At 65.8% G+C, this 80,992-nt stretch carries 78 protein-coding genes, 3 pseudogenes and 1 riboswitch; of the genes and pseudogenes, 31 read left to right on the top strand and 50 right to left on the bottom strand.

All coding sequences use genetic code 11. The features are described 5' to 3' along the window. From AC1DXX_RS13760 to AC1DXX_RS13750, 3 genes are all read left to right on the top strand, one after another. Positions 1 to 588: peptidase dimerization domain-containing protein (locus tag AC1DXX_RS13760; protein ID WP_478134758.1), on the top strand; the 588-nt coding region annotated here is incomplete at its 5' end. Between the two features lie 101 nt (positions 589 to 689). Then, on the top strand, positions 690 to 1,151 hold the full coding sequence (locus AC1DXX_RS13755) for a YidB family protein (RefSeq protein ID WP_478134757.1): 462 nt from the start codon (positions 690 to 692) through the stop codon (positions 1,149 to 1,151). 145 nt (positions 1,152 to 1,296) lie between these two features. Further along, positions 1,297 to 2,472: an MFS transporter gene (locus AC1DXX_RS13750; RefSeq protein ID WP_478134756.1), complete on the top strand. Its 1,176-nt coding sequence runs from the start codon at positions 1,297 to 1,299 to the stop codon at positions 2,470 to 2,472. A 9-nt stretch (positions 2,473 to 2,481) separates the two neighbouring features. Here AC1DXX_RS13750 and AC1DXX_RS13745 read toward each other — a convergent pair whose 3' ends face one another. Continuing rightward, positions 2,482 to 3,336, bottom strand: a complete 855-nt coding sequence (locus AC1DXX_RS13745) for a lysophospholipase (RefSeq protein WP_478134755.1) — start codon at positions 3,334 to 3,336, stop codon at positions 2,482 to 2,484. Then, complete coding sequence (locus AC1DXX_RS13740; protein ID WP_478134754.1) at positions 3,333 to 4,844, bottom strand: M20 family metallopeptidase; 1,512 nt, start codon at positions 4,842 to 4,844, stop codon at positions 3,333 to 3,335. The genes AC1DXX_RS13745 and AC1DXX_RS13740 overlap by 4 nt, the downstream gene beginning before the upstream one ends. 92 nt (positions 4,845 to 4,936) lie before the next feature. Between AC1DXX_RS13740 and AC1DXX_RS13735 the strand changes: the two genes are divergently transcribed. Further along, a complete protein-coding gene (locus tag AC1DXX_RS13735) occupies positions 4,937 to 5,740 on the top strand; it encodes a DUF72 domain-containing protein (RefSeq protein WP_478134753.1) in 804 nt (267 codons plus the stop codon). A gap of 3 nt (positions 5,741 to 5,743) precedes the next feature. Here the strand turns inward: AC1DXX_RS13735 and AC1DXX_RS13730 are convergent, their stop codons facing one another. Next, the gene (locus tag AC1DXX_RS13730) at positions 5,744 to 6,256 is read right to left on the bottom strand and encodes a bactofilin family protein (RefSeq protein ID WP_478134752.1); all 513 of its coding nucleotides are present in this window, start codon (positions 6,254 to 6,256) and stop codon (positions 5,744 to 5,746) included. A 136-nt stretch (positions 6,257 to 6,392) separates the two neighbouring features. On the opposite strand from AC1DXX_RS13730, the gene AC1DXX_RS13725 reads away from it, so the two are divergent. Continuing rightward, positions 6,393 to 7,325 carry an ion transporter gene (locus AC1DXX_RS13725; protein WP_478134751.1) on the top strand — a complete coding sequence of 311 codons (933 nt, stop codon included), beginning with the start codon at positions 6,393 to 6,395 and terminating at the stop codon, positions 7,323 to 7,325. Here AC1DXX_RS13725 and AC1DXX_RS13720 read toward each other — a convergent pair. The 4 genes from AC1DXX_RS13720 to AC1DXX_RS13705 all read right to left on the bottom strand — a co-directional run bounded on the left by AC1DXX_RS13720 (position 7,270) and on the right by AC1DXX_RS13705 (position 10,350). Then, the gene (locus AC1DXX_RS13720; protein ID WP_478134750.1) at positions 7,270 to 7,857 is read right to left on the bottom strand and encodes an IMPACT family protein; all 588 of its coding nucleotides are present in this window, start codon (positions 7,855 to 7,857) and stop codon (positions 7,270 to 7,272) included. The two genes, AC1DXX_RS13725 and AC1DXX_RS13720, sit on opposite strands and share 56 nt — an antisense overlap. 16 nt (positions 7,858 to 7,873) lie before the next feature. After that, positions 7,874 to 8,461 (bottom strand): methionine biosynthesis protein MetW, encoded by a 588-nt coding sequence (gene metW, locus AC1DXX_RS13715; protein WP_435499374.1) that lies wholly within the window; start codon positions 8,459 to 8,461, stop codon positions 7,874 to 7,876. Beyond that, positions 8,458 to 9,612 (bottom strand): homoserine O-succinyltransferase MetX, encoded by a 1,155-nt coding sequence (gene metX, locus AC1DXX_RS13710; RefSeq protein WP_478134749.1) that lies wholly within the window; start codon positions 9,610 to 9,612, stop codon positions 8,458 to 8,460. Before metX ends, metW begins: the two co-directional genes overlap by 4 nt. A 174-nt stretch (positions 9,613 to 9,786) precedes the next feature. Next, on the bottom strand, positions 9,787 to 10,350 hold the full coding sequence (locus AC1DXX_RS13705; protein ID WP_478134748.1) for a TMEM165/GDT1 family protein: 564 nt from the start codon (positions 10,348 to 10,350) through the stop codon (positions 9,787 to 9,789). A gap of 17 nt (positions 10,351 to 10,367) precedes the next feature. After that, positions 10,368 to 10,546: riboswitch (yybP-ykoY riboswitch) on the bottom strand. 262 nt (positions 10,547 to 10,808) lie between these two features. Between AC1DXX_RS13705 and AC1DXX_RS13700 the strand changes: the two genes are divergently transcribed. Beyond that, entirely contained in the window at positions 10,809 to 11,345 is a 537-nt protein-coding gene (locus tag AC1DXX_RS13700) for an RNA recognition motif domain-containing protein (protein WP_478134747.1), read from the top strand. A gap of 106 nt (positions 11,346 to 11,451) precedes the next feature. Here AC1DXX_RS13700 and AC1DXX_RS13695 read toward each other — a convergent pair whose 3' ends face one another. From AC1DXX_RS13695 to AC1DXX_RS13680, 4 genes are read right to left on the bottom strand one after another with little or no spacing between them, the layout of a single operon-like run. Then, positions 11,452 to 12,234 (bottom strand): SDR family oxidoreductase, encoded by a 783-nt coding sequence (locus AC1DXX_RS13695; RefSeq protein WP_478134746.1) that lies wholly within the window; start codon positions 12,232 to 12,234, stop codon positions 11,452 to 11,454. Between the two features lie 26 nt (positions 12,235 to 12,260). Then, positions 12,261 to 12,914, bottom strand: coding sequence for an LPS export ABC transporter periplasmic protein LptC (gene lptC, locus AC1DXX_RS13690; RefSeq protein WP_478134745.1), 654 nt, complete (start codon positions 12,912 to 12,914; stop codon positions 12,261 to 12,263). Beyond that, positions 12,911 to 13,459 carry a KdsC family phosphatase gene (locus tag AC1DXX_RS13685; RefSeq protein ID WP_478134744.1) on the bottom strand — a complete coding sequence of 183 codons (549 nt, stop codon included), beginning with the start codon at positions 13,457 to 13,459 and terminating at the stop codon, positions 12,911 to 12,913. The genes lptC and AC1DXX_RS13685 overlap by 4 nt, the downstream gene beginning before the upstream one ends. Next, complete coding sequence (locus AC1DXX_RS13680; RefSeq protein ID WP_478134743.1) at positions 13,459 to 14,460, bottom strand: KpsF/GutQ family sugar-phosphate isomerase; 1,002 nt, start codon at positions 14,458 to 14,460, stop codon at positions 13,459 to 13,461. Before AC1DXX_RS13680 ends, AC1DXX_RS13685 begins: the two co-directional genes overlap by 1 nt. Before the next feature lie 155 nt (positions 14,461 to 14,615). On the opposite strand from AC1DXX_RS13680, the gene AC1DXX_RS13675 reads away from it, so the two are divergent. Continuing rightward, on the top strand, positions 14,616 to 16,601 hold the full coding sequence (locus AC1DXX_RS13675) for a monovalent cation:proton antiporter family protein (RefSeq protein WP_478134742.1): 1,986 nt from the start codon (positions 14,616 to 14,618) through the stop codon (positions 16,599 to 16,601). 105 nt (positions 16,602 to 16,706) lie between these two features. Here the strand turns inward: AC1DXX_RS13675 and AC1DXX_RS13670 are convergent, their stop codons facing one another. The 7 genes from AC1DXX_RS13670 to rpmH all read right to left on the bottom strand — a co-directional run bounded on the left by AC1DXX_RS13670 (position 16,707) and on the right by rpmH (position 22,418). After that, positions 16,707 to 17,384 (bottom strand): hypothetical protein, encoded by a 678-nt coding sequence (locus AC1DXX_RS13670; RefSeq protein WP_478134741.1) that lies wholly within the window; start codon positions 17,382 to 17,384, stop codon positions 16,707 to 16,709. A gap of 356 nt (positions 17,385 to 17,740) precedes the next feature. After that, positions 17,741 to 18,202, bottom strand: coding sequence for a Crp/Fnr family transcriptional regulator (locus tag AC1DXX_RS13665; protein ID WP_478134740.1), 462 nt, complete (start codon positions 18,200 to 18,202; stop codon positions 17,741 to 17,743). 101 nt (positions 18,203 to 18,303) lie between these two features. Then, a complete protein-coding gene (gene mnmE / locus AC1DXX_RS13660) occupies positions 18,304 to 19,713 on the bottom strand; it encodes a tRNA uridine-5-carboxymethylaminomethyl(34) synthesis GTPase MnmE (RefSeq protein ID WP_478134739.1) in 1,410 nt (469 codons plus the stop codon). Positions 19,714 to 19,802: 89 nt separating this feature from the next. Next, positions 19,803 to 21,494 carry a membrane protein insertase YidC gene (gene yidC / locus AC1DXX_RS13655; protein WP_478134738.1) on the bottom strand — a complete coding sequence of 564 codons (1,692 nt, stop codon included), beginning with the start codon at positions 21,492 to 21,494 and terminating at the stop codon, positions 19,803 to 19,805. Further along, complete coding sequence (yidD, locus tag AC1DXX_RS13650) at positions 21,491 to 21,778, bottom strand: membrane protein insertion efficiency factor YidD (protein WP_013544365.1); 288 nt, start codon at positions 21,776 to 21,778, stop codon at positions 21,491 to 21,493. The genes yidC and yidD overlap by 4 nt, the downstream gene beginning before the upstream one ends. Further along, on the bottom strand, positions 21,775 to 22,182 hold the full coding sequence (locus tag AC1DXX_RS13645) for a ribonuclease P protein component (protein WP_478134737.1): 408 nt from the start codon (positions 22,180 to 22,182) through the stop codon (positions 21,775 to 21,777). The genes yidD and AC1DXX_RS13645 overlap by 4 nt, the downstream gene beginning before the upstream one ends. 101 nt (positions 22,183 to 22,283) lie before the next feature. Then, positions 22,284 to 22,418: a 50S ribosomal protein L34 gene (rpmH, locus tag AC1DXX_RS13640; protein WP_007834827.1), complete on the bottom strand. Its 135-nt coding sequence runs from the start codon at positions 22,416 to 22,418 to the stop codon at positions 22,284 to 22,286. 286 nt (positions 22,419 to 22,704) lie between these two features. On the opposite strand from rpmH, the gene dnaA reads away from it, so the two are divergent. The 3 genes from dnaA (at position 22,705) to gyrB (ending at position 28,036) form a co-directional block, all read left to right on the top strand. Next, positions 22,705 to 24,084 carry a chromosomal replication initiator protein DnaA gene (gene dnaA / locus AC1DXX_RS13635; RefSeq protein ID WP_478134736.1) on the top strand — a complete coding sequence of 460 codons (1,380 nt, stop codon included), beginning with the start codon at positions 22,705 to 22,707 and terminating at the stop codon, positions 24,082 to 24,084. An 89-nt stretch (positions 24,085 to 24,173) separates the two neighbouring features. Continuing rightward, a complete protein-coding gene (dnaN, locus tag AC1DXX_RS13630) occupies positions 24,174 to 25,280 on the top strand; it encodes a DNA polymerase III subunit beta (protein ID WP_012745167.1) in 1,107 nt (368 codons plus the stop codon). 134 nt (positions 25,281 to 25,414) lie between these two features. Then, complete coding sequence (gene gyrB / locus AC1DXX_RS13625; protein WP_478134735.1) at positions 25,415 to 28,036, top strand: DNA topoisomerase (ATP-hydrolyzing) subunit B; 2,622 nt, start codon at positions 25,415 to 25,417, stop codon at positions 28,034 to 28,036. An 80-nt stretch (positions 28,037 to 28,116) separates the two neighbouring features. Here gyrB and AC1DXX_RS13620 read toward each other — a convergent pair whose 3' ends face one another. Together AC1DXX_RS13620 and AC1DXX_RS13615 are read right to left on the bottom strand one after the other, a co-directional pair. Beyond that, positions 28,117 to 28,953 (bottom strand): response regulator transcription factor, encoded by an 837-nt coding sequence (locus AC1DXX_RS13620; protein WP_478134734.1) that lies wholly within the window; start codon positions 28,951 to 28,953, stop codon positions 28,117 to 28,119. Between the two features lie 386 nt (positions 28,954 to 29,339). Continuing rightward, positions 29,340 to 31,283, bottom strand: a complete 1,944-nt coding sequence (locus AC1DXX_RS13615) for a sensor histidine kinase (RefSeq protein WP_478134761.1) — start codon at positions 31,281 to 31,283, stop codon at positions 29,340 to 29,342. Positions 31,284 to 31,415: 132 nt separating this feature from the next. Between AC1DXX_RS13615 and AC1DXX_RS13610 the strand changes: the two genes are divergently transcribed. After that, a complete protein-coding gene (locus tag AC1DXX_RS13610; protein ID WP_478134733.1) occupies positions 31,416 to 32,150 on the top strand; it encodes a response regulator transcription factor in 735 nt (244 codons plus the stop codon). 37 nt (positions 32,151 to 32,187) lie between these two features. On the opposite strand, the gene AC1DXX_RS13605 is transcribed toward AC1DXX_RS13610, so the two are convergent. Continuing rightward, entirely contained in the window at positions 32,188 to 32,772 is a 585-nt protein-coding gene (locus AC1DXX_RS13605) for a GNAT family N-acetyltransferase (protein WP_478134732.1), read from the bottom strand. 389 nt (positions 32,773 to 33,161) lie between these two features. On the opposite strand from AC1DXX_RS13605, the gene AC1DXX_RS13600 reads away from it, so the two are divergent. From AC1DXX_RS13600 to AC1DXX_RS13590, 3 genes are all read left to right on the top strand, one after another. Further along, positions 33,162 to 33,680, top strand: a complete 519-nt coding sequence (locus AC1DXX_RS13600) for a hypothetical protein (RefSeq protein WP_478134731.1) — start codon at positions 33,162 to 33,164, stop codon at positions 33,678 to 33,680. A 133-nt stretch (positions 33,681 to 33,813) separates the two neighbouring features. Further along, positions 33,814 to 34,299, top strand: coding sequence for a hypothetical protein (locus AC1DXX_RS13595; RefSeq protein ID WP_478134730.1), 486 nt, complete (start codon positions 33,814 to 33,816; stop codon positions 34,297 to 34,299). A 134-nt stretch (positions 34,300 to 34,433) separates the two neighbouring features. Further along, on the top strand, positions 34,434 to 35,690 hold the full coding sequence (locus AC1DXX_RS13590; RefSeq protein WP_478134729.1) for a metallophosphoesterase: 1,257 nt from the start codon (positions 34,434 to 34,436) through the stop codon (positions 35,688 to 35,690). Between the two features lie 19 nt (positions 35,691 to 35,709). On the opposite strand, the gene AC1DXX_RS13585 is transcribed toward AC1DXX_RS13590, so the two are convergent. From AC1DXX_RS13585 to AC1DXX_RS13570, 4 genes are all read right to left on the bottom strand, one after another. Then, entirely contained in the window at positions 35,710 to 36,207 is a 498-nt protein-coding gene (locus AC1DXX_RS13585) for a polyhydroxyalkanoate granule-associated phasin (protein ID WP_478134728.1), read from the bottom strand. A gap of 141 nt (positions 36,208 to 36,348) precedes the next feature. Beyond that, on the bottom strand, positions 36,349 to 37,296 hold the full coding sequence (locus tag AC1DXX_RS13580) for a lysylphosphatidylglycerol synthase domain-containing protein (protein WP_478134760.1): 948 nt from the start codon (positions 37,294 to 37,296) through the stop codon (positions 36,349 to 36,351). A 13-nt stretch (positions 37,297 to 37,309) separates the two neighbouring features. Continuing rightward, positions 37,310 to 38,572 carry a cardiolipin synthase ClsB gene (gene clsB, locus AC1DXX_RS13575; RefSeq protein ID WP_478134727.1) on the bottom strand — a complete coding sequence of 421 codons (1,263 nt, stop codon included), beginning with the start codon at positions 38,570 to 38,572 and terminating at the stop codon, positions 37,310 to 37,312. 13 nt (positions 38,573 to 38,585) lie between these two features. After that, entirely contained in the window at positions 38,586 to 39,371 is a 786-nt protein-coding gene (locus AC1DXX_RS13570) for an endonuclease/exonuclease/phosphatase family protein (RefSeq protein ID WP_478134726.1), read from the bottom strand. A 221-nt stretch (positions 39,372 to 39,592) separates the two neighbouring features. On the opposite strand from AC1DXX_RS13570, the gene AC1DXX_RS13565 reads away from it, so the two are divergent. Then, positions 39,593 to 40,027 carry a serine/threonine protein kinase gene (locus AC1DXX_RS13565; protein WP_478134725.1) on the top strand — a complete coding sequence of 145 codons (435 nt, stop codon included), beginning with the start codon at positions 39,593 to 39,595 and terminating at the stop codon, positions 40,025 to 40,027. 86 nt (positions 40,028 to 40,113) lie between these two features. Here the strand turns inward: AC1DXX_RS13565 and AC1DXX_RS13560 are convergent, their stop codons facing one another. The 8 genes and pseudogenes from AC1DXX_RS13560 to AC1DXX_RS13525 form a co-directional block, all read right to left on the bottom strand. Then, a complete protein-coding gene (locus AC1DXX_RS13560; protein WP_478134724.1) occupies positions 40,114 to 40,683 on the bottom strand; it encodes a Spy/CpxP family protein refolding chaperone in 570 nt (189 codons plus the stop codon). Positions 40,684 to 40,850: 167 nt separating this feature from the next. Then, positions 40,851 to 41,747 (bottom strand): pirin family protein, encoded by an 897-nt coding sequence (locus AC1DXX_RS13555; protein ID WP_478134723.1) that lies wholly within the window; start codon positions 41,745 to 41,747, stop codon positions 40,851 to 40,853. 57 nt (positions 41,748 to 41,804) lie between these two features. Beyond that, positions 41,805 to 42,575, bottom strand: coding sequence for a GNAT family N-acetyltransferase (locus tag AC1DXX_RS13550; protein ID WP_478134722.1), 771 nt, complete (start codon positions 42,573 to 42,575; stop codon positions 41,805 to 41,807). Positions 42,576 to 42,636: 61 nt separating this feature from the next. Further along, positions 42,637 to 43,827, bottom strand: a complete 1,191-nt coding sequence (locus tag AC1DXX_RS13545) for a biosynthetic peptidoglycan transglycosylase (protein ID WP_478134721.1) — start codon at positions 43,825 to 43,827, stop codon at positions 42,637 to 42,639. Positions 43,828 to 43,915: 88 nt separating this feature from the next. Further along, positions 43,916 to 44,485, bottom strand: a complete 570-nt coding sequence (locus tag AC1DXX_RS13540; RefSeq protein ID WP_478134720.1) for a hypothetical protein — start codon at positions 44,483 to 44,485, stop codon at positions 43,916 to 43,918. Then, on the bottom strand, positions 44,466 to 45,395 hold the full coding sequence (gene xrtQ, locus AC1DXX_RS13535; protein WP_478134719.1) for an exosortase Q: 930 nt from the start codon (positions 45,393 to 45,395) through the stop codon (positions 44,466 to 44,468). Before xrtQ ends, AC1DXX_RS13540 begins: the two co-directional genes overlap by 20 nt. Positions 45,396 to 45,415: 20 nt before the next feature. After that, positions 45,416 to 46,492 (bottom strand): annotated as a pseudogene (locus tag AC1DXX_RS13530) (vWA domain-containing protein); the annotation flags it as partial. A 483-nt stretch (positions 46,493 to 46,975) separates the two neighbouring features. After that, a pseudogene (locus tag AC1DXX_RS13525) lies at positions 46,976 to 47,407 on the bottom strand (VIT domain-containing protein); the annotation flags it as partial. A gap of 285 nt (positions 47,408 to 47,692) precedes the next feature. Between AC1DXX_RS13525 and creD the strand changes: the two are divergent. The 4 genes from creD to AC1DXX_RS13505 all read left to right on the top strand — a co-directional run bounded on the left by creD (position 47,693) and on the right by AC1DXX_RS13505 (position 53,524). Further along, a complete protein-coding gene (gene creD / locus AC1DXX_RS13520; RefSeq protein WP_478134718.1) occupies positions 47,693 to 49,141 on the top strand; it encodes a cell envelope integrity protein CreD in 1,449 nt (482 codons plus the stop codon). Beyond that, positions 49,138 to 50,430 carry a glycoside hydrolase family 3 N-terminal domain-containing protein gene (locus AC1DXX_RS13515; RefSeq protein WP_478134717.1) on the top strand — a complete coding sequence of 431 codons (1,293 nt, stop codon included), beginning with the start codon at positions 49,138 to 49,140 and terminating at the stop codon, positions 50,428 to 50,430. The genes creD and AC1DXX_RS13515 overlap by 4 nt, the downstream gene beginning before the upstream one ends. Positions 50,431 to 50,439: 9 nt before the next feature. Then, positions 50,440 to 52,842 (top strand): penicillin-binding protein 1A, encoded by a 2,403-nt coding sequence (locus tag AC1DXX_RS13510; protein WP_478134716.1) that lies wholly within the window; start codon positions 50,440 to 50,442, stop codon positions 52,840 to 52,842. 76 nt (positions 52,843 to 52,918) lie between these two features. After that, positions 52,919 to 53,524: a hypothetical protein gene (locus AC1DXX_RS13505; protein WP_478134715.1), complete on the top strand. Its 606-nt coding sequence runs from the start codon at positions 52,919 to 52,921 to the stop codon at positions 53,522 to 53,524. Here AC1DXX_RS13505 and creC read toward each other — a convergent pair. Next, positions 53,518 to 54,957, bottom strand: coding sequence for a two-component system sensor histidine kinase CreC (gene creC / locus AC1DXX_RS13500; RefSeq protein WP_478134714.1), 1,440 nt, complete (start codon positions 54,955 to 54,957; stop codon positions 53,518 to 53,520). The two genes, AC1DXX_RS13505 and creC, sit on opposite strands and share 7 nt — an antisense overlap. After that, entirely contained in the window at positions 54,954 to 55,748 is a 795-nt protein-coding gene (gene creB, locus AC1DXX_RS13495; protein WP_478134713.1) for a two-component system response regulator CreB, read from the bottom strand. Before creB ends, creC begins: the two co-directional genes overlap by 4 nt. A 567-nt stretch (positions 55,749 to 56,315) precedes the next feature. Here creB and AC1DXX_RS13490 point away from each other — a divergent pair. Then, entirely contained in the window at positions 56,316 to 57,260 is a 945-nt protein-coding gene (locus AC1DXX_RS13490; RefSeq protein WP_478134712.1) for a YcjF family protein, read from the top strand. A gap of 3 nt (positions 57,261 to 57,263) precedes the next feature. On the opposite strand, the gene cueR is transcribed toward AC1DXX_RS13490, so the two are convergent. Then, complete coding sequence (cueR, locus tag AC1DXX_RS13485) at positions 57,264 to 57,665, bottom strand: Cu(I)-responsive transcriptional regulator (protein WP_478134711.1); 402 nt, start codon at positions 57,663 to 57,665, stop codon at positions 57,264 to 57,266. Further along, a complete protein-coding gene (locus AC1DXX_RS13480) occupies positions 57,662 to 57,856 on the bottom strand; it encodes a heavy-metal-associated domain-containing protein (RefSeq protein WP_198785488.1) in 195 nt (64 codons plus the stop codon). Before AC1DXX_RS13480 ends, cueR begins: the two co-directional genes overlap by 4 nt. Positions 57,857 to 58,066: 210 nt before the next feature. Between AC1DXX_RS13480 and AC1DXX_RS13475 the strand changes: the two genes are divergently transcribed. Further along, complete coding sequence (locus AC1DXX_RS13475; protein WP_478134710.1) at positions 58,067 to 58,894, top strand: MmyB family transcriptional regulator; 828 nt, start codon at positions 58,067 to 58,069, stop codon at positions 58,892 to 58,894. Here the strand turns inward: AC1DXX_RS13475 and AC1DXX_RS13470 are convergent. Then, positions 58,878 to 59,255 carry a nuclear transport factor 2 family protein gene (locus AC1DXX_RS13470; RefSeq protein ID WP_478134709.1) on the bottom strand — a complete coding sequence of 126 codons (378 nt, stop codon included), beginning with the start codon at positions 59,253 to 59,255 and terminating at the stop codon, positions 58,878 to 58,880. The two genes, AC1DXX_RS13475 and AC1DXX_RS13470, sit on opposite strands and share 17 nt — an antisense overlap. Before the next feature lie 137 nt (positions 59,256 to 59,392). Here AC1DXX_RS13470 and AC1DXX_RS13465 point away from each other — a divergent pair, with 137 nt between their 5' ends. Next, on the top strand, positions 59,393 to 61,636 hold the full coding sequence (locus AC1DXX_RS13465) for a heavy metal translocating P-type ATPase (RefSeq protein WP_478134708.1): 2,244 nt from the start codon (positions 59,393 to 59,395) through the stop codon (positions 61,634 to 61,636). Here AC1DXX_RS13465 and AC1DXX_RS13460 read toward each other — a convergent pair. Genes AC1DXX_RS13460 through AC1DXX_RS13440 form a run of 5 tightly spaced genes read right to left on the bottom strand, consistent with a single transcriptional unit; the run spans position 61,633 to position 65,793 of the window. Next, positions 61,633 to 62,115: an N-acetyltransferase family protein gene (locus tag AC1DXX_RS13460; protein WP_478134707.1), complete on the bottom strand. Its 483-nt coding sequence runs from the start codon at positions 62,113 to 62,115 to the stop codon at positions 61,633 to 61,635. The two genes, AC1DXX_RS13465 and AC1DXX_RS13460, sit on opposite strands and share 4 nt — an antisense overlap. Positions 62,116 to 62,159: 44 nt before the next feature. Next, the gene (locus tag AC1DXX_RS13455; protein WP_478134706.1) at positions 62,160 to 63,287 is read right to left on the bottom strand and encodes a sterol desaturase family protein; all 1,128 of its coding nucleotides are present in this window, start codon (positions 63,285 to 63,287) and stop codon (positions 62,160 to 62,162) included. Between the two features lie 35 nt (positions 63,288 to 63,322). Beyond that, a complete protein-coding gene (locus AC1DXX_RS13450) occupies positions 63,323 to 64,606 on the bottom strand; it encodes a beta-ketoacyl-[acyl-carrier-protein] synthase family protein (RefSeq protein ID WP_478134705.1) in 1,284 nt (427 codons plus the stop codon). Continuing rightward, on the bottom strand, positions 64,603 to 64,899 hold the full coding sequence (locus tag AC1DXX_RS13445) for a phosphopantetheine-binding protein (protein WP_478134704.1): 297 nt from the start codon (positions 64,897 to 64,899) through the stop codon (positions 64,603 to 64,605). The genes AC1DXX_RS13450 and AC1DXX_RS13445 overlap by 4 nt, the downstream gene beginning before the upstream one ends. Positions 64,900 to 64,932: 33 nt before the next feature. Next, the gene (locus AC1DXX_RS13440; RefSeq protein ID WP_478134703.1) at positions 64,933 to 65,793 is read right to left on the bottom strand and encodes an alpha/beta hydrolase; all 861 of its coding nucleotides are present in this window, start codon (positions 65,791 to 65,793) and stop codon (positions 64,933 to 64,935) included. Positions 65,794 to 65,931: 138 nt separating this feature from the next. Between AC1DXX_RS13440 and AC1DXX_RS13435 the strand changes: the two genes are divergently transcribed. Then, positions 65,932 to 66,621: a response regulator transcription factor gene (locus AC1DXX_RS13435; RefSeq protein ID WP_478134702.1), complete on the top strand. Its 690-nt coding sequence runs from the start codon at positions 65,932 to 65,934 to the stop codon at positions 66,619 to 66,621. Continuing rightward, positions 66,618 to 67,988, top strand: a complete 1,371-nt coding sequence (locus tag AC1DXX_RS13430; RefSeq protein WP_478134701.1) for a sensor histidine kinase — start codon at positions 66,618 to 66,620, stop codon at positions 67,986 to 67,988. Before AC1DXX_RS13435 ends, AC1DXX_RS13430 begins: the two co-directional genes overlap by 4 nt. An 8-nt stretch (positions 67,989 to 67,996) precedes the next feature. On the opposite strand, the gene gloA2 is transcribed toward AC1DXX_RS13430, so the two are convergent. The 7 genes from gloA2 to gstA all read right to left on the bottom strand — a co-directional run bounded on the left by gloA2 (position 67,997) and on the right by gstA (position 74,326). Further along, on the bottom strand, positions 67,997 to 68,746 hold the full coding sequence (gene gloA2, locus AC1DXX_RS13425) for an SMU1112c/YaeR family gloxylase I-like metalloprotein (RefSeq protein ID WP_478134700.1): 750 nt from the start codon (positions 68,744 to 68,746) through the stop codon (positions 67,997 to 67,999). A 5-nt stretch (positions 68,747 to 68,751) separates the two neighbouring features. Further along, positions 68,752 to 69,216 carry a GNAT family N-acetyltransferase gene (locus AC1DXX_RS13420; protein ID WP_478134699.1) on the bottom strand — a complete coding sequence of 155 codons (465 nt, stop codon included), beginning with the start codon at positions 69,214 to 69,216 and terminating at the stop codon, positions 68,752 to 68,754. Then, positions 69,213 to 69,698 (bottom strand): RidA family protein, encoded by a 486-nt coding sequence (locus AC1DXX_RS13415; protein WP_478134698.1) that lies wholly within the window; start codon positions 69,696 to 69,698, stop codon positions 69,213 to 69,215. The genes AC1DXX_RS13420 and AC1DXX_RS13415 overlap by 4 nt, the downstream gene beginning before the upstream one ends. A 60-nt stretch (positions 69,699 to 69,758) precedes the next feature. Beyond that, on the bottom strand, positions 69,759 to 70,862 hold the full coding sequence (locus AC1DXX_RS13410) for an alkene reductase (protein WP_478134697.1): 1,104 nt from the start codon (positions 70,860 to 70,862) through the stop codon (positions 69,759 to 69,761). Between the two features lie 99 nt (positions 70,863 to 70,961). Further along, positions 70,962 to 72,788 (bottom strand): acyclic terpene utilization AtuA family protein, encoded by a 1,827-nt coding sequence (locus AC1DXX_RS13405; protein ID WP_478134696.1) that lies wholly within the window; start codon positions 72,786 to 72,788, stop codon positions 70,962 to 70,964. Continuing rightward, positions 72,785 to 73,567, bottom strand: coding sequence for an enoyl-CoA hydratase/isomerase family protein (locus tag AC1DXX_RS13400; protein WP_478134695.1), 783 nt, complete (start codon positions 73,565 to 73,567; stop codon positions 72,785 to 72,787). The genes AC1DXX_RS13405 and AC1DXX_RS13400 overlap by 4 nt, the downstream gene beginning before the upstream one ends. A gap of 150 nt (positions 73,568 to 73,717) precedes the next feature. Next, positions 73,718 to 74,326, bottom strand: a complete 609-nt coding sequence (gene gstA, locus AC1DXX_RS13395; protein ID WP_478134694.1) for a glutathione transferase GstA — start codon at positions 74,324 to 74,326, stop codon at positions 73,718 to 73,720. A 354-nt stretch (positions 74,327 to 74,680) separates the two neighbouring features. Here gstA and mnmG point away from each other — a divergent pair, with 354 nt between their 5' ends. The 7 genes and pseudogenes from mnmG to AC1DXX_RS13360 all read left to right on the top strand — a co-directional run. Then, entirely contained in the window at positions 74,681 to 76,639 is a 1,959-nt protein-coding gene (gene mnmG / locus AC1DXX_RS13390; protein ID WP_478134693.1) for a tRNA uridine-5-carboxymethylaminomethyl(34) synthesis enzyme MnmG, read from the top strand. Continuing rightward, positions 76,636 to 77,277, top strand: coding sequence for a 16S rRNA (guanine(527)-N(7))-methyltransferase RsmG (gene rsmG, locus AC1DXX_RS13385; RefSeq protein WP_478134692.1), 642 nt, complete (start codon positions 76,636 to 76,638; stop codon positions 77,275 to 77,277). Before mnmG ends, rsmG begins: the two co-directional genes overlap by 4 nt. A gap of 114 nt (positions 77,278 to 77,391) precedes the next feature. Then, complete coding sequence (locus tag AC1DXX_RS13380) at positions 77,392 to 78,006, top strand: LysE family transporter (protein WP_478134759.1); 615 nt, start codon at positions 77,392 to 77,394, stop codon at positions 78,004 to 78,006. Positions 78,007 to 78,025: 19 nt separating this feature from the next. Continuing rightward, positions 78,026 to 78,934, top strand: coding sequence for a ParA family protein (locus AC1DXX_RS13375; protein ID WP_478134691.1), 909 nt, complete (start codon positions 78,026 to 78,028; stop codon positions 78,932 to 78,934). 42 nt (positions 78,935 to 78,976) lie between these two features. After that, positions 78,977 to 79,522, top strand: a complete 546-nt coding sequence (locus AC1DXX_RS13370) for an RBBP9/YdeN family alpha/beta hydrolase (RefSeq protein WP_478134690.1) — start codon at positions 78,977 to 78,979, stop codon at positions 79,520 to 79,522. Further along, positions 79,522 to 80,466: a ParB/RepB/Spo0J family partition protein gene (locus tag AC1DXX_RS13365; RefSeq protein ID WP_478134689.1), complete on the top strand. Its 945-nt coding sequence runs from the start codon at positions 79,522 to 79,524 to the stop codon at positions 80,464 to 80,466. The genes AC1DXX_RS13370 and AC1DXX_RS13365 overlap by 1 nt, the downstream gene beginning before the upstream one ends. Before the next feature lie 110 nt (positions 80,467 to 80,576). Continuing rightward, positions 80,577 to 80,992, top strand: a pseudogene (locus tag AC1DXX_RS13360) (peptidoglycan-binding protein); the annotation flags it as partial.

The following is an 80,992-nucleotide window of genomic DNA, read 5'->3' as shown; positions in this document are numbered from 1 at the left end:
ATCCACGGCATGGGCCGCGCGATCGCCAAGATCGCCGAGGTCCGCACGCCCAGCTTCCCGAAGACCACGTTCACGGTCGGCACCGTGGGTGGCGGCACCTCGGTCAACACCATCGCGCCCGATGCGCGCATGGCGGTCGACATCCGTTCGGACGACATGGCCTCGCTGCTCGAAACCGAGAAGAAGATCCTCGCGGCCATCGACGAGGCCGTGGTCGAAGAGAACAAGCGCTGGAACGTGACGACGCTGAGCGCGAGCCACAAGCTGATCGGCGACCGGCCCGGCGGCCGCACTCCCTCCGACTCGGCGATCGTCGAGGCCGCCGTTCGCTCGCACACCGCCTTCGGCCAGAAGACGCTGCTGCGCGGCGGCAGCACCGATGCCAACGTTCCGATCTCGCTGGGCATCCCGGCCATCATCGTCGGCGGCGGCGGCAAGTCCGCCGGTTCCCATGCGTTGAGCGAGTCGATCGACGTGACAGATGCATGGAAAGGCGCGCAGAATTCGCTCGTGACCGTGCTGGGACTCGTGGGCGTGCAGGGGGTCACTCCTGCGTTGTTGCCCAAACGGCCGGCACGTACCAAGTAATTTGTCACGTTGCAAGTTCGAAAGTGGGCACTCCACTTCCGGCTTGTAGTCCGTCGCGCGGGAAAATGCGGGCGGTTCTGTCACACATCAAGGAAATGGCCATGGGATTGCTCGACTCGGTACTCGGTCAAGTGCTAGGAGGCGCTGCGCAACAGCAGCAACCGCAAGGCGGAGGCATCGGGGGATTGGGAGATCTCGGCGGCCTGGCCGGCGCACTGGGCGGCCTGCTTGCCAACAACGGCGGTCAAGGCGGCTTGGGCGGCCTGGTCTCGAAGTTCGAGCAGGCCGGCATGGGCGATGTCATCGGCTCGTGGATCGGCAAGGGGGAAAACCAGCCGGTCTCCGGCGACCAGCTGCAAAACGCGCTGGGCAGCGACACCATCGCCAGCATCGCCGCCAAGCTCGGCATCAACGCGCAAACGTTGCTGCCGATGCTGGCCACCATGCTGCCGGCCCTCATCGACCAGCTCACGCCGCATGGCAAGGTGCCCGACCAGGGGCTCGGAAACAACGAAGACCTGCTGGGTTCGCTCAGCGGCCTGCTGCAAGGCAAGCAATCCTGAGCGAGGCCTGCCTCATCAAGGATTCCAGCGCCCGCGAGGGCGCTTTTTCTTGCCCGCTTCCTGGCCGATTCCGGCTGGCGCAACAGGCTCGAATCACGTAGAACCTCAGCCTCCGATCCCCGATTCAATCCAGCCGTCCCTCTCCATGAACCGCAACCTCTGGCTGCTCGCCATCTGCCAGGGCCTGTTCCTGACCAACAACGTCACCTTCATCGCCATCAACGGGCTGGTGGGCCTGAGCATCGCGCCCCGGGGCTGGATGGCGACGCTGCCGGTCATGGGCTATGTGGTGGGCGGTGCGCTCACCACGGGGCTGGTGGCGCGCACGCAGCAGCGCTTCGGGCGCCGCGGGTCGTTCCAGATCGGGCTGGCGGTGGCGCTCGGGTCGGCGTTGCTGTGCGCATTCGCAGCGATCTCGAAAAACTTCTGGCTGCTGTGCTTCGCGACGGTGGTGGCCGGCTACTACAACGCCAATGCCGGGCTCTACCGCTTTGCGGCGGCCGAGCTGGCGGCGCCGGCATGGCGCGAGAAGGCGGTGTCGGTGGTGATGGCCGGCGGGCTGATCGGCGCGGTGGCGGGGCCCAATCTCGCTGCCGCCACGCGCGAAGCGTTTGCCGTGCCGTTCGCAGGCGCCTACATCGCGCTGGCAGCGGTGGCGCTGCTGTCGATGGTGGTGATGCGCTTCATCGACTTCCCGGCCACGCTGACCCGCCAGCAGGCCCTGGGCGGACGGCCGCTGGCAGAAATCATGCGGCAGCCGGTGTTCATCGTCGCCGCTGCGGCGGGCGCACTCGGCTATGGCGTGATGAACCTGCTGATGGCGGCCACGCCGATCGCGATGCAGATCTGCAGCCTGCCTTTTTCCGATGCCGCGCTGGTGCTCGAATGGCACGTGATCGGCATGTTCGCGCCGGGCTTCTTCACCGGCCACCTGATTCGCCGTTTCGGCGCGCTGCCCGTGATGGGTGTCGGGCTGGTGCTCAATTTCAGCTGCATCGCGGTTGCGCTGTCGGGCGTGGAGCTGCAGCACTTCCTCGTGGCGCTGTGCCTGCTGGGCGTGGGCTGGAATTTCCTCTTCACCGGCAGCACGACGCTCTCGCTCACGGCCTACACGGCGGAAGAGCGCGACCGGGCCCAGGGCGCGCTCAACTTCTGCGTGTTCGCAACGCTGGCGCTGACCTCGTTCGCCTCGGGCGTTCTGGTCACGACACAGGGCTGGCAGTTGCTGAACTACGGCTCGCTGGTGCCGGTGGTGCTGACGGGCGCAGCGCTGCTGTGGCTTGCGCAGACGCGGCGGCGCGCGGCCGCCGCCAACGCCTGAAACGCTCCGTTAGTTCGGCGGGAAGCGCTCGTCGAGCCAGCGCTTCAGCGCGGCGAACACCGGCTCGGCGTCCAGCTCGTTGAAGATCTCGTGGTACAGGGTCTCGAAGCACTGCGCTTCGACCATGCCGCTGGGCGCGGCCGCGGCCGCAAACGCGCGGCTCGCAGCCGGCATCACGAGGCGATCGCCACCCGCATAGACCAGCAGCGTGGGAACCGGCCAACGCGCCGCCGCCTGCTGCACCGTGGCCCCTTCGTAGGCCAGAAAGCGCGCAAGCCGGCTGCCGATGCGGTCATGCGTGAGCGGATCGTCACGATAGGCCTGCACCACGGCGCGGTCGTGCGAGAGATAGTTGTCGTCCAGCCCGTTGCCGACGCGCAGGTTCGGCGCAATGCGCGGCAGCACCGTGAGCAGCGCTTTCTGGAACCCGCTCAGCCCCGGATCGAGTCCCGGCGACGACAGCACCAGCCCGTCGACCGGCCGCACCCCGCGCGCCACCAGGCTCGCCGCGACCAGCCCACCCAGGCTGTGGCCCAGCAGCACCAGCGGCAGCCCGGGGTTCTCGCGGCGCGCATCGTCGATCACCAGCGCGAGGTCATCGAGCAGCCGAAGCTCGCTCGGCAATCCACCGCGCGCGCCCGTCGATTCGCCGTGTCCGTGATGGTCGTGCGCCCATACCGCAAAGCCCCATTCGTGCAGGAACTCCGCCAGCGCGTGGTAGCGGCCGGCGTGCTCGCCGAGCCCGTGCACCACCACGACCACCGCCCGCGCCGGGCCGGGCGCGGGCAGGCGGCGCAGGGCCAGCGTCTCACCGTCCGGCGTGGACAGCGACACGCGCTGCGGCAAGGGTAGCGCTTCGTTCAAGCCGCCACCGGCTCCGCGGCAGCGGCGCGGTGCGCAGCCGGCAAGGCCGCAATCACCTCGGCCACGGCGGCCGTCAGCTTCTTGGCATAGGGCACATGCAGGAACTCGTTGGGTCCGTGCGCATTGCTCTTCGGGCCAAGCACGCCGCACACCATCATCTGGGCCTTCGGGAAGCCGGCGCTCAGCATGTTCATCAGCGGGATCGTGCCGCCCTGGCCGATGTAGCCGCAGGACGCGCCGAAGTGCGCCTGCGACGCCTTGTTGAGCGCGTCCTCGAACCACGGCGTGATCGTCGGCGCATTCCAACCGGTGGCGCCGCCGTTGCTTTCGAAGGTGACGCGGGCCTGATAGGGCGCGTTGTCCTCGAGCAGCGTCTTGAGGTTCTGCACCGCCTCGGCCGCATCGATCAGCGGCGGCAGGCGCAGCGAGAGCTTGAACGCGGTATAGGGGCGCAGCACGTTGCCCGCATCCTTCAGCGCCGGGAAGCCTTCGGCGCCGGTCACCGACAGCGTGGGCTTCCAGGTGCGGTTGAGCAGCGCCTCCACCGGGTCGGTGGTGGTCGGCAGCGCGAACATGGTCGAGCCGCCGCAGTCGTAGTGCGCCCACGGAAAACGCTTGTAGACCTCCTCGCCGAGGATCGCGGCGGTGGCCCTGGCTTGCGCCAGGCGGTCGGCCGGCACTTCGCAATGGAAGCTCGCGGGCAGCAGGCGGCCGGTGGCGCTGTCTTCCAGACGGTCGAGCACCTGCCGCATGATGCGGAAGCTCGAAGGCACGAGCCCCGATGCGTCGCCCGAATGGATGCCTTCGGTCAGCACCTCGACCTTGAGCGTGCCGCTGGCCATGCCGCGCAGCGAGGTGGTGAGCCACAGCTGGTCATAGTTGCCGGCGCCGGAGTCGAGGCAGATCACCAGCTCGACATTGCCCAACCGGGGACGCAGTGCGTCGACGTACGGCAGCAGGTCGTAGGAGCCGCTTTCCTCGCAGGTCTCGATCAGGCCCACGATGCGCGGATGCGCCGCGCCCTGGTTCTTGAGCGCCTGAAGCGCGGCGATGCTGGCGTAGACCGCATAGCCGTCGTCGGCGCCGCCGCGGCCGTAGAGCAGGCCGTTCTCGTACTTGGGCGTCCAGGGGCCGAGGTCGTTGCGCCAGCCGGTGAACTCGGGTTGCTTGTCGAGATGGCCGTACATCAACACGGTTTCGCTCATGTCGGTGCCGGTGGCCGGCACTTCGAAGAACAGCACGGGCGTGCGACCTTCGAGGCGCACGATCTCGAGCTTCAGGCCCTCGACCTTCTGCGCCTCGACCCAGGTGGCGGCGTTGCGCAGCACGGTGTCGAGATAGCCATTGGCCGACCACTCCTTGTCGAAGCCGGGCGACTTGGCGGGAATGGCGATGTAGTCGGTGAGTTGCCTGAGGATATCGCCGTCCCATTGGGCGGTGACGTCGGAGAGGGCGCGCTCGGCGTCGAGCGTGCCGGCGGGCATTTCGCGGTGCAGGGGGGCGTTCATCGGGGAGTTCTCCGCGGGTGACGAAAAAATCGCATTTTGCGCCTCGCAGCGACCGCGCGTAGAGTGCGGGCGATCTCAACCCGGAGCGCAATGTGAGCAAGGCAACAACGACTCGGACCCAGGTGGATATCAAGGTGGGTATTGGCGGCTGGACCTACGAGCCCTGGCGCGACAACTTCTATCCCAAGGGGCTCGCGCACGCCAGGGAGTTGGGCTATGCCAGCCGCAAGGTGAGTGCCATCGAGATCAACGGCACCTACTACAGCACCTTCAAGCCCGAGAACTTCCGCAAGTGGCACGACGAGACGCCGGACGACTTCATGTTCTCGCTCAAGGCCTCGCGCTTTGCGACCAACCGCAAGCTGCTGTCGACCGCCGAAGACTCGATCAAGCGCTTCATCGAGAGCGGCGTCGTCGAGCTCGGCGACAAGCTCGGGCCCATCGTGTGGCAGTTCATGCCCACCAAGCAGTTCGACGCGGAAGACTTCGAGGCTTTTCTCCAGCTGCTGCCGAAGAAGGAGGGCAGCCGCACGCTGCGCCACGTGATGGACGTGCGGCACGAGAGCTTCATCACGCCCGCCTACAAGGCGCTTGCGAAGAAGCACAAGGTCTCGACCGTGTTCACCGACGCCGACAAGTTTCCGTCGTTCGAAGAGCCCGAGGGCGATTTCGCCTATGCGCGGCTGATGATGGCCAACGCCAGGCTCAAGACGGGCTACGGGCCCAAGGCGCTCGACACCTGGGCCGAGCGCGCGCAGGGGTGGGCCGAGTCGCCAGAGAAGCGCGACGTGTTCGTGTACTTCATCAACGGCGCCAAAGAAAAGGCACCGGCCGCGGCCGGTGCCCTGCTGGAGCGCCTTGGATGGAAGCCGCCGGCCGAGACCGGGGCGGCCTGAAGATCAGGAAGAAGTCTTGGCGGCGCCGAAGCTGATCTCGCCCGACACCTGACCGCCTTCTTCGACCACGATCTTGCCGTAGCGGATCTTGCCGGTGACCTTGCCGGTCGAATGGATCACCAGCTTTTCGCGCACCGTGAGATTGCCGTCGAAGACGCCCCGGATTTCAGCGATGTCTATATCGGCCGAGCCCTTGAACTCGCCTTGTTCGGCGATCTGCATCAGGCGCGAGTCCATGGTGGCCTCGACCAGGCCTTCGACCACGAGCGTGTCGCAATCGGTGATCTCGACGCCCTTGAGCTTGATGTTCGGGCCGACGGTGAGCTTGCTGCCACCTTCCTTGGCCGGCGCGGTGTTGGCCGCCGCGGACAGGCCGCCTTGCTGCGCAGTCAACGAGGAGGGATTGACGGGTGTACCGGAGAGATTGGTGCCCGAACCGACCAGCGGTGCGGGGCGGGATGTCAACGAGTCGGTGTCACGATCACGCTTGCCGAAGAAGGGGGACTGTGTAGCCAAAGGGGAGCTCCTCAAGAAAGGGCCTATCGTAAGAACGCACTCACGGCTTGCAGCACTTCATTGCGCAATAAGCGTAACCGAATAAGTCGCCAGCGACATGACAATGTCCGGCCATGCGACCCTCAGGCCCTGGAAGATGCCCCTTTCGAACACCTCTGCCTCCGAAGCGCCTGCGCGCTCCCTCTCGTCCAGCTCCGATTTCCGCTTCGACAAGCCCGCCAGGGGCTGGCGGCGCACGCTGTTCACGGTGATCTTCGAGGCCGACACCCGTGCGGGGCTGCTGTTCGACCTGGCGCTGATCGCGGTGATCGTGACCAGCGTGCTGGTGGTGATCCTCGACAGCGTGCAGCCGATCCGCGAGCAATGGCGGCCGGTGTTCAATGCGCTCGAGTGGGTGTTCACGATTCTCTTCACGCTCGAATACATCGCGCGGCTCTCGTGCGTGAACAAGCCCCTGCGCTACGCGCTGAGCTTCTACGGCGTGATCGACCTGCTGGCACTGCTGCCGACCTTCCTGGTGGCGTTCGCGCCCGAAATGGCCTACCTGATCGACGTGCGCGTCCTGCGGTTGCTGCGCGTGTTCCGGATCTTCAAGCTTTCGCGCTACTCGGTGGAGTACCGCGCACTGGTGTCGGCCGTGGCCTCGAGCCGCCGGAAGATCACGGTGTTCGTCGGCTTCGTGATGCTGGTGGTGCTGGTGATGGGCACGCTGATGTACGTGGTCGAAGGGCCGGTGCACGGCTTCACGAGCATTCCGGTGGCGATCTATTGGGCCATCTCGACCATGGCCACGGTGGGCTTCGGCGACCTCGTGCCCAAGACCGACCTGGGCCGCACGATCGCCTCGGTGATGATGCTGCTGGGCTGGGGCGTGCTGGCGGTGCCCACGGGCATCGTGACCGCGGAGATGGCGCGGCGCGGGCCCGATGACGATGCGGCGCCGGTCGCGCTGGCGCCGCGCGGCATCCTGGCGATGACACCGCCTTCGGCGTCGACCGCCCCGCCGCGGCGGCTCACTCCGGCAGCCAGACGACGCGCCCTTGCGCAGCATCGCCGAGGCGCGCGATGAAGGCGTCGGCGTCGGGCTCGGGAAGCATGAAGGCGACGTGCACCTCGTCGCCATGCTGCACGCCGTCGAGCACAGCGCCGGCCGCAGCCAGCTCACGCCGCACCAACCCTTCGAGTGCGTAGGGCACGGTGCATCGCAAGCTGCGCTGGCGCACCAGCGGCACGAGCGTGGCGCCGAGCAGGGCCTGCGCCACGGCATCGGTATAGGCCCGCACCAGGCCACCCGCACCGAGCTTGACGCCGCCGAAGTAGCGCACCACCGTCGCGAGTGCGCCCTCGATCTGCTGATGCCGCAGCACTTCGAGCATCGGGCGCCCGGCCGTGCCGCCCGGCTCCCCGTCATCGTTGGCCGCGGACTGGCCGCCGGCCATCAGCGCCCAGCACACATGCGCGGCGGCAGGGTGCTGCGTGCGCAGCGACGCGACCACGGCCTGCGCGGCCGCGCGATCGGCCACCGGCTGCACGCAGCCGATGAACCGGCTCTTCTTGATGACCAGCTCGCTGTGAACCGGTTGCGCCAGCGTGAAGCTCATCCGACGCGGTCTGCGCTCAGCCGCCCCGCTCGAACTTGAAGACGGCGGTGCTGGCCCGCGCGTTGGGCAGCCAGCGAACATCGCGCCCATCCTGCAGGCCGAAGGCGTCCAGCACGCGCAGGTTGTTCTTGCCGGCCAGCACCTCGAAATCCTTGAAGGTGCCGACGCGGATGTTGGGCGTGTCGTACCACTGGTAGGGCAGGCGGCGCGTCACCGGCATGCGGCCGCGCGCGACGCTGAGGCGGTTGGGCCAATGCGCGAAGTTGGGGAAGGCGACGATGCCGATGCGGCCGACGCGCGCCGTTTCGCGCAGCATGACCTCGGCATTGCGCAGATGCTGCAGCGTGTCGATCTGCAGCACCACATCGAAGGAGGCGTCGTCGAACATCGCGAGGCCTTCGTCGAGGTTGAGCTGGATCACGTCGACGCCGCGGCGGATGCACTGCAGCACATTGCCGTCGGCGATTTCGACGCCGTAGCCGGTGCAGCCGCGCTCGCGCTGGAGCAGGTCGAGCAGCGCGCCGTCGCCGCAGCCGAGGTCGAGCACGCGCGCGCCCTCCGGCACGAGTGCGGCAATCAATCGTTGGTTGTCGAGGTCGCTCATCGGATTTCCTGCGCCACGCGTTCGAAGTAGGACCGCACCACGCCGATGTAGCGCACGTCGTCGAGCAGGAAGGCGTCGTGGCCGTGCGGCGCATCGATTTCGGCGTAGCTCACGTTGCGCCGGTTCTCGAGCAGCGCCTCGACCAGTTCGCGGCTGCGCGCGGGCGAGAAGCGCCAGTCGGTCTTGAAGCTCACGAGCAGGAACTTGGCGGTGGCCTGCGCCAGCGCCGTGCTGAGCTTGCCGCCGTGGCTGCGCGCGGGGTCGAAGTAGTCGAGGGCGCGCGTGATCAGCAGGTAGGTGTTGGCGTCGAAGTACTCGCTGAACTTGTCGCCCTGGTAGCGGAGGTAGCTTTCGATCTGGAACTCGACGTCCTGCGTGGAATAGCGGTAGTCGAGGCCCGCCGCCTCGCCCTCGACGGCGCTGCGCAGAATGCGCCCGAACTTCTCGTTCATCACGTCGTCGCTGAGGTAGGTGATGTGGCCGATCATCCGCGCGATGCGCAAGCCGCGCTTGGGGATCACGCCGTGCTGGTAGAAGTGGCCGCCGTGGAAGTCGGGGTCGGTCACGATGGCGCGGCGCGCGACCTCGTTGAAGGCGATGTTCTCGGCCGTGAGATTCGGGGCGCTGGCCACCACCACGGCGTGCCGCACGCGGTCGGGGTATTGCAGCGTCCAGGAGAGCGCCTGCATGCCGCCGAGGCTGCCGCCCATCACGGCCGCGAGCGTGCGGATGCCGAGCGCGTCGAGCAGCACGGCCTGGGCGTCGACCCAGTCCTCGACCGTCACCACGGGGAAGTCGGCGCCGTAGACGCGGCCAGTGGCGGGGTTGACGTGCATCGGACCGGTCGAGCCGAAGCAGGAGCCGAGGTTGTTGACGCCGATCACGAAAAAGCGGTCGGTGTCGACCGGTTTGCCGGGACCCACCATGTTGTCCCACCAGCCTTCGGAGCGGGCCTGGCCTTCGTAGACGCCCGCGACGTGGTGCGAGGCATTGAGCGCATGGCACACCAGCACCGCATTGCTGCGGTCGGCGTTCAGCGTGCCATAGGTCTCGTAGGCGAGTGTGTAGTCGCTGATCGACGTGCCGCTGCGCAGGGCCAGCGGGCCTGCGAACTGCATCGACTGCGAAGTGACGACCAAAGGTGACGGCATGAATGAAAAAACCCGGCCTCGCCAAAAACGAGCCGGGTTCGGCAGCCGTCTTTAGCAGAATTTATAAAGCGCCCGCAAGCTGAAGCAAATCGGCGCAAGGCACAGTATATCCCCCAGGCTGCGCGCACTGCGAAGCCGGTTCCGCGGTGTTCCTGGAAAGGGGCCGCTCCCCTGTTACCAGCCGATGATCATCACGATGCCGAGCAGGAGGAAGATCGCGGCCGAGATGCCGTGCACCAGCTTGATCGGCACGCGCCGCACGATCTTGTCGCCGAGCCACACGACCGGCGCGTTGGCCAGCATCATCCCCAGCGTGGTGCCGGCGACGACCCAGACGTAGTCCTGCGTGAAGCGGGCGGCGAGCATGACCGTGGCGATCTGGGTCTTGTCGCCCATCTCGGCGAGGAAAAACGCGATCAGGGTGGTGCCGAAGACTCCGAAATGCGAGGCGCCGGGGGCGTCGTCATCGTCGAGCTTGTCGGGGATCAGCATCCAGACGGCCATCGCAATGAAAGAACCGCCAAGAATCCAGCGCAGGACTTCGGGGCCGAGCCAGCGGGTGACGTAGTTGCCGACGGCACCGGCCAGGGCGTGGTTGACGACGGTGGCAGCGAAGATGCCGAGGACGATCGGCCAGGGCTTCCTGAAACGGGCCGCGAGAAGAAGAGCCAGGAGTTGGGTCTTGTCGCCCATTTCGGCGAGCGCAACCACGCCGGTTGCAACCAGAAAAGCTTCCATGATGGATGTGGGGTTCCTTGGGCCGAAGGACGCAATTGACCGTGCAACACCTTCGGCCATAGTCCCGAAGTTGCACGGTCAAAGGTCTCGCCAGGTGTATTCACTGCACGCGCCATGTCCCGTGTGGGGCAGGACAAGTCTGTTGACGCGGGCCCTTCTCGAAAGCGGAAGGCGGCTACTCCCCAATGACGGGGCGGATTCTACCTGTAACGCCAATCACTTCATTCGGATCGCGTAAGCGTGCGCTAGCTTCTTATTGTTTTAGAGGTGCTACTCCAAGACGCAAATTCATGCTTGCTTTTTGGATATTTCACCCATAATGCACGAGCCTCCCTCTTCATTTTTTGGTCGGGGGGTAGTTCGGTGATCGGTCAGTTTCGCGCGACTCGACGGCTCTCGTTTGAGTGATGCTTTCGGGACTCCATCGCTTTTCTTGATGTGTTTATAGGAGTCCCTCGATGGGCAACAAACTGTACGTCGGCAACCTGCCTTACTCGGTGCGCGACGGTGATCTCGAACAGGCATTCGGGCAGTTCGGCGCAGTGACCAGCGCCAAGGTCATGATGGAACGCGACACCGGTCGCTCGAAGGGCTTCGGCTTCGTCGAGATGGGCAGTGACGCCGAAGCGCAAGCTGCCATCAACGGCATGAACGGCCAACCTCTGGGCGGCCGCAGCGTCGTCGTCAATGAAGCACGTCCCATGGAAGCACGTCCCCCGCGCAGCGGTGGTGGCGGCTACGGCGGCGGCGGTGGTGGTTATGGCGGCGGTGGTGGCGGTGGCTACGGCGGCGGTGGTGGCGGCTACGGCGGCGGCGGCGGTGGTCGCTCCGGCGGTGGCGGCGGCTACGGCGGCGGTGGTGGCCGCAGTGGTGGCGGCGGTGGTGGCGATGGCGGTTTCCGCAGCCCCTACGGCGCAGGCCCCCGTGGCGGTGGCGGCGGTGGCCGCTCCGGCGGTGGTGGTGGCTACGGCGGCGGTGGCAACAGCGGCTACTAAGCCCTGCACACCTCAAACAAAAGATAAAAGGCTCCTTCGGGAGCCTTTTTCATGGGGGATTCGCGGAACCCATCGGGCAAGCAGCCCGTGGCAGCGGAAGGATCGATCAGCTTTCGCTGCTGCGCTTCTTGCGGGCGCGGCCCTGCACGGCACGGTCGAGCAGCGCGTTCGGCAGCATGCGCATGATCTTGGCGATCACGCCCATCTGCCAGGGAATCACGCGGTAGCTGGTGCCAGCCTCGATGGCGCGCAGCGCCTGGTCGGCAAAGTCCTCGGCCTTCATGAGGAAGGGCATGCCGTAGCGGTTGCCCTGTGTCAGCGGCGTGTCGATGTACCCCGGGCAGAGCGTGACGACCTTCACGCCGCTCTTGTGCAGTTCGCCGCGCAGGCTCTCGCAGTACGCGACCACGCCGGCTTTGCTGGCGCAATAGGCCCCGTGCCCCGGCAGTCCGCGAATGGCAGCGACACTCCCGATCCCGACCAGCCGACCACTGCCGCGCAGCCGCATCGCCGTCAGGAAAGGGTGGAAGGTGGCCATCAGGCCCACGTTGTTGGTCGCGAAGGTCCGGGCCATCACGTCGATGTCTTCGCGCTCCGCGGTGTCGACGCCCACACTGATGCCGGCGTTGGCGATCACCACGTCGGGCAGCCCCTGGCGCTCGATGCAGGCGGCGCCGGCAGCCACGATGCTGTCTGTCTGCGCCACGTCCGCGCTGTATATCTGATAGCGCCCCGCATCCAATTGGCGAGTGCTGGCCCACGATTCGATCTCGGCCGTGCGCCGGGCAACCAGCGCCAGCCGATAGCCTGCGTCGTAGAAACTCGCTGCCAGGGCCTGGCCGATACCGCTCGACGCGCCGGTGATGAAGACAAGCGGGGACGTGGTCATAGGTGGGTGTCGGTGTCTTCTCTTCTTCAGCGCGACTTGCCGCCCGCTGCAGCCGCCGACGGCACCAGGAGACCGCGCACGCGGCCGGTCAGGTTGGCCACGCCGCTCAGGTTGTCGTAGTCGAGGTTGTCGGCGGTGAACTGGTCGGTGCCGCGGATGAGCGTGACCGGCTTGTTCGACGTCACCCGCTCGGTGTCGAGAAAGGCGTGCAGGAAGTCGCCGCGGAATTCGAGGCGCGGCGTCGGCTTGCCGTTGGCGCCCACGGAGGGGTCGCGGATCACGATGGCGTTGCCGAAGAGCTGAAGCTCGCTGCCGTCGGAATTCGAGAGGCCGCGGTTGGCCGTGGCGTGGGTCGTGTAGCCCTGCGGCGACACCGAGCGCATGCGCACATCGTCGACCTCGACGGTGTCGGTATCCGGGTAGTGCCGGCCTTCCTTGCCATGGAGCTCGCTGCGCAGGTCGCCGTTGGGCAGGAAGTTCTTGATCACGAAGTCGCGCATGAAATAGTCGGGTTCATGCGTGGGCGTGGCCTTGGCGGTGGGCGCCAGCAGCTTGGGCGCATTGCGCACCAGCCAGTAGGTGCCGAGCGCGACGGCCGCCGCCAGGATGATCGGCAGGTAGATCGTCGCGCGGTCGAGGACGTCGCGCACCAGGCTCCATGCGCTTTTCAGGTTGTTCATGGGTTCGGGCCTCGCGCGGCGTCGAGCAGGCGCCGGTACTGGCCGCAGGCCGTCAACAGCAGATCGCAGAATTCGCGCGCCGCGCCTTCGCCGCCACGTGCCTGGGTGACGTAGCGCGCGATGCCGCGCACTTCGACGTGCGCATTGGCCGGCGCCGCCGCAAAGCCGACACGCGTCAGCACCGGCAGGTCGGGCCAATCGTCGCCGATGGCCGCGGCCTGCGCCCAGCTGAAGCCGAGCTGCGCGAGCATGGCTTCGGCGGCAGGCAGCTTGTCTTCGGTGCCATAGCGCACATGCTCGATGCCGAGCGCTTCGAGCCGCACGCGCAGCGGCTTGGAATCGCGCCCCGTGATCACGGCCGGCGTGATGCCGGCCAGGCGCAGCAGCTTGAGGCCGTAGCCGTCGAGGATGCTGAAGCGCTTGAGCGTTTCGCCGTGTTCGGTGAAGTAGACGCCGCCATCGGTCAGCACGCCGTCGATGTCGAAGAAGACGATGCGTACATCCTGCGCGGCGAGCAATGTCTCGGCCTGGAACTCGAGCGGCATCAAATGACCTTCGCGCGCATCAGGTCGTTGATGGTCAATGCGCCGATCAGCAGGCCCGCCGCATCGATGACCAGCACGCTGGTGATGCGGTGGTCTTCCATCAGCTCGGCAGCCTCGACGGCCAGCGCGTCGGCGCGCAGCGTGCGGGGACCGGGATGCATGACATCGGCGGCCGTCAGGGCGCGCAGGTCGGCGCCGGTCTCGACCTTCCGGCGCAGGTCGCCATCGGTGAAGATGCCGATCGCGCGGCCGGTGGCATCGACCACGGCGGTGGCACCCAGCCCCTTGGAACTCATCTCGCGCATCAGCTCGCTCAGGGTGGCGGTGGGCCCGACGCGCGGCACTTCGTCGCCCGAGCGCATCACGTCGCTCACATGGGTGAGCAGCTTGCGGCCGAGCGCGCCGCCCGGATGCGAGCGCGCGAAGTCCTCGGAGCCGAAGCCGCGCGCGTCGAGCAGCGCCACGGCCAGCGCATCGCCCATCGCCATCTGGGCAGTGGTGCTCGCGGTGGGGGCAAGGTTGAGCGGGCAGGCTTCCTTGGAGACGCCGGCGTCGATCACGATATCGGCATGGCGTGCGAGGGTGGAGTCGAGGCGGCCGGTCATGCCGATCAGCGGCACGCCCTGGCGCTTGACGACCGGCAGGATCACGGTGAGTTCATCGACTTCGCCGCTGTTGGAAATCGCGAGCACCAGATCGACCGACTTGATCATGCCGAGATCGCCGTGGCTGGCCTCGGCCGGATGCACGAACATCGCGGGCGTGCCGGTGGAGGCGAGGGTGGCGGCGATCTTGCGGCCGACATGGCCGCTCTTGCCCATGCCCATCACGACCACGCGGCCGCGAACTTCGAGGATCTTGCGCACGGCATCGACAAAGCTGGGGCCGACCCGGTTCTTCAGACCGAGGACGGCTTCGGCTTCGATGTCGAAGGTGATGCGTGCCCGAGCCAGGATGGCTTCGGGATCGACCACATGGGCCGGGGCGGGGCGGGAGCTCATTGGCCGATTTTACGGGCCGCAGGCTATGCCCCCACGCTCGGCACTTCGTGCCCTCGCTGCTCCCCCGAGGGGCCGCTCGCGCCTTGGGGCGGCCCGGCGACGCGCGGTACCCTCCCGACCGCGCGCGCACGACTCTTGCTCTAGCATCGGCACCCATGTCTTCGTTCGATCTCACGCTGTTGTATTTGCTGGCCGCGGTGATCGGCGTGGTGGTCTGCCGGTCGCTGAAGCTGCCGCCGATGCTGGGCTATCTTTCGGCAGGTGTGCTGATCGGGCCGCATGCGCTTGCATTGACGCAGAACTCCGAGGGCATCCGGCACCTGGGCGAGTTCGGCGTCGTGTTCCTGATGTTCGTGATCGGGCTCGAATTCAGCCTGCCCAAGTTGCGGTCGATGCGCAAGCATGTGTTCGGGCTCGGCCTGTTGCAGGTGCTGCTGACAATGGCCATCGCCACGGTAGGAGCGCTCGTCATCGCCACGCAGCTGCCGCCGGCCTGGCGCCTGGGCTGGCAGACGGCGTTGGCGCTGTCGGCCGCGCTGACCATGAGCAGCACCGCCATCGTGGTCAAGCTGATGGCCGAGCGGCTCGAACTCGAAAGCGAGCACGGCAAGCGCGTGATGGGCGTGCTGCTGTTCCAGGACCTGGCGGTGGTGCCGTTGCTGGTGCTGATTCCTGCACTCGGCGCGCCGCCCGAGGCGCTGGCCAAGGCACTGGGCCTGGCGCTGGTGAAGGCGACCTTCCTGATCGGCGTGCTGCTCTACGGCGGGCCGCGCGTGATGCGCTGGTGGCTCACCATCGTCGCCCGGCGGCGCAGCGAAGAGCTCTTCATCCTGAACGTGCTGCTGATCACGCTGGGGCTCGCCTGGCTCACCGAACTGGCCGGCCTGAGTCTCGCGCTGGGTGCATTCATCGCCGGCATGCTGGTGTCGGAGACCGAATACAAGCACCAGGTCGAGACCGACATCCGCCCCTTCCACGATGTGCTGCTGGGGCTGTTCTTCATCACGGTCGGCATGTCGCTCGATTGGCACATCGTGGTCGACCGCTGGCTGCTGGTGTGCGTGCTGCTGCTGGTGCCGCTGGCGTTCAAGCTCGCGCTGGTGACGGTACTGGCGCGGGTGCTGGGCGCGACCTCGGGCGTGTCGCTGCGCACCGGACTCTATCTTGCGCAGGCCGGCGAGTTCGGCTTCGTGCTGCTGACGCTCGCGCAGGAGCGCAGCCTGCTGCCGCCCTGGCTCGCGAACCCGGTGCTGGCCTCGATGGTGCTGTCGATGCTCGCCACGCCGTTCATCATCATGTACAGCAACGCCATCGTGCGAAAGCTGGTGGCGAGCGACTGGCTGCAGCAGTCGCTGCAGATGACGAGCATCGCGCGAAAGACCATCAACACCGCAAAGCATGTGATCATCTGCGGCTACGGGCGCTGCGGCCAGAACCTGGCGCGCATCCTCGAGCGCGAGGGCATTCCGTACATGGCGCTCGACCTCGACCCCGACCGCGTGCGGCAAGCCGCCGCCGCCGGCGACTCGGTGGTGTTCGGCGACGCAGCACGGCTGCAGGCGCTGATGGCCGCCGGCCTGGCGCGCGCCAGCGCCGTGGTCGTGACCTACCTCGACGTGCCGGGCGCCATGAAGGTGCTGGCCAACACCCGCGCCCATGCGCCGCATGTGCCGGTGATCGTGCGCACCCAGGACGACCACGACCTCGAGAAACTGCAGGCAGCCGGCGCGACCGAGGTCGTGCCCGAGGCGATCGAAGGTTCGCTGATGCTCGCAAGCCACGCGCTGGCGCTGGTCGGCGTGCCGATGCGGCGCGTGATCCGCGTGGTGCAGGACCAGCGCGACGCGCGCTACAACCTGCTGCGCGGCTATTTCCACGGCGCCGACGACGACAACGCAGACGAGATCGACCACGAACGGCTCAACAGCTTCACCCTCACGCCGGGCGCGCGGGCGGTCGGCCAGACGCTGGAGCGGATGGCGCTGGAGACGCTGGGCGTTCGCGTCGCCAGCCTGCGGCGTCAGGATGGCCAGGCCCGCGTGCCCACCGACGAGACGGTGCTGACGGATGGCGACACGCTGGTGTTGTCCGGCAAGCCCGCCGCCTTGGCCATCGCGATCGAGCGCCTGCAAAAAGGCTGAGTTTCCTTCGGGAATACTGCGGAACCGGCTTCGCCGGGCCGCTGGTATTGCCCCCGGTAGGGGGAAGGCGAAGCGACACGAAGTGCGCGCAGCCTGGGGGCGAGCTCAGTTGATTAGCGTGGGGTTGCGCTTCTCTTCTTCGATGCGCTGCTGACGGCGAACGGCTTCGCACTGCGCATGGGTCTTGTACTCGGGCTTGAGGCACTGGGCAGCCATGCACTGCGCCTTGGCGATGAAGTTGCGATCGCCGCACATGGCCTGCGGATCGGAGGGAGCGGCCGGGGCCGGTGGCGGCGGTGCCGCTGCAACGGCTGGTGCCGGCGCCTCGGAAGCCGCAAGCTGCGGGGCCGCATTCGCCTGCTTGCGCGGCTTGGCGGCAGGCGCAGGTTTGGCGGCTGCAACCGGGGCCGGCGGCGACGTTTCTGCCGTGGGAGGTTCGACGGCTGGCGCCTCCGGTGCCACAGGCGCGGCAGGCGGTTGCTCGGCCGCCGGCGGTGCGGCAGCAGCAGGTGCGGGTGCAGGCGCGGAAACGGGCGGCGGCACCTCCTCGACCGACTCCGATGCCTTGCCGGTTCCATAGCCATACCAGCCCGCGACGATCATCACCACCGCGACCACCAGCAAGCCGAGCCACAGCAGGAGGCCGCGCGAGCGCAACGGCGGTTCGGCGGGCTCGGGGGGACGTGGAATCTTGACCCGCGCCCTCTTTCGCTCGGACCGCTCGCGGCGGGACGACGACGATGAACGCGGCAAGGGCGGCAGCGGCGGCTGGCCGGGCGCCATGATCACGGTTCGTTCGTCGGCCCGCGCGGCAGGCGCCTTCCCGAAAATCGAGCGCGAAAACACAGGCTCGGGAAGGTCGACAAGTGGCGCCGGAATCGTCGGCGCGCGCAACTGGGCAGGTGCGGTGGCAGCCCACTCCCGGTCGTCCGGGCTGGGGGGAGGGGGAATCCGGGGGGCTGTCGCGGACAGCGTGACGCCACAGCTTCTGCAGAAATTCGCGCCCTCACGGTTTTCCGTGCTGCAGATCGGACAGATCAAGGCCATGGCTTACTTGCTAACTACTCTCGGGATCCAAAACAAAAACTGGCTGCCGGCGTGGCCTGCATCTCGGGGTCTGGCTGCGGGTCGAAGGAGCCTCAGGTCACGGCGACGCGCTTGGAGCGGTGCGCCATGCGCTTGGCAATCACGGCGCCGAGCGCCATCGCGATTTCCAGTGCGAGATTGGGCTGTCGGTTGGACATTTCCGCAAACCGGATCGCCGTGAGCCGCCAGACGCGGCCTGCACCGGTGACCACCACATTGGCCGAATGCGGCTGGCGCGAGAAGAAAGCGCCTTCACCCACCACCGAGCCAGGCGTGAGCACGGCGAGCCGCATCTGCTCCTTGCTGCTGACGCGGTGCACGCTGATGGCGCCGCTCTCGACGAAGAACACCGAGCGGTCCGGCGTGTTCTGCTCGATCAGCACATCGCCGACACCGGTGTCGATGGGCTGCAAGTAGCCGGCCAGCGTTTCCCATTGCTGGACGTTGAACGTCAACGCAAAAGCGTCGGTGCTCGTGTTTTCCGCGATGGCGCGGCTCAGGTTCTGGATGGACATGTTTTTATCGGCCCCCGCATGTGAGCCGAAGTATCCGCGATGGCCATGGGATTCGGCTACAAGTGTTTACGTTTTCTCGGGTGGGACGTCGCTATCTGTCGCTATTTCCCGATACAGAAGCGCGAAAAGATGACGCCCAGCAGATCGTCGGCACCGAATTCCCCAGTGATCTCGTTGAGCGCGTTCTGGGCAAGGCGCAATTCCTCGGCCAGCAGATCGAGCAACTGGGCCTGGGCCGCCAGGTGGCTGGCAGCCAGCGCGAGGTGCGTCTCGACCCGGCTCAGCGCCTGCACATGACGCGCCCGCGCGAGGTAGACGCCTTCGGGCACGGCCTGCCAGCCGGCCACGGCAAGCAGCTGTTCGCGCAGCGCCTCGATGCCGAGACCCGTCTTCGCGGACAGCGCAACGCCCTGGGCAAGGCTGGCGGTCGGTGCCGCGTCCTGCTTGTTCCAGACATCGAGCACCGGCACGCTGGCAGGCAGCTTGCCCCGGAGCCCGCGCAGGATCTCCGCATCGGCCGCGATGTAGTCCGGCATGCCGGCGCGCGTCAGGTCGTGCAGGAACAGCACGGCATCGGCGCTTTCGATCTGCCCCCAGGCGCGCGCCACGCCGATCTGCTCGACCTCGTCGCTGCTCTCGCGCAGGCCCGCGGTGTCGGCCACATGCAGCGGCACGCCGTGGATCTGGATGGTCTGCGAGACCACGTCGCGCGTGGTGCCGGCCACCGCGCTCACGATGGCCAGCTCGGCGCCGGCCAGGGCGTTGAGCAGCGAACTCTTGCCTGCGTTGGGCTGGCCCGCGATCACGACCTTGATGCCTTCGCGCAGCAGCGCTCCTTGCTTCGCGCGTTGCTGCACCGCCGCCAGTTGCGCCTGCAACTTCAGCAGTTGCCCGGCCGCATCGGCCTTTTGAAGAAAATCGATTTCCTCTTCCGGGAAGTCGAGCGTGGCCTCGACCAGCATGCGCAAGTGGATCAACGCATCGCGCAGGGTGTGGATCTCGCGCGAGAAGGCGCCCGACAGCGAGCGGCCCGCACTTCGCGCAGCCGCTTCGGTGCTGGCGTCGATCAGGTCGGCAATCGCCTCGGCCTGGGCGAGGTCGATCTTGCCGTTGAGGAAGGCGCGCTGGCTGAACTCGCCGGGCTCCGCCACGCGCAGGCCGGGCAGGCGGGGCCGGCCAGTGACCGGATCGGCTTCGGCAGCGGCCTCGAGGCAGCGCGCCAGCAGCAGCTGCAGCACGACCGCGCCGCCATGCGCCTGCAGCTCGAGCACGTCCTCGCCGGTGAAGGAATTCGGCGAGGGGAAGTGGATCGCCAGACCGTGGTCGACCGGCTCGCCGTCGGCATCCCGGAACGGCAGGTAGGCCGCTTCGCGTGGCTTGAGGACGCGGCCGCAGATCGCATCAATGAGCGGTGCCAGTCTGGCGCCGGATACCCGCACGATGCCCACGGCCCCGCGCCCCGAGGCGGTGGCGATGGCGACGATGGGATCGGTGGTGCGGGCGAACGTCATGGAAGCGCAATTCTTTCAGCAAAAAGGAAAAAGGGCCGCGGATGCGGCCCTTTGGGGGTGTTTGCGGGTGGCGCAGAGCCGATGCCGGCTTATTTGCCCAGCACGCCCAGCCGCTTGTTGATGAACCACTGCTGCGCGATCGACAGCACGTTGTTCGTGATCCAGTACAGCACCAGGCCGGCCGGGAAGAAGATGAACATCACGCTGAACGCGAGCGGCATGATCCACATCAGCTTGGCCTGCATCGGATCGGGCGGCGTCGGGTTGAGCCAGGTCTGGAACAGCGAGGTGGCCGTCATCACGATCGGCAGGATGTACCAGGGGTCCGGCGCCGACAGGTCGGTGATCCAGCCGATCCACGGTGCGTGGCGCATTTCGACCGACGAGAGCAGCACCCAGTAGAGCGCGATGAACACCGGGATCTGGATCACGATCGGGAAGCAACCGCCCATCGGGTTGACCTTCTCGGTCTTGTAGATCCGCATCATTTCCTGCTGCATCTCTTGCGGCTTGTCCTTCAGCCGCTCGCGCATTTCCATGATCTTGGGGTTGATGGCCTTCATCTTGGCCATGCTGGCGTAGGCCTTGGCGTTGAGCCAGTAGAAGGCCGCCTTCAGCAGCACCACCAGCGCCACGATGGCCCAGCCCCAGTTGCCCAGGATGCCGTGCAGCTGGTTGAGCAGCCAGTAGAGCGGCTTGGAGATGATCGCGAAGATGCCGTAGTCCTTGACCAGGTCCAGGCCTGGCGCGATGGCTTCGAGCTTCTTTTCTTCCTCGGGGCCAGCGAACAGCGCGCTGTTCACGACCTGGGTCGCGCCCGGGGCGATCTTCGGCAGCGTGGCCACCATGGCGACGGTGAAAAGGTTGTCGCCCAGGTCCTTCACGCGGAACTCGCGGCGCAGTTGCTCGCTGGCCGGGTCGCCCTTGAGCAGCCAGGCCGACACGAAGTAGTGCTGGACCATCGCGATCCAGCCGTCGTTGGCCGGCGGCGGCGGTTCGATCTTGCCCTTGGCGATGTCCTTGAAGTCGAGCTTGTGGAACTTCTTCTCGTTGGTGTACGCGGCCGGGCCGGTGAAGGTGTTGGTGCCGAACATCGTGCCCGCAGCCACCGTGCCGTGGCGCAGCAACTGCATGTAGAGCTGTGCGTCGCGCGGCTGGTCGCTCACATTGACGATCTCGTGGCGCACGCCGATGGTGTAGTCGCCGCGCTTGAACAGATAGGTCTTGACGTACTTCAGGCCGCCGACGGGTGCGCTTTCGAAGCCCACTTCCAGCGTGTTCTGGCCGTCGGCCATTTCGCGCGGACCGGCCTTCGCCGTCATCGGCGTCAGGTGGTTGGGGAAGCGCTCGCCGGTGTCGACCGGGTTCAGCAGGCCGGTCTGCGCCACGTAGCGCGTGGCCGGCACACCGTTTTCGAACAGCACCACGTGCTTGGTGCGATCGGTCTCGTCGTACTTCAGCAGCTCGAGGTGGTTGACCGTGCCGCCTTCGCTGTCGATCACCGCCTTGAACAGGTCGGTGGTCACGCTGACCTGCTCACGGGGTGCGGCCGGCGTGGTTTGCGTGGGCACGGCGCCTGCGTTGCCGCTGGCAGCAGACGCGGTCGGCACGCCGTTGCTTGCGGCGGGCGTGGTGCCTGCCGGGGCGGTGGCCACGGCAGCCGGCTTGCTCGACGGCAGGAAGGTCGGCTTGTTGCCGTTGAAGACCTGCCATTGGTCCCACAGCAGCACCAGCGAGAAACCAAAAATCACCCACAGGATCGTGCGGCGGATATCGTTCATGACGAAGACTTCTTGTCGGAGGAGAGAAGAGACGAAAACAGCGAGCCTGACTTGTCAGTGCGACACGGTGATTTCGGTGGAACCGGATCGTGGCCGCCCTGGCACCAGGGCTGGCAGCGCGCGATGCGGTGCAGAGTGAGGTAGCTGCCCTTGAGCGCGCCGTGCACTTCCAGCGCCTCGATCGAATACACGGAGCAGGTCGGCGTGAAGCGGCACGACTGGCCGAGCCAGGGGCTCAGCAGCAGGCGGTAGCCCTTCACGAGGCCGATCAGCAGGCGTTTCATGGGGAAGAGGAAAAAGAGGGCGACGATGAGCGTGCGGCCCGCGCCAGCAATTGCTGGAGTTCGGCGCGCACGGCCCCCTTGAGCTTGTCCGAGGAGGCGCTCACGAATTCCTTGCGATCGAAGCCCGCGCGCAGCCGCACCACGTGCGCAGCACGGGGCAGGCCGACGTCGGGCGCGGCACTCACGGTATAGATCTGGCGCTTGATGGCATTGCGCGTGACAGCACGGCGCGCCCAGCGCTTGGGCACCATGGCGCCCAGCCAGACATCATCGGACGCGAACAGCGGTGCCGCACTCGACGAAAGATCGAGCGCACAGCGGTGCAATGCGAAATGAGCAGTGCGCGCCACGGTGGCACCTGCGAGGACGGCCTGGAATTGCGCGCGGGTCTTGAGCCGCTGCATGGAAGCCGAGCCGCGTCCGTCGTTACTGGTCGGGCCAGGAGCGCTGGCTGCAGGAGCTGGCGCTGACGGGTCGGCTGCTGGCAACGGCAGACGGGCTGCCGTCAGACGGCCAGGCGCTTGCGGCCCTTGGCGCGGCGTGCGTTGATGACGGCACGGCCGCCGCGGGTCTTCATGCGGACCAGAAAGCCGTGGGTACGGGCGCGGCGGACTTTGGATGCTTGGTAAGTGCGTTTCATGATGGTTCCTGATTCCCTGTTTCCGCATGCGAAAAGCAGCGGGCGCCGGAGAGCGTGTTTCGGATGGCCCCCGAAAGACGCAATGAGGTTTTCAGGGAAACCCGCAATTATCGCAAACATTCGGCCCCGGAACAATCTTCGACTGAATCTGCGGGCCTTTCGCCGCCGTTGGCAGCGTGTGGATAAGGTTTTGACAAGTTAGAATGCCGAGCGCCTTCCAGCAGAGAATATCCACAATACCTATACCAAAAAATGCCCGAGGGTTTCACCACTTTTCCAAGCGCCCATGTCGACTGACGGCATCGGCGAAAGCCTCTGGCAGGCCTGCGTCGACCAGCTCGCGCAGGAGTTGTCCGAGCAGCAGTTCAACACCTGGATCAAGCCCCTGACAGCGCAGGTCGCGGACGACCTTTCGCGCATGACGGTGTTCGTCGCCAACCGCTTCAAGCTCGACTGGATCCGGGCCCAGTACGCCGGCAAGATCGCCGCCATGGCCGAGAAGATGTATGGCCAGCCGGTTGCCGTTGAGTTAGCGCTTGCTCCTCGCGAAACGCCCGTGCGCTCTATGCCCGTGGCCGTCATGACCGAGACCGATGTGCCGCGTGACGTGGCCGGTCCGGGCGAGGAGCCGGCCGCAGCCGGTTTCAAGAACCGCCTCAATTCGGGCCTCACTTTCGACACCCTGGTCGAGGGCACGGCCAACCGCATGGCGCGCGCCGCCGCCATGCACGTGGCCGGCATGCCGGGCCATCTCTACAACCCGCTTTTCATCTATGGCGGCGTCGGCCTGGGCAAGACCCACCTGATGCATGCTGTGGGTAACCGGCTGCTGGCCGACCGCCCCGATTCCAAAGTTCTCTACATCCACGCCGAGCAATTCGTGTCGGATGTGGTCAAAGCCTATCAGCGCAAGACTTTCGATGAGTTCAAGGAGCGCTACCACTCGCTCGATCTGTTGCTGATCGACGATGTGCAGTTCTTCGCCAACAAGGACCGGACGCAGGAAGAATTCTTCAATGCGTTCGAGGCCCTGCTGGCCAAGAAGTCGCACATCGTGATGACCAGCGACACCTACCCGAAGGGGCTGGCCGACATCCACGAACGCCTGGTTTCGCGCTTCGATTCAGGCCTGACGGTGGCCATCGAACCGCCCGAGCTCGAGATGCGCGTGGCCATCCTGATCAACAAGGCGCGCGCCGAATCGGCCGAGATGCCCGAGGAAGTGGCCTTCTTCGTCGCCAAGAACGTGCGCTCCAACGTGCGCGAGCTTGAAGGCGCGCTGCGCAAGATCCTGGCCTATTCGCGCTTCAACCAGAAGGAGATCTCGATCGCCCTGGCGCGCGAGGCGCTGCGCGACCTGCTGTCGATCCAGAATCGGCAGATCTCGGTCGAAAATATCCAGAAGACGGTGGCCGACTACTACAAGATCAAGGTCGCCGACATGTACAGCAAGAAACGCCCGGCCAGCATTGCGCGGCCGCGGCAGATCGCGATGTACCTGGCCAAGGAGCTTACGCAGAAAAGCCTGCCGGAAATCGGCGAGCTGTTCGGCGGGCGCGACCATACGACGGTGCTGCACGCGGTGCGCAAGATTTCGGGCGAGCGCCAGCAGCTCACCGAACTCAACCAGCAGCTCCACGTCCTCGAACAGACGCTCAAGGGCTGAAGCCGGATGTCATCAAGAATGCCCCTCGCAACAGCGGAGAATGGCGTCTTACAAGCTGATTCAAAGAGATAAGAGAAGAGGAAGAAGACATGATCGTTTTGAAGGCAACCCAAGACAAAGTCCTCGCCGCGCTGCAGTCGGTGGCAGGCATCGTCGAGCGGCGTCACACCTTGCCGATCCTGGCGAACGTGCTGATCCGCAAGACCGGCGGCCAGCTCCAGCTGACCACCAGCGACCTCGAGATCCAGATCCGCACCACGGCCGAGCTCGGCGGCGACGAAGGCAACTTCACCACCACCATCGGCGCGCGCAAGTTGATCGACATCCTGCGCACCATGCCGGCCGACCAGACCGTGAGCCTCGAATCGAGTGCGAGCAAGCTGGTGCTCAAGGGCGGCAAGAGCCGCTTCACGCTGCAGTCGCTGCCCGCCGAAGACTTCCCGCTGGTACAGGAAGCCGCCAATTTCGGCCCCGTGTTCAGCGTGCCGCAAAAGACGCTGAAGGACCTGCTCTCGCAGGTGTCCTTCGCGATGGCCGTGCACGACATCCGCTACTACCTCAACGGCATCCTGTTCGTCGCCGAAGGCAAGCAGCTGAGCCTGGTCGCCACCGACGGCCACCGGCTGGCGTTCTCGTCGGCCACGCTCGACGTTGAAGTGCCGCGCCAGGAAGTCATTCTCCCGCGCAAGACCGTGCTCGAAATGCAGCGCCTGCTGTCGGACGCCGAAGGCGCCATCGAGATGCAGTTCGCCAACAACCAGGCCAAGTTCAGCTTCGGCGGCATGGAGTTCGTCACCAAGCTGGTCGAGGGCAAGTTCCCCGATTACAACCGCGTGATTCCGAAGAACCACAAGAACTCCGTCACGCTCGGCCGTGCCCCCCTGCTGGCCAGCCTGCAGCGCACCGCCATCCTGACCAGCGAGAAGTTCAAGGGCGTGCGCCTGAACATCGAACCCGGCACGCTGCGCATCGCATCGAACAACGCCGAGCAGGAAGAAGCGCAAGACGAGCTCGACATCGACTACGGCGGCGACGCCATCGAGATCGGCTTCAACGTCACCTACCTGATCGACGCCCTGTCGAACATGGACCAGGACATGGTCAAACTGGACCTTGCCGACTCCAACAGTTCGGCGCTACTGACCATCCCCGAGAACGCATCCTTCAAATACGTCGTGATGCCGATGCGTATCTAGCAGACAGACAACACAGCGCCTTGCGCAGACAGCCCGCGGCCCTCCGCGGGTTTGCGCTTTCAAGAGGCGGCGAAATGAGTTCTTGAGAGCCCGAAAAATCACGTCGATGCCGTGAGAGATAGAGGAATATCCGAATGAGTGCAGAAGAAAACAAGCCCGAAGTGCCGCACACCGAGCCGGTCTACACCCCTGAAATCCAGGTCATCGCGCCCGAAGCCATAGCGGCCGACACAAGCTACGGCGAAGGCTCGATCACGATCCTCGAAGGGCTTGAAGCCGTGCGCAAACGCCCCGGCATGTACATCGGCGACACCTCCGACGGCACGGGCCTTCACCACCTGGTTTTCGAAGTCGTCGACAACTCCATCGATGAAGCGCTCGCGGGCCACTGCGACGACATCGTCGTCACCATCCACAGCGACAACTCGATCTCCGTCACCGACAACGGCCGCGGCATCCCGACCGGCGTGAAGATGGACGACAAGCACGAGCCCAAGCGCTCGGCCGCCGAGATCGCACTGACCGAGCTGCACGCCGGCGGCAAGTTCAACCAGAACAGCTACAAGGTCTCGGGCGGCCTGCACGGCGTGGGCGTGAGCTGCGTGAACGCGCTGAGCGTGAAGCTGCGCCTGATCGTGCGCCGCGAAGGCAAGATCCACGAACTCGAATTCAGCCGCGGCTTCGTGCAGAACCGCCTGCTCGAAACGGTGAACGGCTTCGAGGTCTCGCCCATGAAGATCATCGGCGACACCGACAAGCGCGGCACCGAGGTGCACTTCCTGCCCGACACGGAGATCTTCAAAGAGAACGCCGACTTCCACTACGAGATTCTCAGCAAGCGCCTGCGCGAGCTGAGCTTCCTGAACAACGGCGTGCGCATCCGCCTGCTCGACGAACGCACCGGCAAGGAAGACGACTTCTCCGGCACCGGCGGCGTGCGCGGCTTCGTGGAGTTCATCAACAAGGGCAAGACCGTCCTGCATCCGAACTCGTTCTATGCAGCGGGCGAAAAGCCGGCCGACACCTACGGCGGCATCCCCGGCACGCACATCGGCGTCGAAGTGGCGATGCAGTGGAACAGCGGCTACAACGAGCAGGTGCTGTGCTTCACCAACAACATCCCGCAGCGTGACGGCGGCACCCACCTGACCGGCCTGCGCGCCGCGATGACCCGTGTCATCAACAAGTACATCGAAGAGAACGAATTCGCCAAGAAGGCGAAGGTCGAAGTCACCGGCGACGACATGCGCGAAGGCCTGTGCTGCGTGCTGAGCGTGAAAGTGCCAGAGCCCAAGTTCTCGAGCCAGACCAAGGACAAGCTGGTGTCCAGCGAAGTGCGCGCGCCGGTGGAAGACATCGTCGGCCGCTTGCTGACCGACTACCTGCAGGAACGCCCGAACGACGCCAAGATCATCTGCGGCAAGATCGTCGAAGCCGCCCGTGCCCGCGAAGCCGCCCGCAAGGCCCGCGAAATGACGCGCCGCAAGGGCGTGCTCGACGGCATGGGCCTGCCCGGCAAACTGGCCGACTGCCAGGAAAAAGATCCCGCGCTCTGCGAGGTCTACCTGGTGGAGGGCGACTCCGCCGGCGGCTCCGCCAAGCAGGGCCGCGACCGGAAGTTCCAGGCCATCCTGCCGCTGCGCGGCAAGATCCTGAACGTCGAGAAGGCACGCTACGAGAAGCTGCTCACCAGCAATGAAATTCTCACGATGATCACAGCGCTCGGCACCGGCATCGGCCGCGCCGGTGCGACCACGTCGGGCGGCGGCGCGGACGACTTCAACGTCGCCAAGCTGCGCTACCACCGCATCATCATCATGACCGACGCCGACGTCGACGGCGCCCACATCCGCACGCTGCTGCTCACCTTCTTCTACCGGCAGATGCCGGAGCTGGTCGAGCGCGGTCACATCTACATCGCGCAGCCGCCGCTCTACAAGGTGAAGGTCGGCAAGGAGGAGCAGTACCTGAAGGACGGCCCCGCACTCGACGCCTTCCTGCTCAAGGTGGCGCTGAAGGACGCACGCATCGAGACGGGCGGCGCGAGCTCCACCACGCTCACCGGCGACACCCTGGCCGAACTGGCGCGCAAGCACCAGCTGGCCGAGGCCGTGATTGCGCGCCTGCGCAACTTCATGGACGCCGAAGCCCTGCGCGCGATCGCCGACGGCGTGGCGCTCGACCTCGACACCACGCCCGCAGCGGAAGCCTCGGCCGTGGCGCTGCAAGCCAAGCTGCGCGAGCTCAATACCACCGGCGTGCCGGCCGAAGTGAGCAGCGAATTCGATGCCCGCACCGACAAGCCGCTGCTGCGCATCAGCCGCCGCCACCACGGCAACATCAAGAGCAGCGTGCTCACGCAGGACTTCGTGCACGGCGCCGACTACGCGGCGCTGGCCGAAGCCGCCAACACCTTCCGCGGCCTGTTGAGTTCCGAGGGCGCGCTGGTCAAGCGCGGCGAGGGCGAACGCGCCAAGGAAGAAAAGGTCGACGACTTCCGCCAGGCCATGAAGTGGCTGATCAGCGAAGCCGAGCGCGCCACCTCGCGCCAGCGCTACAAGGGACTGGGCGAAATGAACCCCGAGCAGCTGTGGGAAACCACCATGGACCCGGCCGTGCGCCGCCTGCTGCGCGTGCAGATCGACGACGCGATCGAAGCGGATCGCGTGTTCACGATGCTGATGGGAGATGAGGTGGAGCCGAGGCGCGAGTTCATCGAACAGAACGCGTTGCGGGCGGCGAATATCGACGTGTAAGTTGTTGTCGGGTGGCAGTCTGCCGAGACACTCAGTGAAAAGAAAAACGCCCAGCATTGCTGGGCGTTTTTTTGTCTTCCTCAGTCCGGCGTTGCGAATCGGACCTGCGAAGCGGCCACCATGCGCAGCCGGTATCCGCGTCCGTAAACAGCCTGCAATACGAAGTCGTTCCCAGCCTGCAGTTTGAGTTTCACGCGTATGCGCGAGGCACAGACATCCAGCGTTCGGGAAGGGCGGTCGGAACAAGTCCCCCACAAGGCGCTCGATAGCCAATCCCTCTCCAACAACCGCCCCATGTTCCGGAACAATTGGAGTGCAAGGTCGAACTCGAGAGGCTTCAGATGCACCGGGTCTCGACCATGCAGCACCGTATGGCTGCCTATGCAGAAGTGATAGTCGCCCCAGGTCACCTTCTCGTCGGAGCTGGTCGCGGCGATCCGATTCTTCAAGAGCTGCAACCTCGACTTGAGCTCACGCAGGTCGAGCGGCAGAAGTATGAAGTCGATCTCCTTGAAGCTGGAAAAGACATCGTTCATTTCCTGCATCGCCTTCATGTCATCGCGACCGACCATGAACAGCACGGGAACATCCGCGAGGCTCCGGATGGCGACCAATTGGTTCCGGCCAGCGGCTGTGAACAGGGGAAGCAACAAAAGGTCGAACCACGCGCCTTGCTGAAGGGCTGCCAGGAGGTCCGTCAGCGACTCGAAGACCGTCGAGGTGTAGTTCATCAGCTCCAGGGACTGGTGCAGTGAATCCCGCCGAGCGGCCTCGTCGTCCACGAGCGCCACCGATGGCGATAGCGACGGGGCGCGCGTGCTCGGTCCGAAACCTCTGACGCTCACATTCCTCGATTCGGGAGTCGTATGGTGCGCATCGATGCCGGAATCACGCGGATAAGAGGGAATCGGATTCATTGGAGACTTGCCGAGCGCAATGCGCTCAATTACTTTCGAGGTGGGTTGTATGTTTCGATATCTTTTTTTGTAAGCCGAATGTATGGAATTGAAATCAATCAGGCAATGACACAAAATGACGATTGATGTCTGTTTCAAATGACACTGGATGATTGAATCAGGCATATCTGGTTGTCGAGCATCGAAAACGCCGCCTGGGGCGCAAAGGATCTGCCTCGACCGAACCATGTTTATGACTATTAATGTCAATTCGTGACGAAAGCGGGTTTGTTTGCAATGCGTTGAATTTGTACTCGCAGAGCCAAATAGTTCACATTTTTATTGCTCGACAGGGCGTCGAGATGCCTCTCCTCATCGCCGAGGCGATGAATCGTGCCGATGGCACTTCACCAAGAAGATACGGCTGGAATGCTTGGCGAGGAGGCAGCGTTGGAGCGATGAATCTCGAGTGGCAATGACAATCGAAAGGTCGTGCTCTCCATGTCGCTGGAGATCAGCACCACGTCTCCGCCATGCTGGCGGGCGATGGCGCGGGATATGTGCAAACCGAGCCCGGAGCCAGGAATCCTGGAAGAATGCGCTCCGCGGAAATAGCGCTCGAACAAGGTGCTTCGCTCACCCTCGGGGATGGGGCTCCCTGAATTCGAGATATCAACGGAAAAAACATTCTCGATCACCTGGCATTGAAGATCGATCGCAGATGCAGGAGGCGAATATTTCAAGGCGTTCTGTATGACATTGCGAAGCGCCATTTCGATTCTCAATCGATCGCCTTCAAAAAGCAGTGGACCTTCGACAAGAGTGACGTTGAGACGCGAATCCTCCTCGGACAAACCTGTAGCGCGAGCGTCTCCTATCACGTCCCTTAAATCGAACTTGTCTTTTTTCGCTCTCTCCGAATTCATTTCCAATGCATCGTCGAGAAGGATGTTTTCGATGATGATCGTCAATCTATTGACGGCCTTCCGGATTTTCATCATCGCTGATTTCACTCGCTCATCTTTGCCTGAGGGCGAAACCTCGAGTGCATGAGACACGGCACTCACGATGGCCAGCGGTGTCCTGAATTCATGCGAAATGACGGCAACGAACTCCCGCTGCTTCGTTCTTTCCTCCATGGCCTTTTCTGCCATTTTCATGGATCTTATCGAATTCTCTCCTTCGCTTTGCAGCCTCAACTCGATTTGCACCCAACGGCTCGCCACGGCGACATTGATCAAGGCTAGGTTGACGATTCGGGAAATTTGGGTCAGCAAGTTCAGAGAACTTGAGTACTCGAGATTCAAGAATCCCAGCTGAGCGGCGCCATAGAATATCCACGATGTATTCACCAAAAAGAAAGCAATGGCGGGAATGGTGTATTGATAGGCTCTCCGCTTCAATATGAGCCAGCCTAGAAATAGATTATTGAATGCCGCCATCAAGACGCCAAGAAAGCCGATCCACCAGGCAAAGGGAAGAAGCATCCCCAACAGGGAAAAGGGAATGCATATTGCAAAAAACAATGCTGTGAGCGACAGCAATCGCGCCGCCAGGGCCGAATAATGTCTGTAGCTGAACAAATGGCCGACGAACAGTGTCGAGCTTGAAATGAATGCGCATACCATTGCATCGAGAAATCGATCTGCGACGATCGGATTGTCTGGAAACAACAGCGAGCTGGCGTAGCCCTGAAAAGAGAAAATCAAAAACGAGGCTGTCGTCAAGAACAGTGCATACAAAAAATGCACGACTCCCCGAGTCCATCCCCAAAAAACCAACGCCATCAGAATCATTACGCCGGCACCGCCAGCGTAGATAGAATAAAATACCGTTCGGCCCGTTTCCTCCGCTTCTTGCCCTGCCTTTTGCCAAAGATTCAACCCGAAAGGTATAGGCCCATGGGTTCGAATTCTTAAATAGAATGTTTGCGGCGACTCGTGCACCGAGGCCAAGAAGGCGAGTTGACCGGTTTTTACCGTACGAGCGGAAAAAGGGTGTTGATCTCCCAGTTCTGTCAGCAGACGAGTGCCATTGGCGTTCTGCACATAGACTTTGACATCGTCAAGCCAATTGGGAAACAGCTGGACCACCCAATCATCTGGTGCACCACTCTCCCGCTGCAACGAAAACCGCACCCAGACCACGGCGCCGGCGTCACCGCGAAGTGACAGGGCGTCATTGAATTGAAATTCGATCGAAGATCGCGCGGCAAGGATTTTCTCGATCGTCAATTCCTTTGACTGATCGAGGAAGAATTCGACATTCCTTGCCAGCATCACGGGTTGATCCAGTCCCTGGCCTTTCAAAAGAACGGTGGCGCCGACGTGCTGAGCCACGAAAAGCAGCACGACCAAAAAAAAATTCCTTAGCCCTGTCGATTGATGGTTTGTTCTCATGACAAATCGCAAATTACATGTTTCCAGCCGCCGGGATTCCTCTAAAATATTCGCCTCTTCCGAAGTCCGAGTGCGAGGAATGCCATGGATGATTTAAGGCCGCCCGCCGCCAAGATGCCGAGCGTCTATGTGATTGAAGACGAGGAAGATTTGCAGGAAGCATTGGTCTACAGCCTCAATCAAATGGGTTTCAAGGCTTCCGGGTTTGGGAGCGCTTCCGCGTTCTACCGCGCATTTGCTGTCTCTCGCTGCGATATCGTCATCATTGATGTCAAATTGCCCGATGAGGACGGCTTTTCGATCGCACGGCACCTTCGCTCTGCCAGCAATGTCGGAATCGTGTTCGCCACGGCACGGGGCGCGTTGGATGATCGCGTTCACGGGATGCGCGGCGGGGCTGATGCCTATCTCGTGAAGCCGGTGCATCCGGAGGAGTTGGCGGCGACCCTGGAGGGGATTGGTCGGCGCATGGGCCTCTCGAACAGCATGGTCGACCCCACATCGTCGCCAACGCCTCCCGAGTCCAGCGGGACCGGGCATTGGGGCTTGTTGGAAGGGAACTGGGTGTTACGCGATCCGAAGGGGCGAACCATCCGGCTCACGACTTCCGAACGGTCCCTTGTGGGCCTTCTTTTCAAACAGCGAAACAAGCCCGTGGATCGCCAACAGCTCGCCGCGACGCTGGGCGGCGACCTGGATCAGTTTGATCTGCAGCGAGTTGACGCCATCGTCAGCCGGCTTCGACGCAAGGCATTTGCTGCGGGTATCTCCTTGCCGCTGCATGCAGTCAGGGGAACGGGCTACGAGTTCCAGTGCTGAACGCAACGCGCGTCATGGCATCCGGGTTTTCTTCCCATTACAGGAAATGCCCCACCGGCAGACCAAGATCGATCACCGTGTGGCTGAGTGTCGATGCGGCGGCACGCGCTTTCGCAGAGAAGAGGCGCATCAGCACGGCCTTGCCCAGGAGGTCGCTTCGCAAGGCGCCATCGTCGCGGCTGCCAACCAGCACCACATCCTTGACCACGGGCCACGCGCCAGCTCGCGCATAGAAATAGGCGAGAGGCGGATCGCAGGTGAAGATGCCGAAATCGACAGGGCTCTGTTCGATCCAACGCGTCGCTGCAGCCACCGTACGCAAACCGAAGCCACGCGCCTGGAAATTCGGGTCCGTGGCCACGCAACTGAGTCCAGCCATGTCGAACACCTGCTCACCGTGCGTGATGGTCTTGCGAACGACCGCGGCATAGCTGGCGATCTCGCCGTTCACCGGTGAATAGAAAGAGCGCGCGTTCAGCGCAGGATCGTGCAGCAGTTCTGGCGTGCTCTCTTCCGGCATCGGTCCCGCATCCGGCGTTGCGCGATGCTGCAGCAACGCGAACCTCCGCCGCAGCGCATCTGGCGCGTCGTTGTAGGGAACCTCTTGAACCTCCTGCTGCATCGATGTCGTCCTCCCTCGTCATGCTGCTGATTTCCACGAAACCCTGACCAGGAATTTCACCGGACATTGTGCCGCCCGGCACTTCGAAGGCGGGGTGGGTGCCGTGTGCGGCGGGCGATCTGGCCCCTACACCCGATGCGTGCACCGCTGTAGACCCGAGCCTGCACGCGGTCGGACCTCGCCCAAAAGCGTTGCGTCTCAGGGTTTCCGTGAGGTTGAGGTGCGAAAACGGCTGCGACGCCCGTCACACTGACGTCATCAGCTATTAAAACAATAGCGTTCAACTTCGTTTCGAGGATCGTTCCTCGTAAACGCTATATCTAGCCCGACTCTTGCTAAGCAAAATCCTCGACGGATTTCACGTCATGCAAGATCGAGGACAACAAGCAATGAACCCTAAGCGTCTCCGGCAGCCTCTGGCTGCTTTGGTACTGGGCGGTACAGCAGCATTCCTCGGGGCCGTGTCGCCGGCCCACGCTTTCTCGACCCCGCCCATCCAGGTGGCGCAAGGCGTCGAGTACATGTGTGGCGGTGCAGGCAAGGGCGAGGCTGAATTCATGGAAATGGTGTCGCCGCGCTGGGCCGCGACGATCGAACTCGGCGTGAGCGACGGCAAAGGCGCGCAGCAGGCCGGCTTCCCGGCCAAGGCATCGATCCAGGTGCGCCAGAGATACACCGGCGAGATGGTCATGGATGTGCAGACGCAGGCGCCCTACATGCTTGCGCGACTCAACCCGGGCGCCTATGACGTGAATGTCACGCTGGGCGGGCTCACGCTCACGCAATCGCTGGTCGTGTTCAACGGCGTGCCGGCCCGCGCGGTGTTCGTCTGGCCGTCGAACTTCGACATGGCTTCGGTGACGCCCCCTCTGCCGCAGACACAGGCGCTGGCACAGACCACGCGCTGAGCGAACAACAACAGCCTGCACGGCCGGCCGCGCATTCGCGCCGCGGCCCGTTGCCGTTAAGCCTTGTCTAAGTCGTGCGCCGCACAGTGGCGCCGTGGCTTCTCGCCACCACGTCCAGGAAAGGATTCAGACCATGACCCCCCGTTTTCCATCGAGCACGCGGCCGCTGGCGGCCGCCATGTTGTGCGGCGCCGTCCTGCTCGGGGCGCTTTCGTCGGCCCATGCCGCGGTGAATCCGCCGATCTACATGACACATGGCATCGAATACATGAGCGGCGGCATCGGCAGCGATGAAGCGCAGCTGATGGAGACGGTGTCGCCACGCTGGCCCGCCACCTTCGAATTCGCGATCAAGGACCGCAAGGGCGCCGATTTCGCGGCCGACGTGCATGTCACGGTGCGCGACAGCAGCGGCACCGCACTGCTCGACAACGTGGTGTCGGGCGGCCCGTTCATGGTGGCGCGGCTGGAACCGGGCACCTACGAGGTCGAGGCGCGAATCGGCAGCCAGACGCTCAAGCAGTCCCTGAATGTGCCGCAGGGCGGGCCCACCAAGGCCACCTTCGTGTGGCCTGCAGGCACCGACATGGCTTCGGCCGGCACGCGCACGGTGCAGTAACGCGGCGGCACAGGGCACCGGCACGGCTCGCCACAGCCACGAATTTCTGGTGCTCGCCAAGCCACAACACCCCGCTATCCGGGCGTCGTGCGCTATAGAAAAAATAGCTAACTCCGCCGCTTCGGGCGCCTTGAATGCGCGGCATGCGCCTTGCAGATGGTGTATCCCGGGCAATGCCCGCACCCATTGCCCCGATGCCGATCCGCCCCTTGAGCGCCTTGACCGCGCTGCTGCACGTTTATATAGCGCTGCGTCTGCTGCCCGCGCTGGCAATGCTCACGCCTGCGTGGCCGCTGGCGCTGGTGGTGCTGGTGGTGCTGGCGGTATCGGCCGTCACGATTCCGCTGCCCTTCGTCTCGCGCCGCATTGCGCGCAACGCCTCGATGGGCAACGTGCTCAAGTGGGTCGGCCTGATCAGCATGGGCTGGTTCTCGTCGATGTTCGTACTGACGCTGGTGCGCGATGCCGGCTTGCTGCTCATCTGGCTGGTGAGCGCGCTGGGCAGCGTGCAGGTCCGCTGGGATGCGCTGCTGCCATGGAGCGCGCTGGCGGTGCTGGCGATGGCCACGGGCACCTCGCTGATCGGTTTCGTCAATGCGCGCCGCACCGCGGGCGTGAAGCGCGTCGACATTCCGATCCGCGGCCTGCCGACGGCGCTCGAAGGCTTCACGATCGCGCAGCTCAGCGACATCCACGTCGGCCCGACGATCAGGAGTGCGTACATCCAGCGCATCGTCGACGCGGTCAACCGGCTCGGCGCCGATGCCATCGCGATCACCGGCGATCTCGTGGACGGCAGCGTGCCCGAACTGCGCGAGCACATCGCACCACTGGCGGGCCTGCGCGCTCGCCACGGCACCTTCGTGGTCACGGGCAATCACGAGTACTACGCGGGCGCACACGCCTGGATCGACGAACTGCGCCGCCTGGGCCTGAAGGTGCTGCTCAACGAACACGTGGTGCTGCAGACGCGCAACGTGCGCGGCGCGCAGACCGATGAAGAGCTGTTCGAAAGCGCACTCGTGCTGGCCGGCGTGACCGATTTCACCGCAGGCCACTTCGACGCCGCGCATGCCAGCGATCCGCACCTCGCGCTGTTCGACGCGCCACCGCTGGTGCACACGCGCGTGCTGTTGGCACACCAGCCACGCAGCGCACCGCTGGCGGCTGCGGCGGGCTACCAGCTGCAGCTCTCGGGCCACACGCATGGCGGCCAGTTCTTTCCGTGGAACCTGTTCGTGCCGATGCAGCAGCCCTTTACGTCGGGCCTGCACCGGCTGCACGACATGTGGATCTATGTGAGCCGCGGCACGGGCTACTGGGGCCCGCCGAAGCGCTTTGGCGCGCCTTCGGAAATCACGCTGCTGACCCTGGTGCCTGCGCGGCCCTGAGGCCGCTTTTTCCTCTCCGTCAGGATTGCAGTTCGGCCAGCCGTCGTGCGTTCGACGTGGCGGCGGCATGGATCGGCTTCAGCCCCTGCCGCGCGATGCGCGCCGCGACGCTCGAGAGCTGGCTGGCCGTGCTCGCCGTGCGGGCTGCGGTCTGTACGAAGGCATCGCTGCGTGCGGCCGCCTGCGCCGGAGTGACGCTGCCGGCCATCGAGAAGAAGGCCGTGGTGCCCTGAAGCCAGTGCTGCAGGGCCTTGTTGGCCAGCGAGAAATGGCTGCTGTGCCATTGCTTCACCATCGCGATGCCGGACTCGCTCGCCGCGGCGAGCTTCTCGTGGCCCATGAGCTGGAACTCCGCCAGGTCGGCCGCGCTGGGCGTGAGCCCGGCCTTGGCGATGCGCTCGGTCCGCATGCGGATCACCGAGCCGGAAGAAAGCAGCATCTCGTTGGTCTTGAGGGCCAGGTCGAGCCACTGCATGAGCGGATTGGCCAGACGGGCGGTGGAACTGAGAGACGACATGTGAGGCGGTACGCGTGGAGGGAGGAGAACCCACTATAGGCCTCGGCGGTTGCAATTGCTGCAGTGCAACAAAAACAAATTCGTTCGGTGAAGAAGTCCCGCTTTTCTGAACGCAAAGTGTGCGCTGATCGCACGCCAACCCTAGGAAGCACCCGCTCGCAGCCGCCGGGCGCGCGCCTCTGTCACCACGTAACCCCCCACGGCAATCACCAGCGGCAGCAGGTAATACAGGCCGCGGTAAGCGAGCAGCGCGGCAAGCAGCGTGGCTTCGGGCACCTGGTAGGAGAGCAGGGCGACAAACACCGCCTCGAGCACGCCGAGCCCCGCCGGCACGTGCGTGACGACGCCGGCCACGGCGCCGACCAGCAGCACTGCGAGCACGTGCGGGTATTCGACCTCGCCTTGCAGCAGGAGCCAGATCACGCCGCCGATGAGCGACCAGTTCAAGCACGACAACGCCAATTGCAGCAACGCCATCGCGAGCCCCGGCGTCTTGAAAGTGTGGCCGCGCACGCGCCAGACGCGTCCCTTGGAGAAGGCACACAGCGCCAGGTAGCCCGCCGACAGCACCAGCAACACCGCGCCAAGCATGCGCAGGCCGCCGCTATCGATCTTCCAGCCGGGCGGCAGTGCCATCGGCCAGAAGCAGAAGGCCGCACCGGCCACCACCAGGTAGCCCAGCCAGTTGGTCAGCATGCTGAAGCCCAGCACGCGGGTGATGGTCTCGTTGCCGAGGCCGAGGCGCGAATAGAGCCGGTAGCGGAAGGCCACACCGCCGATCAGCGAACCGAAGTTCAGGTTGAAGGCGTAGCTGATGAAGGTCACGCCCATCACCGTGCCAGCGCCGAGCTTGTGCCTGGTGAGGTGCCGGCCCAGCAGGTCGTAGGTGCTGTAGAGCGCGAAGCTGCCGGCAGCCAAAGCGCCGGCCGCGAGCAGCGTGGACAGGGGCAGCGCACGTATCGCATCGAGCACTGCACCCCAGTCAATGGTGCGCGCCTGTTTCACCAGCAGCCAGGCAATCAGCCCGAAGAAGCCCCACACCGCCGCGCGGCGGAACCAGGGCCACCAGGACTGGCGAGCGAGGGCCATCATGGGCGCGGGTTCAGGCCGCTTCCGTGGTCTGGGTGACGCCGCCCTTGCCGTTCGTCTCCTGCCTTTCGGCGAGGTCGGTCGCCTCGGCGGGCGCCAGGCGGGGCGCATGGCGCGGCAACCGGCCCAGCCACGCCGGGTACCAGCGCAAGAAGTGAAAGAGGAAGAAGCTGCGCACCAGGCGCCAGCCGCTCCATTCGCTGCTCAGGTCGGCCGTGTCGATCTGCCTGCAGCTGTGCTGCATGAGCTGATCCATGCGGTTCCACAGCACGTCGTTGAAGGCCTTGTCGCGCACGACCACGTTGGCCTCGAGATTGAGCGACAGGCTCAGCGGGTCGAGGTTGCTCGAGCCCACGGTGCTCCAGCGGTCGTCCATCAGCGCCACCTTGCCATGCAGCGGACGGTCGCAGTACTCGTAGATGCGAACGCCGGCATGCAGCAGGTGGTGGTAGAGCATGCTGGCGGCCGTCTTCACGATCGGCATGTCGGGCTCGCCCTGCAGGATGAGCCGCACGTCCACGCCGCGCCGTGCCGCGCGGCGCAATTCCTGGATGAGCCGGTAGCCCGGAAAGAAATACGCGTTGGCGATCACGATGCGCTCGCGTGCGGTGCGGATCGCAGCACGGTAGTGGCGCTCGATGTCGTTGGTGTGGCGGCGGTTGTCGCGCGTCACGAAGATCGCGTCGGCCTCGCCGGCCGTTGTCTGGCGCACCGGCGGCGCCTGCCTGAGCCTACGGCGAAACCAGCCGGCGCCCTTGTCGCCGACGGCGATGGCACGCAACGCGAACTGATGCACCTCCGCCACGATGGGGCCCGCGAGTTCCACCGCATAGTCCTGCTTGGCCTTGGGACCGAAGTCGAGCAGATGGTCGGCGGAGTAGTTGATGCCGCCGACGAATGCACGCTCGCCGTCGACCACCACGATCTTGCGGTGCATGCGGCGGAACATGTTCAACCGCTGGCCCAGGAAGCGCTGGCCGGGGTCGAACACCCGCACCTTGACGCCGGCCGAGGTCAGCCCCTGGATGAACTCGCGCGAGAGGTCGGGCGAACCGAAGCCGTCGACCATCAGGTCGACCTTCGCGCCGCGCTGCGCCGCCGCACGCATCGCGGCATGCAGCGCCAGACCGACCTTGTCCTCGAACAGGATGAAGGTCTCGATGATGACTTCGCGCTGCGCCTGCCGGATCGCGTCGAACACGCGCGGAAAGAACTCCTCGCCGTTCTCGAGCAGCGCGATGCGGTTCCCGCCGATCCAGTGGTTGCCATTGCTCATGGTGCAGCCCCGCTCACAGATCGATGTCCGCTACCAGCGGAGCGTGGTCCGAGAGATGCGACCAGGGCTTGCGCGGCAGCACCACGGGCGCGTGCACGCCGGCATTGCGCACGTAGATGCGGTCCAGCGGCAGCACCGGAAAGCGCGCCGGGAAAGTCTTGGCGGCTCGCCCGTTCGCATGCACGAACACTTCACGCAGCGAAGCGCCCTCTGCCAGCACGTCGTGCGCACGGTTGCGCCAGTCGTTGAAATCGCCGGCCACGATCAGCGGCGCATCGGCGGGCACTTCGTCGCGCACGATGTGGCAGAGCAGTTCGAGCTGCTGCTGCCGGTGCGATTCGGCCAGGCCCAGGTGCGCGCAGATCGCATGGACATCGACGGTGCGGCCCGGCAGTCGCAGCACGCAGTGCAGCAGGCCGCGCTTCTCGGGGCCGCTCACCGATACGTCGTGGTTGCGGAAATGCACGATCGGAAACTTCGACAGCACCGCGTTGCCGTGGTGACCTTTCGGATACACCGCATTGCGCCCGTAGGCGAACTGCGGCCATATCGTGTCGGCCAGGAACTCGTAGTGCGGCGCCTCGGGCCAATTGCTGACCTTGCGCGAGTGGCGCGAATGGGTACCCAGCACCTCCTGCAAAAACACCACGTCGGCACCCACCGTGCGCACGGCATCGCGCAGCTCGGGAAGGATGAATCTGCGGTTGAGCGCAGTGAAGCCCTTGTGGGTATTCACCGTCATGACCTTGAGCGAGGTCGGCGTGGGCACGGCAGCAACCGGAATCGGGGAAGAGGACATTGATTTTCAGTTGTACGTTGCCGCGCAGGCAAGGCCTGTAGGAACACACCACCTTCTTCCGTGCCTTTCGCGCGCGGGAGGCCGGCTCCTACAGGCAGGCCTGCCGCACCCCCACACTGCGGGCTTCGGGGGGCTCCTACGGTGGTTTCAGGGCTTCGAAAAAAACGGCCCACGGTTTTTCATCCGTCACTCGTCCGAGAGACAAGCAAAAGGAGCACATCATGAAACAGCAGACAGGAATCTTCAGAGGCGCGGTGCTGGCCGTGTTGATGGGCGCGGCAGGCGCCGCCATGGCCCAGGCGACGTCGATCCCCGCACAGCCCGATCCCTCGGTGAGCGGCGAAGCGAGCACCATGACGCCGGCCGGCGTGGCGAATCCGCCCCAGCGCCCCGACGCTTCGATGCCCGCTTCCCGCGAGGCCGTGAAGGCCGAGGCGCGTGCGCAGAACCGCAACAACGCCAACAGCATGGTGCCCAAGGGCGAAGCCACGACCACGGTCAACCACCAACCCAACGCCATGCCGCGTCCGACCGGCGAGATGTCCCGCGCGGAAGTCAGCCAGCAGGCGCGCAAGGTAAAGCCGCAGTTCGGCCAGAGGGGCGAGCGCCCGGAGGTGCCGACCAATCCGACCGAAAAGACGGGGACGCCGCAGTAGGAACCCTCCCCTGAACAGAAGAAAAGCCCGCAACGCTCGAAGCGTTGCGGGCTTTTTCGTTGCCGCCGTCACCGGCGGTCGACAGCTCAGCTCTTGGTGGGTGCTGCGCCGCGTTCGTGGCCTTCATGACCGCGGTGGAAGCGATGGCCGTGGTCACCGGCGTGCACCGTTTCGGCATCGAAGGTCTTCTGCTGCGCAGGCGTCAGCGCGGCATAGAAGGTCTTCGTGGCTTCGGCGCGCTTGGCGAACATCGCGCTGCGCTCGGCCTGGCGGGCCTGCATGCGTTCCAGGCGTTCGGGCGTGGTCAGCTTGGCGAATTCCGCACGGTCCATGCGCTGCGGGCGCGGGCCGGCCGGCGGTTGGTTGGCCGTGGCGTAGGACGTCCACGCACTTTCCTGGGCCGCGGTCAGCTTGAGCTTTTCCTTCAGCGCGGCAAGGCGCTTGGCACGGTGCTCCTTCATGCGCTCCATGCGCTGGGCCGGATCCATGCGCTGGTGCTGCGCCTTGGGTGCGGCGGTGGTGTCGGCCTGGGCCACGGCAGCGGCAGGCGCGGGAGTGGCGGTTGCGGCCGGCGCTTGAGCGAAGGCACCCGAAGAAGCGAGAGCGGCGGAACCCAGCAGGCTGGCCCAGACGATGCGTTGGCGAAGAGAAATCATGAGAAGTGCTTCCTTTCGAAGAAGCCCGCCACCGAGGGGCAGCAGGTGAAACGAAGTGTGGAAGACCTCTGTATCGCCTCCGTTAGCCGGGAGTGAGCTTGCGTAAAGAATGATGAACCGCAAGGCGGCGCACGGTGTTTTCCGTGACTTATTGGGCTGCGGAGGCCTCAGCCGAGCTGGCCGCTCTGAAAGTCCTGCACCGCTTGCTTCACCTCTTCCTGCGTGTTCATGACGAAAGGGCCGTACTGCACGATTGGCTCATGCAGCGGCTTGCCGGCGATCAGCAGCGCGCGCGCCGGGCTGTGGTTGGTGGCGCCGGCACGCAGCACCACGCCGTCGCTTTCGGCGTCGTTGGCGAGGATGGCCATGCGGCGCGTCGGCACTTCGCTGCCCGCGATCCAGAGCGACTCGCGGAACACATAGACCAGCGCGTTGTGGTCGTGCGGCAGCGGCTGCGCAAACTCCGCGCCCGGCGGCAGCGTGATGTCGAGGTAGAGCGGCTCGGTGTGCTCGCGCCGCACCGCGCCTTCGATGCCGTGGCTCGCGCCCGCGATCACGCGCACATGCACGCCTTCGGCCGTCGTGTATTGGGGAATCTCTTCGCTCTGGATGTCGCGGTACCACGGCTCGCGCATCTTGTCCTTCGCGGGCAGGTTGAGCCAGAGCTGAAAGCCTTCCATCAGCCCTTCTTCCTGCTCGGGCAACTCGCTGTGCACGAGGCCGCGGCCGGCGGTCATCCACTGCACGCCACCGTTCTCGAGCAGCCCTTCATGGCCCGCGCTGTCGCGATGCCGCATGCGGCCCGCGATCATGTAAGTGACGGTTTCGAAGCCCCGGTGCGGATGGTTCGGAAAGCCGCCGATATAGTCGCCCGGGCTGTCGCTGTCGAAGGCGTCGAGCATCAGGTAGGGATCGAGCCGTTTCTGCAGCGGCTGCTGCAGCACGCGGGTGAGTTTGACACCGTCGCCATCGCTGGTGGAAACACCCGCCACGATGTGGTCGAGACCGCGGGGCGTGACGACAGGTTCGGTGGGGTGGTTGGCGTTCTTCTTCATGCGCCCCATGGTGTCACTAACCCTGCGACCGCGCCACCGGTGGGGATGTACGGCCCCGTTGTCAGCCTATCTCGGCCACTGCTGCCGCTGCCAGTAGCGGTATTGCCATTGGGTCTGGAAGCCGGCGCGGCGGTAGAGCACCAGCGCGGGATGGTTCTGGGCATCGACCTGCAGGAACACGCGCTCGAAACCCCTTGTCAGCGCAGCCTGGGCAAGCCCCGCGAGCACGCGCCCCGCCAACCCCTTGCCGCGGTGCGCCTTGTCGGTCCGCATGCCGTGCACGCTGGCCCAGCCATGCCCGAAAGCCATCGCACCCGCCGCCACGGTGCGGCCRCCTTCGCGAACGCTGGCGTACAGCGAACCCTTGGCGCGGGCCAGCGAACGCACGCGATGGGCGCCATCCACCGGATCGAAACCTTCGCCGAGAAACAGCGCCGCCCAGGCATCGTCGGGCGCGCGGTCGACGTCGGCCAGCGCGCCGCCGCCCGCAACCGCCTGCCGCATGCGCTGCAGCGACCCGAGTTGCACGCAGGTGGGGTTGTCGTCGACATAGTGCCGCCGCTCCAGTTCGGCGCGCAGCCCGTCGAAGCAGTCGGCATCGGCCAGGCGAAACGCCGGCGCGACCTGGCGGCTGTCGTAGCGGTCCTCGATGCGATCGAGCGTGGTGTGGTCGACCGCGCTGCGGTGCAGCGGCACGGCCGACCTGGCGCGCTTGACGGTGCCGCCATCGAAGGGCAGCAGCCAGCCGTCGAGTTCTTCGGACGCCTCGGGCGCCACCGCCGCGACGGTGGCGCGCTCGATGGCCTCGATGTCGGCAATGTTCGTTGCTGCGGTCATTGGAATACCTCCGTGCTTCGCACTGCGGCGCGAGCATGCCTGGGGCAGTCCGGCGCGGCGCTCATGGCGTATTGGCCTCCGGTGCGATGAACTTGGCCGCCGCCACGCTCTTGAGCAGCGTTTCGCGCTGGTTGCGGCTGATGCCGCGCACGCCTTCGGCGACCCACTTGGTGCGGTCCGGGTCGATGCGCCCGTCACGCCGCCATTGTTCGAGCACGGCCTGCGGCTTGTGCAGCATTGCGGCGAGCCACACGGCCTGCGCGGGTTCCAGCGTGCGCGCGCTGCGCTTGAAGTAGCGCCGCGCCGCGGCCTCGGCGCCGCAGATGTTGCCGCCCCAGGGCGCGTTGTCGAGGTAGAGCTGCAGGATGCGGGCCTTGCCCAGCGTCTGCTCCATCTCGACCGCATAGAGCAGTTCGCGCAGCTTGCGCTCGGCCGTGCGGTCGCTGCCCGTCACCAGCAGCTTGACGAGCTGCTGCGTGAGCGTGCTGCCGCCGCGCTTGAGTTGGCCGTCCTTCTGGTTGTTGTCGATCGACGCGAGGATCTCGGTCAGGTCGTAGCCCGCGTGAGTGAAGAAGCGCTGGTCTTCGGCCGCGATGACCGCGCGCGCCAGCCAGCTGTCGTTGGCCAGCCTGGCGGACGGGCCGCAACTGGTGCGGGCCCCCAGCATCGCCTCGGTGCCCAGCCCCTCGACCGTGAACTGGCTGATGATGGGTTGCACCGCGAAGGTGGCTTCGGGCAGCACCAAGTGCCCGCTCAGTGTCAGTGTGCCCCCGATGCGCGCGCGCTGCAGCTCGGGCAACGTGGGCACCAGCACCGCGTACCAGCGGGCGATGGGCGCGTCCTGCACCTTGACGCTGAGCTGGAGGTTCCTGGGCGCCAGGCGGCCTTCCCATTGGCCCTGGAGCACATCCGTCTCGGTGGTCCGGGGCGTGGCTTCGAAGGTTCCGTTCAGTGTGTTGCCGTCGCGCCGCACGGTGGCGATCAGGCGTTCGACCTTGATGGGCTGCGCGCCGAGCGCCGGGACTTCGACGCTGCAAGGCGCACAACGCATTTCCTGCATGCCGGTCGCTTCTGTCCAGCTGAAGCGCACGGTGCCGAAACGGGTGTCGAGCGAATGGCCGTCGAGCCGCGGCGCGAACCAGGACGAGGTGGCCAGCCGCACGGCGGTCGGCACGCCGATGTCGAAATGCATCGGCCCGGCCTTCACCGTGGTGCTCCATTCGCCCGCTGCCGGTGCCAGCGCGATTTTCACTATCAAAAAGATAGCTGCAAGCGCTGTCAACACAAGGGCCAGCAGCCCGAAAAACACGAATCGCAAGGTCTTCTTCACAAACACGCTCTCACATCGGTCTCGCCACCGTGACGGCTTGCCACGGACCGGTCGACTGCCCGCTGGCCGCCGACCAGTACCAGGCTGAAGTGTCGGTGAAAGCCGTGCCTTGAGCATCGACGATGCGCTCGCAAACGCGGAACTTTTGCGCGCCGTGCCGTTGCGCAACAAAACAGCGCCACAAACGCGCCTGCGCATCGCGTTCCAGCCGCGCCTGTTCGATGCGGTAGCCGAGCGCGCGGTAGCAATCCGCCGCCGGATGCAGCATGCGCGTGGGCTGCTTCACCTCGCGCATCACCAGGGTCTGCGTGCCGTCGGTCATGCGGCCGATGGCGCCCGGAAAACGGTCGGCAAAGCGCTGCTCGACCTCACTCAGCGCCAACGGGCGCAATGGAACACCGTCCCATTCTCTCGGCCATTCGTRCGAAGCGGCCATCGCGGCGGGGATGGCCGGCGCGCGCAGTGCGGCGGCGGTCGACCACAACATGCACAGCAGCATCGCCGACGCGAAAGCCGTCTTGTGCCCGATGCGATTGATGAAATGGTTCGCGAACCAGCGCTCAAAGAATGGTGTCGACATGGCAGCCTCCTTGCGTGGTGATCAGGCCCGGAATCGGGTGATCGGCGAGTTCCGGAACGGCGCGCGCGGGCACCATCAGGCGTGCGATTCCGCCGCACACGACCGCCAGCACGAAAAGCCCCAGCGTGTTGTGCGCCCAGGGTGCCAGCGCATGGCCCGCGCCTTCGAAGGCGACCAGCACGCTGTTGCGCACGATGTTGCCGCCCAGCACCAGCAGGCCGACCATCGGCAGGCGGCCCAGGAATGCACGGTCGCTGCGACGCGCCCACAGCGCGACGGTACAGGCCGTGAAATAGCCCAGCCACACCATCTGCACGCCCGAGCAGGGCGCATCGACGATCACCAGGCGGCCGTCCACCATCAGGCTCGTGCCTTCGCGCGCCACGTCGAAGCCCGGCGCGAGCAGCCAGCGGCTGGCCTCGGCCGTCACCACGCGCAGCGGATAGCCCGCGTAGAACTGCAGCGACGACAGCAGCGGCAGCGCGAGCACCGCGAGGCCCGCCACCGGCAGTGCAGCCACACGCCTCGGCAGGAAGGCCAGCAACCCGCAGGCCAGTGCCAGCACCGCCACCAACCCGGCCGCCAGTGGCGGCATTGCGGGCACGAAACCGAGCCCGAAGCGCAGCAGCGTCGCAAGCACGGTGCCGATCCCCGCCAACGCCAGCCATCCCAGCCGCGGCGAGGCGCGCAGCTCGCACCGGCATTGCCATGCCAACGCGGCAAGCGCGACCAGCGCCACAAGACCCAAGGGATCGTCGGAGCCGTCGCGCATGCGTTGGACCATCCAGGCCCAGGTCGGCGTCAGCGCGGCGAACTGCAGCGCAAGCCAGCCTGCAGCCGGCGTGCGGTCGATGTGAATGCCCCAGTCCACGATGCGCGGATGACGGTGGGCGAGCGTTGCCAGAGACATTTTTCTTCTCTCGTTCTCGTTCAGGCGGTGAAGCGGCGTGCGTCGTTGCGGCGCGCGCGGCGGCGCAGCATCGCGAGCATCGACAGCACGACGGCAATGGCACCAAGCGACTCGGGTTCGGGTGTGCTCGGCACCTCGGCGCCCAGCGCCAGGTCGCTCACGCCCTGCGGCATCGGGAGCGGCTGGTTCACGTCCACGCTGTTCTGCGGTGCGAGGTTGCGCACCACCTTGTCGACCGCGATGAAGCTGGTGTACTGCGTGAGCAGGCTGTACTTCAGGCCGAGCTCGGTGATGCGGTCCTTGAAAGCGGCGCTGCCTTCGAGCGCTTCCTGGTCGCTCAAACTCTGGATGCGATGGCGGGCCCACAGCGTGCGCAGCGCGGCGGTGTCCAGGCGGGTGCGGTCGTCGATGCGCACTTCCTGGCGGTACGGACCGCCGGCGCCCTGGCCTTCGATGATCACGCGGCCCTTGGCTTCGCCGCGCCACTTGCCGAACACGATCACCGGGCGCTCGCCCAGCACATCGGGCAGGGCCTGCGGCTCCACGTCGTACACATCGAGGCCGCCGAAGGTGGCCTTCACGTTGGTGAGCACCGGCGACTCGACCATGCGGCGGAAGCGCGCGGCCTGCTCGGGGGCCTGGACCGGGTCGGTGATGATGAAGGGCTCGCCCATGCCGGCGCGTGCAATGCCCTCCATCAGGCTGCGGTTCACCGAGGAGCCGATGCCGAAGGCGAACACATTGGCTTTCGAAAGGTTGTTGCGCACCAGCTCGAAGGCTTCGCGCTCGACCGTCACGTAGCCGTCGGTCACCACGACCACGGTGCGCGACACGTTGTCTTCCTTGGGCTCGGCGTAGACACGCTTGAGCGCGGGAATCAGTTCGGTGCTGCCGCTGCCGCTGTAGTTCTTGATCGTTGCCAGCGCCTGCTCGATGTTGGCGCGCGTGGCCGGCACCGATCGGGGCGAGAGCATCCTGTTGCTGCCCGAGAACAGCAGCACGTTGAAGGTGTCGCTCGGGCGCAGCCCGCCGATCAGGCGTTCGAGCACCGTCTTCGCGGTGTCGAGCGGAAAGCCGTGCATCGAGCCCGAGATGTCGACCACGAAGATGTAGTCGCGCGGCGAAATGGCGCTAGCGGCCACGGCCTTGGGCGGCTCGATCATCGCGAGAAAGAAGTTCTCCGCGCTTCCATCCGCGTTCTGGCCCTGGCCCTTGTAGAGCATCAGGCCCGATTCGATCTTCTCGCCCGCAAGGCGGTAGTCGAGCACGAAATCCCGGTTGTCGGCCGGGCGGCCATCGGCCGTGAGCGTGATGTCGGCGTGCTGGTCTTCGTCGCTCTTCTTCACGTCGATGGCATGGGTGGTCGAGCGCACTTCCTTCAGGCCCATCGGCGTGTCGATGGTGGCCTTGAGCTTGAAGCTGGTGCCCGGCGCCACGCCGGCACGCAACGTCGGCTGTGCGACCCACCTGGCCTGCGCGTTTTCGGACTGCGGGCTGTTGTAGCGCGGGCCGACCACGGTCGGGAACACGAATTCGTAGTTGCCCGATTGCGGCACCAGCAGCTCGGTGTAGCGCAGCTCCACCTTCACGTCGTCGCCGGGCAGGATGTTCGCGACATTCATCTGGAACACGTTGGGCAGGTGCTGCTCGAGCAATGCGGCCGTCTTGCCTTCCTTCTTCGCGGTGTCGTATTCGATCCTGGCTTGCTGCTTCTCGCGGATCTGCGCGGTGATCAGGCGATCGGCCAGCCGCACGTTGAGGCCGCTCACGGCCGCCTTGGTCGAACCGGGGAAAACATACTTGGCTTCGATGGCCCGCTGGCCTTCGTTGCGGTAGGTCTGCGTGACCGTCACGTCGGCGATCACGCCCGAGATCTTCACGGCGACTTCCGTGCCCTTGAGCGGCAGGCGGTCGACCGAAGGATCGTCGCTCTTGACGAAGAAGTACGGGCTTTCCGTCTTCAGGCGCGGACCGGCGGGCGCTTCCTGCGCATGCACCGGGCGCACGCCCATGGCGATGAAGCCCGCGGTCGCCAGGCTCACGGTGACGAGCCAGAGCCAACGGCCGGGACGTGGGGTGGTGGAGGCATCCATGGCGGGGGTCCTTGTCCGTGCGAACTTGCACAGCCCCCACTGTCGGCACCGCACGAGAAGGCAGTTGGAAGGCTCTTTGAAGTCGCCGGCGGCGAACACCCCGCTGTGTGAAGTCTGTGTGAAGTGAAGCCGCCCGCGCGCTTCACACAGCCTTCGGCTCGCGCAGCGAGCATCGCCGCTTCGCTACAGACGAGGAGAAAAATCATGCTTCAGTTCCTGAAAGCGCTTCAGAGTTCCATGCTGGTGAAAGTGGCCGGCCTGTTGTTCCTGCTGCTGCTGCTTTGCATTCCGCTGGCGGAGATCGATTCGATCAACCGCGGACGCGGCGAGAGCCAGCGCGAGGCGGCCCAGGAACTCGCCGACACCTACGCAGGCCAGCAGACCATGGTCGGCCCGCTGCTGCTGGTGCCGTATGTGGAGCGCTGGATGGAACCGCTGCGCGACGCGCAGGGCAAGGTGATCGGCCAGGAGCCGCGCAGCAAGGAAATGGCCCACGTGGTGTTCCCCGACAAGCTGCACATCGAAGGCTCGATGGCGCCGCAGGAGCGCTACCGCGGCATCTTCAAGATTCCGTTCTACACGCTCAACGCCACGCTCACCGGCGGCTTCGCGGCTTTCGATCCGAAGGCCGTGGCCCATAGCGAATCCGATTCGAAGATCGAGTTCAAGCCGCCTTTCGTCGCGTTCAACGTGAGCGACCTGCGCGGCCTCGACGGCTCGCCGGCGCTGGCGATGGGCGGCGAGGCCTTGCGCTTCAAACAACGCGTGCCGGGCATTGCCGACGACGCCTGGTTCGCCGATGGCATCCATGCCCCGCTGACCGGTGCCGCGTTGGCCGCATGGCAGGCCGACGCGCCGCTCACCTTCATGATGAAGCTCGGCCTGGTCGGACAGGACACGCTCGCGATCGCGCCCATTGCCGAAGACACCACGGCGCATCTCACCTCGCCCTGGGCGCATCCGAGCTTCGGCGGCCGCTTTCTCGCCGCGCAGCGCAACGTGACGCCGCAGGGCTTCGATGCGCACTGGCGCGTGTCGTCGCTCGTGACCTCGGCGCGTGAACAGGTGCGCGCAGGCCTCTCCGGGCGCAGCAATGCCAACGATACCGCAGCAGCAGTGACGGTCGGCGCCTCGCGCCGCAACCTCGGCACGCTGCAGACCTTCGACGTGTCGCTCGCACAGCCGATCAACGTCTATTCGATGAGCACGCGCGCCGGCAAGTACGGCATGCTCTTCATCGGCCTGGTGCTGATGGCGGCCTTCATGTTCGAGCTCTTCCGCAAGCTGCGCCTGCATCCGGTGCAGTACGGCCTGGTCGGCCTCTCGATTGCGCTCTTCTTCCTGCTCCTGCTTGCGCTGTCGGAGAAATTCGCGTTCTGGATGGCCTATGCGGGTGCGGCCAGCGCCAGCGTCGCATTGCTTGCCGTGTATTTCAGCGCGGTGCTGGGCGGTTGGCAGCGCGGACTGTCGTTCGGCGCTTTCGTCGCACTGCTCTATGGCGCGCTCTATGGACTGCTGGCCTCCGAAAGCAATGCACTGCTGCTCGGCGCACTGCTGATCTTCGGCATGCTGGCCACGCTGATGCTCGTGACGCGCAAGGTCGATTGGTACGCGCTGTCGCGGCGCGCTGAACCGGTGACGCAAGGCGCATGAAGCTCTTGCGGTTCGCGCTCGGCGCCCTGGGCTGGCTGGCCCTGGCAGCGCTGTGGTTCTGGGCCTGGCACCTGAAGGACCCCCATCTGCGCTTCATGCGTGCATGGGAGTTGCCGATGCTGCTGGGCGCACTGGCACTGGGCGCGGTGGCCGCATGGCACTTCGGGCGCCGCGCGCTGCGGCCTGTGTCGCTCGGCCTGGTGTTCGCGGCGCTGCTCACGGTCCTGGGCAATGAAGCGGCGAGCCTGCAGCACCGTGCCGAAGTGTCGGCCGCATCCGGATCCGTGGCGCAGACGCTCGGCGCACATTTCATGGTCGGTTATGACGACGCGAAGGACCTGCGTGAACTCGCTCGCAAGGGATTGATCGGCGGCGTGTTCATCACCGGCCGCAATGTGAGAGGCCGCACCGCCGCTGCACTGCGCGAAGAGATCGATGGCTTGCAGACGCTGCGCCGCGAGGCCGGCCTGCCGCCGCTCATCGTTGCGACCGATCAGGAAGGCGGTGCCGTATCGCGCCTTTCACCGTTGATCGAACGCCAGCCGGGCCTCGCCACGCTGCTGGACGCCGACGTGCCCGAGGCCGAACTCGCGCAGCGCGCCCATGCCTACGGCGCGCAGCAGGGCAGGTCGCTCGCGGCACTGGGCATCACGCTCAACTTCAGCCCCGTGGTCGATCTGCGCACCGGCCGTGCGCCGGGCCGCTGGGACTTCCACACCCGCATCGACGAACGCGCCATCTCGGCCGACCCCGCGCTCACCGCGCAGGTGGCGCTCGCTTACGAGCAAGGCCTTGAATCCGCTGGCGTACGCGGCACCTTGAAGCACTTTCCCGGCCTCGCCGGCGTGACCGAGGACACGCACCATTTCGCCGCCGTGCTGCGCACGCCGGTCGCCCGACTTGCAACACATGACTGGAAGCCGTTTCAAGACGTGTCGAAAAATTCGAACGCGGCGATCATGCTCGGCCATGTGATCGTCCCGGAGCTCGATCCCGTCTTTCCGGTCTCTTTCTCGCGCAAAATCGTGCAGCAGCTGATTCGCGGCGAGTGGGGCTACCAGGGCCTGCTCGTCACCGACGATCTGACGATGGGCGCGGCCTACAACCGCGGACTTTGCGACACAACGGTCCGCGCCCTCGATGCCGGCGCAGACCTGTTGTTGATCGCCTTCGACCACGACAAGTATTTCGACGCCATGCACTGCGCGCAGCAGGCCGCGCGGCGCGGCGCGCTCGACCTGCCGATGCTGGAACGCAGCAGCGCCCGCCGGCTCCAACCCTTTCGCTAGCCACCTTCTATGTTCAAACGTTCAAGCTCCCCCCAACCCGACGACGGCGCCACGCCGGACGCACGCAACCTCCGCTGGAAACGCCTCGCGGGATGGGGCGCCATTGCGGTGGGCTCCGGCGCGCTCGTGGTGCTGGTGGCGGCCATCGTCGCGGTGGTCGCCATCTATCCGAAACTGCCCGACATTTCCGAGCTTGCCGACTACCGGCCCAAGCTGCCGCTGCGGGTCTACTCGGCCGAAGGCACGCTGATCGGCGAGTTCGGCGAAGAGCGGCGCAACCTCATGCCCTTCGCCAGCATTCCCAAGGTCATGAAGGACGCCGTGCTGGCCGTGGAAGATGCGCGCTTCTACGACCACGGCGGTGTCGACTACAAGGGCTTCGTGCGTGCCGCCGTGGCCAGCCTGAAGGGCGGCCGCAAGCAGGGCGCCTCGACCATCACGATGCAGGTGGCGCGCAATGTGTACCTGAGCTCGGAGCGCACGATGAGCCGCAAGACCTACGAGATCATGCTGGCCTTCCGGCTCGAGCAGCAGCTCACGAAAGACCAGATCCTCGAGATCTACCTGAACCAGATCTACCTCGGCAACCGCGCCTACGGTTTCGCCACCGCATCCGAAACATATTTCGGCAAGCCGCTGCAGAACGTGACCATCGCGGAGGCCGCCATGCTGGCGGGCCTGCCGAAGGCGCCCGGCGCGAACAATCCGGTGGCCAATCCGCGCCGTGCGCGGGCACGCCAGCTCTATGTGATCGACCGCATGCAGGAAACCGGCTTCATCACCGCCGAACAGGCCGCCGAAGCCAAGAAGGAAGAGCTGCACCTGCGCGATGCCGCCGACCCGAACCGCCTGCATGCCGAGTACGTGGCCGAAACGGTGCGCCAGATGATGTACGCACAGTACGGCGACAGCATCTACACCAGCGGCCTCAAGGTCTACACCTCGCTGGTCGCGGCCGACCAGGCGGCGGCGTACAAGTCGCTGCGCAAGGGCATCATGGATTACGAGCGCCGCCAGGTCTATCGCGGGCCCGAACGGTTCATCGACATGCCGGCCGAGCAGAAGGAGGTCGACGAGGCCGTGGACGATGCGCTCGCCGAACATCCCGACAACGGCGACGTGATCGCGGCCGTGGTGCTCGATGCCAACGCCAAGGAAATCAGCGCGGTGCGCGCGAACGGCGAAACGATCCAGATCACGGGCGAAGGCCTGAAGCCCGCGCAGTCGGGCCTCGCAGCCAAGGCACCGCCCAACATCAAGATCCGCCGCGGCGCGGTGATCCGCGTGGCGAAGACGCCGAAGAACACCTGGGAAATCACCCAGCTGCCCGAAGTGGAGGGCGCCTTCATCGGCATGGACCCGCGCACCGGCGCCATCAAGGCGCTGGTCGGCGGCTTCGACTTCGGCAAGAACAAGTTCAACCACGTCACCCAGGCCTGGCGCCAGCCGGGTTCGAGCTTCAAGCCGTTCATCTATTCGGCGGCGCTCGAAAAGGGCTTCACGCCCGCCACCGTGGTGAACGACGCGCCGCTGTATTTCGATGCCAGCGTCAACGGCGGCCAGCCCTGGGAACCGAAGAATTTCGAAGGCACCTACGAAGGCCCGATGCCGCTGCGCACCGCATTGATGAAGTCGAAGAACCTGGTGACGCTGCGCGTGCTGCAGTCGATCGGCGCACCCTATGCGCAAGACTGGATCACGAAGTTCGGCTTCGACAAGGACAGGCATCCGGCCAACCTGCCGATGGGCCTGGGCGCCGGCTCGGTCACGCCGATGCAGATGGCGGTGGGCTACTCGGTCTTCGCAAACGGCGGCTACCGCATCAATCCCTACCTCGTCACCCGTGTCACCGACATGAAGGACAAGGTCCTGATGGAAACCGAGCCGCCGGTGCTCGACGAAGCACGGCGCGCCATTCCGCAGCGCAATGCCTTCGTCATGGATTCGTTGCTGCAAAGCGTGGTGAAGGGCGGTACCGCCTTCAAGGCGCACCAGGCCCTGAAGCGCGACGACCTCTACGGCAAGACCGGCACCACCAACGATTCCTTCGACACCTGGTTCGCGGGCTTCCAGCCCACGATGGTCGGCATCGCCTGGATCGGCTACGACACGCCGCGCCAACTCGGCGTGCGCGGCGAAACCGGCGGCAGCCTGAGCCTGCCGATCTGGATCGGCTATATGCAATCGGCCCTGCAGGGCGTGCCCGTGACCCAGCCGGCCGAGCCGCCCGGCGTGGTGAACATCGACGGCGAGTGGTACTTCGACGACTTCACGCCGGGCCACAGCGTGGCGAGCCTGGGTCTCGAGAATGCCGAGGTGCCGCCACCGCCGGCGGAAGAACTCACCGGTGTACCGCTGGGCGCACCGCCGCCGCCTGAAGAGCGCAACCGCATTCTTGATTTCTTCAGGTAGCGGCCCCGGAAAAGGGGAGGTCGCCGGGTCTCTACACTCGGTGCCGTCCCCTACCTCTCTTTGGCCGAACGCATTCATGGAAATTCTCACGCTGGTGGCGCTGCTTGTTTTCGGCGCCTACATCCTCAAGTCCAGAGACCAGCGCCAGCGCATTGCACTGCTGGGAGGCCACCTCGCCAGGTACCAGATCGAGACGCTGATGGAGAGCCTGACCCAGGGCTACCTGCGCTGCCTCGGCGAAGACGACCCCGAACGCCGCCAGCAGATCTGGAGCCTGCTCGACTCGACGGAGGAAAAGCTCTCGGCGCAGTTCGACAGTTTTGCTGCCGAATTCACCCGTGTTCCCGAGGCGGACGCGCGCGTGAGCAAGTTGCCGATTGCCATTCCCTACGCGCACAAGCTGTTCCCTGCCGCGAGCTTCGATCTGCGCGAAGCGCTGAATATCCATGCACGCGGCATCGCCGGCGTGATGAAGAACGCATCGAACCGTTCGGCCAAGTCCAAGGCCTTCACCATGTCGGCCGAGCTGTTCCTGATGCAGCACACCTGCCACTGGTTCTGCAAATCGAAGACGGTGGCATCGGCCCGCATGCTGGCGCGGCACCAGACGTCATACGAGCAATTGCTCGACGCAGTCAGTCCCGAAACACGCAGCGCCTACGGTGCACTGACCGGTCAGTGATGTGACAACAGCGGCAGCGTGAGCGTCGCCACCGCGCCGCCACGCGATGCATTGCCAAGCTCGATGCGGCCGCGGTGCAGCGCCGCGATTTCCTTCACGAACGCCAGCCCCAGCCCCGTGCTTTTCTTCTGGTTGTGCGGCCGTGCGAGCGAATAGAACTTCTGGAAGACTTTTTCCTGCGCGTACTCCGGAATGCCCGGGCCGTGGTCGCGCACGCTCACCCGTGCGAGCTTCGAGGTGGTCTCCAGCGTCAGCAGCACCTCGCTGTCGGGCGGCGAAAAATCGATCGCGTTGTCGAGCAGATTGCTGATCGCTCGGCGCAGCAGAAAGGGATCGCCCTCGGTGCTGGCTTCGGCGCGGATGTTCACCAGCAGGCGGATGTTGCGCTTGGCCGCCGCAGGCTGCGCGCTGATGGCGATGTCGTCAATCAGCGAGGCCAGCGGCACCGGCTCGGTACGGTCCAGCGCGCGCCGCGTTTCGAGCGCGGTGAGCTCCATCATGCGGTCGACGATCTCCTGGATGCGTTGCGTCTCGCGCTCGATGTTCTTCAGGAAGCGCTCGCGCTCCGCATGCGGCATCGAGGGCTCCTGCAGCAGCTCGGCGGCGCCGCGGATCGCCGAGAGCGGGCTCTTCACTTCATGCGTGAAGGTCTGCACGTAGTCGGCCACGTAGTTGCGCCCGGTGAGCGCATCGCGCATTTCGCTGAAGCCGGTGCGCACCGCATCGACCGCACGCCGCGCCATGCGTGCAAAGCTCAAGGAGCGTTGGGCTCGCACCCAGGTCCAGTAGTCCGAGATCAGCCCGAAGGGCCGCACCAGCCAGACCGAGACGATCACCGCGAGCAGCAACAGCGCGAGGCCCGAACCCACGCCGACCCACAGCGTGCGGGCGCGCGCATCCTCGACGAACTGGCCGAAGCTCTGCACCGGCTTGCCGACGCTGACCATGCCGACGATCTCGTTGTTCCAGCGGATCGGCGCGCCCACGTACATCACCGAAGTGCGCGGATCACCATCGACATCGCGCGAAGTGCGTGCACCGTAAAGGCCGGCGAGCGTGCGGCTCACGTCGCTCCACTGCGAGTAGTCGGCGCYGAGGTGCCTGCCGAGCGAATCGAACATCACGCGGCCGCCGCGGTCGGTCACGTAGACGCGCAGTTCGACACGGCTCTTGTGCAGGTTGTAGATCTGGGCCGAAAACTCGCGCGCATAGACCGTGCGAAAGAGCGGTTCGAGCCGCGCCGTGTTGATGGCGCCCGCGATCACGTCCTGCTCGACCAGGCTGGCCACGAGCTGCGAGGTTTCGACCAGCGATTCTTCGGCGGATTCGCGGTAGCGCGGGTCGATGTCCGAGACCACGCGATACAGCAGAAAGGCGATGCCCGCCGTGTAGATCAGCAGGATGCCTATAAAAATCCGCGTGCGCCGGGTCACGAGACCCTGGCCGGCAGTTCTTCGTTCAGCGCGTAGCCGGTGCCGCGCAGCGTGCGGATCGGCTCGACGTCGGGCGCTACCGTCTTGAGCTTGGCGCGCAGCGTCTTGATGTGCGCGTCCACCGTGCGGTCGAAGCTGTCGCTGGCGTCGTCCCAGACCAGTTCGAGCAGTTCGTCGCGCGTGAAGACGCGGCCCGGGCGTTGCACCAGCAGCCTCAACAGGCCGTATTCGTAGCGCGAGAGCTCGAGCAGGCGGCCGTAATACCGGATTTGCATGCGCTCGTTGTCGAGCGAGAAGGGCATCGCGGGCGTCTGTGAGGCCGCTGGAGGCGCCGCGGGGGAAATTTGAGGGGGTACCCCGTTCCCGAGCGCTGCGGCCGTTCCGGAGGCTCCAGGACTGTTTCGCGCGCTGCGCCGCAGGATCGTCCTGACACGGGCGACCAGTTCGCGCGGCGAAAACGGCTTGGCGATGTAGTCGTCGGCGCCCAGTTCCAGCCCCACCACGCGGTCGATTTCGTCGCTGCGCGCCGTGAGGAAGAGCATCGGCACCTCCGGGCCGCCCTGCGACTGGTTCAGCGCCCGCAGGCGCTTGAACAGCTCGAAACCGTTGAGATCGGGCAGGCCGATGTCCAGGATGGCCAGCGCCGGCGGTTCCTGGGCGAACTGTGCGATCGCTTCTTCGGCAGTGGCGCACCAGACCGGCGTGAAGCCATCGCTTTTCAGAACGTATTGCAGCGTGTCGGCGATGCCCGATTCGTCTTCGGCGATCAGGATCCTGGGTTTGAAGCTCATCCGCGAATGTTAGCGAGGGGAAGGAAGCCGGCGATGCCGGTTTTTCGTTCGAGGCGTCGCGGACCGGCGCGGCCGTTCGCGGCCTTTTTTTTCGCGCGGCGCTGTCTCTGTTCCCTATTTCTTATTTCTCTTATTCAAATTAGTAGTAGTAGATAAGGGAAGCACTCTTCTGTGGACAGGGCACTTTTTTCGTTATGCGACAAGGACTTGTCACACCTCTGTCACTGTGCGCAGCCGCGCTTCCGTGGTGTACCGGCAAAAGGGACAACATTGGGTAACCTGTTCCCGCTGTGGATAACCCATGGCTTGTGCCAAAACTCTCCCCAGAGTTGTCCTTTGACACACCCCGAAAAATCTGCGAAAGACGATTTTCGGCCCGAGAAATTCATTGCCTGTTATTTGGGCAGACTGTAGATTTCCCTTGTAAATCAACAACTTGCCACGCCCCTACACAGAAGTGCCGACGTTATCCACAGAGTTGCCCAAGTTTTGTGGGGAGAACGCGCGCAGGAACCTTCGAGTCCCCGGGCAACCCAACTCCGTCCTTCAGATTGCGAAATATCGAACATGACACATTCAGAAACAAAGGCCATCGTGACCCTGAGCCTGCTGGCTGCCTTTGTCGACGGCGAGAAACACGAACGTGAACGCGCCGAGATCAAGCGCATTGCGGAAGGCCTGTCGCAAGCCGACGGGCTGAACCTGCCGACGCTCTACCAGGATGTGCTGATGAAACGCGTCTCGCTGGCTTCGGTGGCCGGCGAGCTGGCCAGCACCGAATCGAAACAGCTCGCCTACGAAATGGCGGTGTGCGTGTGCGATGCCGACGGCACCCAATCGGAAGCGGAACGCATGTTCCTGATGGATGTGCGCACCTCGCTCGGGCTCGATGCCTCGGCGGCGCGGTTCTCGCAGCAGGCCGAGGAAATTGCCGCGGTGCCCGTGGCCGCCGCGGCAGGCGCCGCAACGACGGCGGTTGCCGCTCCCGATGCGCCGGACAGCGCCGAGCTCGACAAGTCGATCCTCAATGCCGCCATCCTTAACGGCGCGCTCGAGCTGCTGCCCGAGACGCTCTCGACCATGGCGATCATTCCGCTGCAGATGAAGCTGGTCTACCGCATCGGCCAGGCGCACGGCTATCAGCTCGACAGCGGCCACGTCAAGGATTTCCTGGCCACCGTGGGCGTGGGCCTGACCTCGCAGTACCTGGAGCAGGCCGGCCGCAAGCTGCTCGGCGGCCTACTCGGCAAGATGGGCGGTGGTTTGCTGCGCGGGCTGGGCAACCAGGCCGTGAGCTCCGGCATGAGCTTCGCCTCCACCTATGCGCTGGGCCATGTGGCCAAGCGCTACTACGCCGGCGGCCGCACGCTCTCGACGCAGATGCTCAAGGACACGTTCTCGGGCGTGGTGAAGGAAGGACAAAGCCTGCAGACGCAATACCTGCCGGCCATCCAGGAGAAGGCCCGCACGCTGGATGCGGGCAAGGTGCTTTCGCTCGTGCGCGGCGCCTGAGGCTCAGGCCTTCGCCAGGTCGTCGAGGATGGGGCAGTCGGGGCGTGCGTCGCCCTGGCAGCAATGCACCAGGTGCGCCAGCGTGTTGCGCATCGATTGCATGTCCGCAATGCGCTGCTCCAGTTCACCCAGGTGCTTCTGCGCGATGCGCTTCACGCTCGAGCTCGCGCGCCGGCGGTTGTGCCAGAGGCCCACCAGCTCCGCGATTTCCTCCATCGAAAAGCCGAGGTCGCGTGAGCGCTTGATGAAACGCAGCGTGTGGACATCGGCCTCGCCATACTGGCGGTAGCCGCTCTCGGTGCGCGCCACTGCCGGCAGCAGGCCCAGCCCTTCGTAGTGCCGGACCATGCGAGCCGAAACGCCCGAGAGGCGCGCGGCTTCGCCGATGGCGACCTGGCTCGTCATTGAACGCCGTAGCCCGCGTTCTCGATGGCGGCCACGATGTCCTTGCGCGGCTGTTCGCTCAGTACATCGACATGGCCCGTTTCGAGGTCCACCGTGACCTGCGCTTCGGGATCGACCGTCTGCACCGCGTTCTGCACCGCGCTCACGCAATGGCCGCAGCTCATGCCCGAGACCTGGAATTTCTGGCTCATCGTCGTAGCTCCTTCTTTCTTGAGTGGATGAATGATCGAATGAATGCAATGAGCCGCCAGTTTGAACCCTCTCACGATGTCAATGTCCAGCGAAGGGGCACTTTGTTCGTCGGCCAAGGCAACGACCTTCGAAGTTATCGCCTTGATCACGGATGTTGAGGACAATCGCGTTCCCATGAACATTCCATATCCGGCCGTGCAGGCGCGACCATGAAACTGGCGCAGCTGCTGCGCCATACGCGCGCCGACCGGAAACTCAGCCAGCTGGAACTCTCACTGCGGCTGAACGTGTCGCAAAGGCATGTGAGCTACATCGAGGCAGGCCGCGCGCGTCCGAGCCGCGAGTTGCTGCTCGCCTGGATGAGCGAGCTCGAAGCCCCCACATCGGTGCGCAATGCCGCGCTGCTGCACGCGGGTTTCGCGCTGCCGCAGGAAAAGCTGGCGCTCGACGGCCCCGAGCTCACCCCCGCGTTGCACGCGCTGCAACGCACGCTCGCGGCGCACGATCCGAACCCTGCGCTGGTCTTCGACGCCGACTGGAAAACCGTGGACCAGAACCGCGGCGCCACCTGGCTGTGGTCGCTGGTCATGCCTGAACTGGCCGCCACCGCGCGGGGCCATGTGCGCGGCATGGACATGATCGCCGCGCTCGGGCATCCGCAAGGGCTGCTGTCGCGCATGCGCGATCCATGGGCCGTCGGTGCCGCGCTGCTCGCGCAACTGCACACCGAGGCCAGCGCCACGCCTTCGCTCACGGCGCGCATTCAACGCTTGTCCGAGGCGCTGAACCAAAGGCACCGGCCGGCTGGAAAGACGGAGAAAACCAGCCATGCCGCGCCCTACCTGAGCCTCACCTTCGACACCGCGCTCGGCGCTCTCTCGTACTTCTATGTGCAGAGCGTGTTCGCGCTCCCGCAGGACGTGACGCTGGCCTCGTTGCGGATGGAGCTCTGGTTCCCCGGCGACAGCCAGACGGCCGAAGTGACGCGGCGCCATGTGGCTCTGAGCCCCGCGTCCGACCTCACGCCCGCGGCTTAGGAACCTGCTGCGCCGGGTCGTAGAAGAAGGTCTCTGCCGCGATGCGCTCGCCCTGCCATTGCTGGCAGGCGATTTCCTCCATCCGCGTGACGCTGCCGTCCAGCCATTCGAAGCGGAAGATCCAGCGGATCGCCACATGGTCGCCGCTCACGAAGACGGGCTGCACGCACTGCGAGCTTACCGACCTGGCGCGCGCCAGCACCTTGCGTTCGTGGGCCACCAGGATGTCCCTGCCAGTGCGCGGAGCCGACTGGTTTTCCTGCATGGAGGCTTCAGACGTGTAGAACTCTTCGATGGCTTCCGCATGGGCGTTCTCTTCGACGCGGGCGATGAATCGCGCAAGGGTTTCGGGTGTGGGCATGGCGGGGCTTCCTGCAGTGGTTGTGCGTGACTGCAAGTCTGCCGATGCGGTTCGCCGAAGTCGATTACCTTTCTGGTCGCAATGCCGTGGAAATGAACGCTTGACCTTCACATGGTGTGAGGCTTTAGTCTTCGCACATGGAAAATTTGCAGCACCCACTCTCGTTGGCAACCGCCACGCTGGACCTCTCGGTCGGCGGCATGACCTGCGCCTCGTGCGTGATGCGCGTGGAGCGCGCGCTCAAGAACGTCCCCGGCGTGCAGGACGTCAGCGTGAACCTCGCGACCGAATCGGCCCGCGTGGTGACGACCGATGGGGAGGACATGAATGCGCGCCTGCGCCGCGCCGTGCGGGCTGCAGGCTACGAACCGCGCGCGGCAGGCAATGCGGCCGACGACGCCGCGGCCTTGTCGCCCTGGCATGGCTTCGGCCCGGTCGCCGCCGGGCTTGCCTTGTCGATCCCGCTCCTGGCACCGATGCTCGGCGCTCCGCTCGGGCAGGACTGGATGCTGCAGCCCTGGCTGCAGTTGCTGCTCGCGACACCGGTGCAGTTCTGGCTCGGTGCGCGCTTTTACCGTGCGGGCTGGCATGCGGCCAAGGCGCGCACCGGCAACATGGACCTGCTGGTGGCGCTCGGCACCAGCGCGGCCTTCGGGCTGTCGCTCTGGCTGTGGTGGCGTGCGGCCACGGGCGAGCATGCCGGGCACGGCGAGATGCCGCATCTGTATTTCGAAGCCTCCGCGGTGGTGATCACACTGGTGCTGCTCGGCAAGTGGCTCGAAGCCCGCGCCAAGCGCCAGGCCACTTCCGCGATACGCGCGCTGCAGCAGCTGCGGCCCGAAGTGGCGCACCTGGTCGGCGCTCGCGGTGAAAGCGATGTGCCCTTGGCCGAGGTGATGGTGGGCGACCGCCTGGCGGTGCGGCCCGGCGAGCGCGTGCCGGCCGATGCGCGGGTGATCGAGGGGCAATCCGAGGTCGACGAATCGATGCTCACGGGTGAACCCTTGCCGGTCGCCAAGGGACCTGGCGACGCATTGACCGGCGGCGCGGTCAATGGCGATGGCCGGATGGTGATCGAGGTGAGCGCGGTCGGCGCCGAGAGCGTGCTGGCACGCATCATCCGGCTGGTCGAGGATGCACAGGCCGCCAAGGCACCGATCCAGCGGCTGGTGGACAAGGTGGCGGCCGTGTTCGTGCCCGTGGTGCTGGTGATTGCGCTCTTCACCCTGGCAGGCTGGCTGATGGCGGGCGCCGGCATCGAGACCGCGTTGGTCCATGCCGTCGCGGTGCTCGTCATTGCCTGCCCTTGTGCACTGGGTCTTGCGACGCCGGTGGCAGTGATGGCTGGCACCGGCGTGGCTGCGCGGCACGGCATCCTGATCAAGGACGCGCGCGCACTGGAGATTGCGCACCGCGTCGATACGGTCGCATTCGACAAGACAGGTACGCTGACGCTGGGCCGACCGGTGCTCACGGCGCTGGTGCCGGTGAAGGGCAGCCAGCTTACGGAAGATCGACTGCTGGAAACGGCGGCCAGTCTGCAAGGCGGCAGCGAGCATCCGCTCGCGCGCGCCGTGCTGGCTGCTGCCGCACAACGCGGTGTGCAGGCACCGCCCCTGGGGATCATGCAGGCCATGCCGGGCCGCGGCGTGCGCGGTGAAGTGAATGGCGCCACCTGGGCCATCGCGAGCCTGCGCTGGTGCAGGGAACTCGACGCGGTGCCCGCAGCGGCCGATGTCGAAGGGTTGCAAGCGCAAGGCGCGACGGTGTCCGCGCTGCTGCGCTTCGATGACGCAGGCGCCGCGCATGTGCAGGCATTGCTCGCCTTCGCCGACGAACCCAAGCCGCAGGCCGCGGAGGCGATCCACACGCTGCGCGCGAGAGGCCTGCGCGTGGTGATGATCTCGGGCGACAACCTGCGTGCGGCGCAAGCCATGGCAGCGCGGCTTGGCATCGCGGCCGAGGACGTGCGGGCTGACGTTCTGCCGGCCGACAAGGCTGCGCAGGTCAGCGCGTTGAGGCGCAACGGCCATGTGGTGGCCATGGTCGGCGACGGTGCCAACGACGCACCCGCATTGGCCGCGGCCGATGTGGGCATTGCGATGGCGCCGTCGGGCGGCGGTACCGACGTGGCGATGGAAGCCGCCGGCATCACGCTGATGCGCGGCGATCTCGCGCTGGTGGCCCAGGCGCTCGAGCTCTCGGCGCGCACGGTGGCCAAGATCCGGCAGAACCTGTTCTGGGCCTTCGCCTACAACGTGGCCGGCATCCCGCTCGCGGCCTTCGGCTTGCTGAGCCCGGTGGTGGCCGGCGCTGCGATGGCGCTCTCGAGCGTGAGCGTGATGGCGAACGCGTTGCTGCTGCGCCGCTGGAAGCCCTAGTCGACCAGCAGCGCCATCAGGTGGTCGTCGATGGCATCCGCATCGCCGGCCCGCTTGTAGAACTTGCGCAGCGTGCCTTCGTGCACGAAGCCCAGCTTCTTGTAGAAGCGCAAGGCAGGGGCGTTGTCGCTTTCGACGAAGAGCTCGATGCGCTTCACGCCGGCAGCCTTGAGTTCGTCCATCGCCTGGCTCACCATCGCAAGCGCAACACCTTGACCGTGGAACGCCGGATCGACGGCCAGCGTGCCGAGGCAGGCCACATGTTTCACCCGGCCGGGGTAGCGCGTGGCCCGGTAGAAACCGGCGATCCGGCCATCCAGTTCATAGACGAAGAAGCAACGGCTCGCGACCATCTCCTGGTAGATGGCGCGAAAGTCCTCGAGCGGCATCGGGTCGTAGCCGAGATAGGGCACGACCTTCTCGTGCATGTAGAGCGAGAAGAYCGCGTCGAGGTCTTCGGGAGTGGTCAGCCTGCGCATGTGTGAAAGTTTCGGAGCGACGGGAGCGCCGAGCATAGCGAGCCTCAGCGCAGCAGCATGACCGAGAGCACGATCAGCACGCTTTGCACGCACCAGGCCCGGCGCAGGCGAAGGCGCGAATCCAGCACCGCGCCGATGGCCCAGAAACCCGCCACGGCCAGCGCGAGAACTTCCAGGCCGGTATGGAACGCAAGATCGTCGGCGCGCCACAGGAAGGCGAGCGTCATGCCGGTCCAGCCGACGAAGTGAACCGATGCCGAGACGATCTGCGCGCGGGTCAGCGCCGGGTCGTGGATGTGCATCGCCTCGTCGAGCGAGAAAGGCGCTTCCGGAAAACGCGCCGCCACGTCGGCCGGCCGCCAGCCCGGCGGCTTGAACCACACCGCGAGCTTGTCGCGCCAATGCCGCGTGTGCCAGCTGTCGCGCAGCAGCGGCGCATAGGGCCCGAGGATGGCCCGCAGCGGATCGAAGCTCGCCAGTGCCTTGCGCGTGCCGTAGACGCAGCGTTCGCTTTCCTCGACAAAGGTACCGAACATGCGGTCCCACACCACGAGCATGCCGCCGTAGTTGCGGTCTAGATAGCCGTCGTTCACCGCGTGGTGCACCCGATGGTTCGAGGGCGAGGAGAACACGCGGTCGAACCAGCCGAGCTTGCCGATGTGCTCGGTATGGATCCAGAACTGGTAGACCAGCACGATCAGCCCCGCGATGCCGAACTGCTCGGGCGGCACGCCGATCACGGCCATCGTCAAATAGAAGGGCCACCCCAGGAAGGCCACCATGCTTTCCTGCCGCAGCGCAGTGGAGAAGTTGAATTGCCGGCTCTGGTGATGCACCGAGTGCGCAGCCCAGAACACCGCCGACTCGTGGCCCGCGCGGTGCAGCCAGTAGTCGCAGAAGTCGAACAGCAGCACCGCGACGATCCAGCCCACGGCACCGTCCCAGAAGGCGGGCCGCGTCCAGAGCGCGACGGCCGGGTAGACCATCGCGTAGAGGCCGATCTGGAAGAGCTGCGTGCACACCGCGAGCGCCTGGCTCAACAGGCCCTGGCTCAGGCTGCCGAGCGTGTCGCCGAAGCGGTAGGTGTTGCGCCGCTTCAGCCAGCCCCATGCGAATTCGCACGCCATGAGCAGCGCGAACACGGGCACGACGAGAACAACCAGCCGGTGCACCGTGTTCGATTTTTCAGGAAGCCTTCAGCGAATCTTCAGTGTTCCGATGCGCGGCCGGCCACGATCACCGCGTTGGTGCCGCCGAAAGCGAAGGAATTGGAGATCGCATGGCGGATGCCCCTGGCCTCGCGCGCCGTGCCGCGCACGAAGTCGAGGTCGAAAGCGGCATCGGGCGTCTGCAGGTTGGCGATGGGCGGCAGGGCCTCGCGCGCCAATGCACGCAGCGCTGCAATGAGCTCGATGGCGCCGCCGCCGCCGAGCACATGGCCGTGAATGGCCTTGGTGGCGCTGACGGGCGTGGCATTGCCGAACACCTCGCGAATCGATGCGGCTTCGGCCGCATCGCCGGCCGACGTGGCCGTGCCGTGCGCGTTGATGTGGCCGATGTCCGATGGCGCGATGCCGGCATCGCGCAAGGCGGCCCGCATCGCACGCACCTGGCCGGCGGTGTCGGGGTTGGTGATGTGCGTGCCGTCGCAGTTGGTGGCGTAGCCCGCGAGCACGAAGGGTGAAGCTTCCGCACCGCGTGCCAGCGCATGGGCCTCGGATTCGATCACCAGCGCAGCGGCGCCTTCGCCGATGGCAAAGCCCGCACGGTCGGCGGAGAAGGGCCGGCAGGCGGAGGAGGGCGCGTCGGCCGGCGGCGGTGCCATCACGCGCATCGCGTGCCAGCTGGCCATCACACCGGGCGTGAGCATGGCGTCGTGGCCGCCGACGATGGCCACGTCGATCCAGCCGCCGCGGATGGCGCGCATCGCCTCGCCGATGGCCACCGCCGAAGAGGCGCAGGCACAGGCGTAGGCAATGGCCGAGCCGCGTGCGCCGAAGTGCAGTGCAAGCTCTGCCACCGCAGCGTTCGGCATCACGGTGAGCACCGTGGTCGGGCGCATGCGGCGTTGCTCGCCATAGAGCGCGCTGGTGGTGTTGTCGAAGGTGCCGGCGCCGGCGAGGCCGCTGCCCCAGAAGATGCCGAGACGCTCGGGGTCGACGCTGTCTGCGCCAAGGCCGGCCTGTGCAGCGGCGTCCTGCGCGGCGGCGAGCGCCATGGCGGTGCCGCGGTCGAGAGGCAGGCGCGAGGTGCTGCGCACGCCGGCCGAATCGAAGTCGCAGGCAGCGACGGCGAGCGACATCGGGTCCATGCCCTTGATCTTGAGCGACTGCGCGCGCACGGCAGAACGGCCGGCGAACAGCGCCTCGTCGAAGGCCTCGACGGTGCGGCCGATGGGCGTGATGAAGCCGATGCCGCTCACGCGCACCGGCGCCGAGGCGGCGCGCGCTGCGGAAGCGGCGAGCACGGCGTGGGCTGCGCCGCTGCTCATGCGTGGGCTGCTTCGGCGGGCTGTTGTTGTTCGACCGCGCCGCTGCTTTCGGTATCGATCACCTCGCACAGGCGCTGCAGCGTGATGCCGGCTTCGCGCGGGTCGAGGCGGTTTTCGGGAATGCGCAGGTGAAAGGCATCTTCCACCGCGAAGACGAACTCCATCAGCGCGAGCGAATCGAGGCCGAGGTCGGTGAGCACGGTGCCGGGCGAGATGGCGCTGCGCTCGACCTTGAAGTCGGTCTCGAGGATCGTCGCGATGCTGTTGAAGGTGGGCGAGGAAGATACAGACATGGAATGTTTTCCTTTGGTGCGAGGTCGGACAGGTCAGGCGTACAAGGGATGCTCGGGCATCGTGCCATGCGCCACCGCATCGGCGAATGACACTGTTTCGCGCACAACCTGTTGACGGTCGTTGTCGATCGTGATCATGTGGTAGCTGTTGGCCACGACCACGGTGCGGAATGCGCGGCAGCGCAGGCCGCGGGCGAGGATGTCGAGGTTGGCCACGCTGGCCACTTCGTCCTGCTGGGCATGCAGCGCGAGCACGTTGTCGCATTGCACGCTGTTCAGGTTGCGGCGCACATGGCGGATCAGCCGGTCGTGCTCGCGCAGGTGGCCGATGCCGATCACCGAGCTGCCGGCGCGCGAGACCTTGCGATGGCGCAGTTCGCGTTCGATCCAGGCGCGTACGCGCTCGTTCTTCACGCCGTAGGGCGGGCGTTCGCGGTATTGCCAGAAACGTCCCAGTGGGGTGTAGAACGCAAGCGGCAGCAGGCACTGCGTGCGCGGAATGGCCCAGCCGTCGAAGCGCAGCGTGGTCGACATCAGCACCAGCGCATCGACGTCGCGGCCGCAGCGGATGGCCGCGCCCAGCGCGAGCGAGGAACCGGCGGAGATGCCGATCAGCATCACGCGGTCGTGCTGCTGGCGCAGCGTCTTGACGTGCGCCTCGATGGCGTCGAGCCAGCGCTCGAAGGGCGCGGCACGCTGCAGCGGAACCTCGGCGTTGAAGGAGTAGCCCTCGATCGACATGGGGTGCACCGAATAGCCGCGGCTGCGCAGTGCCGATTGCACAGTCAGCAGCTCGTCAGGCGTGCTGCATAAACCATGCAGCAGGACCACCGCGGTGCGTTGCACTGCGGGGGGCACCATGCTCAACTGATCGGAGGGATCGCGCGCACTCATCGTGTGGCGCCAGCCATGAAAATGGCCCGTGCGTCATCTTGCTGTCGTATGCTCATGTTGTGTTTATCGCCGGGAACGACTGACCGGTCGCTGACACGTCGTTTGCCGGGGCAGATTACCCCAATTTACTCACACACCATGCGAATTCTGCTTGTCGAAGATGACGCCGTGCTGCGCGACGTGATGCTGCGCAGCCTCGCGGATGCAGGCCATCGGGTCGATGTGTCGACCAATGTCGAAGACGCCGACCACCTCTGGCGCGTGCAGCCCTTCGATGCGGTGCTGCTCGATCTCAACCTGCCGGCCACGGCGAGTCCGACGAGTGGCCTCGCGAGCGGTCTCACCGCATTGCGACAGGCGCGCGCTCGCGGCGACCGCACGCCGGTGCTGGTGCTCACCGCGCGCGGCCGCACCGAAGAACGCATCGCCGGCCTCGATGCCGGTGCCGACGACTACCTGGGCAAGCCCTTCGATCTCGCCGAAGTGGAGGCGCGCCTGCGTGCGCTGGTGCGGCGCGCGAAGGGCACCGAAGACATCGTGCTGCTCGGCCAGCTGAAGCTCGACCGCAAGGCACGGCGCTTCTCCACGACGAGCGGTCCGCTCGACCTGCCGGCGCGCGAGTTCGAGGTGCTGTGGGAACTGATGAGTCCGCCGGGCCGCACGGTCAGCAAGCGTGCGCTGTCCGACAAGCTCTCGAGCTTCGACGAATCGCTCGGCGACAACGCGCTCGAGGCCTTCATCTCGCGCCTGCGCAAGAAGCTGCTCGGCACGGGCGCGAGCATCCGCACGCTGCGCGGCATCGGCTACCTGCTCGAAGCCGAGGTGTGACGGGCGATCGCATCGCACCGTCGCTCACGCGGCGGGTCCTGCGCAATGTGCTGGTGCCGCTGGCACTGACATGGATGCTCGGCGCGGTGATCGCGCTGGTCATTGCCAACTACTTTTCCGAACAGGCCTTCGACCGCGGCATGCTGGACGACGCTTATGCGCTGTCGGCCAACGTGCAGGCGGGCGAGCGCGGCATCGAGCTGCTGCTCACGCCGCGCGAAGTGGCCACGGTGCTCTTCGACCAGGTCGACAAGGTCTACTTCTCGGTGCAGCGGCTCGACGGCACGCTGATCTCGGGGCAGGCCGGCCTGAAGGTACCGCTGCCCGGGGAAGGCGCACGCTACCGTTTCTCCGATGTGGACTACGAGGGCAACACCTTGCGTGCGGTGGTGCTCGAGCACGATGCGGAGCCCGGGATCTCCATGCCCTACCGCGTGGTGATCGCCCAGACCACGCTGAGCCGGACGGCGCTGGTGCGGCAGCTGCTCGGCTTTGCGTTGGCGCCGCAGATCCTGCTGCTGATCCTGCTGGCCATATGGCTCTGGTACGGCATCCGCAGCGACTTGCGGCCGCTCGGCGAACTGCAGCGGGCACTCGACCGGCGCGACGTGCGCGATCTTTCTCCCGTGGCGGTGGCGCAGACCTCGCGCGAGCTGCAGCGCCTGGGCAATGCGGTCAATTCGCTGTTCGAGCGCTTGGGCCACAGCCTGCGGGCACAACGCGAGTTCGTGGGCAACGTGGCGCACGAGCTGCGCACGCCGCTGGCCGGCATCCGCGCGCTGGCCGAGTACGGCCTCGCGCAGCGCGACACGGCGGTCTGGCGCGAGCAGCTCGAGCGCGTGTCGGAGCGGCAGGCGCGCGCCAGCCACCTCATCGATCAGCTGCTGGCGCTCGCACTGGCCGAGGAGGCACGCACGGGCCTGGAGCGCGTGCCGGTGCGGCTCGATGCGCTGGCCGAGCAGACGGTGCTGCGCCACCTGGCGCGTGCGGATGCGCGCGGCGTCGACCTCGGTGCGCGCGGCCTCGACGACGGCGTGGTCGTGCTGGCCAACGAGGCATTGGTCGAAGGCATCCTCGACAACCTGATCGACAACGCACTGCGCTACGGCGGCCGCACGATCACGGTCGAACTGGCCGGCCGCACGCTGAGCGTGATCGACGACGGTCCCGGCATTCCGCTCGAAGCGCAGCGCAACCTGATGCAGCGCTGGGCACAAGGCCCTGCGGGACAGAAACTGGGGCAGGGCTCGGGGCTGGGGCTGTCGATCGTGGCGCGCTATGCCGAGCTGCTGGGGGCGGAGCTGCGGCTCGAAGCGGCCGAGCCCACGGGGCTGCGTGTGAGTGTGGCGTTCGGCGAGATCGCCTAGATTCGCATCTACAGCAGTGTGCCCTGGTGGAACGCCATGCGCCACTTGCCGCGCCGCAGTCGCCACAGTGAACTGCGAAGCGAATCGGCTTCAGGCCGCTCCGGTGTTGCGGCGCGGTGCGCGCGGTAGGTGACCTGCGCGACGCCGGGCGCCATGCGTTGTACACGGAAGTCCGAGATCGTTCGCTCCGAGAAAACCTCGTCGCGCAGCGCTTCGATGATTGCCGGCCGGGTCCATTCGGTGCCTGAGACGCCGAGCTCACGGAAATCTTCGTCGAGCAGTTCTTCGAGCTGCGCGGCATTCGCTCGCACCTCGCGCAGATGCAATGCGCCTTCGAGTTTCAGCAGCAATGCGTCGAGATTTTCGGCCGGCTCGGCTTCGTAGAGTTCGAGCGGAAGACCATCGGGGTCGGCGAAGAAAGTGAAGCGACGGCCCGTGTATTCGTCGATGCGCAACGGCTCGACCGCGATGCTTTGCGCTGCGAGTTCATCGGCTGCGGCCTGCACGTCGTGCACTTCGAAGGACAGGTGTCGCAAGCCTTGCGCCTCGGGCCGTGTGGGGCGTGCAGGTGCCTCGGGAAACGAGAACAGCTCGATCTGCGAACCGTCCGGCAGTGCCAGGTCGAGCTTGTACGAGTCGCGCGCGGCACGGTAGTTCTCGGCAATCACGTGCAGGCCCAGCACCTCGGTGTAGAAGCGCTTCGAACGTGCGTAGTCGGCGCAGATGATGGCGACGTGGTGAATGCGGGCCAGTTGCATCGTGGTTATCTCAAAGGCTTGCGCAGGAAGACGCGGGTGCGTTCGGCGAAGGCGAGGCGCTTGTATTCGACGTAGCCGATGCGTTCGTAGAGCGCGCGGTTCTCGGTCATCTTCTCGTTGGTGAAGAGGTAGATCGAATCGTGGCCCTGGCGCAGTGCCTCGTGCTCGGCCAACTCGAGCAGGGCGCGGCCGACGCCGGTGCCCTGGTGCTGCGGCAGCACCGCGATCACGTCGAGCAGGAAGCCTTCGTCGGTGACGTCGAGCACCAGCGCGGCGACAGTCTCGTCCTGCTGCGTGGCGACCCAGACCTGTGCGTTCGCGATGGCCGCGCCATAGTCCTTGGTCATCGGAATCGGCGTGAGGCCGAGGCGCGGAATGTAGTGGCGAAAGGCCTCGGCGGCGCATGCGGCGATGGACGCCGCATCGTTCGCGTCGGCCCGCCTGAGGGTCCATGCCGCGTGGTGGCTCACGCGTCGAACTCCACCTCGCCCTCGATCTCCACCGGGATGTTGAACGGCAGTTCTGCCATGCCCACGGCGCTGCGTGCATGCGCGCCGACGTCGGGGCCGAAGAGTTCGAGGATGAGGTCCGAGAAACCGTTGATGACCGTGGGCTGCTTGTCGAAGCCGGGCGCCGACGCGACCATGCCGAACACGCGCGTCCAGGCCGTGATGCGGTCGAGGTCACCGAGTGCGCGCTGCAGGCTGCCGAGCATTGCCAGCGCCGTGAGGCGGGCCGCTGCATGGCCTTGTTCGACAGTCACTTCGCGGCCCAGCTTGCCGAGCGGCGCGGCAATGGTGCCGTCGGCATTGAGCGGCCCGTGGCCCGAGATCAGTGCACGGCGGCCGATGACGCGCACGAACCGGAAAGGCAGCACGACACCGGGCGGCGGCGTCACCGTGGGGGGAAGAACGAGGCCGAGTGCGGCCAGTCGTTGCTCGATGCGGGCCATGGCGTTTCTCTCCTGTGGGCGAACGAAAAGTGTCCGCCACATCTTGCCATGGCCCGAGGCTCAGGCCAGTGCCGGATAGTCCGTGTAGCCCTTCGCGCCGCCGCCGTACATGGTGGCTTTGTCGAGCTCGTTGAGCGTTGAGTTCTCGCGCAGGCGGCGCACCAGGTCGGGGTTGGAGATGAAGGGCTTGCCGAAGGCCACGAGGTCGTCGCCTTCCTTGACGGCTTCGTCGGCCAGTGGACGGTCGTAGCCGTTGTTGACCATCCATGCACCCTTGCCGCCGGCTTCGCGGTAGGCCGCCTTGAGGGCTTCGTAGTCGAAGGGCCGGTCCTCGATCTCGCGCGGGCCGCCGGTGGCGCCTTCGATGATGTGGATGTAGGCCAGGCCGAGCGTGGCGAGCTGCTTCACCACGTAGGTGAAGAGCGGCTGCGGGTTGCTGTCGTGCGCGTCGTTGGCGGGCGTGACGGGCGACAGGCGGATGCCGGTCTTGCCGCCGCCGACCGCGTCGACCACGGCGCGGGTGGACTCCAGCAGCAGGCGGGCGCGGTTCTCGATGCTGCCGCCGTAGTCGTCGGTGCGCTTGTTGCTGCCGTCTTTCAGGAACTGGTCGAGCAGGTAGCCGTTGGCGCCGTGCAGTTCCACGCCGTCGAAGCCGGCGGTTTCCACTGCGCTGCGCGCGGCCACTGCAAAGGCGTGGACGATGCCGGGCAGTTCGCCGGCGTCGAGCGCGCGGGGTTCGGAGGTTTCGACGAAGGTCGGCACGCCGTCCTTGATGAGCACGGTCTTGGTCTTGGCGGTGATGGCCGAAGGGGCGACGGGCTTACCGCCATCGGGTTGCAGTTCGGTGTGCGAGACGCGGCCGACGTGCCACAGCTGCACGACGATCTTGCCGTCCTTGGCGTGCACGGCGTCGGTCACGCGCTTCCATGCGTCGAGCTGCTCGGTGCCGTAGAGGCCGGGCACGTCGGCATAGCCCTGGCCCTGGTGGCTGATGGCGGTGGCTTCTGTGATCAGCAGGCCGGCCGTGGCGCGCTGGCTGTAGTAGGTGGCGGCGATGTCGGGCGGGACCGCATTGGGCGAGCGGTTGCGGGTGAGCGGCGCCATCACGATGCGGTTGGCGAGCTTCAGGTCGCCGGCCTGTACGGGGTCGAAAAGGGTGGACATCGCGGAAGAGGGCAGAGTTGAGGAGAAGCGCAAGGCTAAGCGTCCGACCTCAACCTTGCTGTCGCACGGTTGTCCCGATTGGTGCTATGAGGCTGTTTGTCAGGCCAGCAGGGCCAGCAGCGCAGGGCTCACGCGCACGGGCACTGCAAGCAGGATCTGTCCCATGCCCTTGCCCAATGGATCGTTGCGCAGCGACGCCATGCCGCCGCCGCCCAGGGCCTGTTCGCAGACGAAGTTGAAGGCGTCGATGCCGGGCACCTCGTAGCGCGTGACGCGGCCCTTCACGAGGTGCGAGAGCCAGTCGGCCACGCGGGCTTCGGTGAGCTGCTCGCGCAACAGCGGCAGCAGCGCAGGATGGCGCGCGATGACGCCGATGTTCGAGGTGTCTCCCTTGTCGCCGCTGCGGGCCCAGGCGAGGCGGATGAGGGGCACTTCGACGGTGTCGGGGGCCTCGGGTGCCGATTCCGGCTTCGCGGTATTGGCGGGTCGCGGCGGGGGCGTGTCGGCGGCCGCAGGGACATCGGTGCGCGGCACCTCGATGGGCTTCCCGTCGATGGTCACGCGCGCCTCGACCTGCGACTTGTCGAGCAGGAACGCGTACTGCCGGATCGACGGCGACACCGAGGCCCGGCCGCCGCCCGCACCCGTGGTGCCGGGCGACCACGAAGTGCCGGCGGGCGCGACTTCGCGTGCGAACAGCTCCAGCGCCTCCTTGCGCGGATGCGTCACCGCGAGCCGCAGCACCACCTCGCGCGACTGCAGGGCCTGCGCATGCGGGCCGTAGCAGGACTCCGCGCCCAGCACCTCGAGCTGCGTGCCGCTGTAGGGGCCGAAGCCGTGCTGCGTGAACAGCGTGCCGGTGCGCGCGAGGATCGCCTCGCCCGTGCGCCGTGCTTTCGCGGCCGCATCGAAGCCGACGATGGTGAGTTGCGCTGCGGTCTTGAAGCCGTCGACGTAGGTGGCGCAGACCTTGTAGCTCGTGGTCGGGGCACGGCCGCGCGCGCCGTGCACCCGCACGCGGTGCTCGCCGGCCTGTTGCGCGATGCGCACCTGCGTGAAGTCGGCCACCACGTCGGGCAGCAGGTAGGCCGCGGGGTCGCCGATCTCGTAGAGCATCTGCTCGCCCACCACCGCGGGCGTGAGCTTGCCGCCGGTGTCCGCGGGCTTGGTGACGACGAAGCTGCCGTCGGCGCTGCATTCGACGATGGGATAGCCGATGCGGGGCCAGTCGGGCACGGTGTCCCAGTCGGTGTGCAGGCCGCCGGTGGCCTGGCAGCCGCATTCGATGATGTGGCCCGCGAGGCTGCCGGCCGCCAGCAGGTCGTGGTCGCCGGGCTGCCATTCGAATTCGTGCATCAGCACGCCGAGCGTGACGGCCGAGTCGACGCAGCGGCCGGTGATGACGACCTGTGCGCCTGCGTCGAGCGCGGCCCGGATGGGCTGGGCGCCGAGGTAGGCATTGGCGGTGAGCACGCGTTCGGGCAGGGCGGCGCCGCTTTGCAGTTCGCGCACGGGCGGTCGGGCCTGGCGCAGTTGCGGCAGCAGCGGGGACGCGTCGTCGCCGCTCACCACTGCGATCTTCAGTGCGATGCCCTGCTCCGCGGCGAGCGCGGCCAATGCGTCGGCGCAACCCTGTGGATTGACGCCGCCCGCGTTGCTCACCACGCGGATGCCCTGTTTCACGACATCCGCGAGCACCGCCTTCATCGCGACGGAAACGAAGTCGGTCGCGTAACCGAGCTCCGGCTTCTTGAGCCGTGCGCCCGCGAGGATCGACATGGTGAGTTCGGCGAGGTAGTCGAACACGAGGTAGTCGATCTGCCCGCTGGCCACGAGCTGCGGCGCGCCCACGCTGCTGTCGCCCCAGAAGCCCGAGGCGCCGCCGATGCGGACGACGCGTTCCTTGCTGTCGTTGCTGCTGTTCATCGGCCGCTCCATTGCGGCTTGCGCTTCTCGCGGAAGGCGAGTTGGCCTTCCGCCGCGTCTTCGGTGAGTGCGAAGAGGCCGATCTGGCTTTCGGTGAACGCCATTGATTCCTCGAAGGCCATCGCCTCGATCTTCTTCATCGTGTAGAGGCCGCGGCGGATGGCGGCGGGCGACTTGTCGAGCATGCGGCCGAGCAACCAGTCGACGCCTTCGTCGACGTCGTCATTCACACGATTGACCAGCCCGTGTTCCAGCGCCTGCGCAGCGGTGATGGGCTCGCCGGTGATGCACATCTCGGCCAGCATGCGGCGTGGCAGCAGCCCGCCGAGCACGCTGAGCACCTGCGCGGGAAAGAGGCCGACCTTGACCTCGGGCAGGCCGAACACAGCGCTGCTGCTGGCCACGGCCATGTCGCACATCGCCATGATCCCCATGCCGCCCGCCATGCAGGCGCCGTTGACGCGCGCGATCAGCGGCACGGTCGACTGGCGGGCCTGGCGGAACAGGTTGGCGAAGCCCTGGTAGGGCTCGGCGTAGTCGAACTTGAAGGAGGTGCCGCTTTGCAGGTCGGCGCCCGCGCAGAAGGCGCGCGTGCCGGCACCGGTGATGACCACGGCGTGCACGGCATGGTCGTCGTTGGCGCGGTGCAGGGCCTCGCCCAGGCCGGCGAGCACGGCGCCGTTGATCGCATTGCGGCGCTCCTCGCGGTCGATGGTGAGCCACATGACGGGTCCGCGCATCTCTTCGCGCAGTTCGGCGGGGGGAGGGGTTTCGGCCATGACGCAGGGTTCCTTCGGTCTTCTGGAGTTCTGCCCGTAGCGTGACCCGAAAAAAAAGCCGCATCATGCGGCTTGTGGCTGAAGCGGCCCGGGTTTTCCCTGAGAGAGCCTGAACTGCTTCGTTGCCTCGCTGCTTCTGCGTGCTTCGGTTTACTTCAGCAGGCCTTCGGCCTTCATTGCGTCCTGCACGGCCGGACGGGCGCCGACGCGTGCGTGCCAGGCCTGGAGGTTGGCGAAGTCAGAGATGTCGACGCCGGTCGGCTTGGTCCAGTTGGTCACGGTGAACAGGTAGCCGTCGGCCACGCTGAAGTGCTCGCCCATCAGGTACTGCTTGTCGGCGAGCTGGCCGTTGAGCCATTCGAAACGCGACTTGAGCTTGTCCTTGAAGATGGTCTTGGCTTCTTCGGGCATGCCCGGGTTGAACAGCGGGCTGAAGCCCTTGTGCATCTCGGTGCCGATGAAGGTCAGCCACTCCTGCAGGCGATAGCGCTGCAGCGTGCCGGCGGCGGGTGCGAGATTCTTGGTGGGGGCGAGGTCGGCGATGTATTGCACGATGGCCGGGCCTTCGCGCAGACGGGTGCCGTCATCGAGCTCGAGCATGGGCACATAACCCAGCGGGTTGATGCCGTAGTAGTCGGTGCCGTCTTGCAGCTTGTGGCTCTTGGTGCTGGCCATCACGGGCTCGAAGGCGAGGCCGGCTTCGTGCAGCGCGATGTGAGGAGAGAGCGAGCAGGCGCCGGGCGAGTAATACAGCTTCATGCGAAATGACTCCAATGGATAGCGGGAATTGATCTAAGGGACCGAGGCGGATGCTAGCGGGTTTGAGGGCATCGCGTTTTTGTCCCGCGGCCGCTCGTGCATGGCGACCATCGGGGTCGATGGATGGGCGTCGAAAAGCCCGTGCCGGTGAGGCAACAGGCGGAAGCGGCCGGTTGACCATGGTGTATTGCTATTAAAAGCATAGCAAACTATCCAATGACGACGGGCAAGAACGAGCAGTTTGGCATTGCCCACTAGCTTGTCCACACAACAAGCGCAGAGGGGCATCGCCGATTAAAATCGGTGCCCCCTTTGCGCAGCGCACGCGTCCCGTAGTGCGCCCCTCTCTCAAAAATGCTGTACCCCGAAGAATTCGATGTGATCGTCGTCGGTGGTGGCCATGCCGGCACCGAAGCCGCGCTCGCCGCCGCGCGCATGGGCGCCAAGACGCTGCTGCTCTCCCACAACATCGAGACGCTGGGGCAGATGAGCTGCAACCCATCGATCGGCGGCATCGGCAAGGGCCACCTCGTGAAAGAGGTCGATGCGCTTGGCGGCGCGATGGCGATTGCCACCGATGAAGCCGGCATCCAGTTCCGCATTCTCAATTCGAGCAAGGGTCCGGCCGTACGCGCCACCCGCGCGCAGGCCGACCGTGTGCTCTACAAGGCCGCGATCCGCCATCGCCTGGAAAACCAGCCGAACCTGAGCCTGTTCCAGCAAGCGGTCGATGACCTGATGGTGGAGGGCGATCGCGTGGTCGGTGCCGTCACGCAGGTGGGCATCGCTTTCCGCGCGCGCACCGTGGTGCTGACCGCGGGCACTTTCCTTGACGGCCGCATCCACGTCGGCCTCGACAACTACCAGGCCGGACGTGCGGGTGACCCACCGGCCATCAGCCTGTCGGCGCGCCTCAAGGAACTGAAGCTGCCGCAAGGCCGGCTGAAGACCGGCACGCCGCCGCGGCTCGACGGCCGCAGCATCGATTTCTCGAAGTGCACCGAGCAGCCCGGCGACGGCATGCCCGGTGGGGCAGGGCCGATGCCGGTGTTCAGCTTCATGGGCCGGGCCGACATGCATCCGCAGCAAATGCCCTGCTGGATCACGCACACCAACGCGCGCACCCACGACATCATCCGCTCCGGCTTCGACCGCAGCCCGATGTTCACCGGCAAGATCGACGGCGTGGGCCCGCGCTACTGCCCGAGCGTCGAAGACAAGATCAACCGCTTTGCCGACAAGGAAAGCCACCAGGTCTTTCTCGAGCCCGAAGGCCTGACGACCAACGAGTACTACCCCAATGGAATCTCGACCAGCCTGCCGTTCGACATCCAGTACCAATTGGTACGCTCGATGCCCGGGCTGGAGAACGCCCACATCCTGCGGCCGGGCTACGCGATCGAGTACGACTACTTCGACCCGCGCGAACTCAAGAGCAGCTTCGAGACCCGCTCGGTCAAGGGCCTGTTTTTTGCCGGGCAGATCAACGGCACCACCGGCTACGAAGAAGCGGCGGCCCAGGGTTTGTTCGCCGGCATCAACGCTGCGCTCCAATGCCGGGGTGAAGAAGCCTGGCTGCCGCGTCGCGACGAAGCTTATCTGGGCGTGCTGGTCGATGACCTGATCACCAAGGGCGTCACCGAGCCGTACCGCATGTTCACCAGCCGCGCCGAGTTCCGGCTGCAGCTGCGCGAGGACAACGCCGACATGCGTCTGACCGAGGCCGGGCGCAAGCTGGGCCTGGTGGACGATGCACGCTGGGATGCGTTCAGCCGCAAGCGCGATGCTGTTTCACGTGAAACAGAGCGCTTGAAGTCGATCTGGGTGAACCCGCGCAACCTGCCGGCGGCCGAGTCGGAGCGGGTACTGGGCAAAGCCATCGAACACGAATACAACCTGGCCGACCTGCTGCGCCGGCCCGATGTGAACTACAAAACGCTGATGTCGCTGGACGGCGGCAAGTACGGTGCCGAGTCGACGCTGACCGAAACCGAGATCGAACAGATCGAGATCTCGGCCAAGTATTCGGGCTACATCGAGCGCCAGCATGACGAAGTGGAGCGTGCCGCTCATTTCGAGAACCTGCGCCTTCCTGCCGATTTCGACTACGGACAGGTCAAGGCGCTGAGCTTTGAAGTGCGCCAGAAGCTGGACAAGCATCGACCCGAAACCCTGGGCTTGGCTTCGCGTATCTCGGGTGTGACGCCCGCCGCCATCTCGCTTTTGATGATCCATCTGCGCAAGGGTGGACACAAAGCCTTCATCCGCGACGACGCCACGGAAGCAGCCACCGAGCCGCAGCCGGCGCAATGAGCGCGCCCATCGACACGTTGCGCCAGGGCGCAGCCGAGCTCGGCGTAAGCCTGACCGACCGGCAGGGCGAGCAGTTGCTGGCCTACGGCACGCTGATGCTCAAGTGGAACAAGGTCTACAACCTCACGGCGGTGCGCGATCCGGCCGGTGTGATGACGCACCATCTGCTCGACAGCTTGGCCGTTATCCCGCCGCTGCACCGCCAGTGCCCGGGGAAGGGGAGGCTGCTCGACGTGGGTTCCGGCGCTGGACTGCCGGGCGTGATCATCGCGATCATGCGCCCAGACATCGACGTGAGTTGCCTGGATGCGGTTGCCAAGAAGGCAGCCTTTGTCCAGCAAGTGGCTGCCGAGCTGGAGTTACCGAACCTCCGTGGACTGCATGCACGGGTCGAATTACTGGAGGGCAGCTACAACGTCATCAGCTCGCGCGCCTTCGCTTCACTGCCGGATTTTTTCAACGGCTCGAAGCACCTGCTGGCGGCGGATGGTGTGTGGCTCGCCATGAAGGGCAAAACGCCCAACGAGGAACTCGCAGTTCTGCCCACTGAAGTGGCGGTGTTTCACGTGGAACAACTGACCGTTCCAGGTCTCGATGCCGAGCGCTGTATCGTCTGGGCGCGCAAAGAGACGGTCTGATTCCGTAAAAGATGCGGCGGCGCCGGCAAAAGCCGGTGCCCGAACGGCCCTCCGCGCGCCGGCCTCGCTTAGACTCGACGCCTCCCCTTGGCTCTCTTCTTCGAGGCAAATTCCATGTTTGGCATCGCTGACTACGGCGCATTTGTCGCCGCCATCATCCTGTTCCTCCTGATTCCCGGCCCGGGCAATCTCGCGCTGATCACCTCGACCAGCAAAGGCGGAGTTCGCGGTGGACTGGCAGCGACCACAGGCGTGATCGTTGGCGATCAGTGCTTGCTGTGGGCAGCGGTGGCTGGTGTGTCGGCTGTGCTGGCTGCGTATCCCGCGGCATTCAAGGCGGTGCAGTGGCTGGGTGCTGCCTATCTGGCATGGCTCGGCATCAAGATGCTGCTGGCCAAGCCCGGTTCAGCGCCGATCCTCAACATCAAGCCGGGCCACTTTTTCCGTCAGGCATTCACGATCACCTTGCTGAATCCCAAGGCCATCGTGTTCTACATGGCTTTTTTCCCGCTGTTCGTCGACCCAGCCCGCCATCAGGGACTGATCACGTTCGGTGCTATGGCCGTCACGATCGCCGCACTGACCTTTCTGTACGGGCTGACCTCGACGCTGCTCACGCACTTCTTGGCCGAACGCATCCGCGCCAACCGCCGCATTTCGGGCACGCTCGAGAAGCTGGCCGGTGTTTTCCTGATCGCCTTCGGCGTCAAGCTCGCGATCTCGCGCTGATCTCCCGGTACTGACAGACATGGCCAAGATTTTCTGTGTTGCCAACCAAAAGGGCGGCGTCGGCAAGACCACCACCACCGTCAATCTCGCGGCCGGCCTGGCCAAGGTGGGCCAGCGGGTGCTGATGATCGACCTCGATCCCCAGGGCAATGCGACCATGGGTTCGGGCATCGACAAGCGCCAGCTGGAGCTGACGGTGTACGACGTGCTGCTCGAATCGGCCTCCGTGGCCGAGGCGCGCGTGAAGGCCGACAAGCTGGTGGAGGGCGGTTGCGGCTACGACGTGCTCGGTGCCAACCGCGAACTGGCCGGTGCCGAAGTGGAAATGGTGGCGCTCGACCGCCGCGAAAAACGCCTGCGCACCGCGCTGGCCGCCGTTGGCGCCGAGTACGACTTCGTGCTGATCGACTGTCCGCCGAGCCTGAGCCTGCTCACGCTCAACGGCCTGTGCGCCGCCCACGGTGTGATCGTGCCGATGCAGTGCGAATACTTCGCGCTCGAAGGGCTGACCGACCTGGTCAACACCATCAAGCAGGTGCACGCCAACCTCAACAAGAACCTGCAGATCATCGGCCTGCTGCGCGTGATGTTCGATCCGCGCATCACGCTGCAGCAGCAGGTGAGCGAGCAGCTCAAGTCCCACTTCGGCGACAAGGTGTTCGACACCGTGATCCCGCGCAATGTGCGTCTGGCCGAAGCGCCGAGCTATGGCCTGCCGGGCGTGGTGTTCGATCCGGCCGCCCGCGGCAGCCAGGCCTTCATCGCCTTTGCGCAGGAGTTGGTTGAAAAGCTGCCGCCTGCGAGTGCCTTCGCCTCCGGCGCGGTAGCGCCTCCTATTGCGCCGGTCGAGCGCATCGCACCCGATCTGACCATCCCCGAGGATGTGCTGGCGCCCGCGCCCGACGCCACCCCTGAAAAAAGCCTCTGACGCTTGCCTCGAAGGGGCAAGAGGCCATCAAGTTCACAGCAAATGACAGTTCCCCGCATCCTGCTGCTGCCGGGTTGGCAGAACAGCGGCCCCGGCCATTGGCAAACCCGCTGGGAGTCGGTCTATAGCGACCACCGCGTCGAGCAGCATGAATGGATGCGGCCGTTGCGCGGGGACTGGTCGGCCCGGCTTGAAGAAGAAGTGCTGGCCGCGCCCGACCCGGTGGTCTTTGCGGCACACAGTCTCGGCTGCATCCTCGTCGCCGCCTGGGCCGCGCATTCGCGCAACACCCACAAGGTGCGCGGCGCGCTGCTGGTGGCGCCCGGTGACCTGGAGCGCGACGACCTGCGCCAGCTGATTCCCGGCTGGGCACCGATCGTGCGTCGGCCGCTGCCGTTCCCGGCGGTGCTGATCGCCGCCAACGACGACCCTTACTGCGAAGCCTCGCGCTCGCGCCAGTTGGCCAAGGATTGGGGCACGCGCTTCGTCGATGCCGGCGCGGGCGGACACCTGAACGCCGAATCCGGCCTGGGCGACTGGCCCGAAGCCCGGCAACTCCTGAACGACATTTCGAAAGACAAGAACTGATGGCGACCAAGAAACCCAAGGGCCTCGGCCGCGGACTCGAGGCGCTGCTCGGCCCGACGGCCGCACCCGCCTCCGACAACAACGGCGCAGGGGGAACGGAAGAGGGCGGCGTGCCGCCGAACCCCACCACGCTGATGCTCGACCAGATGGTTGCCGGCGTCTACCAGCCGCGCACCCGCATGGACGAGGGCGCGCTCTACGAGCTGGCCGAAAGCATCAAGGTGCAGGGCATCATGCAGCCGATCCTGGTGCGTCGGCTCGACATTGAATCGGCCGTCACCAAGAACGCCGAATACGAAATCATCGCGGGCGAACGCCGCTTCCGCGCCGCCAGGCTCGCGGGCCTCGACAGCGTGCCGGTGCTGGTGCGCGATGTGCCCAACGAGGCCGCGGCGGCCATGTCGCTGATCGAGAACATCCAGCGCGAAGACCTCAATCCGCTCGAAGAGGCTCAAGGCCTGCAACGCCTGGTTTCAGAGTTTGGGCTCACTCACGAAATGGCGGCGCAGGCCGTGGGCCGCTCGCGCAGCGCCGCCAGCAACCTGTTGCGCCTGCTGAACCTGGCCGAGCCGGCACAGCTGATGCTGATGGCCGGCGACATCGACATGGGCCATGCCCGGGCGCTGCTCTCGCTCGACCGCGGCACCCAGATCACGGCGGCCAACCAGATCGCCGCCAGGAAGATGTCGGTGCGCGAGGCCGAGGCGCTGGTCAAGAAGCTGGCCGCCGAGTTCACCCTCACCCCGTCGCGCCGCGGCAATGCCGGCGAAAAGTCGCGCGACCTGCAGCGCGTCGAAGAAGAGCTGGCCGACCTGCTCACCGCCGAGGTCGAGGTGCGCATCAAGAAGCGCACAAAGCGCGGCGAAAGCGGCGAGCTGGCGATTCACTTCGGCTCCATCGAAGCGCTCAACGGATTGATCGAACGCATCCGCCGAATGGCCTAGTTTGTGAACTCGGGATCGGGTATTCGTTTGATTGATTCTTGCAATCTTTTACGCGTATCCTCGACCGCTGGTTTTCCAACCCCAGATCTGAAACAGAGGGAGTCCACGTCATGACGTTCGCCAAATTCCCGCTCGCGGCCATCGCCGTCGGCGCCCTTCTCCTCACCGGCTGTGCCGCCACCGACATGCAGATGGGCAGCTCGTCGGCCAAGACCATGGCCACCGGCAGCGCCGCAGGCTCGTCGACCGACAACGCGAGCGGCCAGCTCGAGCGCTGCGAATCGCCGCTCGGCACGGTTTCGCTGATCGAGAACGTCAACTCGGGTTGGTACACCATCCTGACCGGCGAATACCGCCTGCCGCCTACTGCCAATCTGTTGCGTTTGCTGGTACAGCAGTCGAACTGCTTCATCGTGGTCGAGCGCGGCGCGGCCGGCATGAACGCCATGACGCGCGAACGCGCGCTGCAGCAGTCGGGCGAAATGCGCGGCGGCAGCAACTTCGGCCGCGGCCAGATGGTGGCGGC

The sequence above is a fragment of the Variovorax sp. P4_B10 genome, from assembly GCF_056402375.1.
The sequence above is the reverse complement of the archived record's forward strand: the minus strand, read 5'-3'. Positions and strand labels throughout refer to the sequence as shown.

Bases quoted from the DNA above. Each gene is read 5' to 3' on its own strand.
- dnaA (WP_478134736.1), top strand. From the start codon at position 22,705: ATGTCGACTGACGGCATCGGCGAAAGCCTCTGGCAGGCCTGCGTCGAC.
- AC1DXX_RS13435 (WP_478134702.1), top strand. From the start codon at position 65,932: ATGCGAATTCTGCTTGTCGAAGATGACGCCGTGCTGCGCGACGTGATG.
- metW (WP_435499374.1), bottom strand. From the start codon at position 8,461: ATGAGCGACCTCGACAACCAACGATTGATTGCCGCACTCGTGCCGGAG.
- AC1DXX_RS13400 (WP_478134695.1), bottom strand. From the start codon at position 73,567: ATGGCCGAAACCCCTCCCCCCGCCGAACTGCGCGAAGAGATGCGCGGA.
- AC1DXX_RS13595 (WP_478134730.1), top strand. From the start codon at position 33,814: ATGACCCCCCGTTTTCCATCGAGCACGCGGCCGCTGGCGGCCGCCATG.
- AC1DXX_RS13580 (WP_478134760.1), bottom strand. From the start codon at position 37,296: ATGGCCCTCGCTCGCCAGTCCTGGTGGCCCTGGTTCCGCCGCGCGGCG.
- AC1DXX_RS13750 (WP_478134756.1), top strand. From the start codon at position 1,297: ATGAACCGCAACCTCTGGCTGCTCGCCATCTGCCAGGGCCTGTTCCTG.
- rpmH (WP_007834827.1), bottom strand. From the start codon at position 22,418: ATGAAACGCACTTACCAAGCATCCAAAGTCCGCCGCGCCCGTACCCAC.
- AC1DXX_RS13565 (WP_478134725.1), top strand. From the start codon at position 39,593: ATGAAACAGCAGACAGGAATCTTCAGAGGCGCGGTGCTGGCCGTGTTG.
- AC1DXX_RS13505 (WP_478134715.1), top strand. From the start codon at position 52,919: ATGGAAATTCTCACGCTGGTGGCGCTGCTTGTTTTCGGCGCCTACATC.
- AC1DXX_RS13490 (WP_478134712.1), top strand. From the start codon at position 56,316: ATGACACATTCAGAAACAAAGGCCATCGTGACCCTGAGCCTGCTGGCT.
- yidD (WP_013544365.1), bottom strand. From the start codon at position 21,778: ATGAAACGCCTGCTGATCGGCCTCGTGAAGGGCTACCGCCTGCTGCTG.
- AC1DXX_RS13445 (WP_478134704.1), bottom strand. From the start codon at position 64,899: ATGTCTGTATCTTCCTCGCCCACCTTCAACAGCATCGCGACGATCCTC.
- gstA (WP_478134694.1), bottom strand. From the start codon at position 74,326: ATGAAGCTGTATTACTCGCCCGGCGCCTGCTCGCTCTCTCCTCACATC.
- gyrB (WP_478134735.1), top strand. From the start codon at position 25,415: ATGAGTGCAGAAGAAAACAAGCCCGAAGTGCCGCACACCGAGCCGGTC.
- AC1DXX_RS13555 (WP_478134723.1), bottom strand. From the start codon at position 41,747: ATGGGGCGCATGAAGAAGAACGCCAACCACCCCACCGAACCTGTCGTC.
- AC1DXX_RS13475 (WP_478134710.1), top strand. From the start codon at position 58,067: ATGAAACTGGCGCAGCTGCTGCGCCATACGCGCGCCGACCGGAAACTC.
- AC1DXX_RS13405 (WP_478134696.1), bottom strand. From the start codon at position 72,788: ATGAACAGCAGCAACGACAGCAAGGAACGCGTCGTCCGCATCGGCGGC.
- clsB (WP_478134727.1), bottom strand. From the start codon at position 38,572: ATGAGCAATGGCAACCACTGGATCGGCGGGAACCGCATCGCGCTGCTC.
- AC1DXX_RS13610 (WP_478134733.1), top strand. From the start codon at position 31,416: ATGGATGATTTAAGGCCGCCCGCCGCCAAGATGCCGAGCGTCTATGTG.
- AC1DXX_RS13370 (WP_478134690.1), top strand. From the start codon at position 78,977: ATGACAGTTCCCCGCATCCTGCTGCTGCCGGGTTGGCAGAACAGCGGC.
- AC1DXX_RS13720 (WP_478134750.1), bottom strand. From the start codon at position 7,857: ATGAGCTTCACGCTGGCGCAACCGGTTCACAGCGAGCTGGTCATCAAG.
- AC1DXX_RS13620 (WP_478134734.1), bottom strand. From the start codon at position 28,953: ATGAATCCGATTCCCTCTTATCCGCGTGATTCCGGCATCGATGCGCAC.
- AC1DXX_RS13755 (WP_478134757.1), top strand. From the start codon at position 690: ATGGGATTGCTCGACTCGGTACTCGGTCAAGTGCTAGGAGGCGCTGCG.
- metX (WP_478134749.1), bottom strand. From the start codon at position 9,612: ATGCCGTCACCTTTGGTCGTCACTTCGCAGTCGATGCAGTTCGCAGGC.
- AC1DXX_RS13410 (WP_478134697.1), bottom strand. From the start codon at position 70,862: ATGTCCACCCTTTTCGACCCCGTACAGGCCGGCGACCTGAAGCTCGCC.
- yidC (WP_478134738.1), bottom strand. From the start codon at position 21,494: ATGAACGATATCCGCCGCACGATCCTGTGGGTGATTTTTGGTTTCTCG.
- AC1DXX_RS13480 (WP_198785488.1), bottom strand. From the start codon at position 57,856: ATGAGCCAGAAATTCCAGGTCTCGGGCATGAGCTGCGGCCATTGCGTG.
- AC1DXX_RS13665 (WP_478134740.1), bottom strand. From the start codon at position 18,202: ATGTCCATCCAGAACCTGAGCCGCGCCATCGCGGAAAACACGAGCACC.
- AC1DXX_RS13590 (WP_478134729.1), top strand. From the start codon at position 34,434: ATGCGCGGCATGCGCCTTGCAGATGGTGTATCCCGGGCAATGCCCGCA.
- AC1DXX_RS13510 (WP_478134716.1), top strand. From the start codon at position 50,440: ATGTTCAAACGTTCAAGCTCCCCCCAACCCGACGACGGCGCCACGCCG.
- AC1DXX_RS13450 (WP_478134705.1), bottom strand. From the start codon at position 64,606: ATGAGCAGCGGCGCAGCCCACGCCGTGCTCGCCGCTTCCGCAGCGCGC.
- AC1DXX_RS13680 (WP_478134743.1), bottom strand. From the start codon at position 14,460: ATGAGCTCCCGCCCCGCCCCGGCCCATGTGGTCGATCCCGAAGCCATC.
- AC1DXX_RS13605 (WP_478134732.1), bottom strand. From the start codon at position 32,772: ATGCAGCAGGAGGTTCAAGAGGTTCCCTACAACGACGCGCCAGATGCG.
- AC1DXX_RS13470 (WP_478134709.1), bottom strand. From the start codon at position 59,255: ATGCCCACACCCGAAACCCTTGCGCGATTCATCGCCCGCGTCGAAGAG.
- AC1DXX_RS13740 (WP_478134754.1), bottom strand. From the start codon at position 4,844: ATGAACGCCCCCCTGCACCGCGAAATGCCCGCCGGCACGCTCGACGCC.
- AC1DXX_RS13725 (WP_478134751.1), top strand. From the start codon at position 6,393: ATGCCCCTTTCGAACACCTCTGCCTCCGAAGCGCCTGCGCGCTCCCTC.
- dnaN (WP_012745167.1), top strand. From the start codon at position 24,174: ATGATCGTTTTGAAGGCAACCCAAGACAAAGTCCTCGCCGCGCTGCAG.
- gloA2 (WP_478134700.1), bottom strand. From the start codon at position 68,746: ATGCAACTGGCCCGCATTCACCACGTCGCCATCATCTGCGCCGACTAC.
- AC1DXX_RS13560 (WP_478134724.1), bottom strand. From the start codon at position 40,683: ATGATTTCTCTTCGCCAACGCATCGTCTGGGCCAGCCTGCTGGGTTCC.
- AC1DXX_RS13645 (WP_478134737.1), bottom strand. From the start codon at position 22,182: ATGCAGCGGCTCAAGACCCGCGCGCAATTCCAGGCCGTCCTCGCAGGT.
- rsmG (WP_478134692.1), top strand. From the start codon at position 76,636: ATGAGCGCGCCCATCGACACGTTGCGCCAGGGCGCAGCCGAGCTCGGC.
- AC1DXX_RS13465 (WP_478134708.1), top strand. From the start codon at position 59,393: ATGGAAAATTTGCAGCACCCACTCTCGTTGGCAACCGCCACGCTGGAC.
- AC1DXX_RS13600 (WP_478134731.1), top strand. From the start codon at position 33,162: ATGAACCCTAAGCGTCTCCGGCAGCCTCTGGCTGCTTTGGTACTGGGC.
- AC1DXX_RS13695 (WP_478134746.1), bottom strand. From the start codon at position 12,234: ATGACCACGTCCCCGCTTGTCTTCATCACCGGCGCGTCGAGCGGTATC.
- creB (WP_478134713.1), bottom strand. From the start codon at position 55,748: ATGAGCTTCAAACCCAGGATCCTGATCGCCGAAGACGAATCGGGCATC.
- AC1DXX_RS13670 (WP_478134741.1), bottom strand. From the start codon at position 17,384: ATGGCGCCCGGCCAGCCGCCGCTGCCGCCCTTGCCGCGTTCATCGTCG.
- lptC (WP_478134745.1), bottom strand. From the start codon at position 12,914: ATGAACAACCTGAAAAGCGCATGGAGCCTGGTGCGCGACGTCCTCGAC.
- AC1DXX_RS13365 (WP_478134689.1), top strand. From the start codon at position 79,522: ATGGCGACCAAGAAACCCAAGGGCCTCGGCCGCGGACTCGAGGCGCTG.
- AC1DXX_RS13585 (WP_478134728.1), bottom strand. From the start codon at position 36,207: ATGTCGTCTCTCAGTTCCACCGCCCGTCTGGCCAATCCGCTCATGCAG.
- xrtQ (WP_478134719.1), bottom strand. From the start codon at position 45,395: ATGTCTCTGGCAACGCTCGCCCACCGTCATCCGCGCATCGTGGACTGG.
- AC1DXX_RS13515 (WP_478134717.1), top strand. From the start codon at position 49,138: ATGAAGCTCTTGCGGTTCGCGCTCGGCGCCCTGGGCTGGCTGGCCCTG.
- AC1DXX_RS13380 (WP_478134759.1), top strand. From the start codon at position 77,392: ATGTTTGGCATCGCTGACTACGGCGCATTTGTCGCCGCCATCATCCTG.
- AC1DXX_RS13440 (WP_478134703.1), bottom strand. From the start codon at position 65,793: ATGAGTGCGCGCGATCCCTCCGATCAGTTGAGCATGGTGCCCCCCGCA.
- AC1DXX_RS13570 (WP_478134726.1), bottom strand. From the start codon at position 39,371: ATGTCCTCTTCCCCGATTCCGGTTGCTGCCGTGCCCACGCCGACCTCG.
- AC1DXX_RS13700 (WP_478134747.1), top strand. From the start codon at position 10,809: ATGGGCAACAAACTGTACGTCGGCAACCTGCCTTACTCGGTGCGCGAC.
- AC1DXX_RS13415 (WP_478134698.1), bottom strand. From the start codon at position 69,698: ATGGCCCGCATCGAGCAACGACTGGCCGCACTCGGCCTCGTTCTTCCC.
- AC1DXX_RS13705 (WP_478134748.1), bottom strand. From the start codon at position 10,350: ATGGAAGCTTTTCTGGTTGCAACCGGCGTGGTTGCGCTCGCCGAAATG.
- AC1DXX_RS13375 (WP_478134691.1), top strand. From the start codon at position 78,026: ATGGCCAAGATTTTCTGTGTTGCCAACCAAAAGGGCGGCGTCGGCAAG.
- AC1DXX_RS13675 (WP_478134742.1), top strand. From the start codon at position 14,616: ATGTCTTCGTTCGATCTCACGCTGTTGTATTTGCTGGCCGCGGTGATC.
- mnmE (WP_478134739.1), bottom strand. From the start codon at position 19,713: ATGACGTTCGCCCGCACCACCGATCCCATCGTCGCCATCGCCACCGCC.
- creD (WP_478134718.1), top strand. From the start codon at position 47,693: ATGCTTCAGTTCCTGAAAGCGCTTCAGAGTTCCATGCTGGTGAAAGTG.
- mnmG (WP_478134693.1), top strand. From the start codon at position 74,681: ATGCTGTACCCCGAAGAATTCGATGTGATCGTCGTCGGTGGTGGCCAT.
- cueR (WP_478134711.1), bottom strand. From the start codon at position 57,665: ATGACGAGCCAGGTCGCCATCGGCGAAGCCGCGCGCCTCTCGGGCGTT.
- AC1DXX_RS13685 (WP_478134744.1), bottom strand. From the start codon at position 13,459: ATGCCGCTCGAGTTCCAGGCCGAGACATTGCTCGCCGCGCAGGATGTA.